The 115343-nt window shown below is 36.8% G+C and carries 112 protein-coding genes (2 of these 112 only partly in view); 33 read left to right on the top strand and 79 right to left on the bottom strand.

The features are described from left to right. Positions 1–425 carry the start of a SusC/RagA family TonB-linked outer membrane protein gene (locus DUT69_RS05680; protein ID WP_240186666.1) on the bottom strand. It extends 2674 nt beyond the left edge of the window, so 425 of the gene's 3099 nt are visible here — the first part of the coding sequence; the start codon lies at positions 423–425; its stop codon lies beyond the left edge, outside the window. 609 nt (positions 426–1034) lie between these two features. Here DUT69_RS05680 and DUT69_RS05675 point away from each other — a divergent pair. From DUT69_RS05675 to eno, 4 genes are all read left to right on the top strand, one after another. Beyond that, on the top strand, positions 1035–1595 hold the full coding sequence (locus DUT69_RS05675; protein ID WP_113652128.1) for an NADPH-dependent FMN reductase: 561 nt from the start codon (positions 1035–1037) through the stop codon (positions 1593–1595). A 66-nt stretch (positions 1596–1661) separates the two neighbouring features. Beyond that, the gene (aqpZ, locus tag DUT69_RS05670) at positions 1662–2351 is read left to right on the top strand and encodes an aquaporin Z (protein WP_113652127.1); all 690 of its coding nucleotides are present in this window, start codon (positions 1662–1664) and stop codon (positions 2349–2351) included. 202 nt (positions 2352–2553) lie between these two features. Next, positions 2554–2970, top strand: coding sequence for a hypothetical protein (locus DUT69_RS05665; RefSeq protein WP_113652126.1), 417 nt, complete (start codon positions 2554–2556; stop codon positions 2968–2970). Positions 2971–3113: 143 nt separating this feature from the next. After that, complete coding sequence (gene eno / locus DUT69_RS05660) at positions 3114–4409, top strand: phosphopyruvate hydratase (protein WP_113652125.1); 1296 nt, start codon at positions 3114–3116, stop codon at positions 4407–4409. A 72-nt stretch (positions 4410–4481) separates the two neighbouring features. Here the strand turns inward: eno and DUT69_RS05655 are convergent, their stop codons facing one another. Both DUT69_RS05655 and DUT69_RS05650 read right to left on the bottom strand, forming a co-directional pair. After that, entirely contained in the window at positions 4482–6656 is a 2175-nt protein-coding gene (locus tag DUT69_RS05655) for an alpha-N-acetylglucosaminidase (protein WP_113652124.1), read from the bottom strand. Between the two features lie 98 nt (positions 6657–6754). Beyond that, on the bottom strand, positions 6755–8365 hold the full coding sequence (locus DUT69_RS05650; protein WP_113652123.1) for a discoidin domain-containing protein: 1611 nt from the start codon (positions 8363–8365) through the stop codon (positions 6755–6757). Positions 8366–8682: 317 nt separating this feature from the next. Here DUT69_RS05650 and DUT69_RS05640 point away from each other — a divergent pair, with 317 nt between their 5' ends. Next, positions 8683–8982 (top strand): FtsB family cell division protein, encoded by a 300-nt coding sequence (locus DUT69_RS05640; RefSeq protein ID WP_113652121.1) that lies wholly within the window; start codon positions 8683–8685, stop codon positions 8980–8982. A 15-nt stretch (positions 8983–8997) separates the two neighbouring features. Then, positions 8998–9495 carry a hypothetical protein gene (locus DUT69_RS05635; RefSeq protein ID WP_113652120.1) on the top strand — a complete coding sequence of 166 codons (498 nt, stop codon included), beginning with the start codon at positions 8998–9000 and terminating at the stop codon, positions 9493–9495. Between the two features lie 300 nt (positions 9496–9795). On the opposite strand, the gene DUT69_RS05630 is transcribed toward DUT69_RS05635, so the two are convergent. Together DUT69_RS05630 and DUT69_RS05625 are read right to left on the bottom strand one after the other, a co-directional pair. Beyond that, positions 9796–10407 (bottom strand): trimeric intracellular cation channel family protein, encoded by a 612-nt coding sequence (locus DUT69_RS05630; RefSeq protein ID WP_113652119.1) that lies wholly within the window; start codon positions 10405–10407, stop codon positions 9796–9798. After that, a complete protein-coding gene (locus tag DUT69_RS05625) occupies positions 10407–12491 on the bottom strand; it encodes a vWA domain-containing protein (RefSeq protein WP_113652118.1) in 2085 nt (694 codons plus the stop codon). The genes DUT69_RS05630 and DUT69_RS05625 overlap by 1 nt, the downstream gene beginning before the upstream one ends. A 137-nt stretch (positions 12492–12628) precedes the next feature. Here DUT69_RS05625 and DUT69_RS05620 point away from each other — a divergent pair, with 137 nt between their 5' ends. Continuing rightward, positions 12629–13366 carry a L,D-transpeptidase family protein gene (locus DUT69_RS05620; protein WP_113652117.1) on the top strand — a complete coding sequence of 246 codons (738 nt, stop codon included), beginning with the start codon at positions 12629–12631 and terminating at the stop codon, positions 13364–13366. A 270-nt stretch (positions 13367–13636) separates the two neighbouring features. Here DUT69_RS05620 and fabG read toward each other — a convergent pair whose 3' ends face one another. The 10 genes from fabG to sucD form a co-directional block, all read right to left on the bottom strand. Further along, positions 13637–14380: a 3-oxoacyl-[acyl-carrier-protein] reductase gene (gene fabG, locus DUT69_RS05615; protein WP_113652116.1), complete on the bottom strand. Its 744-nt coding sequence runs from the start codon at positions 14378–14380 to the stop codon at positions 13637–13639. 61 nt (positions 14381–14441) lie between these two features. Further along, entirely contained in the window at positions 14442–14813 is a 372-nt protein-coding gene (locus DUT69_RS05610) for a VOC family protein (protein WP_113652115.1), read from the bottom strand. 4 nt (positions 14814–14817) lie between these two features. Next, complete coding sequence (locus DUT69_RS05605; RefSeq protein ID WP_113652114.1) at positions 14818–15891, bottom strand: agmatine deiminase family protein; 1074 nt, start codon at positions 15889–15891, stop codon at positions 14818–14820. An 85-nt stretch (positions 15892–15976) separates the two neighbouring features. Further along, positions 15977–16852 (bottom strand): carbon-nitrogen hydrolase, encoded by an 876-nt coding sequence (locus tag DUT69_RS05600; protein WP_113652113.1) that lies wholly within the window; start codon positions 16850–16852, stop codon positions 15977–15979. A gap of 402 nt (positions 16853–17254) precedes the next feature. Then, positions 17255–17473 (bottom strand): cysteine-rich CWC family protein, encoded by a 219-nt coding sequence (locus DUT69_RS05595; RefSeq protein ID WP_113652112.1) that lies wholly within the window; start codon positions 17471–17473, stop codon positions 17255–17257. 212 nt (positions 17474–17685) lie between these two features. Continuing rightward, positions 17686–20070: a ribonucleoside-diphosphate reductase subunit alpha gene (locus tag DUT69_RS05590; protein WP_113652111.1), complete on the bottom strand. Its 2385-nt coding sequence runs from the start codon at positions 20068–20070 to the stop codon at positions 17686–17688. Between the two features lie 138 nt (positions 20071–20208). After that, positions 20209–21180 (bottom strand): ribonucleoside-diphosphate reductase small subunit, encoded by a 972-nt coding sequence (locus DUT69_RS05585; RefSeq protein WP_113652110.1) that lies wholly within the window; start codon positions 21178–21180, stop codon positions 20209–20211. 392 nt (positions 21181–21572) lie between these two features. Next, the gene (locus tag DUT69_RS05580) at positions 21573–21944 is read right to left on the bottom strand and encodes a septal ring lytic transglycosylase RlpA family protein (protein ID WP_113652109.1); all 372 of its coding nucleotides are present in this window, start codon (positions 21942–21944) and stop codon (positions 21573–21575) included. A gap of 250 nt (positions 21945–22194) precedes the next feature. Beyond that, positions 22195–22677 (bottom strand): methionine-R-sulfoxide reductase, encoded by a 483-nt coding sequence (locus DUT69_RS05575; RefSeq protein WP_113652108.1) that lies wholly within the window; start codon positions 22675–22677, stop codon positions 22195–22197. Positions 22678–22955: 278 nt separating this feature from the next. Beyond that, positions 22956–23828, bottom strand: coding sequence for a succinate--CoA ligase subunit alpha (sucD, locus tag DUT69_RS05570; protein ID WP_113652107.1), 873 nt, complete (start codon positions 23826–23828; stop codon positions 22956–22958). Between the two features lie 281 nt (positions 23829–24109). Between sucD and DUT69_RS05565 the strand changes: the two genes are divergently transcribed. After that, the gene (locus tag DUT69_RS05565) at positions 24110–24580 is read left to right on the top strand and encodes a cupin domain-containing protein (RefSeq protein ID WP_240186665.1); all 471 of its coding nucleotides are present in this window, start codon (positions 24110–24112) and stop codon (positions 24578–24580) included. A 258-nt stretch (positions 24581–24838) separates the two neighbouring features. On the opposite strand, the gene dctA is transcribed toward DUT69_RS05565, so the two are convergent. Then, positions 24839–26113 (bottom strand): C4-dicarboxylate transporter DctA, encoded by a 1275-nt coding sequence (gene dctA / locus DUT69_RS05560; RefSeq protein WP_113652106.1) that lies wholly within the window; start codon positions 26111–26113, stop codon positions 24839–24841. Positions 26114–26282: 169 nt separating this feature from the next. Here dctA and DUT69_RS05555 point away from each other — a divergent pair, with 169 nt between their 5' ends. After that, complete coding sequence (locus DUT69_RS05555; RefSeq protein ID WP_113652105.1) at positions 26283–26717, top strand: hypothetical protein; 435 nt, start codon at positions 26283–26285, stop codon at positions 26715–26717. Here DUT69_RS05555 and DUT69_RS05550 read toward each other — a convergent pair whose 3' ends face one another. From DUT69_RS05550 to truA, 8 genes are all read right to left on the bottom strand, one after another. After that, the gene (locus tag DUT69_RS05550; protein ID WP_113652104.1) at positions 26718–27557 is read right to left on the bottom strand and encodes a cyanophycinase; all 840 of its coding nucleotides are present in this window, start codon (positions 27555–27557) and stop codon (positions 26718–26720) included. It lies immediately after the preceding gene. A 17-nt stretch (positions 27558–27574) separates the two neighbouring features. Then, positions 27575–28663 carry a cyanophycinase gene (locus DUT69_RS05545; RefSeq protein WP_113652103.1) on the bottom strand — a complete coding sequence of 363 codons (1089 nt, stop codon included), beginning with the start codon at positions 28661–28663 and terminating at the stop codon, positions 27575–27577. Between the two features lie 51 nt (positions 28664–28714). Beyond that, positions 28715–30109, bottom strand: a complete 1395-nt coding sequence (locus DUT69_RS05540) for a RagB/SusD family nutrient uptake outer membrane protein (RefSeq protein WP_240186664.1) — start codon at positions 30107–30109, stop codon at positions 28715–28717. A gap of 11 nt (positions 30110–30120) precedes the next feature. After that, complete coding sequence (locus tag DUT69_RS05535) at positions 30121–33519, bottom strand: TonB-dependent receptor (protein WP_113652102.1); 3399 nt, start codon at positions 33517–33519, stop codon at positions 30121–30123. 62 nt (positions 33520–33581) lie between these two features. Continuing rightward, a complete protein-coding gene (locus tag DUT69_RS05530) occupies positions 33582–34739 on the bottom strand; it encodes a FecR family protein (RefSeq protein ID WP_113652101.1) in 1158 nt (385 codons plus the stop codon). Positions 34740–34799: 60 nt separating this feature from the next. After that, a complete protein-coding gene (locus DUT69_RS05525) occupies positions 34800–35393 on the bottom strand; it encodes an RNA polymerase sigma factor (RefSeq protein WP_113652100.1) in 594 nt (197 codons plus the stop codon). A 35-nt stretch (positions 35394–35428) separates the two neighbouring features. After that, entirely contained in the window at positions 35429–37222 is a 1794-nt protein-coding gene (locus DUT69_RS05520) for an ABC transporter ATP-binding protein (RefSeq protein WP_113652099.1), read from the bottom strand. 90 nt (positions 37223–37312) lie between these two features. After that, positions 37313–38071, bottom strand: coding sequence for a tRNA pseudouridine(38-40) synthase TruA (gene truA / locus DUT69_RS05515; RefSeq protein ID WP_113652098.1), 759 nt, complete (start codon positions 38069–38071; stop codon positions 37313–37315). An 84-nt stretch (positions 38072–38155) separates the two neighbouring features. On the opposite strand from truA, the gene DUT69_RS05510 reads away from it, so the two are divergent. The 6 genes from DUT69_RS05510 to DUT69_RS05480 all read left to right on the top strand — a co-directional run bounded on the left by DUT69_RS05510 (position 38156) and on the right by DUT69_RS05480 (position 43413). Beyond that, positions 38156–38614, top strand: a complete 459-nt coding sequence (locus tag DUT69_RS05510; RefSeq protein ID WP_113652097.1) for a DUF4293 domain-containing protein — start codon at positions 38156–38158, stop codon at positions 38612–38614. After that, entirely contained in the window at positions 38614–39192 is a 579-nt protein-coding gene (nudK, locus tag DUT69_RS05505; protein ID WP_113652096.1) for a GDP-mannose pyrophosphatase NudK, read from the top strand. The genes DUT69_RS05510 and nudK overlap by 1 nt, the downstream gene beginning before the upstream one ends. 14 nt (positions 39193–39206) lie before the next feature. Continuing rightward, positions 39207–39515 carry a hypothetical protein gene (locus tag DUT69_RS05500; RefSeq protein WP_113652095.1) on the top strand — a complete coding sequence of 103 codons (309 nt, stop codon included), beginning with the start codon at positions 39207–39209 and terminating at the stop codon, positions 39513–39515. Between the two features lie 249 nt (positions 39516–39764). Then, a complete protein-coding gene (locus DUT69_RS05490; protein WP_113652093.1) occupies positions 39765–40535 on the top strand; it encodes a pseudouridylate synthase in 771 nt (256 codons plus the stop codon). Positions 40536–40598: 63 nt separating this feature from the next. Beyond that, a complete protein-coding gene (locus DUT69_RS05485; protein ID WP_113652092.1) occupies positions 40599–40994 on the top strand; it encodes a DUF1801 domain-containing protein in 396 nt (131 codons plus the stop codon). 514 nt (positions 40995–41508) lie between these two features. Beyond that, entirely contained in the window at positions 41509–43413 is a 1905-nt protein-coding gene (locus tag DUT69_RS05480) for a DEAD/DEAH box helicase (protein WP_205314212.1), read from the top strand. Positions 43414–43593: 180 nt separating this feature from the next. Here the strand turns inward: DUT69_RS05480 and DUT69_RS05475 are convergent, their stop codons facing one another. The 4 genes from DUT69_RS05475 to DUT69_RS05460 form a co-directional block, all read right to left on the bottom strand. Beyond that, positions 43594–43920 (bottom strand): hypothetical protein, encoded by a 327-nt coding sequence (locus DUT69_RS05475; protein WP_113652091.1) that lies wholly within the window; start codon positions 43918–43920, stop codon positions 43594–43596. 378 nt (positions 43921–44298) lie between these two features. Beyond that, entirely contained in the window at positions 44299–45297 is a 999-nt protein-coding gene (locus DUT69_RS05470; protein WP_113652090.1) for an NAD(P)H-dependent glycerol-3-phosphate dehydrogenase, read from the bottom strand. Positions 45298–45413: 116 nt separating this feature from the next. Further along, complete coding sequence (locus DUT69_RS05465; protein ID WP_113652089.1) at positions 45414–46775, bottom strand: efflux RND transporter periplasmic adaptor subunit; 1362 nt, start codon at positions 46773–46775, stop codon at positions 45414–45416. A 54-nt stretch (positions 46776–46829) separates the two neighbouring features. Next, a complete protein-coding gene (locus tag DUT69_RS05460; RefSeq protein WP_113652527.1) occupies positions 46830–48281 on the bottom strand; it encodes a TolC family protein in 1452 nt (483 codons plus the stop codon). Between the two features lie 85 nt (positions 48282–48366). Here DUT69_RS05460 and DUT69_RS05455 point away from each other — a divergent pair, with 85 nt between their 5' ends. The 3 genes from DUT69_RS05455 to DUT69_RS05445 all read left to right on the top strand — a co-directional run bounded on the left by DUT69_RS05455 (position 48367) and on the right by DUT69_RS05445 (position 55022). Further along, entirely contained in the window at positions 48367–49038 is a 672-nt protein-coding gene (locus tag DUT69_RS05455; protein ID WP_113652088.1) for a polysaccharide deacetylase family protein, read from the top strand. Between the two features lie 746 nt (positions 49039–49784). Next, a complete protein-coding gene (locus DUT69_RS05450; protein ID WP_113652087.1) occupies positions 49785–52550 on the top strand; it encodes a bifunctional aconitate hydratase 2/2-methylisocitrate dehydratase in 2766 nt (921 codons plus the stop codon). Between the two features lie 189 nt (positions 52551–52739). Beyond that, positions 52740–55022, top strand: a complete 2283-nt coding sequence (locus tag DUT69_RS05445) for an aconitate hydratase (RefSeq protein ID WP_113652086.1) — start codon at positions 52740–52742, stop codon at positions 55020–55022. Positions 55023–55498: 476 nt separating this feature from the next. Here the strand turns inward: DUT69_RS05445 and DUT69_RS05440 are convergent, their stop codons facing one another. The 5 genes from DUT69_RS05440 to DUT69_RS05420 form a co-directional block, all read right to left on the bottom strand. Beyond that, the gene (locus DUT69_RS05440) at positions 55499–55882 is read right to left on the bottom strand and encodes a transposase (RefSeq protein ID WP_113652085.1); all 384 of its coding nucleotides are present in this window, start codon (positions 55880–55882) and stop codon (positions 55499–55501) included. Between the two features lie 203 nt (positions 55883–56085). Continuing rightward, complete coding sequence (locus DUT69_RS05435; protein ID WP_113652084.1) at positions 56086–56499, bottom strand: putative signal transducing protein; 414 nt, start codon at positions 56497–56499, stop codon at positions 56086–56088. A 2-nt stretch (positions 56500–56501) separates the two neighbouring features. Continuing rightward, entirely contained in the window at positions 56502–56729 is a 228-nt protein-coding gene (locus DUT69_RS05430; RefSeq protein WP_113652083.1) for a putative signal transducing protein, read from the bottom strand. A gap of 41 nt (positions 56730–56770) precedes the next feature. Then, the gene (locus DUT69_RS05425) at positions 56771–58108 is read right to left on the bottom strand and encodes a glycoside hydrolase family 1 protein (protein WP_113652082.1); all 1338 of its coding nucleotides are present in this window, start codon (positions 58106–58108) and stop codon (positions 56771–56773) included. A 54-nt stretch (positions 58109–58162) separates the two neighbouring features. Then, a complete protein-coding gene (locus DUT69_RS05420; RefSeq protein WP_113652081.1) occupies positions 58163–59968 on the bottom strand; it encodes a MutS-related protein in 1806 nt (601 codons plus the stop codon). Between the two features lie 56 nt (positions 59969–60024). On the opposite strand from DUT69_RS05420, the gene rlmH reads away from it, so the two are divergent. Both rlmH and DUT69_RS05410 read left to right on the top strand, forming a co-directional pair. Continuing rightward, entirely contained in the window at positions 60025–60498 is a 474-nt protein-coding gene (gene rlmH, locus DUT69_RS05415; RefSeq protein WP_113652080.1) for a 23S rRNA (pseudouridine(1915)-N(3))-methyltransferase RlmH, read from the top strand. Continuing rightward, positions 60491–61297: a tetratricopeptide repeat protein gene (locus tag DUT69_RS05410; protein ID WP_113652079.1), complete on the top strand. Its 807-nt coding sequence runs from the start codon at positions 60491–60493 to the stop codon at positions 61295–61297. The genes rlmH and DUT69_RS05410 overlap by 8 nt, the downstream gene beginning before the upstream one ends. Before the next feature lie 255 nt (positions 61298–61552). On the opposite strand, the gene DUT69_RS05405 is transcribed toward DUT69_RS05410, so the two are convergent. Together DUT69_RS05405 and DUT69_RS05400 are read right to left on the bottom strand one after the other, a co-directional pair. Further along, complete coding sequence (locus DUT69_RS05405) at positions 61553–62095, bottom strand: DUF5606 family protein (protein ID WP_113652078.1); 543 nt, start codon at positions 62093–62095, stop codon at positions 61553–61555. Between the two features lie 81 nt (positions 62096–62176). Continuing rightward, a complete protein-coding gene (locus DUT69_RS05400) occupies positions 62177–62635 on the bottom strand; it encodes a peptidylprolyl isomerase (RefSeq protein ID WP_113652077.1) in 459 nt (152 codons plus the stop codon). A gap of 259 nt (positions 62636–62894) precedes the next feature. On the opposite strand from DUT69_RS05400, the gene DUT69_RS05395 reads away from it, so the two are divergent. Beyond that, positions 62895–64076 (top strand): asparagine synthetase B, encoded by a 1182-nt coding sequence (locus DUT69_RS05395; RefSeq protein WP_205314230.1) that lies wholly within the window; start codon positions 62895–62897, stop codon positions 64074–64076. 228 nt (positions 64077–64304) lie between these two features. Next, positions 64305–64994, top strand: a complete 690-nt coding sequence (locus DUT69_RS05390) for a porin family protein (RefSeq protein WP_113652075.1) — start codon at positions 64305–64307, stop codon at positions 64992–64994. Positions 64995–65045: 51 nt separating this feature from the next. Here DUT69_RS05390 and DUT69_RS05385 read toward each other — a convergent pair whose 3' ends face one another. From DUT69_RS05385 to lpxK, 3 genes are read right to left on the bottom strand one after another with little or no spacing between them, the layout of a single operon-like run. After that, complete coding sequence (locus tag DUT69_RS05385; protein WP_113652074.1) at positions 65046–67043, bottom strand: putative porin; 1998 nt, start codon at positions 67041–67043, stop codon at positions 65046–65048. Further along, the gene (locus DUT69_RS05380) at positions 67043–67858 is read right to left on the bottom strand and encodes a purine-nucleoside phosphorylase (protein ID WP_113652073.1); all 816 of its coding nucleotides are present in this window, start codon (positions 67856–67858) and stop codon (positions 67043–67045) included. The genes DUT69_RS05385 and DUT69_RS05380 overlap by 1 nt, the downstream gene beginning before the upstream one ends. After that, entirely contained in the window at positions 67830–68885 is a 1056-nt protein-coding gene (gene lpxK, locus DUT69_RS05375) for a tetraacyldisaccharide 4'-kinase (protein WP_113652072.1), read from the bottom strand. The genes DUT69_RS05380 and lpxK overlap by 29 nt, the downstream gene beginning before the upstream one ends. A gap of 179 nt (positions 68886–69064) precedes the next feature. Here lpxK and DUT69_RS05370 point away from each other — a divergent pair, with 179 nt between their 5' ends. From DUT69_RS05370 to DUT69_RS05360, 3 genes are all read left to right on the top strand, one after another. Further along, positions 69065–70204, top strand: coding sequence for a sterol desaturase family protein (locus tag DUT69_RS05370; RefSeq protein WP_113652525.1), 1140 nt, complete (start codon positions 69065–69067; stop codon positions 70202–70204). A gap of 96 nt (positions 70205–70300) precedes the next feature. Further along, a complete protein-coding gene (gene pruA, locus DUT69_RS05365; RefSeq protein ID WP_113652071.1) occupies positions 70301–71932 on the top strand; it encodes an L-glutamate gamma-semialdehyde dehydrogenase in 1632 nt (543 codons plus the stop codon). A 139-nt stretch (positions 71933–72071) separates the two neighbouring features. Then, positions 72072–72308 carry a hypothetical protein gene (locus DUT69_RS05360; RefSeq protein WP_113652070.1) on the top strand — a complete coding sequence of 79 codons (237 nt, stop codon included), beginning with the start codon at positions 72072–72074 and terminating at the stop codon, positions 72306–72308. A gap of 18 nt (positions 72309–72326) precedes the next feature. Here the strand turns inward: DUT69_RS05360 and DUT69_RS05355 are convergent, their stop codons facing one another. The 3 genes from DUT69_RS05355 to DUT69_RS05345 form a co-directional block, all read right to left on the bottom strand. Beyond that, positions 72327–72995 (bottom strand): carbonic anhydrase, encoded by a 669-nt coding sequence (locus tag DUT69_RS05355; RefSeq protein WP_113652069.1) that lies wholly within the window; start codon positions 72993–72995, stop codon positions 72327–72329. A gap of 4 nt (positions 72996–72999) precedes the next feature. Then, on the bottom strand, positions 73000–74604 hold the full coding sequence (locus tag DUT69_RS05350; protein WP_113652068.1) for a SulP family inorganic anion transporter: 1605 nt from the start codon (positions 74602–74604) through the stop codon (positions 73000–73002). Positions 74605–74677: 73 nt separating this feature from the next. Further along, on the bottom strand, positions 74678–75016 hold the full coding sequence (locus DUT69_RS05345; protein ID WP_113652067.1) for a hypothetical protein: 339 nt from the start codon (positions 75014–75016) through the stop codon (positions 74678–74680). A 312-nt stretch (positions 75017–75328) separates the two neighbouring features. Between DUT69_RS05345 and DUT69_RS05340 the strand changes: the two genes are divergently transcribed. From DUT69_RS05340 to DUT69_RS05310, 7 genes are all read left to right on the top strand, one after another. After that, positions 75329–76870 (top strand): acyl-CoA carboxylase subunit beta, encoded by a 1542-nt coding sequence (locus DUT69_RS05340; protein ID WP_113652523.1) that lies wholly within the window; start codon positions 75329–75331, stop codon positions 76868–76870. Positions 76871–76874: 4 nt separating this feature from the next. After that, positions 76875–77294 carry a GNAT family N-acetyltransferase gene (locus DUT69_RS05335; RefSeq protein WP_113652066.1) on the top strand — a complete coding sequence of 140 codons (420 nt, stop codon included), beginning with the start codon at positions 76875–76877 and terminating at the stop codon, positions 77292–77294. Between the two features lie 60 nt (positions 77295–77354). Next, positions 77355–78473 carry a M42 family metallopeptidase gene (locus tag DUT69_RS05330; protein ID WP_113652065.1) on the top strand — a complete coding sequence of 373 codons (1119 nt, stop codon included), beginning with the start codon at positions 77355–77357 and terminating at the stop codon, positions 78471–78473. A 3-nt stretch (positions 78474–78476) separates the two neighbouring features. Then, positions 78477–78728: a hypothetical protein gene (locus DUT69_RS05325; protein ID WP_113652064.1), complete on the top strand. Its 252-nt coding sequence runs from the start codon at positions 78477–78479 to the stop codon at positions 78726–78728. A gap of 283 nt (positions 78729–79011) precedes the next feature. Further along, on the top strand, positions 79012–80583 hold the full coding sequence (locus tag DUT69_RS05320) for a helicase HerA-like domain-containing protein (protein WP_113652063.1): 1572 nt from the start codon (positions 79012–79014) through the stop codon (positions 80581–80583). A 68-nt stretch (positions 80584–80651) separates the two neighbouring features. Beyond that, positions 80652–81551, top strand: a complete 900-nt coding sequence (locus DUT69_RS05315) for a nucleotidyltransferase family protein (RefSeq protein ID WP_113652062.1) — start codon at positions 80652–80654, stop codon at positions 81549–81551. Then, positions 81542–82612 carry a phosphotransferase enzyme family protein gene (locus DUT69_RS05310; RefSeq protein ID WP_162796186.1) on the top strand — a complete coding sequence of 357 codons (1071 nt, stop codon included), beginning with the start codon at positions 81542–81544 and terminating at the stop codon, positions 82610–82612. The genes DUT69_RS05315 and DUT69_RS05310 overlap by 10 nt, the downstream gene beginning before the upstream one ends. 508 nt (positions 82613–83120) lie before the next feature. Here the strand turns inward: DUT69_RS05310 and dnaK are convergent. From dnaK to DUT69_RS05135, 35 genes are all read right to left on the bottom strand, one after another. Continuing rightward, positions 83121–85022 carry a molecular chaperone DnaK gene (gene dnaK / locus DUT69_RS05305; RefSeq protein ID WP_113652522.1) on the bottom strand — a complete coding sequence of 634 codons (1902 nt, stop codon included), beginning with the start codon at positions 85020–85022 and terminating at the stop codon, positions 83121–83123. A 417-nt stretch (positions 85023–85439) separates the two neighbouring features. Beyond that, positions 85440–86174 carry a hypothetical protein gene (locus DUT69_RS05300; RefSeq protein WP_113652060.1) on the bottom strand — a complete coding sequence of 245 codons (735 nt, stop codon included), beginning with the start codon at positions 86172–86174 and terminating at the stop codon, positions 85440–85442. Between the two features lie 3 nt (positions 86175–86177). After that, a complete protein-coding gene (locus DUT69_RS05295; RefSeq protein WP_113652059.1) occupies positions 86178–87362 on the bottom strand; it encodes a class I SAM-dependent methyltransferase in 1185 nt (394 codons plus the stop codon). A gap of 215 nt (positions 87363–87577) precedes the next feature. Next, positions 87578–88129, bottom strand: coding sequence for a 50S ribosomal protein L17 (rplQ, locus tag DUT69_RS05290; protein ID WP_113652058.1), 552 nt, complete (start codon positions 88127–88129; stop codon positions 87578–87580). Between the two features lie 112 nt (positions 88130–88241). Further along, positions 88242–89234, bottom strand: coding sequence for a DNA-directed RNA polymerase subunit alpha (locus DUT69_RS05285; RefSeq protein WP_090992908.1), 993 nt, complete (start codon positions 89232–89234; stop codon positions 88242–88244). A gap of 76 nt (positions 89235–89310) precedes the next feature. Continuing rightward, positions 89311–89919 carry a 30S ribosomal protein S4 gene (rpsD, locus tag DUT69_RS05280; RefSeq protein ID WP_113652057.1) on the bottom strand — a complete coding sequence of 203 codons (609 nt, stop codon included), beginning with the start codon at positions 89917–89919 and terminating at the stop codon, positions 89311–89313. A gap of 69 nt (positions 89920–89988) precedes the next feature. Next, entirely contained in the window at positions 89989–90378 is a 390-nt protein-coding gene (gene rpsK / locus DUT69_RS05275; RefSeq protein ID WP_113652056.1) for a 30S ribosomal protein S11, read from the bottom strand. A 117-nt stretch (positions 90379–90495) separates the two neighbouring features. Next, a complete protein-coding gene (rpsM, locus tag DUT69_RS05270; protein WP_113652055.1) occupies positions 90496–90873 on the bottom strand; it encodes a 30S ribosomal protein S13 in 378 nt (125 codons plus the stop codon). Between the two features lie 70 nt (positions 90874–90943). Next, positions 90944–91060 (bottom strand): 50S ribosomal protein L36, encoded by a 117-nt coding sequence (rpmJ, locus tag DUT69_RS05265; protein WP_010599887.1) that lies wholly within the window; start codon positions 91058–91060, stop codon positions 90944–90946. A 1-nt stretch (position 91061) separates the two neighbouring features. Next, positions 91062–91280: a translation initiation factor IF-1 gene (infA, locus tag DUT69_RS05260; protein ID WP_010599888.1), complete on the bottom strand. Its 219-nt coding sequence runs from the start codon at positions 91278–91280 to the stop codon at positions 91062–91064. A 71-nt stretch (positions 91281–91351) separates the two neighbouring features. Next, on the bottom strand, positions 91352–92137 hold the full coding sequence (map, locus tag DUT69_RS05255) for a type I methionyl aminopeptidase (protein ID WP_113652054.1): 786 nt from the start codon (positions 92135–92137) through the stop codon (positions 91352–91354). Between the two features lie 75 nt (positions 92138–92212). Continuing rightward, positions 92213–93556, bottom strand: coding sequence for a preprotein translocase subunit SecY (gene secY / locus DUT69_RS05250; RefSeq protein ID WP_113652053.1), 1344 nt, complete (start codon positions 93554–93556; stop codon positions 92213–92215). Between the two features lie 3 nt (positions 93557–93559). After that, positions 93560–94006: a 50S ribosomal protein L15 gene (gene rplO / locus DUT69_RS05245; RefSeq protein ID WP_113652052.1), complete on the bottom strand. Its 447-nt coding sequence runs from the start codon at positions 94004–94006 to the stop codon at positions 93560–93562. 105 nt (positions 94007–94111) lie between these two features. Further along, positions 94112–94291 carry a 50S ribosomal protein L30 gene (rpmD, locus tag DUT69_RS05240; protein ID WP_113652051.1) on the bottom strand — a complete coding sequence of 60 codons (180 nt, stop codon included), beginning with the start codon at positions 94289–94291 and terminating at the stop codon, positions 94112–94114. Between the two features lie 4 nt (positions 94292–94295). Continuing rightward, the gene (rpsE, locus tag DUT69_RS05235) at positions 94296–94814 is read right to left on the bottom strand and encodes a 30S ribosomal protein S5 (protein ID WP_113652050.1); all 519 of its coding nucleotides are present in this window, start codon (positions 94812–94814) and stop codon (positions 94296–94298) included. A gap of 17 nt (positions 94815–94831) precedes the next feature. Further along, a complete protein-coding gene (gene rplR, locus DUT69_RS05230) occupies positions 94832–95185 on the bottom strand; it encodes a 50S ribosomal protein L18 (RefSeq protein ID WP_113652049.1) in 354 nt (117 codons plus the stop codon). Positions 95186–95190: 5 nt separating this feature from the next. Continuing rightward, positions 95191–95748, bottom strand: coding sequence for a 50S ribosomal protein L6 (rplF, locus tag DUT69_RS05225; RefSeq protein ID WP_113652048.1), 558 nt, complete (start codon positions 95746–95748; stop codon positions 95191–95193). Positions 95749–95766: 18 nt separating this feature from the next. After that, positions 95767–96165 carry a 30S ribosomal protein S8 gene (rpsH, locus tag DUT69_RS05220; RefSeq protein ID WP_055130471.1) on the bottom strand — a complete coding sequence of 133 codons (399 nt, stop codon included), beginning with the start codon at positions 96163–96165 and terminating at the stop codon, positions 95767–95769. A gap of 141 nt (positions 96166–96306) precedes the next feature. Beyond that, positions 96307–96576: a 30S ribosomal protein S14 gene (rpsN, locus tag DUT69_RS05215; protein ID WP_113652047.1), complete on the bottom strand. Its 270-nt coding sequence runs from the start codon at positions 96574–96576 to the stop codon at positions 96307–96309. Continuing rightward, positions 96576–97142 carry a 50S ribosomal protein L5 gene (rplE, locus tag DUT69_RS05210; protein WP_113652046.1) on the bottom strand — a complete coding sequence of 189 codons (567 nt, stop codon included), beginning with the start codon at positions 97140–97142 and terminating at the stop codon, positions 96576–96578. The genes rpsN and rplE overlap by 1 nt, the downstream gene beginning before the upstream one ends. Continuing rightward, entirely contained in the window at positions 97142–97480 is a 339-nt protein-coding gene (gene rplX, locus DUT69_RS05205; protein WP_113652045.1) for a 50S ribosomal protein L24, read from the bottom strand. The genes rplE and rplX overlap by 1 nt, the downstream gene beginning before the upstream one ends. Before the next feature lies 1 nt (position 97481). Beyond that, positions 97482–97850, bottom strand: a complete 369-nt coding sequence (gene rplN / locus DUT69_RS05200; protein ID WP_041878524.1) for a 50S ribosomal protein L14 — start codon at positions 97848–97850, stop codon at positions 97482–97484. A 1-nt stretch (position 97851) separates the two neighbouring features. Next, positions 97852–98106: a 30S ribosomal protein S17 gene (rpsQ, locus tag DUT69_RS05195; RefSeq protein WP_055130475.1), complete on the bottom strand. Its 255-nt coding sequence runs from the start codon at positions 98104–98106 to the stop codon at positions 97852–97854. A 13-nt stretch (positions 98107–98119) separates the two neighbouring features. Next, positions 98120–98329, bottom strand: a complete 210-nt coding sequence (gene rpmC / locus DUT69_RS05190; protein WP_113652044.1) for a 50S ribosomal protein L29 — start codon at positions 98327–98329, stop codon at positions 98120–98122. Positions 98330–98400: 71 nt separating this feature from the next. Continuing rightward, complete coding sequence (gene rplP / locus DUT69_RS05185; protein ID WP_055130477.1) at positions 98401–98823, bottom strand: 50S ribosomal protein L16; 423 nt, start codon at positions 98821–98823, stop codon at positions 98401–98403. Positions 98824–98857: 34 nt separating this feature from the next. Continuing rightward, positions 98858–99691, bottom strand: coding sequence for a 30S ribosomal protein S3 (rpsC, locus tag DUT69_RS05180; protein ID WP_113652043.1), 834 nt, complete (start codon positions 99689–99691; stop codon positions 98858–98860). A gap of 5 nt (positions 99692–99696) precedes the next feature. Next, positions 99697–100059, bottom strand: a complete 363-nt coding sequence (gene rplV, locus DUT69_RS05175) for a 50S ribosomal protein L22 (RefSeq protein ID WP_113652042.1) — start codon at positions 100057–100059, stop codon at positions 99697–99699. A gap of 7 nt (positions 100060–100066) precedes the next feature. After that, positions 100067–100333 (bottom strand): 30S ribosomal protein S19, encoded by a 267-nt coding sequence (gene rpsS, locus DUT69_RS05170; RefSeq protein WP_113652041.1) that lies wholly within the window; start codon positions 100331–100333, stop codon positions 100067–100069. Further along, positions 100333–101157 (bottom strand): 50S ribosomal protein L2, encoded by an 825-nt coding sequence (rplB, locus tag DUT69_RS05165; RefSeq protein ID WP_113652040.1) that lies wholly within the window; start codon positions 101155–101157, stop codon positions 100333–100335. The genes rpsS and rplB overlap by 1 nt, the downstream gene beginning before the upstream one ends. 23 nt (positions 101158–101180) lie before the next feature. Next, positions 101181–101471, bottom strand: coding sequence for a 50S ribosomal protein L23 (gene rplW / locus DUT69_RS05160; protein WP_113652039.1), 291 nt, complete (start codon positions 101469–101471; stop codon positions 101181–101183). A gap of 1 nt (position 101472) precedes the next feature. After that, positions 101473–102102, bottom strand: a complete 630-nt coding sequence (rplD, locus tag DUT69_RS05155; protein ID WP_113652038.1) for a 50S ribosomal protein L4 — start codon at positions 102100–102102, stop codon at positions 101473–101475. Positions 102103–102106: 4 nt separating this feature from the next. Continuing rightward, positions 102107–102724, bottom strand: coding sequence for a 50S ribosomal protein L3 (gene rplC / locus DUT69_RS05150; protein WP_113652037.1), 618 nt, complete (start codon positions 102722–102724; stop codon positions 102107–102109). 183 nt (positions 102725–102907) lie between these two features. Beyond that, positions 102908–103303 carry a DUF1634 domain-containing protein gene (locus DUT69_RS05145; RefSeq protein ID WP_113652036.1) on the bottom strand — a complete coding sequence of 132 codons (396 nt, stop codon included), beginning with the start codon at positions 103301–103303 and terminating at the stop codon, positions 102908–102910. After that, positions 103300–104136: a sulfite exporter TauE/SafE family protein gene (locus DUT69_RS05140; RefSeq protein WP_113652035.1), complete on the bottom strand. Its 837-nt coding sequence runs from the start codon at positions 104134–104136 to the stop codon at positions 103300–103302. Before DUT69_RS05140 ends, DUT69_RS05145 begins: the two co-directional genes overlap by 4 nt. 100 nt (positions 104137–104236) lie before the next feature. Then, positions 104237–104512: a hypothetical protein gene (locus tag DUT69_RS05135; protein WP_113652034.1), complete on the bottom strand. Its 276-nt coding sequence runs from the start codon at positions 104510–104512 to the stop codon at positions 104237–104239. 175 nt (positions 104513–104687) lie between these two features. Here DUT69_RS05135 and DUT69_RS05130 point away from each other — a divergent pair, with 175 nt between their 5' ends. Next, positions 104688–105356: a hypothetical protein gene (locus DUT69_RS05130; protein ID WP_113652033.1), complete on the top strand. Its 669-nt coding sequence runs from the start codon at positions 104688–104690 to the stop codon at positions 105354–105356. A 63-nt stretch (positions 105357–105419) separates the two neighbouring features. Here the strand turns inward: DUT69_RS05130 and DUT69_RS05125 are convergent, their stop codons facing one another. The 3 genes in view from DUT69_RS05125 to DUT69_RS05115 are tightly spaced (at most 22 nt apart) and all read right to left on the bottom strand, a layout consistent with a single transcriptional unit that may run on beyond the window. After that, positions 105420–107348: an IPT/TIG domain-containing protein gene (locus tag DUT69_RS05125; protein ID WP_113652032.1), complete on the bottom strand. Its 1929-nt coding sequence runs from the start codon at positions 107346–107348 to the stop codon at positions 105420–105422. 22 nt (positions 107349–107370) lie between these two features. Next, the gene (locus DUT69_RS05120; protein ID WP_162796185.1) at positions 107371–109377 is read right to left on the bottom strand and encodes a fibronectin type III domain-containing protein; all 2007 of its coding nucleotides are present in this window, start codon (positions 109375–109377) and stop codon (positions 107371–107373) included. 22 nt (positions 109378–109399) lie between these two features. Then, positions 109400–115343: the 3' portion of a peptidase associated/transthyretin-like domain-containing protein gene (locus DUT69_RS05115; RefSeq protein ID WP_113652030.1), read on the bottom strand. Its footprint extends 524 nt past the window's final position; only the last 5944 of its 6468 coding nucleotides appear in the window; the start codon falls outside the window, past its right edge — the gene reads right to left on this strand; it ends in the stop codon at positions 109400–109402.

The raw sequence follows: 115343 nt of genomic DNA, 5'->3' as shown, positions 1-115343 counted from the left end.
GCAATAGTTGGCGATTTACCTGCTGTCAGTGTTTCTGCATCGATTCTTGTGGTAGCATAACCTTGCTCTCTTGCAGTACGCTTTATACCACCCGCAGCAATCACAACTTCGTCTAGCGCATTTGCGCTCGATTCTAAGGTAACATCAATGGTTTTTGAGTTAGCATTAATTTCCCTTGCCTGGAAACCAATGTAGCTAAAAACCAAAACTTCTTGGCCGGTAGAAGGTAGAGAAATACTATATTTCCCTTGTGGGTTGGTAACCACCCCTCTGTTTGTGCCTTTTAGTTTAACACTTACTCCCGGGATCGGCAAGCCATCATCTTTGGCCACAACAATTCCGGTAATGATTCTTTCTTGAGCGGAGACTTTCATCGCCGTAATAACAAAAAAGAATAGCAAACAACTTAGTAATTTTCTTTTCATTTACAGTTTGTTTAAAGTTTAGTTGATTAGTTGGTTAATTATTAAAATATCCCCATTTAAAAAGATGGAAATTCGATAAATCAAAATACACAAATAAAAAAATTGCTAAAAATCAATTTTTTTATAAAAAATATAAAAAAATCATAAAAATATAATAAAAATTAGACGATAAAACAAAAATATAGAACTATAAATATATAATTAGAGTAATTATTCGGCATAATTAATAAATTAATAGCAATATTTAAAAAAAATATTTAATTTTTAAAGCATAAATATGAAATATTAAGTGATTTTATATCGATTTATAGCATAAAATAAAAAGAAACATAAAAAAAATCATCAAAAAGATATAATTTTAGTTTAAAAACACGAATATTTACAAAATTTGACAAAAAATCCAACCAAAAAAGATCTGTACAGGTTCAGAAATGTAATTTTATCGTCCTGTAAAAGATTGGAAAGGCCGTGTTAAAAAAGGGCTTATTCGAGCAACAAAATCCCCAAGAACAATTTGCGATATTAGTTAGTTGTATATTTATCCTTAAATAATTGCCAATTGTATACTAGGTAGATTGTTTACTAATAAAAACACTTTAAAATTAATTTATGAAAAGCATTTCCATTATATCTGCCAGCATAAGAAATGGCCGAAACAGCCATCGTGTATCACTTTATTTAAAAAAATTCCTCGAAGAAAAACATCAACTAACAGTGAGCATAATCGACCTAAAAGAGTTAGACTTTCCATTGTTTGAAGAAAGGTTAAAGCTGATAGAAAGTCCAACATCAGCTATGCTGGCATTGGCAGATGAGATAACAAAGGCAGATGGTATTATAGTTGTAACGCCAGAGTATAATGGAGGTTATCCTGCCAGCTTAAAAAATGTTATCGATTTGCTTTATGCAGAATGGAAACGCAAACCAATTGGAATAGCTACCGTTTCGGCAGGTGCATTTGGTGGTTCGCAAGTAATTACCTCGCTTCAATTCAGTTTGTGGAAAATTGGAGCGTTAGTAGTTCCCGCAATGTTTCCGGTTGCTACTGTAGAAAAAACATTTGATGAGCATGGCAAACCAAGCGATGAGGTATCGACAGACAAAAAAGCTACCGCTTTTATAAACGAACTTATTTGGTGGATAGACGCTAAGCAAAAAATGGAAGGTTAAACAGCTTCAAGATATTTTTGGCTTAGTAAGCTTCATACTAAAATGAAACTTTATTAAACCAAAAAAATGAAAAAACTTGTAGCAGAATTTATTGGAACATTTTGGCTAGTACTAGGTGGTTGCGGCAGTGCCGTGCTTGCCTGTAATTATCCCGGCGCCGGCATTGGCTTTGTGGGGGTTTCTTTAGCCTTCGGATTAACCGTAATATCTATCGCTTATGCATTGGGGCATATTTCAGGTGCCCATTTGAATCCAGCAGTTTCTATTGGCGCATGGATAGCCGGCAGAATGGAAACAAAGGATTTAGTACCTTATATAGTAGCGCAGGTATTAGGCGGTATTGCAGGAGCGGGAATTTTGTACGTTATAGCTACCGGAAATGGCCAACCCATTGGCGGATTTGCCACGAATGGATACGGAGATTTTTCTCCCGGAAAATTTGATTTAGTATCTGCAGCGGTAACTGAAGTTGTTTTAACGTTTATATTTCTACTTGTAATACTTGGCGCCACAGACAGCCGTGCACCAAAGGGATTTGCAGGCTTAGCAATTGGATTAAGCTTAACATTAATTCATTTAATAAGCATACCAGTTACCAACACCTCGGTAAACCCGGCCCGTAGCACAAGCCAAGCACTTTTTGTTGGCGGAGAAGCATTAGGCCAACTATGGTTATTTTGGCTAGCCCCTATTGCCGGAGCAATATTAGCAGGGGTTGCTTACAAAAGCATCTTTGCGGAAAAACAAGCAAACTAGTAGGTAAAGCGCAGTTAAAGCTTTACACCACATTTAATCTAAATTTATACGCCAGCTAGAAACAGCTGGCGTTTTTATTTACTTAACTATTTAAGAAGAAATAAATCACCCAAAATTTGACTTATTTAGCTAATAAGTTGCATAGAATTAGTATCCTTGCATTAGAGAACTGTGCGCCTATCACAAACTTTAACACCTTATAATGTTAACTCAGGAAATAAATCGTCGAGATGCTAAAATCGAAATTACCTTAAGTCGTAAAACTGAGGGAAATTTCCTTTCTAAGCTTACCGCAGGGGCAAACGATAAAACCTTGATTATTTTCGATGGAAACCAAAAGCATGTTACGGTTAAGTTAAATGATAAGTCTCCTGCACACATTATACCGTTTCGCGACATTGAACAATTGATTATCCATCAACACAGAAGCGATGGAAAGTCTGATTTTAGAGTGGCTTTAATACTTAAAACAACACCTCGATACCTAGCACTATATTCATTCGGAAACCCAGATTTTGGCAAAACTTTATTCGAAGAATTAGAACTAAAAATTTTCGGCCAAATATCGCCAGCCGGTGTATACACAGATACTGCGGTTAAGCAAACCTTTAACCTTTAGGCCTGATTATTAGCATTTAGTTAAGTTTACGCTAAAAAACTTTGATAAGCATCTATTAGTTTAAAAATTATTTTAACTTTGGAAAAGCCATAGGTAATTGTATTTTTTACACTAAGGGTAATTTTTAATCAAATCAAAATAAGATGAGTATCATAATTCATGTCCATGCAAGACAAATCCTCGATTCTAGAGGTAATCCTACAATTGAAGTTGAAGTAACTACAGAGAACGGCCAAACTGGTCGTGCAGCTGTTCCATCTGGCGCAAGCACTGGTCAGCATGAGGCTGTAGAGTTACGCGATGGCGATAAAGCAACTTACATGGGTAAAGGTGTTTTAAAAGCTGTTGAAAACGTAAACACTTTAATTGCGAAGGAATTGTTAGGCGTTGACGTTTTTGAGCAAAACTTAATAGACAAGTTAATGATTGACTTGGATGGAACTGAAAATAAAGGAAAACTAGGTGCTAATGCTATTTTGGGTGTTTCTTTAGCAGTTGCAAAAGCTGCAGCCGCAGAAAGCAGACAACCACTATACCGTTATGTAGGAGGGGTTAATGCCAACACGCTTCCAATCCCGATGATGAACATCATTAACGGTGGTTCTCACTCTGACGCTCCTATTGCTTTTCAAGAATTTATGATTATGCCGGTGGGCGCTCCATCTTTCTCTGAAGCATTACGTTGGGGAACAGAAGTATTTCATAACTTAAAAGCTATTTTACACGATAGAGGATTATCTACGGCTGTAGGTGACGAAGGTGGTTTTGCACCAACGTTTGACGGTACTGAAGATGCAATTGAAACCGTTTTGAAAGCTATAGAAAAAGCAGGTTACAAACCAGGTTCTGATATTTGTTTAGCATTAGATTGTGCTTCTTCTGAGTTCTACAAAGACGGAAAATATGACTATACTAAATTTGAAGGTGCTACCGGGGTAATTCGTTCTAGCGAAGAGCAAGCTCAATATCTAGCAGATCTTTCAGTTAAATATCCTATTATCTCTATTGAAGATGGTATGGACGAAAATGACTGGACTGGCTGGAAAAGCTTAACTGACAAAGTTGGTGATCGCGTTCAATTAGTAGGTGATGATTTATTTGTAACCAATGTAAAACGTTTACAGCAAGGCATCGATACAAATACGGCAAATTCTATTTTAGTAAAAGTTAACCAAATTGGTTCGCTAACAGAAACGATTAATGCAGTTAGTTTAGCGCAAAATAGCGGATATACTTCGGTGATGAGTCACCGTTCTGGCGAAACTGAAGATACTACTATTGCAGATTTAGCAGTGGCTTTAAACTGCGGTCAAATTAAAACAGGTTCTGCATCACGTTCTGATAGGATTGCAAAATATAATCAATTACTACGTATCGAAGAGGAACTTGGCGAAAATGCTCGCTTTATTGGGAAAAACTTTAAGTATGCGAAGAAATAGTATTCGATTATCATATTAAAAAAACGCCTCCTGAAATATTTTAGGAGGCGTTTTTTTTTGACTTAATCGCTATTATTCCAATATTTTTTTCTGAATTGACAACAACTTACTTTCGGTTATTTTTTTGGGAGGATATAGATTCGATTCTCTAGACCATTCCACTTCCATATCATAAAAAGTACTAGCTGAAGTTATTTTATCATTTATTGCGTCATCAATAAAAAGCTTCCAGCGATTGTAATATAAAGATGAAAGTAAACCTCCCCATTCTTTGTGCGCATAATCTCTTAGTGTAGTTTTCGGATTATTGTCCGGTCCCCAAAAAGTAATTTGAGCTTTGGCATTGTACAATATATTTTTTGCATCTGGCAATCCCTTTCCTAAAGCCGTAGCTTGATTTAACCATCTGTTCAAAGAGAAATAGTGGTTATTGTTTAGCAAGCTATCTTGTTGCAAAATCATTGTTAAAAACCTACTACCCTTTTCTTTTATCAACATCTTATCTTTTGTCTGTATTGCTTTAACCAATTCATCGTAAGCCACATCGCCTTTATCGGCCATTACTTGCCTTAAAAAATCAGTTTTATCTGTTCGGTAAGTTTCAGAATTTTTAAATTGTTTATCAGCTTTGGTAAATAAAGCAACGGCCTGCTTAAAAAGCTTAATATCATAATTGCGTTTACGCGTACCCCAAGATGACACCGGATTAACCTTAAGCGATGGTCTTGCACAATAGATACTTTCCGATGGGCCTTCTTGGTAAAGAATCTTGCCCTTTTGGTCTATTGGACTACTATAAACAGTCTTGATGAATATCTTCCATGCATCTACAACATCCTGATTGTAACTTCCATATCTGTAAGTTGTGTAGTCCACAATCCATTTTTCGAGCGACGGCTTGTCATTTCGCCATGCAATATCCAACATCAAATCATAGGCTACGGGGTTGTTATTTAATCCCTCTGGAATAATGCCCACCCCTTTCAAATAATTTCCATACGGACTATGTTTTGCTTTATAAACTTCATCTAAAAACCTTTGAAGCCTTCCGTACAAACCATTTTTCTCACCAAAATTACTCACATTAGACCATATAAAATTCGTACCTCCATAACCTTTTCTTTGCTCCCAATTAGCTGTATTTTCGCCAAAAAGCTCTATAATCAAGGTGTTTTCCTTTTTTAAACCAGCTAATAACGCATCTGCAGGATTATTTTGCCAGCCCTGCAAAACCCACGTGCTGTTTGGAAAATTCTTTTGCATTACATCCTGAACATTTTTGGCTACCGCAGTAATATCCACTCCGCTTTTTTTACCTCCTTCGTGAAACGGCTCGCCGCCGAAAAACTTTATATCAGTTCCGTAAAGCTTTTTTAGCTCACTATAGTAAATGTCTGCTACTGTATTAAACTTATCGTTTGTAGGAGCTAAAATTGCCGGGCGAGTAAATTCTGTAAATACCCATTTTCCTTGGTCGATAATTTCAACATCTTTAAGTGCATTAACCTTTTTATTCAAATCATGCGGTACCATTCCGTAAAAACCCTGTAAAACTGGTTCAATCTGTAGTTCCTTCATCCTAGAAAGCAGCTTTTTCTGAATATTGGCCTGTAATTGCATCAACTGCAAACTATTAGGCCCTCCCCAACCTTCTAAATTGCCCATTAACCACCACGCCGTAAATGCTGGCCCCGGAATAAATGATTTCGCATCTTTGTCTGAGTAACCCAACTTAATTAATGTGTTGTACCATACCAATTCTGTACCCATAGGTGCAAGCATTATATTTACACCACTTAAAGCCATCCAATCTAATTCTTTTTCCCAATCCTCCCATGTATAAAAACTAAAAGAGTAATTAATGGTGCAGTAATTTAATGCATAGCGATATTGATAAGGTGAACTTATCCTAACTTTATCTTTAATTATTGGCAATTTTGAAACTACAGACAAATTACTACCCATATGCGACAAGCTTCTATTACAATAATATTTTAAATACCATCCTAAACCTTGCGCCGCCGCACTTGCATTTGTTGCACCGATAAAAACTTCCTTACCATCAGAACTGAGTTCGAAAACATCTTTTTCGCTCGCTACTATTTTAGAAAACCGTAGCGACTTAACCAACCAGGGCACTCTTCGCTCTGCAATGGATTTTACTGAACTAAAATCTTGTGCTTTTAAGATAGAAGTACTTATTAACAATAAAAATACTAGCAACAATTTTGTTTTATAAATTTTCATGTATTTAGCAAAAGTTGAATCGTAAGAATTCTTTTTTTTTTATTTTTTAAAAAGGAGCAACAAGGTTAAAATTATGCTCCTCCTTTGTTTTTTGCTTTTTAGTATAAATTAACCTCTGATAAAGAAGCGAATTTTTCGTTCAAATAATCACTTGTTGAAACTACTTTAAAATAGTTAAATGTTTTAGCACCATTAAATGGAAAATACTGAACACCATTTAAAGCCATTGTACCTGTATAAACGATTGTCCAGCTTACACCATCAATACTAGTTTCTACTCTAAAGTCTTTAATTTTACCTGCGCCTGCCTGCGTATCTTGCCTGGTATTTATTGATAAGCCATTAGCTGTAACCGCTGAAGCACCTGTTTTAATGGTTATAAAATGCGGATGTAGCTGAGGATTATCCCAAGAGGTATGCCAGTAGGTATTTGCATTGCCATCTAAAACGTTTGAAGCAACAAAACTACCTTGTGCTGTAGAGAACCCATTAATAGCCCATCCGGTTCTTGGCAGCAACGGGCGATCTCCAAAATCGATCACTGGAATATTATCTGCAAATTTATAGGAATAAGAAGTGCTCGTATTTGTACCATTTTGATGATGGAAGAAAACCTGCAACGTATAGTTACTATTCCCTCTTTTTATAAACTCTGCTATTGGCATTTTTATACTGAACGAATTATTGGCACCTGGCGTTGTGGTAAAGGTTATTGACGCATACCCATCAGGATCGGAACTTTCAATATTTCTAAACGTGATGTGGCTGGCTGGATTTGAGCTTGTATATTTTCCAGAAACTATAATTTCGCCATTTAAATACTTCGCTTCAATTTCTGAGATTTTGGAAGTTACGGGTTCATAAAATGTTTTAACCTCTTTACTAAAAACTTGGCAATTATTAAGTGTAGCTGCGTCAAAAAAACTTAAGAAGGTTGGCGATTTGCCATAAGTGTAGTTCCCCGAACCCATTAGCGTCATTCCATATGCTGGATTTGCTGCTTGCGATACGGTTGGCCCATTATGCGGCAAGTTTATGCCATGACCTAATTCATGTAACATACCTCCAATATAAACGGTAGCCTTATCTCCAACACTGCCAGGTTTACCTAAATTTTCATATTTTAAACCTGGAAAATCTACAGCGTAACACCACCTTCCAACGCCGTAATAAGGTATGGTGTGCGTATCTGTTTCTCCTTGGTCGTACTTTTTATTTGATGCTGTTAAAACCAAATAATGGTCACTTTTTAAATCTTGCGGATTTTGCTGAAAGTAAGTTTTAACCAATGCTTCGATTGCAGGGTAATTTGCGTAAGCATCACTATTTAAAGGTCCTCTAACCAAGTGAATTTTTACACGAGTATTTTCGGCATTTTTTAGTAAACCAAAAGTTTTTTCGCCAAAGCCCCAATTCTTCATTCCGTTTGCTACAAATTTTTGGCCTTCTATTAAAATTTTGCTAATTCTTTCTTCATAATCTGGATTGGCTACAGCATTATTTGGCACAAAATATACCACATTTAAATTGTAGGCATAATCTGATTTATATTCTGACGCTCCTGTAACTGGTGGTGTAACGGGCGGCGTTAAGGGGTTATCTCCTGTTCCCTTTTTGCAAGAAAGAACTAAAATAATTGACAAAGCGAACATCAACCTTGTTGTTAGGTAATAATAATTATTTAGCATAGTTATATTTGGTTTAGTCATTTTCAATTAGTCTTTATTAACTCCGCATAAGTTTTTTTCGAAGCATGCATCTTCAAACTTTAATGTGTTCTGGCTCAACTACCAAAAAAAGTAAATATTACTTTTATAAAAAATTAATAGAAGTAATAAAACTTTTAAAATATTTTATTAAACTAAAAGTACAAAAATTATTTTTACATCAAAATATATTTATGCTCAAGATTTTTTTCAGCAATTTTAACCTAACCAATCGAGGGAAACTTCAAAATTGGCGTGATTTAATTTTGTAAGAAGTTTTTATTTTAATACTATATTTGCAGTAACAATTTTCCAAAAACATGAAACGTTTATTAGAACTTTTACGCAACAAATACTTCTTAGCGGTGGTTGCCTTTGGTGTTTGGACTTTGTTTTTTGATAAAAACGACTTAATATCTCAGTACGAATACAGAAACGAGGTAAGTAAGTTACAGCAGGAAAAAGACTTTTACACCAAGGAAATTGCATTGGTAAAAAAAGATCTTAACGAATTAGACAGCAATCTAAATACTGCAGAGAAATTTGCACGCGAAAAATATTTCATGAAAAAGGATAATGAAGATGTATTCGTTATCGTAAAGGAGCAGGCAGAAAAATAAAGCTATCTAGCGCAAATGAAAACAAGTATTTTAATATTCTTTTTCTCTTTTGCCATTTACTGCACTACTGCCGCTCAAGATTTACCACATCTAAAAAGTATAAAGCTTAACAAAAATGCTCATTTTAAAGGTACCGAACCTTTGGTTTTAAAAGTTGTTGCGTACTTGTTTGAGACACCTATAGACAAAAAAAATAAGCAAAGAACCGAAGCGGGGCAATTTTTAATTAAATGGATGAACGGAACGCCCGATTATACCTTTTACCTTGAAGAAAAAGAAACTGATTTTTTTAATACCGATGCCGATTTTACACTAATGTATATGGCCGGGCTTACCAAATACAAACTGCAAAATCCCAATATTAGCGATAAAAATACCTTGTCCATTGGCGCCATGCAACTAACCCTGCCCTACCTTTACCAACAGGGAAACAAAAGTCGTTGGTCTACCAAACTTTGGGAACTAAATGACGCTAACCAAAAAGGAAAACTTAAAGAATTTTTGTACAATTAATTTATTAGGAGCGCAATTTCCTTCCTCTGCCTTAACGTCAATCCCGCTTTACGCTAAATTCCCGGTTTTTGTTAGTGCAAAATTAACGGATTAAAAACCGGGAGCTATCGCTTCAATCGGGGCTATTGTGCAAAAACTTTGCTAGTAGGTTAAGACGTTGTTAATTAAACCTGAAGGAAGTGGAAATACTTTTACCATTTGCACATTCGCTCATACACGATGACTTTTGACGGTAAAAGATTGAAACGAACTGCAGGGCTAAATTTGCCAAAAGCTACCAACATTGTTTTTCAAACACCTTTAATATCCAAACTTGGGCAAGGCAAGCTTGTAGCGTACTACGATAATTCTGAGGGTAAAGATAAAGGCAATTACGATAATTTTTGCAACATCTGTTTTAAGGTTAAACCATAGCAAAGCAAAATAAAGTATGCCACCTAAAATGCAGGCTGTGGCATAAATTTCCTTTCTGAAAATTAAGGGTATAGTATTTAAAAGCGTATCTCTAATAATACCACCAAAACATCCGGTTATGGTTCCCAATGCAACACAAATACCCGGGCTTAAACCAAAAACTATTCCTTTTTGAACCCCAACCATGGTAAAGAGTCCAAGCCCGATTGAGTCGAACAGGAAGAGCGTAATCTTAAATTTTTTAATTTGGGTTTTAAAATAGATAGTTAGCAAAGAGGTAACCAGAATAAGCAGGCAGTAGTTTACGTCTCGCATCCAGGCTACGGGTGTATCGCCTAAAAGCAAATCTCTAACGGTACCACCGCCAATTGAGGTAACAAAAGCAATTATTAGTACACCAAACGGATCAAGGCGTTTTTGCATAGCGGCAAAAGTACCCGATATCGCAAAAGCTATGGTTCCTAAAGTTTCTATTAATTCTATGGTGCTCCATTCCATCAGACTTCACCGTTACGTTTTCTTAAAAACCATTCTGTTGTTAGCAGTACTAAAATTAAAGCAAAAATCCACTTTAGGCTAATCAGTTCTTCATACTTGCGATCTTCGTAGCTAATCGTTTTTATTTGCCCGCTGTTTTCTAGTTCGTTAACTAAGTTAAGCAAGTTTTGTGGCATAACCATTTTACCATTGGTTTGCTGTGCCATAGCATACAACAACTGATGATTTGCGGTAGTTTGCTGATACTCTGCAATTAAAGCGTTGATGTAAAAGGCTCCACTAGCGATGTAATTTTTGCTACCCAAGGTTGCAGATGCGGTAAAAGTATAATTACCCTGTGGCAACAATCCTGCATCTAAACTGTAAGATGTTCCGCTTTTAGAAAAGGTATAGTTGTAAACTTTGCCTTCGGCATTTTTTACTTGTGCTTTAACTTCTGGTGTGTTTATAGGTTCATAAGCATCGTTGTAAAGCGTGGCGTTAAGTAACACACTTTCATTTTCATCGTAGGTTGTTTTGCTAGGATAAACCTTAAATTTCCGTTTATCATCCTTAACAGAAAGATATTGCACCGTTTTAGAAATTAGCTCATTTACCAACGGTAAACTCGGCTCGTTTTTGGCCTCTTCTAATTTCCACTTCCATATTCCTTCGCCCACCAAAAAGGCCAATTTTTTACCATTGTCTTCCATAAAAAACAACATAGGGTTTTGGGTATTTACCCTACCAATGCGCTGATTAAATACAGCGGTATAATTACCGTTAACACTTAGGTTAGCAAATTGGGTTTGCAAAGGGTCGTAATTTGCTAGTTGTTTTAAAGCTGTAGCGTCTATACTAAAAGTGGTAAAGTTTGGTTCAGCATAGGGGAAAGTTTCTTGTAGTGAACCATTTGCTCGTGAGAACTTTACATTATTTTGCAACCTGCTAAAATCATTTAAATTACTTTGCGCACCAAAAACATACCATAATGGCATTTTAGAATCGGCCAGTTTTTTAACAAAAGCAGTAGCGCTATTAGTAATTGCAGGCAACTGATAAAGAATAGCCAAGCTATAGCTATTTATATCAACATTTGCCAAATCATCGGCCAATGCCAAGGTAACTTCATAATGTTTGTTAGCTTCTATGGCTTGCTTAATTGCGCCCAAGTCTGGGTGTGGCGCATTACTTGCCAATAAAACTTTTTGCCTTCCATCAATTACTTCAACAAAAATAGTTTGACTGTTATTTTTAGTGGTAATCTCGTTTTTTAATGCGGATACATTAATGGTGTATTTCTGGATACCTACTTTAGTTGCTTTTAGTTTTACAGTTGCATCTTTTACAAAAGTGGCAGCATTTATTGCAATAGATTGTGTTGCTACTTTACTTCCGTTTTCAGAAACACTAAGCTGCGCTGTTTCTCCTTTACTTTCAAAAGCTTGAAGTTGAATATCCAACGTAAACTCATTATCTAAATAGACTATGTTGTTGTAGTTTACATTAGCGATAAGTAAATCGCGTTTAGAAACCGTATCGCCCATTGCAATGGTGTAAACAGGGGCTTTGATTTTATTTAATTCGTAGATTGGGTTTCCGCCACGATTAAAAATTCCATCGCTTGCAAGAATAATCGCACCAACGTTTCTATTCACCAACTCATCGTTTAGTTGATTTACAAGTTGAGAAGCATTGCTTAGTTTACCATCGCCACTAAACCTCAAACCTGTTTTTACACTATCGCTAAAACTGTAGGTTTTAACGTCGTATTTCTCGGCTAACTTACGTTCAAGCTCTTTTAAATCTGATTGAAATTTAGCTTTATTAAAACCTGCAGGTATTATTTGCCCCACAGAAAGCGAATTATCGTTAGCTAAAACAATAATCGGTTTTTCGGGCGTGTAAGAAATCCGTTTAACTAAAGGTGCAAAAATTAAAAATGCCGTAACGGCAACTACTAACATTCTTAACCCAGCCAAAACGTAGTTTAGTTTGCTGCTTAGGTTTTTATTGCGTTTATACAGCAACCAAGCATACAGCACACCTAATAATAAGCATGCTAAAAAAATTAAAACGGAAGTTGCGGAAAAAAAATTACCCATGGCTTAAATGTAAAGATGCTACATAAAGTTTAAAGTAAAAAGGCAAAAGTAAAAAGAGCCAATAGAGCGGTAATTGTTGTAATTTTTATTTAGTTTTAGAATGATGGAATATCATTGCACTACCAAACACTAAACACATGAAACTATTATTAATCTGCATTTTTTCTATGATGATAAATCTATCAGCTTCTGCTCAAAAAGGCTTTAAAACAGCACAACTGAAGTTTGAAAGGGTACGTACTGCCTATGCAGAAAAGGGAGAAAAATTGCAAAAGGATTTACAGAAAGCCGGGTTTACAAGCAACTTTCAGTTATTTATTTCGGCTTACAAAGCCGAACAAAAATTAGAAGTCTGGCTTAAAGGCAATGGACAAAACCAATATAAACTTTTTAAAACCTACGATTTTTGCGAAAGCTCTGGTACGCTTGGTCCGAAAGTAATTGAAGGTGATTTGCAAACGCCCGAAGGTTTCTATAAAATAAATGTGTTTAACCCTATGAGTAGTTTTCATCTGTCGTTAGGTGTAGATTACCCAAACAAAATTGATGCAGTACGCACCGGACCAAATAGAAAAACAGGCGGCGAAATTTACGTTCATGGCAATTGCGTAACCGTAGGTTGTATTCCGCTAACAGATGATAAAATTAAGGAGGTTTACGTTTTGGGCGTTGAAGCTAAGGACAATGGGCAAAGCGACATACCAATTTATATTTTTCCGTTTAAAATGACGGAAGGAAATATGAAAAAGTATATTGCTCAATTTCCGGCACAAGCTGATTTTTGGCAAAACCTACAGCACGGTTATGCCTATTTCGAAAAGTTTAAAACTTTGCCAGCGGTAAGTCAGGTTAAAGGTAAGTACGTAGTTAAATAGAATTGTTAGAAGATTTAAATGTTATGAAGTTTTAAGGTTAGGATATTAAAATAATAGACACATAACTATAGTATCTGCTGTTACCTCACTTTCTTACAATTTGGTAAAATTTTGTACGCCAAGATACCGACCGATAGTTTTTAAAATAAAAAATGCATAGTTAAACTAATAACTATGCATATAAATTTATAAATGAAAATTGCTTTGCTAAGCTTGCAATAACGAGCGAAATAAACTCTCCATCTTAATCCATTTTGCCTTCTAACTCACTTACAGCATTCCGCCACAAACCGACAAGGTTTGTCCGGTTACGTAAGCGCTCATATCTGATGCTAAAAACACACAAACGTTAGCGATATCTTCAGTTTCGCCAGCACGTTTCAATGGGATATCTTTTTCCCAACCCGCAACAACTGCCGGATCTAAAACTTCTGTCATTTCGGTACGAATAAATCCTGGCGCAACAACATTTGCACGAATATTTCTAGAACCTAATTCTTTAGCTATAGATTTGGTAAAACCAATAATACCAGCCTTAGAAGCTGCGTAGTTAGCCTGACCAGCATTACCTGTAACACCAACTATAGAACTCATATTAATGAAAACACCCTTACGAGCTTTCATCATTACTTTAGAGGCAGCTTTGGTTACGTTAAAAATAGATTTTAGGTTGATGTTGATTACATCGTCCCAATTCTCTTCGCTCATGCGCATTAGCAAACCGTCTTTGGTGATACCAGCGTTGTTCACTACGATATCAATTGTACCAAATTCTGCAACAATATCGTTAATCAGTTGCTCAGCTTCATCGAATTTAGAAGCATCAGAACGGTAACCTTTAACCTTAGTACCAAAACTTTGTAGTTCTTGCTCTAAAGCTTGTCCTTTTTCTACAGATGATAAATATGTAAAAGCTACGTTGGCACCTTGTTCTGCAAATTTTTCGGCTATTTTGCGACCTATTCCTTTTGATGCACCAGTAATTAGTGCTGTTTTTCCTTCTAATAATTTCATTATGAAATGTTGTAAAGTTGAAATATTTTAATGATGTAAAGTTAGCATTTAAAGATAAAAACTACAGCTTTTTTTGACTCAGCTGAAATACATTGCCTTCGATATCTTCCCCATCACAAAACAGAAAATCTATGCCTTTAAAGGATTTAATTTCTTTCATCATTATCCCTTTTGTTATCAGTTTATCTCTGAAATCTGATAACCCTTCTGTAAGTGTAAAAACTAATTTAACATTGCTTGCAACCTTAAAGTCTTTTTCACTTCTATATTCAGCACCAATACTATGAAATGCAAGCTCAATCTGCCCGGCTTTTAATACTACCCACTCATTTTCAATTTCTTCAATCAGTTCTAACTTAAAATTCGACTGATAAAAATCTTTTAATCCCGCTATATTATTGCCAAATAAAATGATTCGATTTAATTTTAACATAACCCTAAACAGCTGGCTCCTGCTGACTCAAACAGTGGAAACTTCCTAATCCCCAGATAATATCTACAGAGTTTATGCCCACTACTGGTCTATCCGGAAAACAGCCCTGAATAATATCTAATGCTATCTGATCATTTACATCGTCAAAAATCGGTACAATTACGGCAGCATTAGCAATATAAAAATTAGCGTAAGATGCAGGCAAACGAGTATCTTCAAAAATAACTGGCGAAGGCATTGGCAGTTTTACAATGTTTAACGGCCTGCCGTCTGGCAATCTCATTTCTTTTAAAGCCTCGTAGTTTTCTTGCAGTAAAATGTGGTTTTCGTCTAAAGGGTTACTTTCCAAAACCGTTAAAACCGTATCCTCATTTACAAAACGAGTAATATCGTCTATATGGCCATCGGTATCATCTCCTACAATACCGTCTCCTACCCAAAGAATTTGTTCAGCTCCGTAAAATTCCTTTAAATAAGTCTCTATTTGCTCTTTATTTAAATGCGGATTTCTATTCTCATTTAACAAACAAGCAGTGCTAGTTAAAATAGTTCCAGCACCATTAAACTCTACCGATCCACCTTCCATTACAATATCTGGCGTAAACAATGGCAAATTAAAATGCTGGGCAATTTTAGTCGGAATAACATCGTCTAAATCGTAAGGCGGATATTTCCCTCCCCAAGCGTTATAACCCCAATCTACCACTGCTTTTTCGTTTCCTTTAACCACAAAAGCAGGACCATGATCGCGGCACCAAGCGTCATTGCTTTCATTAAAGTAAAACTCTATCTTACTTAAGTCAGCTTCAACTTTTTCAAGTTCAGAAACAGCAAAGGCTTTCATTTCTTCATCTTTCACGTTGATTCGCACTTTTTCGCCCGTGGCAACAATTTTAATAAACTCGCAATAGGGTTTATAAATCGTTTCAATTTTCCCCGGCCAGCTTGCCTCCTTATGCGGCCAGCTTAACCAAGTAGCTTCGTGCTTAGTCCATTCTGCAGGGAATTGATATCCTTGCTTTTTTGGCGAATTTGCAAATTCTGGTTGCTCAGAAGTATTTATAACTTTAATTGACATTGTATTTTTGTGTAGAGACCTTCAACAAGCTCAGGATGAGAATTAATATTAAAATTTAGCAGCTTTTCGCTTTCAGACTTTCTTCTTAGTCCCCGTCAATATATCTTTTTGTAATTGGCTGATAAGAATCAATTCTCCTATCGCGTAAAAAAGGCCAGTGCTTGCGGATGTAATCGCTCTGTTTCAAGTCAATATCTACCACCTCTGTTTCTTCTTTATCGTGCGAAGCTAAGTAAAGCAACTTGCCTTGCGCATTGGTAGCAAAACTTCCACCCCAGAATTTCATCCTACCTTCTTGCTCAAAACCAACACGATTTACGCTAATTACCGGTAAGCCATTAGCTACAGAATGTGAACGTTGTATCGTTTGCCATGCATTATACTGGTCTTTATTGGTTTCTTCGTCTTGCGTAGTATCCCAACCAATTGCTGTTGGATAGAACATGATATCAGCGCCCATTAAAGCAGTAATTCTCGAAGCTTCCGGATACCATTGATCCCAACAAATTAAGATACCGATTTTAGCGAATTTGGTTTCGAACACTTTATAGCCTAAATCACCTGGCGTAAAGTAAAATTTCTCATAATAAGCCGGATCGTCTGGAATATGCATCTTACGGTACTTACCCAAATAAGAACCATCAGCATCCAAAACTGCGGTAGTGTTATGGTACAAACCTTCCGCACGTTTCTCAAATAACGAAGCAATAATTACTACGCCTAATTCTTTCGCAACTTCTTGCAAAGCATCTGTAGATGGGCCAGGTATTTTCTCCGCTAAATCGAAATTATCATAATCCTCTACGTCGCAAAAATACAACGAGGTAAAAAGCTCTTGCAAACAAACAATCTGCGCACCTTTTGCTGCGGCTTCTCTAACTTTTGCAATCGCTTTATCTAAATTTTCTTGTTTATCTTTAGTACAAGTCATTTGTACCAAGCCAACTTTCACTTTGCTCATCCGTATAAAATTTGAACTGCAAAATTAACAATTTTGATTAAGGATTAAGGAACAAAGATGAAAGACTGCTTTTAAAATTTAAATTTTCATTAGAAAAGCAAATGCAGTATAACGGATTAAAGTTAGTCTGGCTATTCGTTACAATCTTTTACTCCTAAATCCCCTAAAGGGGACTTGTTGTAAAAGTATTTCCACTGCTATCCAGTTTAGATAATTAAGTTTTTGCTACTATGAGGGGTTGCAGTTTGCCAAGAACCACTGTAGGTTGTTATTTAAACCCGATTGGATGAATGCCATTTTTCATGGCAGAAAGTAAAGCGGGACTGCAGAGCCAATGAAATGCTGACATTCATTTTCAAAAAATGTTAATTTTTTAGTCGTTCAGAAGCCACTGATAGCTATTTAAATCAGGCTATCTCTATATTCTTGCTGTAGCTCGAACAAACATTTAGCACATAAACAACCATCGTAAAGTTCAGAGATATGTTGCACCTCGTTAATGCTCAATTGCACTACACTACATTGACATTTGGTATAAGAATTTGCCTTACATTCAATAGCCGTTCCGCAACGTTCGCAGGGAATAATTTCGTGTTTGCTATGGTTTAAGGTTGATGGCATAAGGTAAAAGGCATAAGGTATGACCTACTGCATTACAAAAATATAAACAAAAAATAAGGTTCTGAACTTTATGTCCAGAACCTTAAATATTATTGCTTTTGAATTATAAGTGTTCAGATTGCTTTAAGACTGCTTCGTTCGTCGCGATGACGTTGAAGTAGGCAGTTTTCCAGCTGTAATCTTTTATACTTGCTCTTTCATCTTTGTTATTACTATCCTGAGCAGCTAATGCAACCTTCTTCCATTGAGCAAACTGGTCCGTCTACAATTTCTTCTGCAACTTGATCTTGTGGAATAGTTGCTGGAATTACAGCCTCGATAGCTTTACCACCTTGGTTTTCTACGGTGAACTTAACCGCTTGCGAAGCAGCTTGTGTACGTAGGTAATACATACCGGTTTTTAAACCTTTTTTCCAAGCGTAGAAGTGCATTGAAGTTAGCTTCGAAGTATTTGGTGCATTGATAAACAAGTTTAGCGATTGAGATTGGCAAATATATGCTCCTCTATCTGCAGACATGTCGATGATGTTTTTCATCTTGATCTCCCAAACTGTTTTGTACAATTCTTTGATATAATCTGGAATTTCGGCAATGTCTTGGATTGAACCATTTGCTAAAATGATTCTGTCTTTCATTTGTGGTGTCCATAAACCTAAAGCCACTAAATCTTTTAACAAGTGTTTGTTTACTACAATAAACTCGCCACTTAACACACGTCTGGTGTAAATATTAGAAGTATACGGTTCGAAACATTCGTTGTTACCTAAAATTTGAGAAGTAGAAGCGGTTGGCATTGGCGCAACCAATAAAGAGTTATAAACGCCAGATTTTACTACGCGTTTACGTAATGTTTCCCAATCCCAACGGTTGCTATCTGGTGTAACATTCCATAAATCGAACTGGAATTTACCTTTAGACAATGGCGAACCTTTAAAAGTTTTGTAAGCACCATGTTTAACCGCTAAATCTGCAGAAGCTGACATACCTGCGAAATAAATGGTTTCAAAAATCTCTTTGTTTAACTGCTTAGCGGCATCACTCTCAAAAGGTAAACGCAATAAAATAAATGCATCTGCCAAACCTTGTACGCCTAAACCAACCGGACGGTGGCGGAAGTTAGAGTTCTCTGCTTCTTTAACTGGGTAATAGTTATAATCGATGATTTTATTAAGGTTTAAAGTAGCTTGGTAAGTTACTTCGTATAATTTTTGGTGATCAAATTCTCCGTTAATTACAAACCTAGGCAATGCTAAAGAAGCCAAATTACAAACCGCAACCTCGTCTTTAGAAGTATATTCGATAATCTCGGTACATAAGTTAGAAGACTTGATTGTACCTAGATTTTGCTGGTTAGACTTACTGTTAGCTGCATCTTTATACAACAAATAAGGTGTACCTGTTTCAATCTGAGAATCTAAAATTGCAAACCAAAGCTCTTGTGCTTTAATTGTTTTACGAGCTCTTCCTTCTCTTTCATAACGTGTATAAAGTTCGTTAAACTCTTCGCTGTGGCAATCTGCTAAACCAGGTGCTTCATCTGGAGAGAATAAGCTCCAATCGCCATTTTCTTCCACACGTTGCATAAATAAATCGCAAACCCAAAGTGCATAGAATAAATCACGAGCACGCATTTCTTCTTTACCGTGGTTTTTACGTAAATCTAAAAACGCAAAAATATCTGCATGCCAAGGCTCCAAATAAATTGCGAACGCACCTTTACGTTTACCTCCACCTTGATCTACGTAACGGGCAGTGTCGTTAAACACTTTTAACATTGGTACAATACCGTTACTAGTACCGTTTGTACCACCAATGTACGCACCAGTTGCACGAATGTTGTGGATGCTTAAACCAATACCACCAGCACTTTGAGAGATTTTAGCAGTTTGTTTTAACGTATCATAAATGCCTTCAATACTGTCATCTTGCATGGTTAACAAGAAACATGACGACATTTGAGGTTTTGGTGTAGCAGCGTTGAACAAAGTTGGTGTAGCATGTGTAAACCAACGCTCGCTCATTAAATTATAAGTGGTAATTACGCTTTCAATATCATCTTTATGGATACCAACGGCAACACGCATAAACAAATGTTGTGGGCGCTCTACAATGGCTCCGTTTACCTTTAACAAATAAGATTTTTCTAAGGTTTTGAAACCGAAATAATCAAAGCCGAAATCTCTATCGTAGATAATTGTGCTATCTAAAATATCAGCGTTAGCGTTAATTACCTGCCAAACATCTTCTGCAATTAAAGATGAAGGTTTTTCTGTTTTTGGGTCGATGTAGGTGTACAACATTTCCATCGTTTTAGAAAACGATTTTAATGTGTTTTTGTGCAAGTTGGAAACTGCAATACGCGATGCCAACAACGCATAGTCTGGATGTTTAGTTGTTAATGAAGCTGCTGTTTCTGCCGCAAGATTATCAAGTTCAGAAGTTGTAACGCCGTCGTACAAACCCTCAATTACTTTTCTTGCAACATCAATCGGATCAACTAATTCAGCATTAAAACCATAACACAACTTCTCTATACGAGCTGTTATCTTATCAAACTTTACCGGCTCTTTACGGCCATCTCTTTTTATTACAAACATCCTTTACAAGTATTTATGGTGCTTATTGCGGTAACAGCGGCACCAGGTTTTAAAATCTATTTATTGTATTAAGTATTTAGTATCAAGTTTTAAGACCGAGTTCCTAAACTTCTGCCTTAAACCGTTAACCTTATACCTTTAAAAGTCTTCGTCTAAAGAAAAAGCTTGCGCTTTATCCTCTGTAGCGGTTAACACACCACTTTTCTGGTAGTCGCCTACTCTTTTCTCAAAGAAATTGGTTTTACCTTGCAGAGAGATCATCTCCATAAAATCAAACGGATTTGTTGTATTGTAGATTTTTGAATAACCTAACTCGCTAATCCATCTATCGGCAACAAACTCAATATATTGTTGCATTAATTTTGCGTTCATACCAATTAAATTAACTGGTAACGCATCTGTAACAAATTCTTTTTCAATTTCTACCGCATCGCGGATGATACCGTGAACCTGCTCTTCGCTTAATTTATTTTCCAGCATGCTGTAAAGCAAACATGCAAATTCGCAGTGCATACCTTCGTCTCTAGAAATCAATTCGTTACTAAAGGTTAAACCTGGCATTAAACCACGTTTCTTTAACCAAAAGATAGAGCAAAAACTACCGCTAAAGAAAATACCTTCTACCGCAGCAAAAGCTACCAAACGTTCAGCAAAGTTTCCATTATCGATCCAACGTAAAGCCCACTCTGCTTTTCTTTTTACTGCCGGAACAGTATCAATAGCATGGAACAAACGATCTTTCTCTTCCGGGTCTTTAATGTAAGTATCAATTAACAATGCGTAAGTTTCCGCATGTATGTTTTCCATCATAATTTGGAAACCATAAAAACAGCGTGCTTCCGGCAATTGTACTTCGCTCATAAAGTTTACGGCCAAGTTTTCGTTTACAATGCCGTCGCTAGCAGAGAAGAAAGCTAAAATATGAGAAATAAAATGACGCTCTCCGCTATTTAAATTATCCCAATGTTTTTGATCATCAGATAAATCAATTTCTTCTGCAGTCCAGAAACTTGCCTCGCTCTTTTTATACATCTCCCAAATTTCTGGGTATTTGATTGGTAAAAGAACGAAACGATCTTTATTTTCCCTTAGTAATAACTCATCTTGCATAGCTTATATTTTTTACGTTTAGAAATTGCATTTACTGATTTGCACAAAGCTTTATTAGGAAACCATAACCGCCAAGCAATTGGTATTTAGTTTAGATTTTTTGAAAACGCTGCTTTGCACCGCCTTTGTAACCTACTAAACACTAATAACTTAAAAAATATTGTGGATGGATTCTTGTAAAGAACTTTGTTTAACAAATATAAAGGCTAAGCGATTTTTTACGTTTTAAAGTTGTTAACATGTTGTTGAACAACCCCTGTTTTTCAATCAGAAATTTGTCAGAAACAAGCAGAGAAAAAGCTAATTATTTCTTTTTGAGCGCTTAGCAAACTTAAAGGAGTGTTAATAATTTAAAAAAACGAGTTGCAACAGCTATAATTTATACACCGTTTTCAACGTGCGTAAGCAACCTCAACTTTTGCATAACCAAGTCTGTAAATACCTAAGGCTTTGGCCGCTGCACCAGAAATATCCAAAGAAAATTTCTTGCTAAACGGGCCACGATCGTTAATTCTAACGGTTACTGTTTTTCCGGTTCTAATATTCTTAACCCTAACCATAGTACCAAAAGGAAGTGTACGGTGGGCTGCCGTAAATTTGCTGGCTCGGTAACGTTCGCCACTGCTCGTTTTCCTACCTTCGAATTTTTTAGCATAGTAAGTTGTAATAAGGGTTTTTACTACACTATCGGGTGTTTTGGTTAACGTTGGCTCTTGCGCCTGCACAGCAAAAGCAACAAACCAAGAGAACAGGAAAATTTTCATACAATGATATAATTTAGTTTTACTGTTTCAATAGGGATGGCAAATATACAAAATCATTTTTTATTGAAATTTAGATGAGGTTTATCCTTAAAAAAGGTCTTTAAAAATCGATTTCTAAGGTCGTAACCCTGAATTTATTTCAGCATCTATTTAACATCAAAGACCCAGAAATAAATTCAGGGTTACGAATTTTAAAACAAAAAAATGCCTTAGCTTTCACTAAGGCATTTTATAAATAAAGCAATACTTCTTATTTCTTTTCTGGCACAAACACCATTGATATAGAGTTTACGCAATGGCGGGTATTTTTAGCGGTTAAGCCCTCGCCAACAAATACGTGACCTAAATGTGCGTCGCAGTTTTTGCAAACAATTTCTACACGCTGTCCATCAGCATCTGGCACACGCTTTACAGCGCCTTTAATCTCATCATCAAAAGCTGGCCAACCACAATGCGCATCAAATTTAGAGTCTGATGTATATAATGGTGCATTACAACGTTTGCAAACATAAGTTCCCTTTTCAAAAAACTTATCGTATTTACCAGTGCCTGCCCATTCAGTTCCTTTATGAACAATTACCGCTTCTTCTTCTTTGGTTAATTTATTGTATTCCATTTTTTTTGTGGTTTTAGATGGGGTTGCCTTTTTTTCTTGTTTCTGAGCGCAAGCAACAAAACTTGTTACCACTAACAGGCTCAGCGCTATTAATGTTTTATTGATTATAGATTTCATATGTGTGTTTTAATAGATGTACGTAATCCTGGCAAGCATAGTTTTTAAACATCCTTTGCTACACAAATATAACGAATAGTAAAACCTTCACTTTCATTTCAACGTCAAACATTTCGGCAAAAAATAAACCACTAAGATACTAAATGCTTAAAGAAAAGATAGGCATATACTACCTAACAAGTTTCAAAAAACATATTAGTTGCTTTATCCTTTATGGTAAGTAAACAAAAAAAGCGCCCCGATAAATCGGGGCGCTTTCTATCTATATTAGTTAAAAATTACTTTTTCAATGCATTAGCCATAGCTGCACCAATTTCTGCAGGGCTTTCTACAACAGTAATGCCGCACTCAGCCATAATTTTCATTTTAGCGGCAGCAGTATCATCAGCACCGCCAACAATAGCACCAGCATGACCCATTCTACGTCCCGGAGGCGCAGTTTGACCAGCGATGAAACCAACAACAGGCTTAGTACCGTGTTCTTTAATCCAACGAGCAGCTTCAGCTTCCATGCCACCACCAATTTCACCAATCATGATGATACCTTCAGTTTCCGGATCGTTCATTAACAACTCAACCGCTTCTTTAGTAGTCGTACCAATAATTGGGTCGCCACCAATACCAATTGCAGTTGTAATACCTAAACCAGCTTTAACAACTTGGTCAACCGCTTCGTAAGTTAAAGTACCAGATTTAGAAACTACACCAACGGTACCTTTTTTAAAGATAAAACCTGGCATAATACCAATTTTAGCTTCATCAGCAGTAATAACACCTGGGCAGTTCGGACCAATTAAACGGCTATCTTTTCCTTTTAGGTAAGATTTTACCGCAATCATGTCTTTAGTAGGAATACCTTCTGTAATACAAACAATTACTTTAACGCCTGCTTCGGCAGCTTCCATAATTGCATCTGCAGCAAAAGCAGGAGGTACGAATATAATAGATACATTAGCGCCAGCTTTATCAACCGCATCTTTAACTGTGTTAAATACAGGCTTGTCTAAATGTGTTTGACCGCCTTTACCAGGAGTTACTCCACCAACAACGTTTGTACCGTAAGCTATCATTTGCTCAGCATGGTAAGTACCTTCGTTACCAGTAAATCCCTGAACAATTACTTTTGAATCTTTATTTACTAAAACACTCATTATATCTATTTTTTTGTTGCAAACTTAAGGTAAATGCAATGGAATGTCAAATGCAAAAGTCAGATAATTTGTCATATCGAGGTTTATTTTACATAAAAAGTTAAAAGCTTATTGTTAAGCTAACAATTTGAAAACGAACGTAGCAAGCATTTGGGCAACTCTTGTCCCGCTTTCCGCTTCAATCTTTTACCTTAAATCCCTAAAGGGAATTTGTAAAAGTATTTACGCTTTAATCGGGTTTACATTACAAAGCTTGATGCCTTTGGCAAATACTTGGCAAAATGCCTAATTTTAGAACCTACAGAATCCACATCATGAAAAAATCGTCTCTATTCTATCTCGCACTTGTTAGCATAAGCACCCTAACCAGCCTCCCTAAAAATGCTTATTCTCAAACAATAGATACTGCTAAATTTATATTACAAAATGATATAGATGTGGCCAAAGAAGAACCCGGCACACATAAAGGCGGTGGCAAAACGATCGGCTTTAACTTCTTTGCCGATGCTAAAAATCTGAAAACAGTTTTCAGAAAACGAACATTAAAAGCGGGTTCGTCAATCGGCTATCATTTGCAAAAAGAAGACGAAATTTATTATGTAATTAGTGGCAAGGGTAGCATGAAAATGAACAACGAAACCTTTGCTGTAAAACCCGGCGATGCCATTTTAACCAGACCTGGCAGTTGGCATAGCATTACGCCCAACGCTGATAATGATTTGACGATTTTAATTGTTTATGAGAAAAAATAATTGATTCTGTTTTTAGTCCGTTGGCTAAAGCCAACGCAAGCCTTTTCTTAAAAACAGCCTTTGTGAATTACAATTGATGATAGTAGTAAAAACCGAGGTTGACTAAACGGGATTGCAGTGGAAATACTTTTTGCCATTCTCCTTTAGGAGATTGGGGGCAAAAAGATTGCAACGAAAAGCCCGACTAACATCAATTTTTTAACTGCTATTGCTTTTCAAATTTTAACGCTTGCTCTTTACTCGCTTTCTTTAACGCAATTAAAAGTTATCCTCTTCTGCCTTTTCTATTGCAATAGGATTTATGGCCTGCAAATATTTCTCGTGATTGAATTCGTTTTCGCTTTTGGCAATTACTATGGTGGCAATACCATTTCCAATCATATTGGTAATTGCTCTTGCCTCGCTCATAAAACGATCTACGCCCAACAATATAGCAATGTGTTCTACCGGCATAATTTTAAGTGCCGTTAACGTACTAGCTAAAACTATAAATCCGCTTCCGGTAACCCCGGCCGCACCTTTTGATGTAACCATTAAAACAGCCATTATAGAAATTTGCTGTGTTAAAGTTAAATCGACGTTAAAGACCTGGGTTAAAAAGATAACCGCCATGGCTAAATAAATTGCCGTACCATCTAAGTTAAACGAATATCCGGTAGGGATTACCAGGCCTACAACAGATTTGTCGCAACCAATATCTTCCATCTTTTTCATCATACTCGGCAAAACCGATTCTGAAGAAGAAGTGCCCAAAACAATTAAAATTTCTTGTCGGATGTATTTTAAATAAGACCACAAGCTAAATTTATAATAATGGCAAATGGCATTCAGAACAACAAAAATAAACAAGAAACAGGTTAAATATACAGACCCCATTAGTTTCATCATTGGCAATAATGTATCTAAGCCGTACTTACCCACGCTAAAAGCCATTCCGCCAAATGCACCAATTGGCGCAAAACGCATTACAACTTTCATGATGTTAAAAAGCACTTTAGAAATTTTATCGAAAGTGCTAATTACCGAATGGCCAGCTTCGCCCAACTTATTTAAACCGTATCCAAATAGAATTGCAAAGAACAAAATTTGCAAAATCTCTCCTTTGGTAAATGCCTCGAATATATTTTTTGGGATGATATGTGCGATGAACTCCAACCAATTAATTTCTCCTGCCTGAGAAGCGTAAGTAGCAATTTTAGAAACATCGCCCTGCGGCACATTTACACCTACGCCAGGTTTTAAAACGTTTGCTACTACCAAGCCTATAACAATAGCCAAGGTTGTTACAATCTCGAAATATAATAACGCCTTGCCTCCTACTCTACCAACTTTTTTCATATCGCCCATATGCGCTATGCCTAAAACAATGGTAAAAAATATTATTGGCGCAATTAACATGCTTATCATGTTAATAAAACTTTTGCTAATTAGCTCGGCATGTGGCGCAAACCCAGGAAAAAACTCGCCCACTAAAATACCTAGAAAAATAGCAAATAGGACCTGAAAAGTTAAGTTGGAGAAGACAGACTTCATTTTATATTTAGTTTTGTAAACTGAAATATAGAAAAATTTCTGACCGAGTTGGCTATTTAATTTTAGCTACCTAAACAAATTTGTTGTGTAACACATTACCAACTTAAAACGTTAATAGTAAAAACTATTGTTCTATGTACTTATATTTACAATGTTTTTGTATTAAGAAATGAAGAAATCTAGCTACTTACTATTATCGATATTTGTTTTTTTGGCCACGCTTAGCGCATGCACTAAAGAAGAGATTAATGCAAAAGAATTAGTGCAACAAAAGATATTGGGCAGATGGCCAGTAAGATATATTATTGGAAGTACTTACCACAATGATATTCTAAAAACGAGAGATACTTTAAACAGAGGTTTACAGGTAGACACCTTGGTTTTTGATGCAAACGGAACTGTGGTTAAACGTTATACGGCTGTTCTAACTACCGATACCTATAGCATTGACGAAACCGCATCGACCATTACTTTTAACGAAGCACCACTAACCAAGAAAATTTCTTTTGTGAGGGCTAACAGCATAGGTTTTTCTACAGAAACCACTAGAGACAGTGGTTCTGTAAAAATTAAAACTGTTACCGAAGAGCAGTTGATTAGGTAGTTAAGGTTTTATGTCCATTATATCGCCCGCGGTAAATAAACCGAACTCGGCTTGTGTAAATTTTATTAAACCTTTTTCTGTTGTCTTTAAACCTTTAGGATTTGCTAAACGTAGCACTTGGCTATCGCCGGCTACAGTAGCTTTATTACCATGAACAATTATTGCTGTAGCTTCATCAATACCTACACAAACCATTTCTGGATGCGCATTTAAAGACGAGATTAAGCGATTGTATCTATTTCTTTTTAAAAAATGCTGATCGATAATGGTGTTTTGCAATAGGCCAAGCCCTTCCGCAAACTCAACGTTTTTATCCCAGAGTTTATTAAAAGTTTCTTTGTAAACAGTATCCAACAACTGTTTCCCTGTAATCATGTGTTTGCTCATTACCGCAGCACCTGCACTGGTACCTGCAACTGTTGAACCATTTGCATAAGCTTTATGTATTGCATTGTAAACTGGGGTATTTAACACCACTTTCATAAACCTGTTTTGGTCGCCCCCTAAAATGTAAATTAATTTAGCAGCCGCTAACGAGTCTACCCATTTCACATCGCTAGTGCTATGTTTGGCAAAATTGAAATTTTTGATAGGTAAATCTGTATGTTTTTTGAGTTGCGCAGAAATGTACTTAAATCCTGTATCTGGTACTTCGCTTGCCATGGGCAATACGATAATATAATCTTTAGGCGTAAATTTCGCTGTGCTTACCAATTGTTTGATTAACTCATCCGAACGTTCTCCGCCACCAATTATAAACAAACTGCCTTTAGGTTTAGTCTGGGCATTCACCGCAAGTGCAAATACAAAGCAGATTGCTGTTAAAAATAATCTTTTCATAAATAAATCTAATACTATTATTGCGCCTTTTTTAGTAAAACACCATTATTTATAGACCACCAGTAAGCTTTGCCACCGGTTGCTTGGGCAAAGCTAAAGTTTGTTACGTTAAAATTACCGCCACCATTAACAGAAGCCGGAATCTCGTAAACAGCTACAGCCTGTTCGCCATTGTTCCATGTAGCTTTTGTATTTGCTACAAATTGCTCTGGTTTTTTTGTAGCATCGGTTACTAAAAAGTAGGCATTACTGTAAGGTCTTGTGGCAGAATAATCTCCATAAACTTGTGCTTTTCCAATAGCATCTATACAAACGGCAGTTCTTTCATCAACAGCTATAGCTTTGGCTGCGATATTCCAATCCGTCAAAATCCTTCCCAAAAAAACCATTGAACGGCCTTCTCTTTCCCTTGTTAAATAATGTTGATCGGTTATTACATTTTGCAAAAATGGCGCTTTCAAAAAATCATTATTGTACAAAGTCACGTTGCTGTCGTAAGGATTAGCTAATGTTGCGGCAGAAGTAACTCCGCCTGTTTCTCCACTGTAGTACAAACTACCCAAAATAGCGCAACCTGCACTTGTACCACCAACTGGCGCTTTTTTCTCGGTTAGTAAATAATTTAGAGCTTTTTCTACTTTGGTACCTCTCCAAAAATTCATGTAATTAGATTGGTCGCCTCCTGCTATAAAAACCATTTCCGCATTGCGAATAATGTAAGCCACAATGTCATCGTTAGCCAATTCTTTTGAGTTGATCAACAAGGTTTCTACAGAATTTACTGTTCCCAAGCCGTTAACGTAAGGATTATAAGCATCCGTTCCGCTGGCACGAAGAATTACCACATCGCCACCACCACTTCTTTCAATCATCCATTTAAAGGCAGCATCTACATCGGCACCGCCACCCATTAAAACTAAGCCACCATTTACCGGTTTTGTAACATTACTTGTATCGCCAACAATACCTATAGACCCTGGTCTTTTACTAGTTGGATTAACCACAACTGGCGGATTAGGCATTGGCGTTGGTTTATCTGTAGGTTTTCCGCATCCTGTTGCAGAGAGGCAAGAAATAACCAATGCTGATAAAAGAAGTTTTTTCATAAAGATTGGGATAAATTTCTGGGAAGGGATTATCCTCCCCAGAAAAAAATATTAGTAGTTAGGGTTTTGCTTGGTATTTTTATTTACCGAGATTTCTAATGCTGGCAATGGGAACGAATATTGCGCCTGTGCCGGAGTTAATGTAACCGCCCCAGAAGCATTGGCAGCATCAGCAGGAATTCTGGTTACCGATAAATTTCTTCTTTTTAAATCGAAAAAACGGTGACCTTCGAAAGCCAATTCTTTAAATCGCTCTGCGTAAACTGCGTCTATTAAAGCTTGTTTATCTGCAAATGTTGCATTAACGTAGTTATTTATTCTTAACGTGCGCAAGGCGTTAATGTCTGCAGCAGCATCTCCACTAGATTCTGCTTTTGCCTCGGCACGAATCAAATACATTTCGCCAGTTCTGAACATTTTTATATCTACCAAACCTGGAGCTGAAGCTGTTCCACCGATAAACTTGTTTACAGAATACTGAGATTTCGGAGCAACTTTAGTTGCGTCAAATTTAATGTAAGCAGGATAGCGCAAATCATTTGCTTGATCAAATGTAGCTATTAGTTCGAATGACGGTGCATAAAGCACAATACTACCTGTTTGTCTGAAATAAAAATCTCCTACTCTAGAATCCGTAGTACCTACACGCTTTAGTTTCCAAATCACTTCGCTATCATTTGCGTCGGTCCACAAACCTGGGAACTGCGCTTTGGTTGCTAAGGGCTTATCGTTAATAACCTCTGTTGAATAAGTTATTGCTTCTTCCCAATTTTTCTCATATAATGCAACACGAGCTTGCATTGCCGAAATTGCAGTTTTTGTAATTCGAGTTTTATCTGTAAAAGTTGCAGGAATTAAAGCTTTGGCTGCAATCAAATCTGCTTTAGCTTTGCCAATTACAACTTCAAAATTATCTCTTGCCGGATAACCGATTGCACTAGCCTCCATATAAGGAACGCCCATTGCGCCAGTTGTGTAAGAAGCTGCGTAAGCACGCAAAAGCTCAAAATGCAAATAGGCACGTAAGGCTAAAAGTTCTCCTCGGTAACGACTTACAGTTGTTGCATCTGCACCAGTTAAGGTTAATGCATCAGCGCCAGCTAAAACTCTGTTTAACCTATCTATTGCGGTATAATTATTACCATAAAGCGAGGTTACAGAGCCACTGCCTGCATTGTAAAGCCACCTAAAGGCATCGCTGTTGCCTACTGTATTTTCGGTTGGAAATGTATTTTCATCCGAAACGGTAGAACTTAACGTTCCCATGGAATTATCAACCAAAGCATAAACACCAATTAAACCCATGTTTATGTCATTAGCATTTCTAAAGGCCTTCGTCGGGTCGATTGTATCGGTAGGCTTCATATCAAGTTTAGAGCATGATGAAGCTATTAATATCAATAACGATAAGGCAAGGATATATTTTTTGTGAAATTTATTAATCATCGCTGTAATTATTATAAGTTAACATTAAGACCTGCAGTATACGTTCTTGTGTTTGGATATTGGAAACGACCGTATTGAGAGTTATTCTCTGGATCCAAACCTCTCCATTTAGTCCAAGTGAACAAGTTCTGACCTTGCACAAAAACCCTAACGCCTTTAATAAACTTTGTTTTTTCTACAATTGATTTAGGTAAAGCATAACCAATGTTTACATTTCTTAGCCTTAAAAAAGATGCATCCTGAATATCTTTTGATGTAAAGTTTCTAGGGATATCAAATCTTTGATGAATGGCGTCGTTACCTGTATCGCCAGCTTGTTGCCAGCGGTTTTCTAACATTCTAACCGTTTGGTTACTGGTTGCATAACGCTGATTTTCGTTGTAAAAATCTTCGTTGTTCCAACGCATTACATCAGATACAAAAGAGAACAACGCCGAAGCCGTAATTCCTTTGTAACTTAACGAAGTATTAAATCCGCCAGTAAATGTTGGATATAAACTACCAGAATTTGTAGTGCTTTGGGTATTTACATTATAAGTAGTAGTAATGCTACCGTCTAAGTTGTAATATTGCGCTTCACCAGTTTGTGGATTTACACCTGCCCATTGCGGAGCAAAATAAGTTCCATATGGTAAACCTACTTTTAAAATACGTGTATCTCCATCTGGGTAAGAATCTGTAATATCTGTTACATGAAGGATTTTATTTTTGTTATAACCAGCATTTACGCCTAACGTCCAAGTAAAATCGTTGGTTTTAATTACATCTCCATTTACTTCAAACTCTACACCGCGATTTCTCATTTTACCCGTACTTAAGTTTAAGTTGGCAAAACCAGATGTTGCAGAAAGTGGCTGATCAATAAACATGTTATTGGTAATTCTGTTGTAGTAATCGGCAGAAATTCTAACTCTTCTACTTGCAAACAAACTTAAATCGAAACCTACGTTAAATTCATCAACATATTCCCAATCGAAATCTGCGTTGCCTGGCGAAGTTGGCCTGATGCCCGTAACACCACCGTAAGAGGTATTAGCTGCATAAGTTGGCAGATATAAGAAATCGCCACCAAACGTACTTGCTGTAGTTCCATAACTTCCTCTAAATCTTAAATCGGAAACTAAACTAACATTTTTCAAGAAATCTTCTTCCTTAGCATTCCAGCTAGCTCCTACAGAGTAAAAACCTTGCCATCTGTTTTTGCGTGCAACTTTTGTAGAACCATCCTGACGGTAGCTACCTGTAACGGTATATTTATTATCGTAGGTATATCTAGCAACGCCCATAATTGATGCTAAACCGCTAGATGATTTTCCGCCAGTTACTGAAGGTAAAAATGTTGCGCTACCGTTTGTTGCACCTGCCGGAGTTTCTGGCAAACGACCATCGATACCGTAAGCACTAAAACCGAAAGAATTATAATTGTTATAAACGTATTCGTAAAAAGCTGAAGCTTCAACATCATGCTTATCTGCAAATGTTTTAGCAAAGGTTAATCCCGATGTAGAAATAACGTTGAAGTTTCTTCTGCTTGCATCTGTTATTCTTCCTTTTCCGCCCAAGGTGTTAGCCACACTTCTAGAGCCGTAGTACGAATCTGGATTGATGAAAACTTGATCTGTAGAACTTCTGTAATCTATACCCGCTCTGGTAGTAATTTTTAACTCTGGCAAAATTTGATAAGCCAATGATGTACCAATAATAGATTTTAATTGTTCGGTTTTGTCTGATGAATTAAACAAACGCTCTAATCCTTGAGAACCCTCACGCTGATCTAATATAAAATACTGCGACTTATTACCTTGATGAATTAACGTGCCGTCTGGCGCATAAGGTTTTTCGTATGGCAATGCATAATAAACAGATGCCATTGCAGTACCCGCACCTGTACCACCTTCGCCTTCGGTAAAGCTAGATTGAGAATAACCTAATGAAACATTAACACTTCCACTGAATTTATCATCCTTAAAATCTACATTACTTCTTAACGAATATCTATCTAATCCAGTACGTTTTGCCACACCTTCCTGGCTATAGTAATTTAAGGAGTTGTAAAAACGAACTTTTTCATTTCCGCCACTTAAGCTAACTTGTTGCTCTTGGAATTTACCTTTTTGGAAAAACTGATCTCTCCAATCCGTATTAATTTGGCGCAAACTATCTAAAATAAAATCTGCACGAGCACGAGTTGTTGCTGTACCCGCTGCATAGGTTGGATTTTTAGGCGAATATGTCCATCCTGGACCAATATTTCTACCAAAACTAGCTCCAATTTCTTCTTCAAAACGCAAGCGTTGCTCGGTGTTCATCATCTCGAAATTTGGTCTGCTTAAATTAGAAAAACCATATTGCGATACATAATTTACCGATAACTTTCCTTCTTTACCTTTTTTGGTAGTTAGCACGATAACACCATTTGATCCTCTAGAACCATACAACGCTTTTGCAGAAGCGTCTTTTAATACTGTAGCCGATTCTATATCTTCTGGATTGATGGTTTGGAAATAACCGGCTTCAATTGGTATCCCATCTAAAATATATAACGGAGTTGAAGAACCACTAACACTTCCTATACCTCTAATTACCACAGAAGCACTTTGTCCTGGCTGACCAGATGTTGAGATTACACTCATACCCGGCACTCTACCTTGTAAAATCTGATCTACAGTTAGGCCTGGAACTTGATTGATTTTCTCTGCTCCGACTGTAGCAATAGAAGCAGCAGACTGTGTTTTTTTGTAACTGGTATAACCTGTAATTACAACGTCGGTTAATGTGTTAGCTACCGAGGTTAATGCAATACTACCCATTTGAGCGCTCGCTACCACTTCTCTATCCGCATACCCTAAATAAGAGATAACTAAAACAGCGTTATCTGCAACATTTCTTAACGTGAAATTTCCGTTGCCGTCTGTAACTACTCCACCAGTTTGACCTTTAACTTTAACTGATGCGCCTGGCATTGGCAAACCATTTTCATCAATCACTTTACCTGTTACGTCTATCGCTAAAGCTGATGATGCTTTTTTAGGCATTATTAAAATGGTGTTTTCTTTTATCTCGTAGCTAAAAGGCTGAGATTTTAAAACGCTTACCAGAACATCATTTAACGCTGCGTTTTTTACGTTAATGCTAACTGGCCTAGCACTTTGTTGTACCAAGTCAGTGTCGTACAAGAAAAAATAACCAGTTTGACGCTTGATTTCTTTCAAAACCTGCTCTAAAGGCATATTTTTTTGGTTAATGCTAACACGTTGCGAAAAAACATTCGCACTTGCCTGCATGCAAAAAATGGTTAAAAAAATTACAACTAGTTTCATCGTGTTAAATAATTTTCTGTTAAAATGATTGGTAATATTCGCTAAAGTTTTTGCGGTCTTTAGCCTATTACTATTAATGTAAAATTCCATACATGTTTGTGGGTTTAAGTTGTGTTTGTTGTTGTTAGTTTATTTAATTCATGGTAGTGTTTCTATTTGTTAAAAACCTTTAATGTTCTTCCCTCTTCTATTTTAAAATTAATGTTTCCGGTAAGCTCAAGCATATTTAAAACTTCAGATAGTTTCGCTTTTCGTGGCACCATACCATTATATCTTTTGTTAGGTATATCGCTATAATCAATTTTAATATCGTACCATCTTTCTAGTTGATTCAAGATTGATTTCAATCCGGCGTTATCAAATACAAAGAGTCCGTTTTTCCAGGCTACAACATTTTGCACATCAACATCTTTGTCAATAGCTATCAAGCTGTTAACTCCAATCAAAGCTTGTTGCCCAGGCTTAATAATCTTCGAATTTTTTGAGGTGTTTAACGCAATACTTCCTTCTAATAGCGTCGTTTTCGAGAAGTTATCATCCATGTAGGTGTTTACGTTAAAATGCGTACCGAGAACTTTTACGCTTTGCTGTTTACTGTTTACATAAAACGGTCGACCATCTTTAGCAACTTCGAAGTAAGCTTCACCTGTTAAAGTAACCATGCGTTCTGTTTTGCCCAAAACCTCTGGATATTTTAAAGATGATGCTGCGTTAAGCCATACTTTTGTTCCATCTGGCAATAACACCTGGTATTGCCCACCTTTTGGCGTAGTTATGGTATTGTAGGCATTAGGTTTTGTTGAGCTTGCATTCTCAATTTTATAAATTAACTCGCCTGACTTAGTTTTTGAAATGATTAATCCGTTTTTGTGAAATACCTCTGCGGTATTGGTATTGTCCAATACAATCGTAGAGCCATCTGCAAGTGTTAGGGTTGCTTTATCACTTCCCGGGTCTACATCAATCTTTTTAGCTACTGTCTGCTCAGCCACAGGTTTAGAGATTATATCTTTCCGCAAGGTGTAGAAAACGGTCATTCCCAGAGAAAGAAATAATACCGCAGCCACCGCATATTTGTAAAAAGATCTAGGCTTTCTTTCGGCCTTTTTTATTTTAGTTTGTATCGCTTCAAAATTAATCTTTGCAAATTCAACGCTGTCTGCGGATGTGAATTCGTCAAGTACATCGGGCTGGTTTTCTAGCTTTGCATAGTAAGCTTCTATAAAAGCTATTTCTTCTGGCGTAGCTTTACCCGAAACGTAATTTTCAATAATTTGCTGAAAGTCTCTTCTCGAATTTGGGATGCTCATTTAGGTACCTTTTATTATATGTACCATGAGAGTGAAAAAATCCCAAAGGAAAATAAAATATTATTTACAAGACACCAAAATCGAAAGAATGGCAACTAACCAAGCAAATAAATGTGTCAATCTCAATTTCAAGGCATGGGAAGCTGTTGTTAATTGATTTTGAACAGTTTTTCTGGATATGCCTAATTTTACCGCAATATTTGCTGTAGTTAAACCATGCATGTAGTGCATTACAAAAATGTCTCTTCGTTTTTCGGGCAAGGCCGATATGTAAAGTCTTAAAAGGGCTTGTGCTTCTTTATCCAACAAATTAGCATCTGTTTCTAGTGGCGATATCAGGTCGGCAATAAACATATCTCCTATAAAACTATGTTTAGGGCTACGTGTAAGTTGTTTAAGTACCTGAAAACGAACTGCGGTATGTAAGTAAGCACTTAAGTTTTCTATTTGTAATTGATCCCTTCTTAGCCAAACATCAGCAAAAACCGTCTGTACAATGTCTTGGCACTTCTCTTTTTCGGGCATCCTTTTATAAGCAGAATTATAAAGTTGGGCCCAATAGCAATCGTAAATTTTAGCAAAAGCACGCTCATCGCCTTGCTTTAACAAGGCAAAAAGAATTTGCTCATCTTCGATATGCTTAGTAACGCTCAAGAAATTTTTGGTTGATTAACCAAACTTAGCAAAATTTACGAGTTTTTAGCAATCCCCACAGACGAAAATTGTAAATCGTATAAACGCTTGTAATATCCGTTTAACTTTAGCAGTTGCTGATGTGTGCCTTTCTCCTTTATCTCGCCCTTATCCAACACTATAATTTGATCGGCTTTTTGAATGGTTGACAAGCGGTGCGCTATAACGATTGATGTTCGGCCCTGCATTAATTTGTCAATTGCAGTTTGTATGAGCATTTCTGTCTCCGTATCAACAGAAGATGTTGCTTCATCCAATACCAAAATAGAAGGTTTATAAACCAACGCCCTAATAAAAGAAATCAGTTGAGCTTGACCAGCAGATAAAGTAGAACCACGTTCCATTACATTGAAATGGTAACCACCGGGCAACCGCTCTATAAAATCATGTGCGCCAACTTTTTTAGCGGCATCTACCACTTCCTCAAAAGAAATGGAAGGATTATTAAGCGTAATGTTATTAAAAATCGTATCCGAAAACAGAAACACATCTTGTAAAACCGTTGCAATATGACTACGCAAGTACCCTAACTCATATTCTTTAAGTTCTACACCATCAACTTTAATTAATCCTTTTTGTATCTCGTAAAATCTGTTTAAAATATTTATTGTTGATGATTTTCCGGCTCCTGTAGCGCCAACCAACGCCACCGTCTCCCCTGCTTTTACTTCAAACGTGATATCCTTTAAAACATAGTTTTCTTCTTCAACCGCAGTATCTTGATTATAGCTAAACCAAACGCCTTCGAAACTAATTGCGCCAGTTAATTTTTCTGGTGCGTAAGTGCCAGCATTTTCTGTGGTTTCTTTTGTATCTAACACCTTAAATACACGGTCGGCTCCAACCATACCCATTTGTAGTGTATTAAATTTATCTGCCAACTCTCTAATTGGTCTAAAAAGCATGGTGATAAACATGATAAACATGGTAATGGTACCGGGTTTTACATCTAATGGTTTCTCTAAGATCATTTTAGAACCGTACCAAATCAGTAAACCTAAAGACACTGCCGAAATTAGTTCTACTACCGGAAAAAAGATCGAATAATACCAATTAGAACGAATGTTTGCATCGCGATAGCGGGTATTGATTTTTACAAATTTTTTGTATTCCTGATCTTCGCGGGCAAAATACTGAATAATAGAAATACCGCTGATATGCTCTTGCAAATAGGTATTTAGGTTCGAAACCTCCGTTCTAATTTCCTGAAATGCAATTTTTATAGATTTTTGAAATATCCGCGTTGCGATAATTAAAAATGGGATGGGAAGTAAAACAACAGTGGTAAGCTCCCAATCTATCCAAAACATCACACCGATAATTACAATAACCTGAAGCATGTCTCCAATCATGGCAATTAATCCTTCAGAAAATATATCGGCAATGGTTTCTAAGTCAGATACTGTTCTAGTTATCAGCTGTCCGATAGGAGTTTGATCGAAGTACTTAAGACGAAGATTGCTGATATGATTAAAAACATTTATCCTTAAATCTTTTATGGCAGATTGACCTAGGGTGTTTGTTAAGAGTGTTTGACTGTATTGGATAAAAGATTGCAGCACGAGCGCTACAATCATTACAATGGTTAATTGCACCAAACCACTGTGGTTATTCTTTAAAATATACTCATCTACCGTGTAGCCAATTAAAAATGGCCTAACCGGCGTAATTATTGCCAATGCCAAAGTTAACACTACCGACCATCTGAAAACAGAGCGATAGGGCTTTACATATTCAAAAACTCTTTTTAGCAGGCCAACATTAAATGCTTCGCCGGTTATTTTAGACATATATCTTTTCTAATTTTGAATGAATGAATTTCGAATGAGTGAATTATTACCAGTAGTTATACTATTCCTCTCTAATTCAAATTCTATCTTTCAATCATTTTTAATAAATGGATATTCTACGGCAACCAGATACAAACCGCAAGCCGGTACAGACTGGCCTGCATTACTTCTGTTTTTGCTTTCAATTATTTTAGCAACATCTGCGACAGAGATATCGCCCTTGCCGACCAAAACCATAGTGCCCACAATTGCCCTTACCATATTACGCAAAAATCGATCGGCTTTAATGGTAAACACCAAACCGTCTTTTTCTTCTTCAAAATACGCTTCGGTAATTTTGCAGTTATTGGTAAAGGTTTGCGTATTCGATTTACTGAAGCAAGAAAAATCTGTAAAATTTAACAAAACTTTTGCTGCTTGGTTCATCGCCTCTAGATCTAAGCCGCCTTTGTATAGCCAAGATCTGTCCAGTTTAAATGGATCTTTACTAAAGTGGATATGGTATTTATAAGCACGGGCCGTGGCATGAAATCTGGCATGTGCATCATCCGCCACTGCGAAAACACGCTTTACCGCAATGGTATAAGGCAACAGCGAATTTATGCCAGTAACCGAATTGGCAACCTGTTTATCGCTAATTGCGGTTAGGTTAAAATGGGCGAAAAATTCTGTAGCATGCACTCCAGCGTCTGTTCGTCCGCAACCTAGCGTTATTACTTCTTGCCTAAAAAAAGTGCTTAGTGCTTTATCCAGGCATTCTTGCACAGTAATTCCGTTAGGTTGCGTTTGCCAACCATGAAAATCTGTACCGTTATAACTCAGTTCAATAAAATATCTCTTACTATCCACTTGTTTGCAAAAATACTTTTTCTAATTATTAACAGACTATAGTATTTGGCAATTAATCTATATTTGTTGTTTAAAATTAAATATATGATACAAAGAGTACAATCTATTTGGCTTTTGCTGGCAACTTTAACAATTTCCTCTTTCCTGTTTATTCCTTTGGTTAGTGCCCATGCTGGTAACGCAACGCAATTTATTACAGCTAGAGGTTTATACCAAATTGCAGGTACCGATACAAAATTGCTAGAAGAATCTTTGCCACTTTTTATCAGTACAATTGCTTTAGCAATAATTTGCTTTGCTAATATTTTTAATTTCCGGAATAGAAAATTACAGAAGCGGATTTCAATTTTGACGATTTTCTTAATTATGGGTCTATCTTTTTGGTGTAGCCAGTTAGCGCAAAAATTAGGCGATAATTTAGCTGACCTTAATTTCGGCATTGGCAGTTTCTTACCTATTATAGCTGCAATATTCTGCTTTTTATCTATTAGAGGTATAAACAATGATGACAAACTAATACGTTCTGCAGATAGATTGAGATAATGATTAAGGACGTAAAAATTTTAAATACCGAGATACTTTCTGACAATTGGTACATCCTAAAAAAGATAACTTACGAATACGTAAAACCCAATGGAGAAAAACTAATTCAAACACGGGAAAGTTACGATCGTGGTAATGGTGCTACTATTCTTCTTTACAACAAAGCTCAACAAACTGTTATTTTAACCAGACAATTTAGGTTACCGACGTTTATAAATGGCAACAGCGATGGCATGATGATAGAGGCCTGTGCAGGTTTGTTGGATCAAGACAACCCAGAAGATTGTATAAGACGCGAGACTGAAGAAGAAACTGGCTACAAAATTACTGATGTAAAAAAGGTCTTTGAAGCATATATGTCGCCTGGTTCGGTTACCGAGATTTTATACTTTTTTATTGCCGAGTACACTAAAGACATGAAGGTTAATGATGGTGGTGGCGTGGCAGGTGAAGAAGAGAATATAGAGGTTTTAGAAACACCTATTGATGAAGCTATTGCAATGATTGCCAAAGGCGAAATTAAAGATGCCAAAACCATAATGCTATTACAACATGTTAAGTTGAATGCAATTTTATAGAGAACAAATACAAGTTGGAAGCTAAAAATGCAAACGGGATTTATAAAACATGGGCCATCATTGGCTTATGTGCCTTGCTAATAAATGTATGCTATCATTTTATGGTGGTAGCGCAAATTAAATATCAATTGGTAAGCGATTTTATTCCAAGAGGAATTATTTGGGATATTGCAAAGGCTAATATAATTGTTGGCTTGCTACATTTAATTGGACTTTTCTTGGGTCTTATTTTATTTGTTAAAAAGAAATATATAACAAGCACAATTTTATCCCTATCTATTTTTGCTTTTGGTGAAGTCTATTTTTTCTTTGCTAATTATTAACTAAAACACATAAAAGCCAAGCGCTCATGAAAAATAAAATAGGTTTCAATTTAGTTTTCGCATTACTTGCATTTCCAATAGCGTTAGCATTGCTACGAGAGTTCGATTTACAGAATTTTACGTTTAGAAAACCAGCATTAGGATTTCTTTACCTCTTTACTTTCGTCGCTTGCGTGTTTTTGACGTTTAAGAAGAAGACAAAATCGCCTGAGCAATAAATAAACTCAGGGACAAGACAGTAATTGCAAAATGCACAACCACGCCAAAAACAACCTTTTCATTAGGTTTAAACAGCCATTAGGCGTATATGATGTGCCTGCAAATTTCTCGCAAATGGTAAATGGTGTTCCGCATCAACTTTGTGCTTTAGCGGCAGAAGATTTACAGCATCATATTCTTAACCAAAAAGAATGGCAACATAATTTTGGCTTAGATAGCGAAGCTGATGGCATGGTAATTGGCAAAATGTTCGGTGTACTTGTTGTAGAAAATCAACAAAAAGAAATTGGTTATTTAGCAGCATTCTCTGGCAAACTGGCGGGCAAAAACCATCATGCTAAATTTGTTCCACCAGTATTTGATACTTTAGCAACGGATGGTTTTTTAAACAAGGGAATGCAAAAACTTGCGCTGTTAAATGACGAGATTAGAGCTTTAGAATTTGCCAATACAGATAAAGCGAAAATCCAAAATTTGAAAGTGGCCAGAAAAAAATACTCGAATGCATTGCAAAGCCAAATATTTGAACATTACCATTTTTTAAACCAGGCCGGCGAAGAAAAAAGCTTAAACGAGTTGTTTACCGCATTTCACTATAAAAACCCTCCCGCAGGTGCTGGCGAGTGTGCCGGACCAAAACTATTACAACATGCATTTCTCCATAAACTTAAGCCACTTGCATTAGCAGAATTTTGGTGGGGTTTGTCGCCAAAGTCTAACCAGTGGAGGCATAAACAGTTTTATGCTTGTTGTAAGGAGGAATGCGAGCCAATATTAGCACATATGCTAAAAGGCGTATAAAATTGACGAGCAAATTCATTAAATTTATAATTCTGTTTATAACACTTAATAAAACATTAGGTTATGCTTTTAGCTATACAAGCTTACAATGATAGTTGTTCGGAAACCGACAAAGCAATTTGCAATTTACTTGCAAACACCATTAACTCAGTACTTGGAGATAGCGAAAGCAAAATCTGGCATGCACACCCAGTTTGGTTTTTAAATGGAAACCCTATAGTTGGTTATAGCAAACAGAAAAAAGGAATTAGGCTTATGTTTTGGAGCGGTGCTGACTTTGATGAACGAGCGCTTAACGTACTCGGTGCAAAATTTAAAGATGCTTCAATTTTTTATAATGAAATTTCACAAATTAATTTAGAGGATTTAAAGCGCTGGCTCCAAAAATCAGAAACCATTCAGTGGGATTACAAAAACATTGTAAAACGAAAAGGACAACTGGAAAAGATTGTTTTATAATAGTTAGCTAACGCGATAAGCATTGCATGGTTTGTAATGCCGAACAATACACAATAAAGTTGCGTATTACAACCCACCGCCTTGTTCTATTATCATACAGACCCCTCTAACAAGAAATCATATTTTCATTTATAAAGAATGTGTTTTTGTTTGCAACACGCCAAGGAATTTAAAAACTAATGCTGCACTGCGTAAAATAGCCCCGATTGGGCGAAAATACTTTTTATCGCATCATTCCGAAGGAGTAAACTATTATGTAGCGTATATCCATGAGATTTCTCACAAACCTTAAAAAAGACGGAAAAAGAAGACAAAAAGATTGCAGGGAAAGCGGGACTAAAAGTAATAGAAAGCACCATAAATGCGCTTCTAAAAGCATTATAATGCGTTAAAAAACAAATACAAAACCTAACTGACTTGTTTTCAAATTATTAAGCCAAAAACTATTTATCTTGGTATCAGTAAAATACCAATTATTAACCTTATCTTTGCGGCTTAATTAAAAAATGTTATAATGATAAACCCATTTAGTAAATTGGGGATAAGTGATGACGTTGTTAATGCCGTAAAAGAGCTAGGATTTGAAAATCCTACGCCTATTCAGGAGCAATCTATTCCTGTACTGTTAGAAGGTAGTAACGACTTTGTTGGTTTGGCCCAAACAGGAACAGGAAAAACAGCCGCATTTGGTTTGCCGCTGTTAGAATTAATAGACTTTAAGAGCAATAAGCCGCAAGCACTAATTTTGTGCCCAACGCGTGAGCTATGTCTGCAGATTGCAAACGACATCAAAAATTTCTCTAAAAACACGCAGAATGCACATGTGGTTGCCGTTTACGGTGGCGCAAACATTATGCAACAACTACGCGAAATACGCAATGGCGTACAAATTGTAGTGGCCACGCCCGGCCGTATGCTAGATATCATTGGCCGTAAAGCTATTGATTTCTCAAGCGTTAAATATGTAGTATTGGATGAGGCGGATGAAATGTTAAATATGGGCTTCCAAGAAGACATAAACGATATTTTATCAACTACACCAGACGAGAAAAAAACTTGGTTATTTTCTGCAACTATGCCACCAGAAGTGCGCCGTATTGCTAGAAACTACATGGAAAACCCTGTAGAATTAACCATGGGTACAAAAAACACAGGTAACGTAAACATTGAACACGAATACTATGTGGTTCGTGCCCGCGATAAATATGCTGCCCTAAAACGTATTGTAGATTTTAATCCAGAAATTTTTGCAGTTGTTTTCTGTAAAACCAAAATGGATACACAAGATGTTGCCGAGCATTTAATTAAAGATGGTTACAACGCAGATTCTTTACACGGAGATTTATCTCAACAACAACGTGATAAAGTTATGCAACGTTTCCGCGATCGTAACATGCAATTATTAATTGCTACCGATGTTGCCGCTCGTGGTATTGACGTTAACAACGTAACACACGTAATTAACTATTCTTTGCCTGATGAAATTGAAAGTTATACGCACCGTTCTGGCCGTACTGGCCGTGCTGGTAAAACTGGTATCTCTATTTGTATCATCAACTCTAAAGAAACTGGCAAAATCCGTCAGATTGAAAGAATTATTGGTAAACAGTTTACAAAAGCAGAATTACCTACAGGTTTTGATGTTTGCGAAAAACAATTATTCTCTTTAATTCACAAAGTTCATAATGTGGAAGTAAATACTGATCAGATTGACCAGTACATTCCAAGAATTATGGATGAATTTTCTGAGTTAAGCAAAGAAGATGTTATCAAAAAATTTGCTTCGCTAGAGTTTAACCGTTTCTTAGATTACTATGCTAACGCACCAGATTTAAATGCAAGTGCAGATGATCGTGGCGAAAGAGGTGAGCGTGGAGAACGCGGAGAACGTGGTGGCAGAAACTTTGACAATAGCAACTACACTCGTTTATTTATCAACGTAGGTTCGGTAGACGAATTTACTAGAGGTGATTTATTAGGTTTCGTTTGTAATAACGGTAAAATAAGCGGTAAATCTGTTGGTAAAATAGATTTGAAAGGAGTTTTCTCTTTTATTGAAGTAGAAAATGATACGGTTGATGCTTTATTCACAAACTTTAAAGATATTAAATTTAACGGTCGCGATGTAAGAATCGAAAAAAGCGGTGAAGCACCAGTTGGTGGAAGAGGCGGCGATGGTGGCGAGCGCAGACGTGGTGGATTTGGTGGAGAACGCAGAGGCGGTGGCGGTTACGGCGCCGGAGAGAGAAGAAGCGGTGGTGGAGATAGAAGAAGCAGCGGTGGCGGAAGACGTGAAGGCGGAAACGGCGGTGGCGGTTTTAGAGATTTCTCTGGTCGCAGTCGCGATGATAAAGGTGGCAACACAGGCGGAAGCGGTAGACGCGAAGGCAGTGGTGGCGAAAGAAGACGTAGATCTTAGTTAACGGTTCACAATTAACAGTAACAATTTTCGGTTAATTGACCACAATAAACAACAAAGCCTCGACAATTTGTCGAGGCTTTGTTGTTTGCAAGCTGTCTTAACCCTTAACTTATTTCAGGGTCGATGTTGTTATTAAACAGATGCTGAAATAAATTCAGCATGACGATTTACTTAATTTTATTTATCAGCTGGTTTATTTCTGATCTGGCTAGCTTTTAAATAAACCTTAGCGCCTTTGCTATTAATATAATATTTGTTGTTCTTTCCGTCGATATAAACATTAGATCCGTCTGGAGCCATTTTGCCTTTAAAAGTTTGATCGGCAACTTTAGCGGTACCTTTTACAGCAACCTCTGCAGTTTTGTTACCTACACTTTTAGCTGCTTTACCTGTCTTCTGAATCACTTTGCCAGCTTCGGTCTTTTTCTCTTGCGCCACTGCGGTAAAACTTACCGAAGTAACCATTCCTAAGGCTACTAAGCCTAATAAATATTTTCTTTTCATGGTAGTAGATTTTGGTAATAAAACACGTTTCGTATAAGTATTGTTTTTTAAATTATTTCATCGGCAATTGCCATACAATTACCGGAATTTGCAATGCCTTATAGATTAGGTTATGTAAGGTTTTAACACTTCAGTTGCTGTGAGGAGAGTTTAAATGGCTGAAAAACCGCATCACTTGTGTAAAATAGCAAATCGAGAAGAGGAATTCTTAAATTAAGAAATTAAGCTTGCACCGCACAAGCCCTTGTTTTTAGCCTCCGATTGGAGCGAAAATCCTTTTTTTTGCGTCGCTCAGTGGAAAGGGCAAAAAAGATTGTAGCGAAAGCGGGACTGCCATTGATAAACACAATGTAGTTGCGCTTCAAAATGTAAGCTGGTTTATTTTAATTTTTCTGTTAGCTTACCCATTTCATGCACAGGAGACTTTGCTTGATAAAGAATTTCGTAAACCGCTTTGCAAATAGGCATTTCTACTTGGTATTTTTGATTGATATAGTGCATGCAACTTACAGCATAGTAACCTTCGGCAATCATGTTCATTTCTAATTGTGCAGATTTTACAGTGTAGCCCTTGCCTATCATATTTCCGAATGTTCGGTTTCGGCTAAATTGAGAATAGGCAGTTACCAGCAAATCGCCTAAATAAGCCGACTCATTTATGTCTCGGTCTATCGGATGCACAGCGTCTACAAAATCTTTAATTTCTCTTATCGCATTTGAAATTAAAACCGCTTGAAAATTATCGCCATAACCAACGCCGTGGCAAATACCGCTAGCAACAGCGTAAATATTCTTTAAAACCGCAGCATATTCGGTTCCAAAAATATCATCAGAAACGTTCGTTTTTATATATCTGGTTGCTAACATACTGGCAAAGTTTGCTGCCAAACTTATATCCATGCTTGCAATAGTTAGGTAAGATAGTTTTTCAAGCGCCACTTCTTCTGCGTGGCAAGGCCCACTAATTACAACTATATCCTGCAAAGGAATTTCATATTTCTGATGTAAAAATTCTCCAATAATGAGATTTTCATCAGGCACTATGCCTTTAATTGCCGAAATAATTTTTTTGCCTTTTAAGTCTTCTGCAGAAATATCTTGCAATGAACTTTTTAGGAAAGCCGCCGGAACGTTTAAAACCAGGTAATCGGCTTTGCTAATAATCTCCTTAACGTTTGACGAAATATGATCTGCCGGAACTTTGATTTCTACCGAACTTAGGTAGTTTGGGTTGTGTTTAAAAGCCTTTATATGCTCAATGGAAGTTTCGCTTCGCATCCACCAAAATATTTCCTTTTCTGTGGCATTGTCACTCAGCATTTTTATAATTGCTGTTGCCCAACTTCCACCACCAATCATTGCAATTTTAGGTACCATATTCTCTTTTAAACAAGCTGTAAAACGAAAAGGTTTAAGGCAACAACTCTTGAGCGTTTCCTTAAACCTTTTCAAGCTTAATTCAAAATTACTTATTTATTATTGATTTGTAGCGCTTACTTTTTGCCATCGGCACTAAAAAGCTTGTCTTTTGTAGTTTTTTCTACTTTTAAACCGTCTTTTAGTTTGTTCTGAATTGCAGAATATGGACCTGATACAATCTCTTGTCCAGCTTTAAGTCCGGTTTTAACAATAATATATTGATCGTCTTGGATACCTGTAGTAACCTCAGCTTTTTTAACTGTTGATGCTTTGCTATCGAATAGATAAACGTATTGTTTAATGTTTTTATCGTTCAATTTTGCTTTTTGCTTATCCTGGTTCTGATCATTAGTAGCAGTAGCCGCCTGTGAAGCAGATTTTTCTTTATCGCCTGTAAAAATAGCTTGAATTGGAACCGCCAATGAAGTTAAAGATTCACTTTCGATATCTACAGTTGCAGATAAACCTGGTCTGAAAGGAGAAGGCAAATCTTTAGCGCCACCTTTAACAGAACTATAAGAATCTGCCAGGATACGAACTTTTACAGAAAAATTAGTTACTTGATCTACGGAAGTAGAAGCTGTACCAACACTTGTTGATGAACTTGCAATCTCAGTTACAATTCCCTTAAATTTCTTGTCCGCAAAAGCATCAACTTCAATTGTTGCACTGTCACCAACGTTTACACGATTAATATCGTTTTCGTTAACATCAACATTTACTTCCATTGAGCTTAGGTTAGAAATACGCATAATTTCTGTACCCGCCATTTGAGAAGTACCTAAAATACGATCGCCCAACTCTATAGATAATTTTGAAACAACACCATCTACAGGAGAATAAATTGTAGTTCTTGCCAAGTTAGCACCAGCTTCTTTCACGTTAGCACCAGATTGCTCTAATCCGAATTTTGCGCCGGTTACATTTTCTTTTGCACTAGCTAAATTTGCTTGAGCAGTTAAATATGCAGCTTTTGCAGCATCAAACTCAGATGCCGAAATTACTTTTTTATTGTAAAGCTCTACATTACGTTTATAAGTTGCAGATGCATTTGCAAAATTAGCTTGATTTTGAATTAACTGTTGTTGCGTTGACGCTACAGTTGCCTTTTGCGAATTGTAAGATGCAACTGCCCTTTCGTATCCAGATTGCAAAATGTCTGGTCTAACTTTACAAAGCAACTGACCTTTTTTTACAACATCTCCTTCTTTTACCAAAAGCTCGGTTACTTCACCAGATACTTCAGAACTTAATTTAACTTCTGTTTCTGGTTGTATTTTACCACTTGCAGTTACTGTTTCTACCACTTTTTTGTTGCCGGCTGCCTCTACTGTTACTTTTTCAGTTTTTTCGCCTCCAATAACACCAGTTACTTTTAAAACCAGTATCAACGCCAACAGTACGCCGACTCCAATTAAAATGTGTTTAAGTTTCATAATATATTAATAGTTGTTTATTTATTGTTGCTTACCAAAATGGATTAGCGAGTGTTAAAACGTAATTTGTTTGCCTAAATAATAGTCTATTACCTTAGCTCTAAACAATAGATCGTACTTTGCTTGTATCATATCTATTTCTGCTTTATTCTTGTTAGTTTGCGCAGTACTAAAATCTAAAGAATTTACTAAACCTACATTGTAACGTTGTTCTACTACGTAAAAGGCATCTTTCTGTGCATTAAAAGCATTAGTTGTAGATTGGAATCTGCTTTCTGCAGCTCTAACATCTACCACAGCTTGAGAAATAACCTTGCTTAAATTATTCTTAGTTAACTGTTCTTGAACTTGCGTATTCTGATAAGTTAGTTTTGCTCGTCTAACATTAGATCGAACTGCAAAACCGTTAAAGATTGGGATAGAAAGATTTAAGCCGATTGATTGATTAAAGTTATCTTGAATTTGATCTGTAAATCGCTGATTTGCATAAATTGTGCTAAAGTTAGGTACAACGACAGACTCATTACCGATAGCAGTTCTACCAATTTCCCGTGTTCCATTCGGTGTAGTAGAAACTAATTCTTGTCGACCACTAGAATAATTTGAGCCCAAGCCACCGCTTAACGAAAGTCTAGGAGAATAAGCACCTTTAGCAATATCAACAGCCTTTTCTGCAGCAGCAGTTCTTAAAGCAGCTAATTTTACATCAGGAAAAGTATTTAAAGCATTATTAAAAATTTCGGTGATGTTATAGTTGTTTTTACTTGCTGCACTTTCAGTAATTAAAGGCGCTTGTACTTCAAATCTATATTCAGATGGCATTTCCATTAACTGATTCAGGGTTAAATAAGATATGGCCAAATTATTTTGTGCATTCGTTACATCTAATTCTGATATTGCTACTTGAGATTTTGCTTGAGAAACATCTGCCAAAGTTTTATTACCTGCATCTAATAAAGCTTGCTCTCTATTTAAAGTTTGCTTAGCTACCTCTAATTGTTGGGTTGATGCTTTAAGCAAATCTCTATTAAAAAGGATTTGCATGTAAGATGTTACCACTTGCAAAATCAAATCGTTTTTTATCTTCTCTACATTTGTTTTATCCGCATCTAACAATAATCTATTTTGTTTTATTTGGTTGATTTTTTGAAAACCCTGAAATAAATCTGCGCCAGCCGAAATACTACCGCTTGCACCTGTAAATTGCTGACTGATATAAGTATTGGTAGATGGATCTATACTACGTCCGAAGTTTTTATTAACGTTTGCATTTCCATTAAATGTAGGTAGCAAAGCATTTTTAGATTGCACTAAGTTTTCATCGCTTATAGCAGCGCTAAACTGTGCCTGCTTAACCTGCAGGTTGTTTTTTAAGGTATTCTCTACCGCTTGCTGTATGGTAATAACTTCTTGCGCAAAGCTTTTTTGGCCCATACCCAATGCAACGGTAAACGTTAAAATATAAGAGAGCTTCTTGAAAAAGCTTAATTTGGCAATGTGTTTCATAAAAATTTGTTTCGCAATATTAAATAAACAATTAATTGATTTCTGTAAATTTTTAAGTACAGCCGTAAAATAATTACTTTTGAGCATGTACTTGGTCAAATCTCCGCTTCTTCTTAAATGGTATTATCCTGCATTAACTTGGAATAAATCCCGTTCGGAAAAAATTGTTTATTTAACCTTTGACGATGGACCCATACCTAATGTTACAGACTTTGTACTAAATACTTTAAAAAGCTTCGATGTTAAAGCTACTTTCTTTTGTATTGGCGATAATATCCAAAAACATCCTGAAATTTTCGAGCGACTAAAGCACGACGGGCACGCTATTGGCAACCACACTTTTAACCATTTAAAAGGTTGGAAAACCGATGACAGTACCTACATGGAAAATTTCGAAAAATGCCAAGAGCTAACACAAACGAACTTATTTAGGCCACCTTACGGGAGGATTAAGAAGAGCCAGATTAAAAAGCTTGTTAAGAGCTACCACTTATCAGTTGCCGATTATCAGTTGCCAATTAACACATCCAATATTGAGAACCACCAACTGGAAATTATTATGTGGGATGTTTTAAGTGGCGATTTTGACATCAATCTTTCACCTGAAAAATGTTACCAAAACGTTATTAAAAATACAGGGAATGGCTCTATAATTGTTTTCCACGACAGCTTAAAAGCATTTGACCGATTGGCTTACGCCTTACCTAAAACTATCCAGTATTTAAGTGACAAAGGTTACCGTTTTGGCACACTTTAACAGTTGCGCAAAAGCTAAGTTAATGCCAAAGCCATTTAAAACCACAACTAACTAAAAATCAAATATTTATATTACGTCCGTAAGTATGATTGTTCGATTACGCACAAGGACTGTCCGTTAATGTACAAAAAGCACCAAATGGATACAACTTCTCCAAGTTCGGATTTACCTCACCACAATCAAAAGGGCTTAAAACAGAACTACCTGTGCATAGGGCATTCTAATTGTCAAAAGACCTACTTGCTTTGTTAGCTAAACCTTATTGTAATGAAAAGCCCACAGGTGAGGCACGAACCGAGGACTTGCAATGAAAAGAAGGGCTGATTTTGCCGATAATTGCTGGCATTAATTTTCTAAAATTTATGAAACCATCATTTTATTTAATCTTTAGATTTTTGAACAAGCCACTAATACCTAAAAATTCTGTTTTAATTTTTCTTTACAAACAAATTACTTTGTAATAACCGCTAAGAACCAACATAAAAATAAATATTTAATTTACTGATTTAAAGTATGTTAAATAAAAAAAAATGACGGCGTATCTTTTAGTTTAGAACAATTCCAAATTATCTAATAGATTATGCAGATTATATTTAAAAGTTGTTTTTTGTTATTTTTGTTTGGGTAGAAAAATTCAAGTTTTTTTACCGTTAGAAACTAATTAACACCTTAAAACCAATATTTTATTTTGCTGTATCGAAGCTGCTTTATGGCAACGAGCTATTGCAAATGAAAAGAAAATCTAGATGAGTATTTACAACGATTATATCCAGGAAATTGAAGACAGAAAAGCTCAAGGTCTTCATCCTAAACCCATTGATGGAGCCGAATTAACTAGCGAAATCATAGATCAAATTAAAAACATAAATAATATTAACAGAGAAGATGCTGTTAACTTCTTTATATACAACACCCTACCAGGAACTACCGGAGCTGCTGTGGTAAAAGCACAATTTTTGAAGGAAATTATTTTAGGCGAAGTTACTGTAGCCGAAATTACTTCTGATTTTGCTTTCGAACTATTATCGCACATGAAAGGCGGGCCATCTATTAAAGTTTTACTAGATATTGCTTTAGCAGATAACGGCGATAAAGCGTACAAAGCAGCAAATGTACTTAAAACGCAGGTTTTCTTGTACGATGCTGATACAGAGCGCTTAAAAGAAGCTTATAACAATGGTAATGAGATTGCTAAAGAAATTTTAGAAAGCTACGCTAAAGCCGAATTCTTTACCGAACTTCCGGAAATACCCGAAGAGATTAAAGTGGTAACTTTTATTGCCGGCATCGGTGATATTTCTACAGACTTACTTTCACCTGGGAACCAAGCGCACTCTCGTTCAGATCGTGAATTACATGGAAAATGTATGATTACGCCAGAAGCCCAAGAGCAAATACAAGCTTTGCAGGCGCAACATCCAGATGCCAGTGTAATGTTAGTTGCAGAAAAAGGCACGATGGGCGTAGGTTCTTCTCGTATGTCTGGTGTAAACAATGTAGCACTTTGGACGGGTAAACGTTCTAGTCCTTACATTCCGTTTGTAAACATCGCTCCAATTGTAGCAGGCACTAATGGCATTTCTCCAATTTTCTTAACAACTGTTGATGTAACCGGCGGTATAGGTATCGACTTGCAGAACTGGGTAAAGAAAACTGATGAAAATGGCAATGTGATTCGTAATGAGAACGATGAACCTGTTTTAGAGCAAGTATTTTCTGTTGAAACAGGAACAGTACTTACCATCAATACAAAAACTAAAAGACTTTACAACGGCGACCGAGAGCTGATTGATATTTCTAAAGCCCTAACACCTCAAAAAAGGGAGTTTATGAAAGCTGGCGGATCTTACGCCATTGTTTTCGGCAAAAAAATTCAAACCTTTGCTGCTAGAGTTCTAGGTGTTGAAGCACCTATTGTTTTTGCACCGGCCAAAGAAGTTTCCATAGAAGGACAAGGTTTAACGGCTGTAGAAAAAATATTCAACAGAAATGCTGTTGGCTTAGCTCCAGGAAAAGTGTTACATGCAGGCTCTGACGTTCGGGTAGAGGTAAACATTGTAGGTTCTCAAGATACTACAGGATTAATGACCGCACAAGAATTAGAGGCAATGGCTGCCACAGTTATTTCGCCAATTGTCGACGGCGCATATCAGTCTGGTTGCCATACCGCTTCTGTTTGGGATAAAAAAGCGCAAGCAAACATTCCAAAATTGATGAAATTCATGAATGACTTCGGTGTTATTACCGCTCGCGATCCTAAGGGCGAGTATCATTCTATGACAGATGTTATTCACAAAGTATTGAACGATATTACTATCGACGAGTGGGCAATCATCATCGGCGGAGACTCGCACACACGTATGTCGAAAGGCGTAGCTTTCGGTGCAGATTCGGGCACAGTGGCATTAGCATTGGCTACGGGTGAGGCTTCTATGCCAATTCCAGACTCTGTTAAAGTTACCTTTAAGGGCCAAATGAAAGAACACATGGATTTCCGTGATGTGGTTCATGCTACACAACTGCAAATGTTGCAGCAGTTTGATGGTGAAAACGTATTTCAAGGTCGTATTATAGAGGTACACATTGGAACTTTATTAGCCGACCAAGCCTTTACTTTTACAGATTGGACAGCAGAGATGAAAGCAAAAGCGTCTATCTGTATTTCGCAAGACGATACCTTGATCCAATCTTTAGAAATTGCTAAAAACCGTATTCAAATAATGATAGACAAGGGCATGGACAACCATAACCAAGTTTTACAGGGTTTGATTAACAAAGCAAATAAACGTATTGAGGAGATTAAAACAGGTATCAAACCTGCTTTAATGCCAGATGAAAATGCAAAATACTATGCAGAAGTTGTAATTGATTTAGATGTTATCAACGAACCAATGATTGCCGATCCGGATGTGAACAACGTTGATGTTTCTAAGCGTTACACACACGATACGATTAGGGATTTAACTTTCTACGGTGGCGATAAAAAAGTAGACCTTGGTTTCGTAGGCTCTTGTATGGTACACAAGGACGACTTAAAAATTGTTTCTCAGATTTTAAGAAATATCGAAAAACAGACTGGTAAGGTAGAATTTAAAGCACCTTTAGTTGTTGCTGCTCCTACCTATAACATTATTGATGAGTTGAAAGCTGAAGGAGATTGGGAATACTTACAAAAATATTCTGGTTTTGAGTTTAGTGATGCTTTACCGAAAAGCACAGCTCGTACGGAGTATGAAAACATTATGTATTTAGAGCGCCCAGGATGTAACCTTTGCATGGGTAACCAAGAAAAAGCAGAAAAAGGTGATACCGTAATGGCAACTTCTACTCGCCTGTTCCAAGGCCGAGTGGTAGAAGATAAAGAGGGCAAAAAAGGAGAATCGTTACTGGCCTCGACACCAGTAGTAGTTTTGTCAGCTATTTTAGGCCGCATTCCGAATATTCAGGAATACAAAGCATCGGTTGAAGGTATAAATTTAACCAAGTTCACTCCTATTTCTACAAAACAATAACAAACAAATACAGTCGTAATTTGTTAATAAATTGAAAAGGCTATCTAAATATCAGATAGCCTTTTCGTTTATGCAAACCTTGCATGGAATGGTTTTAAATAAGACAATTTGACAAATCTCAAAAATAAGTGTGTGAAAAATTGTTTAATTTAGACATAATAGTTATTGACAATAATAAAAAAACAAACTATGGCTTTTGATATAGACATGATCAAAAAGGTATATGCAAACTTTAGTACCCGTGTAGATGCGGCTCGTAAAGTTGTTGGCAGACCTTTAACTCTTTCAGAAAAAATATTATACACTCACCTTTGGGACGGAAACGCAAAAACTGCGTTTAAACGCGGAACAGACTATGTTGATTTTGCTCCGGACAGAGTTGCAATGCAAGATGCCACGGCACAAATGGCATTACTACAATTTATGCAAGCTGGTCGCCCACAAGTTGCTGTTCCTTCTACTGTTCATTGCGATCACTTAATTACGGCTAAATTAGGAGCAGAAATAGATTTGCCTCACGCAAATACAGAAAGTAAAGAAGTTTTTGATTTCCTAGCTTCAGTATCTAACAAATACGGTATTGGTTTTTGGAAACCAGGTGCAGGCATTATCCACCAGGTTGTTTTAGAAAACTACGCATTTCCTGGCGGGATGATGATTGGTACCGATAGCCACACCGTGAATGCTGGTGGTTTAGGCATGGTTGCAATTGGCGTTGGTGGTGCAGATGCTTGTGATGTGATGGCTGGATTACCTTGGGAACTTAAATTCCCTAAGTTAATTGGTGTAAAACTAACAGGTAAATTAAACGGTTGGACCTCTGCAAAAGATGTGATTTTAAAAGTTGCCGGTATTTTAACCGTAAAAGGTGGTACCGGAGCAATTGTAGAATATTTTGGCGATGGTGCTATTAATTTAAGCTGTACCGGTAAGGGAACTATCTGTAATATGGGTGCCGAAATTGGCGCTACTACGTCTACTTTTGGCTATGATGACAGTATGGAACGTTATTTACGTGCCACCAATCGTGCTGATGTTGCCGATGCTGCCAACGAGATTAAAGAACATTTAACTGGCGACGATGAAGTTTACGCTAATCCAGAACATTATTTCGATCAGTTAATTGAAATTAACCTTGATGAATTGGAACCTTATTTAAACGGTCCGTTTACACCAGATTTGGCTACGCCTATTTCTCAAATGAAAACCGTAGCAGAAGCTAACGGTTGGCCTTTAAAAGTAGAATGGGGATTAATTGGTTCTTGTACTAACTCATCTTACGAAGATTTATCTAGAGCAGCATCTATTGCTAAACAAGCAATTGATAAAGGTTTAGTTACCAAAGCAGAGTTTGGCATCAATCCAGGTTCTGAGCAAGTTCGTTACACTGCAGACCGCGATGGTTTGTTAGGTACTTTCACTGACCTAAATGCTACTATTTTCACAAACGCGTGCGGTCCATGTATTGGCATGTGGGATAGAACCGGTGCAGAGAAAGCAGAAAAAAACACAATCGTACACTCATTTAACAGAAACTTTGCTAAACGTGCCGATGGAAATCCAAACACATACGCTTTTGTAACTTCTCCAGAGATTGTTGCAGCGATCGCTATTGCCGGTGACTTAAGTTTTAATCCTTTAACAGATACCCTAACAAACAATAAAGGCGAACAAGTGAAATTAGATCCGCCTGTAGGAGATGAATTACCAGTAAACGGTTACGCTGTTGAAGACGCCGGCTTCCAAGCTCCAGCAGAAGATGGTTCTGGTGTAGAGGTATTGGTTTCGCCAAGTTCACATCGTTTACAGTTATTAGAGCCTTTTACCGCTTGGGAAGGAACCGACTTAAAAGGTTTAAAACTTTTGATTAAAGCTAAAGGTAAATGTACAACCGACCATATTTCTATGGCTGGTCCTTGGTTAAAGTTCCGCGGTCATTTAGATAATATTTCGAATAACATGTTAATTGGTGCTGTTAATTATTTTAACGACAAAACCGACAATGTTAAAAATGCTTTAACCGGAGAATATGGCCCAGTACCAGCAACACAACGCGACTATAAAGCCGAAGGTTTAGGTTCTATTGTTGTTGGCGACGAAAATTACGGCGAAGGTTCATCTCGTGAACATGCAGCTATGGAACCTCGCCACCTTGGTGTACGTGCAGTTTTGGTGAAGTCGTTTGCTCGTATCCACGAAACGAACCTTAAAAAACAAGGTATGTTGGCTTTAACGTTTGCAGATAAAGATGATTATGAAAAAATACAAGAGGATGATGTTATTGATATCCACGGCTTAAGTACTTTTGCGCCAAACGTACCGTTACAAATGGATTTACATCATGCCGATGGTTCTAAGGACATCATTTCTGTAAACCATAGTTACAATTCTCAACAAATTGAGTGGTTCAAAGCTGGTGGAGCACTAAATATCATCAGAAAAGAAGCGGCAATGAAAGCTGCAGGATTATAGGAAGAACAAAGAGCAAGGATAAAAGATATGATCCTTTATAAACGAAATCCCATTTTGAGTAAAATCAGAATGGGATTTTTTATTTGAAAAGCAGATGCTGTAGTTCTTCGGATAAGAAAGTCCTGCTATCCACTGCAATCTTTTACCCTTAATCCCCTAAAGGGCATTAGTAAAAGGATTTCCGTTACTATCAGGTTTAAAATCAAAGGACCGGAAATCATTACTGCAAAGAAAATGTGGGCACTAACTACAAAGACATTGTACGCTCATTATAGTTTTTTTCTTCTCACGTTGGCGTCCCCGCCAACGTCGATCAATTTAAAAAATGAAGAAATTGTCAACCTAACTTTTGTAATGCTTAAGAAAATCAAATGGACTATTTCCTTCTTCATAAAACGAAGCTGAAGACCAATAATAGTCTTCTGGTGTTTCACTTAAATTCCAATGTGCTTGTAAAGGATTGTTATGGATATAATCTAACTTTTGTTCAAAAAAATCTCGCCCCAACATTCTTTAACAACACAATCTCGCTGCCAAAACTGAAAAGTGCGATCGATTAAGTTAACACGATACTTTTCTAGTAGATGTTTTTCACCGCGGTTTAGCAAACGCTTCTTAAACTCATGAGCCGTATAACTTAAAAATGCACCTTGTACTTCCGATCTATTCAAATTGTTTCCTATCTTCCAAAGCAAATGAATGTGATTTGGCATAATCACGAATGCATATATTTCACATTTTTTCGCGTCAACTAACCATTTCATACTGGCAACAACAACTTTTTTAAACTCATCATCCAACAGATGTTGCCAATTTAGAACTGTAGCTGTAAGAAACTCAGGATGATATTGATGTTCCATTTTATATTTAGCGGCATGACGTATGCAAAATCCAAACTTTATATTTTACGTCGGCGAGGACGCCAACGAGGGAGCATGTTTAAAATTTAGGGAGTAAAAAAACCTAGAGCATGTTTGCGTAAACACAATAAGATTTATATTGTGATCCAAAATCTTTGTTTCTTTATCTTTTGCTCCCTACCCTTTGTTCGTTAATCCGCACCTTATTTAAACTCATGCCCGCAATCATAGCAGTGGTAACACTTGCTAACTTTAAAAGGATAAACGAGTAACAATAAAGAAACAATGGTTACCCAAAGACTAAACCTGTTTTTAGTAGCTTGACCATAGCTCACGTTTGTAGATTGGCAATTTTCGCATACCTGCTCGCTCTCAAATGTAGATCTATCTTCCGTACTTTCTACTTCATCTGTCAATAGTTCATTTATCCTATCGAGATCCTTTTCAAAAACATGCAACTTTACCCCACCAACCGCTTGATTGTATAAAGGCTGTATAGTAGAAATATGCTCGTCCGTTAAGAAGCATGGAATGTCGCTATCTTCTAGCCTAGCTTTTATAATATTGGCTTCAATAACATTGTAATAAGTACTATGAACAATTATTTTATCATCCATAATTATTCGAACTCAATATCTTCCGCTAAAAACTTTTCGATTTCTGGAACATCAGTTTCAAAAACATGAAGCTGGATACCACTTATAGAATGATCTAAAAGCGGACGCAAACCGGCTGTATTTTCTCCTGTTAAAAAGCCATTAAAACCCGCATCTTTTAATCGTGTTAAAATAATGTTAGCCTCAATTGGATTTTCGAAAGTTTTGTAAACTATAATTTTATCGTCCATAACGTAAAGTTAACAAACTAAATCGCTTTAATGCAACGTCTTTATCTTGCTAAAAACGATTGCCACCAATAACCAGATTTCTTTATCGTTCGAAGTTGGGTCTTAAAATCGTTATAAACCAGTCCGAATCTCGCTTCATAACCCTCTGCCCATTCAAAATTATCCATTAAAGTCCAAGCCATGTAACCGTCAATCTTTATGTCTTCATTTTTAGCTTTCAGCATCGCTGATAAGTACAGTTCAAAGTAGTTTACACGTTCGCTATCATCGACTGTGTTATTTGCTAATTTGTCGTTAAATGCAGCGCCATTTTCCGTAATCATCAATTTTTTTACTTTAGGGTAAGACGCAAATTGTTTAATGATATTGTAAAAGCTGTCTGCGTTTATTTCCCAGCCCATTTTAGTATGTGGCACACGCCTGTTTTTAGCTTTAACTTCCCAAGCCTGAATAACCGGTACAAAGGCATTAAACTTTACGGTTAGCGGAAAATAGTTTTGCAAACCAATGTAGTCAAAATCAAAAGTCATTCGTTCTTGATGGCGCCAGGTAGAATGGCTAATGGCAAACTTTTCCAGTACATCCCAGTCGGCCGTCGGGAAACCCATGCCTAAAGTAGGCTCGAAAAAAAACCGATTCATTAAGCAGTCTACGCGTTTGGTGGCTAATAAATCTGCATCGCCCTGCGTAAAAGGTATAATTTCTGAGCAGGAAAACGTGGTTCCAATATTTGCACCGCTTACTTCGGCACGCAAAATTTTTCCCCCATCTGCCTGCGCAATAGCGGTATGTAACGAAGCAGAGAAAAAATTTGTCAATCCTGTTTCTCCGGGGGCATGTACGCCCAACATATAGCCTAAAGAAGTAAAACCGAAAGGCTCGTTAATTACAATCCAATTTTTTACTTTGTGACCATAGGTTTTAGCACATAAGATTACAAACTCATTAAAGGCTACGTTTATGCCAAAAGCAGTCCAACCACCGTTTTTAGAAAGTTCTTCGGGCAAATCCCAATGGTAAAGCGTTATATATGGAATAATGTCTTGCTTTAAACATTCATCTATCACATTGTGATAGAAAGCGACACCAACAGGATTCACCTTTCCGTTGCCGAACGGCAGAACCCGCGACCAAGCAATGGAAAACCTAAAAACTTTAAATCCTAGCGTTTTTACTAATGCAATATCTTCAACGTATCGATGGTAAAAATCACACCCTACTAGAGGCGAATGACCTTTTTTAATTTTTCCACCTCTTTTAGAAAAAGTATCCCAAATAGAAAGACCTTTGCCATTTGTATTTGTGGCACCCTCTATTTGCGCCGCAGCGGTGGCTACGCCCCACAAAAAATCTTTCCCAAAATCGCTTGCTTTTATCATACTTAAACCCAAAATGCAACATAAATATTAAGTTGCTGTAAAGTTTAAAACATTTTATGTAGCCGATAAGCCAATCTCTTTCAACAAAATAGCGGCGTTAAATATGGTACAAGAACCATGTTTTAATTTATAATCAAAATTCATCTCTCCATTTTCTATCTGGATATCAAAATGGTAATTAGCGACTTTTTCTCTATGGATGGTTTCCAACTCCGATAAACTTAAATCGTGAGTTGCAAATAAAGTTGGTGTGTTAGAAGAAATCATTTTCTCTATAAAAGCCTTAGAGCCCATATATTTATCATGACTGTTTGTTCCGCGAAGCATCTCATCAATTAGTACCAAAGGATGTTCTTGAACAGTAACATGATTCAAAATCATCTTTAAGCGATTCAACTCTGCCTTAAAAGTTGATGTACTCTCATTTAAAGAATCTTTAATGCGCATATAGGTATTAATGCTAAAAATGGAAAGGTTCATTTCTGTAGCACAAACCGGTGCGCCGGCGTACGCCAATACCATATTGATTCCGATTGTTCTTAAAAAAGTGCTTTTACCAGCCATATTAGAACCGGTAACTATATTTACCGTAGGCGAATTGCCAATATCAAAACTATTATTTATACGTTTTTGTGATGTAATTAAAGGATGTCCAATCTCTTTTCCGCTTAGTGCGAAGTCATCTGTAATTGTTGGAAATACATAATTGGGATAGTTATGTGCAAATGTCGCTATTGCAATTAATTCTTCGAAATAGCCGATTCTATCCAATCCGTTTTGGATATGTGAAGATGATTGCTGATGCCACTCGTCGAGCCTAATACTACATTTTAAATCCCACAGTAATAAAAAATTAAGCAAAGCACCTACAACAATATTAAGTCGGGCATCAAAAGCCTGAATTATAATAACCAAACCCTTAATATCATCACTTACTTTATGCTTCGAGCTAAATAATTCAGTTATGTAATTTGCTTTCCATTGTTTCTCCTCTGTCCACTTTATGGCATTCGCATAATCGGCAAGCAGGTTTGCTCCGCCACTAAAGCCATGGTAAACTTGGTTAATTTGTTTACTGAAATAAAATGTAAGGCCTGCATGAACAAATAATAAAATGCCGAGTATTCCCCAAGCTGCATCGCCTAAAAAAAAGCCCGCAGTAAAAATTGCAACCATTAAAAAAGGTAAGGCTTTAACATAACTTCTAAGCAGAACATTTTTAGTGAATGCCAAATGAGAAGCTAACGAACCATTGAGCCTTTTTTTAATCTGCTCTATCTTTTCAACATCGTGATTTTTAAGCTTTGCCCTAAAACTAAATGTATCATCTATATAAGTCAAAATTTCTTTAATAGCGTCTTGCCTAGCTAAAATTTCGGGTTTAAATATCGGCTTTGCAAGAGATTCGGCTAGCTTTATTTTACCAAGTTTTGTTACGTTTCTGTTAATTAAAGCATAAAGTGAAAATTGTCCAAAAATATCCAAATCGGCAGTGTACGGATGTAGTTCGTCTTCAAAATCGGATCCATTATTATAACCATTAGGTTTATTATTTAAAACGCTTAGCTCGTTCTCGTAAATCCAAAGCAAATTTTCTTTTTCGGTTAACAGCTTACCAATCTTAGCTTGTTTTTTTACAACTATAATAAAAACGGCAACGGGCAACATTAACAAAACGCCTCCAATTATTGTCAACAAATCGGTTTTTGCACTTACAAAAAAGATGAAGAAAACAACTTCCGCCAGCAAAAGAGAAAGCCTTAGAATTGAGAATTTGTTGATTTGCTTTTTTAAGGATGCAATTTGTTCTGAAAGTTGCTTTACGATTAGCTGGTATTTATTTTCGACGGTATTTAACATTATATTTGAAGCCTATATCTAATTTGTTAAAGATATAAAATGAAACCGATAGACTGATGAAGATTACTTTAATAGCCGTTGGCAAAACCGAAGACAAATATTTAATTGAAGGGATTGAGAAGTATCTTAATCGACTAAAACATTACATCAACTTCAATATTGTCATCATCCCAGATATAAAAAACACCAAGAGTTTAACAGAGGCTCAGCAAAAAAATAAAGAAGCAGAATTTATTAGCAAGCAAATTAATAATACCGATGTGGTTGTTTTATTAGATGAAAAAGGTAAAAAACATAGTTCTGTATCTTTCTCTGCATACCTGAACAAACAAATGGTTGGAAGCGTACAAAATCTGGTTTTTATAATTGGAGGTCCGTACGGATTTGATGAAAGTATTTACAAACGTGCCAATAGTAGTTTATCCTTATCTGACATGACATTCTCGCATCAAATGGTTCGCCTATTTTTTGTTGAGCAACTTTATAGAGCATTTACCATTTTAAAAAACGAACCTTATCATCATGCTTAAACATATAATTTTCATATTATTCTCGGTTTTTACAGCGAATGTTTTTGCGCAATCTGCGCACACAGAATATAATTTAGGATTGGGCAAGTTTAATGAAAAAGATTTTAATGGCGCAATGCTGCATTTTAATAAGGCATTAACCATAGACAGCTCTTTTGCAGATGGTTACAGTATTAGAGCCACCGCAAAAACGTATCTACGTGATTTAAAGGGAGCAATAGATGATTATTCGCGTGCTTTATCAATTAATAAAAATGCTGAAAACTATTTCAACAGAGGTCATTTAAAATATCAATTAAAAGATTACAAAAGTGCTATTGCTGATTATACTGAGGCCATTAAACTGGACGCAAACAATGCGCTACTATTTTACACCCGCGGACTTACCTACCAATTGCTTAAAAATACTGAAGCTACATTGGCGGATATGAATAGTGCAATCTCCCTAAACAAAAACTACAAAGAAGCTTATTTTATAAGTGCAAATTGCAAACGTGATTTGGGTGATAGAAATGGTGCAATTGCAGATTACAGCAGTTCTATTAAACTTGACGCTAATTTTGAAAATGCCTACTTTAATAGAGGTGTTTTGTTTGGGCTTAATAAAAATCACGAAAGTGCTATTAAAGACTTTAAGAGCGTAAACGCAATTAATCCAAAAAATGCTAAAGCCTACTACAATAGTGGCATGGCTTATGTGCAATTAAATCAGCAATCGGCAGCTTGCGCCCAGTTTAGGTTAGCGGTAAGCAATGGCTTTAAAGAAGCAAAACCTTTGGCCGATAAATATTGTAAATAATTAAATAGATTGTGGAAATGATGAACTTATCACATCATTTATTAAAATAGGAGGAAATATGTTACCTGGAGATTATAAGAGAAAATATCGTTTTAGATCAGATACTTCGCAAGAGAAAAAATATATCAGACTTGCTACTATTATTTCGATCATAATAATGATTGTTTTAGCGCTATTAATGTATAGACCATTTGGTTTATAAAAAAAACGCCAAGCTGATATTAGCTTGGCGTTTTTATGATAAAGAGTAAAAAATTATACTCCTTTTTTGCTTGTCATGCTTGCTTTTTTAGCTGGCGCTGATTTAGCAGTAGGCGCCTTAGCATTTGTAGGTTTCGCTTTCGGCGTAGTTGCTTTAGCTTTCAAATCTGCCTTATCATCTGCTTTGGCACCTTCTACAACCGCACCTGGAGCTTCCTCAGTAAATAAAGGTAAATCTTTTAATAAGTTATACCAAGATAAAATCTTCTTCATATCCGAAGCATAAACTTTCTCTTGATCATGACCTTCTGCAACTTCTAAGAAATATTTTCTTAGAGCGTTGCCATCAGCTTTGGCATCAGGAATATTTGCTTTTGTAGCATCTATTTTGCCTAAAACATCAATTAGTTTAATTTCTTGTTCTTCACCATAAATGGTAATATCTTCTAACGATGCAAGCTTAGTTGTAGAAATATTAGCTACAATTTTAACCTTCTTCTCATCTAAGCTTTCTAAAACGTAGCCAGCTTTATTTTGTCCTACTAACTTATATAGGCCCGGTCTGCCAGATACGGCTACAATTCCTCTTAAATTCATATGTTTTTTTCGTATTGAGTAATGCGTATTGCGCAACGCGATTGATGTCCATTCGCCGTCCGCAATACTCTATACTATTAATTAATCAGCTAAAACCTCGATTGTTAAAATTTTGTCGCCTTGTTTAATACTGTCTACAAGATCAACATTTTCTATCACCTTACCAAAACAAGTATGGTTACGATCTAAGTGTGCTGTATTTGTTCTGCTGTGGCAAACAAAGAATTGAGAACCACCAGTGTTTCTACCAGCGTGAGCCATAGATAATACGCCACGATCGTGGTATTGGTTTTCGCCAGTTAACTCACAATCAATTTTGTAACCCGGACCACCTGTACCAGCCATACCAGAAGCACCATCTTTAGAATTAGGGCAACCACCTTGGATTACGAAATCAGGAATCACTCTGTGAAAAGCCACTCCGTCATAAAATCCTTCAGAAGCTAATTTTTTAAAGTTGGCAACAGTATTAGGAGCATCTACGTCATAGAACTCAACAGTCATGTCGCCTTTTTCAGTTTTTATTATTGCTTTACTCATCTTATTTTTCTTTGTAAACGGCAAATTTACTAAATTGAATTGAAAGCAATGTAAAATGCTTCTAAATCCTATCAAGAAAATATAAAAACATATCGTTTATTAATATTCTCCGTTTTTAAAAGAAAGAATATTTTTTAATGGCATTCAAAAAATATACATTCGTGTATCACCATAAAACATGATTTTGAGAAAATACAGTATTTTATTTTTCCTTCTATTTTTTTGCTTGATCGGCAAAGCTTCCTCTATTCTGGTTTATATGGATGAGGATCAGAAAAATCATTTAAAAGCCTACGGGCTTGCCTATTGGAGCATTAAAAACCAGGCAGATGTTAATTGGCTTTTAAATTATCGAGGCGGAAGTTTTTTGATTAAGTATGTTAAATCAGTAGAAGATGAATGCAAAGTTCGAGGTGTGTCTTACGAGATTTTAGCCGATGGAAAGGTTAATGCTATTTTAAATGAGATTAATCTGCCAGATGTTAATATGGAAATGGTGAAGTTGGAAAAAACACCAAAAATTGCAGTTTACTCTCCAAAAAGCAAATTACCCTGGGATGATGCAGTTACATTGGTTTTAACTTACGCCGAAATTCCATACGATTTGATTTATGATGATGAAGTGCTAAAAGACAAACTTACAAGCTACGATTGGCTGCACTTGCATCATGAAGATTTTACTGGGCAATATGGCCGGTTTTGGTCGTCTTTTAAAAATGCTACTTGGTACCGTGAAGATGTAAAATATCAAGAAGAAGCTGCCAAAAGAAATGGATTTAAAAAGGTAAGTGAAATGAAACTTGCCGTTGCTAAACGTATAAAAGAGTTTTGCGCCGGAGGCGGATTTCTGTTTGCCATGTGTTCCGGAACCGACAGTTTCGATATTGCTCTTGCCGCTGAAGGCGTAGATATTGCAGAGCGCATGTTTGACGGCGATGGAACAGACGCTAATGCTCAAAGTAAAATAGACTATAACAAAAGCGTAGCCTTTAAAGACTTTCAAATAGATTTAAATCCAGAGCGGTACGAATTTTCTGATATTGATGTAACACAGACCAGAAATTTTAACAAAACAAACGATTTTTTTACGCTTTTTGATTTCTCTGCTAAATGGGATTTAGTGCCGACTATGCTAACTCAAAACCACGACAAGGTTATAAAAGGTTTTATGGGGCAAACTACCGCTTTCAGGAAAAAACTCGTAAAACCTAGTGTAACTGTACTCGGCGAAAATAAAGGTGGCGCCGAAGTTAGGTATTTGCATGGCGAAATAGGAAAAGGTCAGTTTACGTTTTACGGAGGACACGATCCGGAAGATTACCAACATCAGGTTAACGACCCACCGACAGATCTGAGCCTACATCCAAACTCCGCTGGCTACAGGCTTATTTTAAATAATGTACTTTTCCCGGCCGCAAAGAAAAAACCGCAAAAAACTTAACTATTAGTTTATAATTTAATGCGAAAATTATGCTAATTCATACAACTTTGTGATTTTATAGAGCGTACTAAACCCAAAGCGCACACCCTCAATAAAACCCATCAAAACACTGTTTAGCAACACTTTAACACTAGAACAAAATTAATTTAAATTACTTTGGCATAGCTTTTGGAACTAAGCAACTAATACCAATTTTAAATTGGCATTATTTACTTTAACAAAAACCATATGAAAAAGTTATTATTAAGCGGTGCGGCAATTTTATTTGCAACAGGAGCTTTTGCTCAAACCACCATGACAGGTTCTGATGCCAGAATCGGTATTAAAGCCGGAGTGAATCTTTCTACTTATAGCGGAACAGGAGCATTAGACAGAGACTACAAAACTAACGTAGGCTACAATTTTACTGCTTATGGAGATTTCGGAGTTGGAAACAATTTCTTTATCCAACCAGGTATTTCCTTACAAAACAAGGGAACTAAGCTAACAAGTTCTGGTACAATTGCAGGAAACACTGTTACTGGAACATTTAAACAAGATGTAATGGCAATTGAAGTTCCAATTAATGCAGTATTAAGAATTCCTACGGGAGATGCAGGTGCTATTCAACTTAGTGCGGGTCCTTATGTTGGTTTTAACATTGCAGGCAAAAACAAGTATTCCGGCAGTTTCTCTAACGGAACTTCTGAAACAACATTTAGCGATAGAGATATCGAGTTTGGAAGTGAGTCAAACGACGATTTAAGTAGCGTTGACTTTGGTGCGAACTTCGGTTTAGCTTACCGTTTAAACAATGGTGTTACTGTAGGCGCTAATTACGGACTTGGATTATCGAATTTGGTTCCAAAAGATGCAAGATCAAATGATGACAAATTAAGAAACCGTGTTTTAGGTTTTAGCGTTGGCTACTCATTCTAACCGAATTGTACTACATCAAAAAGGCTTCAGAAAATTCTGAAGCCTTTTTTGTTAATCATAAAAATTCCAGCTCAATCCAAGTTTTAACGACCTATCTGGCATAGGATATTTGTTTACAGTGTAAATTCCTTTACTTAGCAAACCTTGGTTTGCATAATCATACTTAGCAAAAAGATTAGCCCTGCGCAACCCTACTTTAACCCATGCATCTATAACAGGCTTAGAAGAAAAGGTAATATTGTCGCCATTGTAAAACTGGCTAGCTGGCGCAGAGTATGATGACGCTATAAAAGAAGTATGGTACCTAACATCAATACCAATTTGAGTTTTAAGTCTCCTAAAAAACGTTTGTTCTTTATACAAACTATTAAAAGTGTAAAACTCAGGTGTTCTTAAAACATTCTGATTATCTGTTTTTTGGTAAACTACATAAGCATCCAAATGCCAAGTGTTGTACTTAAATTTTTTGCCAACACTTATATTAATCAGACTAATATCTCCACTTTGTTGTACCGGAATTATGGCTAATGTTTTATTAGGATCGGCTGCGAAATACAAGTGATTCGTAATAAGATAATAAGAGGCCGTCGCATCTAATTTGTACTTGTCATTTAGGTAGCTGAAAGATAAGTTTGCTGTTTTTGTACGATCAAACCTAAAATCCCAATTGTAGTAATTACCATAATAGCGATTATAAATTTGCTCTGGAGATTTATTTTGCAAGTAAGCGCCAAGAATGATGCGACCTATATTTTTGCTCAGAATAAAATTACTTCTTGCCTCATACATAAAATCTCCTGTGTGCTCGCCCTGAAAAATCTGCTGAAGATTTAAGTTAAAATCAACCTTGTTACTAAAACGATAACCAATGGCCCCTAACAAACTGATATTTTGAAAAGAGGTTTCCCAAGAATAAAAAGTAGAGGTATCTCTTAAAAATCCATATTGCGCATATTTATAAAAATCATGCTTAATACCTGCATCAATCTTTAATTCGTTCTTTATAATCGAACTTCCTTTAGCTCGCAAAAAGAAGCTATATATAAATTCGTTTTGCACATGTTTTACGTTTGTAGAATCGTTTGTAAACATAGCATCGATGGTAGTTTCTGGCAGCGCATTGTAACTATCCGCTTCATCCTTTTTAAAAGAGAACGCACTAGAGGTATAACTTAACGAGTAATTAATTTTGTTAGTTGGCAATATATTTTGCGTGCTGTTAAGTCCGGTACTATCTATCCGCCCAACAAAATAACTTTGTCTTATCAGGATCGAATTTTTGCGCCATAATTGCCTAGCGCTCGTTAATTTTACGTTTTCAGCTTTTTTATCCGCCAGAGCCTCATCGTCATTAAAAATATCATCTTTTACCAACGATCCATTTTCCTGCGCTTTCATGGTATTAAAAACCCCGTCTACCCATAAATTATAACGTTTATTGGGCGATTGATACCAAGTAAAAACGGCAGCATTTAAATCGTCGCCACGTTGGTTTTGATAATCTCCATTGGCGCCAATTCTATTAAAATTAGCGCCGAAGTTTAAGTTTTTATTAATGTTTTGAGAGTGTGTAAGTTTTAACACCTGTTCTTTCTCGCCCCCACTTACATAATAAAGGTTAGTAAAAGCTGTTCTGGCTCTGTAGAATTTCACATCATCATGATCCATCACATAATAATTTAACGAGTGAAAGCCAGGGTCGAAACCTATAGTTTTTGAGGGTTGAAACAAAAGTGACCTAGCCGCCAAGCCTAAAACCCCAGTACCTACTGTAGGGTTGCGGGGTTGAGCTATGACGCTAAAATTCTGTATACCGGTTAAACCCGTATCAATAGGCAAGGTTTGTATACTATCCTTTGTAAGTTTACGGGTAGTATACCTAATATATTTCGAGTCGAAAACCACCGAATCCTGGCTGCTTTCGGCTTTTTTTCTTAGCGAATCTAGCTCTTTATTATTGCCTACGTTAGTTTTTAAATCTTGCGCAAAAGCGTTCCCTACGCCTAATATCGAAACAAAAAAAAGTAAAGCTACAAGTTGTTTTAACATTACAATGCAGAGATAAGCTGACTAAGAATTTTTGTCAATTTTGGTTCGGCAACAGCAGCAGTTTCCAGAATTTCGTCTAAATTAAAAGGCTGTAAATCCTCCGGAAAACCCTCGTCTGTTAATACCGAAATAGCAAAAACTGGCAACGCCATATGGTTAGCTACGATAACTTCTGGAACGGTGCTCATACCAACAGCATCACCACCAATTATACGTAAATATTTATATTCCGCCTTTGTTTCTAAATTTGGGCCGGTTACTGCTACATAAACGCCTTGGTGGCAAATAATGCCTTGTTCTTCCGCTACTTTTAAGCCGTCAGCAATTAATTTTTTATTGTAAGGCTGGCTCATATCCGGAAAACGCGGACCTAAGTCGGCATCATTTATCCCGCGAAGCGGACTTTCTGGCTGCAGGTTTATGTGATCGTTGATAATCATCAAATCGCCCTTTTTAAACTCAGGATTTAAAGAACCAGCAGCATTTGAAACGAAGAGATGTTTTATACCTAAAGCCTTTAGCACTCTAATTGGAAAAGTAATTTGCTGCATCGAATAACCCTCGTAAAAGTGCAAACGACCTTGCATTGCAACCACCTTTTTACCTTTAAGCGTACCAAATATTAATTTACCAGAGTGAAACTCTAAGGTTGAAATAGGAAAATTAGGAATACTCGAGTACATAATACTGTGCTCAATTTCTATCTCTTTTACTAAACCGCCCAAGCCAGTACCTAAAACAATCCCCACTTCTGGCTCAAAAACACCAATCTTCTTTTGTAAGTACTCAACCGATTCTCTTATAGCTTGCAACATATTCTAGTATATTTTGGTCAAAGGTAAATTTATCTTTTGGTGCTATCGCAATTTCTATGGGCAAATAGTACAGAGGCAAATTTAGCAGTAAATCTTTTAAATTTTCTCCTATTAAACGCTTAGCGTCTTTTTCTGTTGTTATTATTATTTTTTGCTTAGCAGGATGATTGTTAAACGCATTAATTAGCTGATTAATATCTTGCTCATTAAAATTATGGTGGTCGGGATGTTTAAAATGAAAAACTGATTTCGAAATCTTTTCTAGATAGGACACGAGCGGTTTGGGATTTGCAATTCCTGTAAGTAAAAACATATCGTAACTTTGGTCTTCTAGCTCAACTATTGGTGCAGAAAACACAGGAACCAAATCGCCGTATATAATTTCAGAAAAAGAGATGCGTTGATCAATTCTTGTATCAACCTTTTTTCTTACTTCAATTTGGTCCATCATGTTTAATGGTAGTGGCGTTTTGGTTATCAGCACAGCTTGTGCCCTATCGTAATTACTCCAAGGCTCCCGTAGATTCCCCGCGGGCAACATAAACTGAAACTTCCTTGTACTGGCATAATCAAAAAGAAGCAAGTTAAATCCGGCTTTAACGGCTCTATGCTGGTAGGCATCGTCCAACAAAATCACGTCGTGATCTTCTTTTAATTGGTTAATTCCGTAAACTCTATCTTCGCAAACAGCAACGGTAACATCATCAAATTTCTGGTAATACTGTAAAGGTTCATCGCCAATAGTTTCGGCAGTCGCGTTATTATCCGCCAATAAATAACCTTTGGTTTTTCTGCCATAGCCCCTACTCAAAATAGCAATTCTATAGCCGTTTAAAAGCCTAACGATATATTCTGTTGTTGGCGTTTTACCTGCGCCACCCAAAACTAAATTTCCCACGCAAATAACTGGTAAATCAAATTGATGAGACCTCAGCATGTTCCAATCGTACATTTTATTTCTTATCAGGATAATAAATCCGTACAAAATAGAAACTGGGAACAATAAAAAGCGAAGATATTTTATCATAAAACAGGTCGAAAATACGATTTATTTTAAAAAAGAACAGTATCACTTATTGGCTTATATTTACTCCAGAAAGAAAAGATAAACGAAAGAGAAAATAATTTTCGTTGTGTATTATTTTTTTGGCTCCAATAAAAGCAGTAATTATTTTTTCGTTATTATTGATTTTTCAAAGAAAAACTATGTCTCCAAATAAACGATTAAAAGTTGGCCAAGGTCAAATTAGCGGCTACATTTCTATCTTCCTTGCGGTGCTGGTACTGTTAAGTGTATTCTGCTTTCGTTATCCAGAACAATTAACTACACCAGAGTTTAGAGAAGTTTATACCAAAAGCATAGCCGAGGCACTAATGATTTTCGGCGTAATTGCCTCTTTCTTTTTTGCATTACTCAGTTTATTATTAAGTAAGAAAATAAAATTAGCTCTAATTGGTACCTCAATTACTGGCCTCGCCATTATCTTAGGTGCACTAACATTAAACGGCAGAGACGTTGCCAAAACAAATTGGCATTTTGGTTTAGATTGGATGATATTAGATTTACTTCTAATGGTTGCTATTTTCGTTCCATTAGAATTGTTTTTCCCAAAAAACAAATCGCAAACCAAATTTCATGAAGAATGGCGCACAGATTTAACCTACTTTGTAATTAGCCACTTATTTATCCAATTTTTCGGTATCGTTACACAAAAACCTGCTGTTTTATTCTTCGGTTGGATAGGCTTAGAGCAACTGCATACTTGGGTACAAGGCTTGCCGTTTATAGTTGCGTTGTTTTTAGCATTTTTTACTACAGATCTATTCCAATATTGGGCACATAGGTTATTCCACAACAAAGTGTTTTTGTGGCGTTTTCATTCCATCCATCATTCTACACAAAACATGGATTGGCTTGCGGGTAGCAGAACGCATTTTATAGATATATTCTTCACCAGAGCAATGACATTTATTCCGCTTTATGTATTAGGATTTTCATCAACTGTGTTTAACGTTTATATTATTTTTATAGCTATACACGCTGTATTAATTCATGCAAATACACGTATAAATTTCGGCCCGATAAAATACATTTTTACCACGCCGCAATATCACCATTGGCATCATTGCGAAGACCCAAAATATTACGGCCATAACTTCGCATCTATTTTTCCTTTTATAGATATGATGTTTGGCACCTATTATTTACCGGGTAAAAAATGGCCCGCCGGTACCGGTGTGCACGAAGCTGCGTACCCTAAGGGATTTATAAAACAATCTATTTACCCATTTACAAAAAGCCCTTTCGATACTAATTTGAACATGGAAGAGCGAAGTGATAGGTAGGCGACAAAATATCCCTCCAATTCTGTCAGTAATCTTACATAAAAATTCTATGCGCAAGGGGCAAATACCTATATTTGTGCAAACAAGAAATATTTTATGCTTAAAGGATTTTTTAACGTACCTGCGCCTGTTAACGAACCTATTTTGGGTTACGCTCCGGGTAGCAAAGAACGCGAACTATTAAAAGCGGCTTTATTAGAAGGCCGTTCTCAGGTAATCGATATACCGATGTACATTGGTAGCGAATTGGTTTATACCGAGACCAAAGGAAAAATTACTCCTCCTCACGATCACCAACATGTATTGGCAACATACAGTAAGGGAAATAAAAACCATGTAAGCCAAGCAATTGATGCAGCCTTAGCAGCAAAAGCTGATTGGGAAAACCTTGCTTGGGAACACAGAGCAGCTATATTTTTAAAAGCAGCTGATTTAATTGCTGGCCCGTACCGCTATAAATTAAACGCCGCAACCATGTTGGGTCAAAGCAAAAATGCTTACCAAGCAGAAATAGACTCAGCTTGCGAATTGATTGATTTCTTACGTTTTAACGTAAGCTACATGACAGAAATTTACAAGCAACAACCTCCTGTTTCTCCTCGTGGTAGTTGGAACAGAGTTGAACAACGCCCGTTAGAGGGTTTTGTATTTGCTTTAACACCATTTAACTTTACCGCAATTGCAGGCAACTTGCCTACTTCTGTAGCAATGATGGGTAATGTTGTGGTTTGGAAACCGGCAAATACACAAATTTATGCGGCCAATGTTTTAATGGAAATTTTCCGCGAAGCGGGATTACCTGATGGTGTTATAAACTTAGTTTACGCTTCAGGACCTGATGCTGGAGATGTAATTTTCTCTCACCCTGATTTTGCTGGTATTCACTTTACTGGATCTACAGGTGTTTTTCAGGATATTTGGAAAACCATTGGTAACAACATACATAAATTTAAAACCTACCCTCGCATAGTTGGCGAAACTGGTGGTAAAGATTTTATCTTAATTCACGGTTCTGCCGAGCCAGAAGCATCTAGTACTGCAATAATCCGCGGTGCTTTTGAGTACCAAGGGCAAAAATGTTCTGCAGCGAGCAGGGTTTACATTTCTAAAACCATTTGGCCAGAGGTTAAAAAATATATGCTACGTGATTTAGCTACCTTTAAGATGGGTGGAACTGAAGATTTTAGCAATTTTATCAATGCGGTTATAGATGAGAAGTCATTTGATAACTTAGCGAAATACATTGATGCTGCGAAAAAAGATAGCGAAGTTGAAATAATTGCTGGTGGAAATTACGATAAGAGCAAAGGTTATTTTATAGAGCCAACTGTTTTGGTTGTAAAAGACCCGAAATATACCACTATGTGCGAAGAGTTATTCGGACCGGTTTTAACAATTTTCATTTACGAAGACAAGGATTTTGAAAAAACGTTGGACATTATAGATTCAACTTCTATTTATGCGTTAACGGGCGCAGTGATTGCTCAAGACCGTTATGCAATTGAAAAGGCAACACAACGTTTAAGAAATGCCGCTGGTAACTTCTACATTAACGACAAATGTACCGGAGCTGTAGTTGGGCAACAACCTTTCGGTGGTGCAAGAGGCAGTGGTACAAACGATAAAGCTGGTTCGATGATTAACTTATTACGATGGGTTTCTCCACGTACAGTTAAAGAAACATTTGATCCGCCTAAAGATTACCGTTACCCATTTTTAGCTGAGTAAGCTAGTAAACATAATTTAAAAACCGTTCAACAATCAGAACGGTTTTTTTTGTGACCAAATGTTTTTATGAAAAGCCAAAACAGTAATCCTATTTATTTAAGCCCTGCCAACGCTACTCCCGATAATTCGGGATCCGCGAATGTCAGGTTTAGAAATACAGGTTTCTGCAACAATGTATTTTTTATCTGCACAAGCTTTAATTTTAGCCCTGATTGAAGCGGAAATCTCCCGATTTTTTCATCGGGAATTGAAGCGTAAAGCAGGAAGAAACTTAGTAGAATACACAAAAATTGCGCTCCTATCTTCTCTACAAAAAAGTAAAATTTATTGCCAAAAAAAATGTCTCCATAAAGCTTGTGCTCTAGGAGACATTTAATTTTATAGCAATTAATAATTAAATACTCATTTTAAATACAGGATCCATCTCGTCTGCTGCAGAAAAAGTAGATTTCAGGTCGTTGATTAAACCTGTTTTTAAGCTGTACACCCAAGCATGAACAGATAATTCTTGTCCGTTAGCCCAAGCATTTTGCACAATAGAGGTGCTGATTACATTGTTAGCACTATGGATGGCGTTTAATTCTACCAAACGGTCAATTTTCTGGTCTTCTGGCAAGCCATCAACCTCTTGTTGGTTAAAACGGTAAACGTCCTTAATGTTTCTTAACCAATTATCTATTAACCCTACTTGTTTGTTACCATGTGCAGCGGCAACACCACCACAACCATAATGGCCGCAAACAATGATGTGTTTAATTTTTAACACGTTAACCGAATAATCGAGTACACTTAGCATACTAATATCTGTATGTGTTACCACGTTTGCAATGTTTCTGGTTACAAAGATATCACCCGGCATAGTATTGGTAATTTTATCGGCCGGCACACGGCTATCCGAACAGCCTATCCATAATACAGGCGGCTTTTGCCCCGCCGAAAGTTTTTCAAAGTAATTTGGATCTTCGTCTAAAGTTCTTTCTACGAAATCCTTATTACCCTGAAGTAAGTTTTCTAAAGTTATTTCTTCTCTTGTTAAAAGATCATCTGAATGATTTGCGCACATAATTTTACTGATTAATTTCTTCTACAATTTTTGAATTTAATTTTGGTACGGTATAATGCTTCTTCACATTTTCTAACGTTACTATAATACCCTTAGTGTAGGCATTATGTTTGTAATTAAATATAGTTTCTAAAACATCTGGATCTATGTACCTGGAGTTAGAGCCATCTATAACTACATTTGTTTCTTTTGGGATACCCGTCAATAACACTTGTATTGATGCTTTATTAAGGAATGATACCTCTTCTGCCAGCTTTATTCGAATGTTTTTTTTATCGCCATCTTCTTGTACCTTATAAAAAAAAGGGTTGCGCATGTTAGTGCGCAAAAGATAAAATACAGAAACCGCCATACCTATACCCACACCTTTCAGTAAATCGGTTAATAGTACGGCAACTATGGTAACTACAAATGGTACAAATTGGTCCCAACCTTTATGGTACATGTGCTTAAACAACGCAATACGAGTTAGCTTATAACCTGTTACCAATAAAATAGCTGCCAAACATGCATACGGTATCATGTTTATGATTTTCGGGATAAAAAGCAATGATAACAGTAAAAGCAAACCATGGAATATAGCCGACATTTTTGTTCTTCCACCAGCGTTTACGTTTGCCGAACTACGTACAATTACCGATGTCATTGGTAAACCACCTAAGAAACCACTTATCATGTTTCCTGTTCCCTGTGCAATTAGCTCCCTGTTTGTTGGTGAAACTCTTTTGATAGGATCAATCTTATCAACTGCCTCAATGCTTAGCAGTGTTTCCAAACTTGCAACTACGGCAATGGTAACGGCTACCATGTAAACTTTTGGATTAGCTAACGCTTTAAAATCTGGCAATTTAAAAAGGCCAAAAAAGTCTGATGCGCCATTAACAACAGGAATAGATACGAATTGATCTTGACGCAATGCATCAGCACCGCCGTTAAATAAAAGTGCACCTATAACTCCTATTATAACGACTACTAGTGGTGCTGGCACTACGCTCAATTTCTTAAATTTTGGCCAAAGTATTAAAACTACGATAGACAATGCCGCTATAGCCAATGCTGCAATACTAACGTGATTTATTGCCGCTCCAATAGCACTAAATGTGTTTTCATGATCTGCTTGCGAGAATTGTTCATCGCCGAAAAAATCTGAATCTACACCTAACGCATGTGGTAATTGTTTTAAGATTAATGTTAGACCAATGGCGGCCAACATTCCTTCAATTACGCTAGATGGAAAGTAATTACCGATTGTACCCGCTTTAATTACGCCGAGTATAATTTGCATAATACCTGCCAAAATAACAGCTACCACAAATATCTGGAAACCACCTAAATCGTTAATGGAGGTTAGAACAATAACCGTTAACCCGGCTGCCGGACCAGTTACACTTAATTGAGAGCCACTAATTGATGCTACAACCGTACCACCAACTATACCAGCAATAAGGCCCGCAAACAAAGGCGCCCCAGAGGCAAGTGCAATACCTAAACACAAAGGTAATGCAACCAGAAAAACCACCACACTAGAGGGTAAATCTTTCTTTAAGTTTTTTGCCGAAAAATATTTTTTCACATCGAACATAGACGAGTTCGAATTCACGTTTTCCATAACACTTAGCGTTATATTTTTTAATTTTTATGATAGAATTACCCCGTAAAACGAATTACAAGGCGGATAAAAATTAAGAAAAGTTGGGAGGAGGCGTGGGAACAGATGGATGATAGGGATCTACGTATCTCCTAGAATGATTGATAAAACTATTTGGCAATCCGTAAGAGATTACCAAAGGCACATAAACCACATCGAACCGTTGGAACATTAGTTTATGATCTGCAAATTTCACATTTCCTTTGCCTGTTTCTTCGCCATTGTTTTCAACCTCTAATTGCATAATTACTGCATTCATTAGGCTTTTATCAATTGATGAGAAAAAAACAGGTGCACCAGAAATTACCATCTTTGTTGTAAAGATAACCATGAAGGCCATTACAATAAGTATATAGTATTTCCTTAGGAACATAATTTAATTTTGCGTTTTTCCAAAAATAGCTCCAAAAAGCTGAAATTATCAAATAAATAAGTAATTAATTTGTAATTTGTAGCAAAAAACATACAAAAACAACTGTAAAATAGCAAGTTATAAAATTTAAAACCGCTTATTTTTCTAATGTTATTCTAATCTTATAACTAAGCCTTGATCCCAAAATTTTCTTTTGGGTGATAAATCATCAATAAAAAACGGTAGAAATTAAGAAGTGTTTTTACCTTTAGCTATCAGAGTAATATATTTACATTATAACCTTTGAGCCAAGAAGCCAATATAAATCTTGCTATGCAAAACAAAATTGAGAATCTACAAAACAAAATTAAGGCAGCACACTTAGGTGGTGGTCAGTCCAGAATAGATAGTCAGCATAAAAAAGGAAAACTTACTGCCAGAGAACGCATCCATTTTCTAATGGATGAAGGTAGCTTCGAAGAAATAGGTATGCTTGTTACACACAGGAGCACAGATTTTGGTATGGAAAAAGAGAAATACCTAGGTGATGGTGTGATTACTGGTTATGGCAATATCAACGGTCGCTTAACCTATGTTTTCTCTCAAGACTTTACCGTTTTTGGAGGCTCACTATCTGAAACCCATGCCGAAAAAATTTGCAAGATAATGGAAATGGCAATGAAAAACGGCGCTCCAATTATTGGCTTAAACGACAGCGGTGGTGCAAGAATACAAGAAGGTGTAGTTTCTTTAGGCGGTTATGCCGATATATTCTACAAAAATGTGCAAGCTTCTGGCGTAATCCCACAGTTGTCGGCAATTATGGGTCCGTGTGCCGGCGGGGCGGTTTACTCGCCTGCTATTACAGATTTTATTTTAATGGTAGAAAATACTTCATATATGTTTGTAACTGGGCCAAACGTAGTTAAAACCGTTACGCATGAAGAAGTAAGTTCAGAAGAATTGGGTGGCGCAAGTACGCACGCTACAAAATCAGGCGTTACGCACTTTGCCTGCGCTAATGAGATAGAAGCAATTAGCTATTTAAAAAAGCTGCTTAGCTATGTTCCGCAAAATTGCGAAGAAACGCCAGACAATTTGCCTTACGAGCCCGGTGATGAGCAGCGACCTAATTTAGATCATCTCTTACCTCAAAATGCATCGCAACCTTATGATATTAGAGATGTTGTTACTGCAATAGTTGATGAGGAGAGCTTTTTTGAAGTACATGCTGCCTACGCAGAAAATATTGTTGTAGGTTTTGCCCGCCTAGCAGGAAGAAGCATAGGAATTGTTGCTAACCAACCGGCGTATTTGGCTGGCGTTTTAGATAGCAACTCATCAATCAAAGCTGCTCGTTTTGTCCGCTTCTGCGATTGTTTTAATATCCCATTACTTGTATTAGAGGATGTACCCGGATTTTTGCCTGGAACAGACCAAGAGTGGAATGGCATCATCACCAATGGTGCGAAATTATTATACGCTTTTAGCGAGGCTACCGTACCCCGTATTACCGTAATTACCCGTAAGGCTTACGGCGGTGCTTACGATGTGATGAACTCAAAACACATTGGCGCTGATATGAATTATGCATGGCCAACTGCCGAAATTGCGGTTATGGGTGCTAAAGGTGCAGCCGAAATTATCTTCAAAAGAGAGATTTCTGCTGCCGAAAACCCGCAAGAGAAATGGATGGAAAAAGAAAAACTATACTCGGATATTTTTGCAAACCCCTACCGTGCCGCAGAGCGAGGTTTTGTAGATGAAGTTATAGCGCCTTCGCAAACAAGAATTAAATTGATAAAAGCTTTTAAAATGCTTGAGAACAAAGTAGTAAACAACCCTCGTAAAAAACACGGAAATATTCCTTTGTAAACGTATGGCGGTAGTAGTAGAACAAATTTTTCCATCGTTAACTTGGCGTATAAGGCATGTAGCCATGTATCCACAACATCCATTTGATTTTGTTAAACTCGAAAATGATTTTGACGGGATTCATTTCGGCTTATACGCGAACCATGAACTGAGCGGTGTAGTTTCGCTTTTTATAGAGGGTAGCGTTGGCCAATTTAGAAAGTTTGCCGTTTTGCCTGAAGTTCAAGGCCAAGGGTTGGGCAAACAACTTCTCGCCTACTTAATAGATTTCTGCAAAATCCAAAAACTGACAAAACTTTGGTGCAATGCAAGAGTTAATGCAAAAGAATTTTATACTAAATTTGGCTTCCTAGAAACGAACAAAACCTACACAGCAGATGGATTTGATTTTGTAATTATGGAATTAGAAATACAGTCAGTTTAATCACAAAATAATAAATCACTAACCTGTAAAATCACTTTAATCGGTGTAATCACATATACAATGGCAAAGAAAAAAGACGAAGAAAACAAGAAAAAACATATCCCGGTAGTAAATAAAAAATCGCTGCAGTTTTTCGAAAAATACATTAACAATGCAGCTCCAACTGGTTATGAGTGGGAAGGGCAAAAATTATGGCTAGAATATTTAAAACCTTATATCGACGAACATTTTGTAGATAATTACGGCACTGCGGTTGGTGTAATTAATCCAAAAGCACCCTATAAAGTTGTTATAGAAGCACATGCTGATGAAATTTCTTGGTATGTGAACTACATCACTAGCGATGGTTTAATTTACGTGATTCGTAACGGCGGTTCAGATCATCAAATAGCACCATCAAAACGCGTAAATATTCATACAGAAAAAGGCTTGGTTAAAGCTGTATTTGGTTGGCCAGCTATCCATACACGCAGTGGCGAAAAAGAAGAGGCACCTACTTTAAAAAATATCTTTTTAGATTGTGGCGCTACTACCAAAGAAGAAGTAGAAAACATGGGCATACACGTAGGTTGCGTAATAACTTACGAGGACGAGTTTATGGTTTTAAACGACAGATATTATGTTGGCCGTGCTTTAGATAACCGTGCTGGTGGTTTTATGATTGCCGAAGTTGCCCGTTTAATTAAAGAAAACAAGAAAAAACTTCCCTTTGGTTTATACATTGTAAACTCTGTACAAGAAGAAATTGGCCTGCGTGGTGCCGAAATGATTGCACAACGTATTAAACCAAACGTTGCAATAGTAACAGACGTTACGCATGATACCACAACACCAATGATTAGCAAAATAACGCAAGGTGAAATGGCTTGCGGTAAAGGTCCTGTAGTTTCTTATGCACCAGCAGTTCAAACTAATTTAAATAAGCTGCTTATTAAAACGGCCGAAAAAAATGGAATTCCTTTTCAGCGTCAAGCTTCTTCTCGCTCAACTGGTACAGATACAGATGCGTTTGCTTATTCAAATGGTGGCGTTCCATCGGCCTTAATCTCTTTACCATTACGCTACATGCACACCACCGTAGAAATGGTTCACAAAGAAGATGTGGATAATGTAATTAGCTTAATTTATCAAAGCTTGCTCACTATAGAAGCCAACCAAGATTTTAGAGAATTTAAATAAGCAATGGAGCAAAAAATAGATTACAAAAAAATAATATTAAGCACACTTTTAAAGGTATTTCTAATACTTGTAATTGTATTCTTTTTTAATACTTGGCCCTATATCATGCAAAGTTTGGATGGCAGAACACCGCCATTTAAAGACTGGCTAGACCACAGTGTAAAGATGAGCAATGTTTACGTTATTGTTATTGCAGGGGCATATTTCTATTTTAATGGTGTTTCCAAAGCCAAACACAATATCGAAAATCAATAAAACAGTTGACTAAAAAAAAGAAAGATCTGGAGCAATACTTCAGGTCTTTTTTATTTGAAAAGCAATGGCATTGCAACTATCTAATTACAGCCCCGCTAATGTTACTGCCACGAATTAATTGAAAATAATCGAGGTGGCATCCACTAATATCGGGTTTAGGTAACTTAAGTCAATGTAAAAAACAACGATGATCTTATCTAACCGAATCTTTAAGAAATCAAATCATATTACATTTTTCATTTCAATAATTCTTTCCTAATTTGAACTCGCAAACATCTACACCATGAGCGACAAAAAAATATTATTTACAGAGAAAATTAAAGCATCTTATGCACCTACAGGTGCATCTATATATTTAGGAGCAGGAATTTTAGACGGCGAAGTTTTAGGAGATGCAGAAGTAAATCTGCCTCTACGCATGATGAATCGCCACGGTTTAATTGCCGGAGCAACCGGAACAGGTAAAACGAGAACTTTACAACTTTTGGCAGAACAGCTTTCTGATGCAGGCGTACCCGTTTTTATGCTAGACGTTAAAGGAGATTTATCTGGTCTTTATCAAGCCGGAACATCAAACCCTAAAATTGAAGAAAGAGCTACGCAACTTAAAAAAACATTTACTCCTTCTGGGTTTCCAATAGAATTATATTCATTAACGGGAAAAGCTGGTGCGCAAATGCGTGCAACTGTTACCGAATTCGGACCAGTTTTACTGGCTAAAATTCTAGAACTTAACGATACGCAAACGGGTGTTTTAGCGGTAATATTTAAATATGCCGATGATAATAAAATGCCAATTGTTGATCTTAACGACCTTAAAAAACTGTTAAGTTACTTGGCTGAGGGCGATGGCGCAGCAGAAATAAAAAGCAGTTATGGTTCAATATCTACAGCTACTTCTAGCACCATTTTAAGAAAAATTGTTGCTATTGAGCAACAAGGCTTGGGTGGTATGTTTGGAGAAACTTCTTACGATATTGAAGATCTTTTCAGTCGTGTAGATGGTAAAGGTGTAATTAGCTTGCTAAACATAGCCGATGTGCAAAGTCAGCCCGTACTATTTTCTACTTTTCTGCTTAGCTTACTTGCCGAAATCTATCAAACCATGCCAGAGGCTGGCGATTTAGATAAACCAAAATTGGTTTTCTTTTTTGACGAAGCCCACCTGCTGTTTAACGACGCTCCTAAAGCGTTTTTAGAACAAGTTAATACCATTATCAGGTTAATTCGTTCTAAAGGAATTGGCGTCTTCTTTTGCACCCAGTCTCCAATGGATATTCCCGAAACGGTTTTGGCGCAATTAGGTAACCGTGTACAGCATGCACTTAGGGCTTTTACACCAAATGATGTGGATGCCTTGAAAAAAACGGTTAACACTTATCCTAAATCAGATTTTTATGAAATTGACAAAGTCTTAACTTCTTTAGGTACAGGACAAGCTTTGGTAACCGTGCTTAACGAAAAAGGTATACCGACGGAGGTTGCTGCAACCATGCTTACGCCACCAAGGGCTTTAATGGGCCCAATGGCAAATATAGACTGCGAAAAATTGATGCAGGCAAGCCCGCTGTTTACAAAATATCAGAAAACAATAGATCCTATAAGCGCTTTCGAAATGCTTACAGATAAGATTAACCAAAAACTTGCAGAAGAGAATGAAGTGAAGGCAGCGCAAGAGGAGCAAAAAAGAATAGAACAAGAAAGTAAACCGAAACCCGGCGAAAAAAGCCTAGTTGAAAAAGTTATGGGCGCAACCATTACTCGGCAAATAGGTAAAGAAATTGTTAGAGGCTTATTTGGTATGTTAACTGGGAAAAAAACACGTTCAAAAAGTGGCGGTCTCTTTGGTTTTTAAAATATTATAATCTCCAATAGTCCAAAATAACTATAAAGAGTTATAAGCCAAATTACTAATTTAGCAATATGAAACCTACCTTATTAATTTTAGCCGCTGGGATGGCTAGCCGTTATGGCAGTATGAAACAGATTGATGGATTTGGCCCGAATGGCGAAACAATCATCGATTATTCTATCTATGATGCAATTAATGCCGGATTTGGCAAAGTTGTTTTCATTATTAAAGAAGAGTTTTTAGAAAACTTTAAAAATATATTTGATCCGAAACTTGCCGGAAAAATTGAAGTGGATTACGTTTTCCAAAATTTCGATTTAAAACAATTTGGTATTGAAGAAGAAATTTACAGAGAAAAGCCTTGGGGAACTGCGCATGCAATTTTATCTGGCAGAAAAGTAATTAACGAACCATTTTGTGTTATTAATGCAGATGATTATTATGGTTATGATGCATTTAAAAAAATGGTTGATTTCTTAAACGAAGAAGCTACCGATAGCAATTATTCCATTATCGGTTACCAAATAGGTAAAACACTTTCTGATTTTGGCGCCGTATCTCGTGGTGTTTGCAAAGTAGACGAAGCAGGAAATTTAGAAGAAATTGTTGAGCGTACCAAGGTTTACAAAGATGGCGAAACTATTGTTTATGAAGAAGACGAGAAGAAATTTCCGTTAGCTTATGAAACACCTGTTTCAATGAACTTTTGGGGATTCACTCCTGCAGTTTTTGCAATAACTGAAAAACTATTTAAAGAATTTGCCTTAGCTAACCAAGATAAACCTAAAGCAGAATTTTTTATTCCGTTAATTGGTGAAAATTTAGTTAAAAGCAACACCGCAACTTTTAAAGTGGTTCCAACTTCTAACCAATGGTTTGGTGTTACATACAAAGAAGACAAACCTTTTGTACAGGCAAGTATAGACCAGCTAATAAAAGATGGTGCCTACCCAGAAAAATTATGGAGCTAAATTTAGCTGAAGAAATATTGTTAGCCTACGGTTTCAGCAGTGAAACCGTAGTTTTAAACCAAATAGGTTCGGGGCATATTAACCGAACCTTTTTGCTTACTACTAAAAATGGAGAAAAATATATTCTGCAGAATATAAATACCCACGTTTTTAACGATCCAAATGCTATCGCAAACAACATAAATGCGGTGGCAAAATATCTAAAAACCAAATCTCCTAACTACCTTTTTCCTGCACCTGTTGCTACCGAAGGTGGTGAGCTGATGTTCCATTTTGAAGAGCAGTACTGGCGACTTTTGCCTTTTGTGCCAAATACAATAGCTTTTGACACATTAAGCGAGCCAAAGCAAGCTTATGAAGCCGCTAAACAGTTTGGCAAATTGACGCACCTTTTAAATGGTTACAATACTGAGAATTTAAAGCCTACAATTATTGGTTTCCACGACTTAAGTTGGAGATATGAGCAATTTACCTTAGCCTTAAATGAGGCTAAGGATGATTTAAAGAACAGCGCTTCGAATGAAATTGAAACTGCACTACACCATCATTTTATTGTAGATTACTATAACTCTTACGAGCGGAGCAACAACTTTCCGGATAGGGTTATACATCACGACACCAAGATAAGTAATGTTCTATTGGCCGAACATAGTTTCGACGGAATTTGCGTAATTGATCTAGACACGCTGATGCCAGGCAAATTTATCTCAGACTTAGGTGATATGATGAGGACTTACCTATGTGCATTCTCTGAAAACGAAACCGATTTAAGTAAAATCAAGATTCGTTTAGATTATTTTAGGGCTACGATTGAAGGCTATCTATCTGAAATGTCGGCTATTTTAACTGAAACAGAAAAAGATTTAATTCTATTTTCAGGAAAATATATTGTTTATATGCAAGCACTTCGTTTTTTAACTGATTACTTAAACGGTAGTATTTATTATCCAATTGCTTACCCTACTCAAAATTTAGACAGAGCCAAAAATCAGTTCAAGTTGCTAAGCGAGTTATTTGAAAACGAAAAGGTTTTACAAGGCATTATTGAAGAGTGTTTATAGATTTTGCATAATTCATTATCATTTTCCGTTAGCTGAAGCCGAGATTATCTAATTAAGTCTTAGCTATCTTATAAACATTCATTTCCGTCGGCTTTAGCCGACGTTTTTTATGCAATTTAGTTTTGGGCTTTAGCCACATTGGTTAATAGTTGTACAAGCTTTTGTTATTTAAACCCGACCGTAGCGAAAATACTTTTTTATTTTTTGCCTTAGCTTAAAGCCGATCCCGACTTTTCGGGAGAGGCATCTCTTATTTTTTGACCACTAGCTTAAAGATTTCTCCCTGCGCTATAAATGACGAAAATAAAAAAGATTGCAGCGAATGGCGAGACTGTTTTTGCCCTGAAATACAGCCATTCATTTTCCAATAAAAAAATAGCTTCGCATAACAGACTGCTTCGTCGCTAAAAAGCCTCCGAAGAGCGGAAATGAAAAAAGCGTCACTGAAATTAATCAGCAACGCTTTTTATATATTAATCTTTGGACTTTCAGACCTCAGATTTTCTGACTACTTTTTCTCGTCGTCTTTTACTTCTTCAAAATCAACATCAGTAACAGTATCGCCACCTTGTTGCGCATCAGCCTGTGGTGCATCACCCTGAGGTTGCTCACCAGCTTTATACATTTCCTCTGAAGCTACGTTCCATGCAGCTTGCAATTCTTCTTGAGCCGCATCGATATCTGCAAAGTTACGAGACAAATGAGCTGCTTTTAATTTCTCTAAACCAGCTTCGATTGGCGCTTTTTTATCATCAGATAATTTATCGCCAAACTCTTTTAATTGTTTCTCAGTAGAGAAAATTAAAGCATCAGCACCGTTAATTTTATCTGCTTCTTCTTTTTGTTTAGCATCAGCTTCAGCATTTGCTTCAGCTTCTTCTTTCATTTTCTTGATTTCTTCATCAGTTAAACCAGAAGATGCCTCGATACGGATTTTTTGCTCTTTACCTGTAGCTTTATCTTTAGCGCTTACGTGTAAAATACCGTTAGCATCAATATCAAAAGCAACTTCTACTTGAGGCACACCACGTGGCGCTGGTGGAATACCATCTAAAATGAAACGACCAATTGTACGGTTTTGAGCAGCCATAGGGCGCTCGCCTTGTAAAATATGGATTTCTACCGAAGGCTGATTATCAGCAGCTGTAGAGAAAGTTTCTGCTTTTTTAGAAGGAATTGTAGTGTTAGCTTCAATTAATTTCGTCATTACACCACCCATAGTTTCGATACCTAAAGAAAGTGGCGTAACATCTAATAACAATACATCTTTAACCTCGCCAGTTAACACACCACCTTGAATAGCTGCACCAATTGCAACAACCTCATCAGGGTTTACACCTTTACTTGGCTCTTTACCAAAGAAAGCTTTAACAGCATCCTGAATCGCAGGAATACGAGTTGAACCACCTACTAAAATAATTTCGTCGATATCACCAACTTTTAAACCAGCATTTTTCAAAGCAGATTTACAAGGATCGATAGTACGTTTAATTAAATCGCCAGCTAATTGCTCAAATTTAGCACGGCTTAAGGTACGCACTAAGTGTTTTGGTCCGCTAGCATCAGCAGTAATATATGGCAAGTTAATTTCTGTAGAAGTTGTGCTTGATAACTCGATTTTAGCTTTCTCAGCAGCTTCTTTTAAACGTTGTAAAGCCATTGGGTCTTTAGATAAGTCCATGCTGTTTTCAGCTTTAAACTCGTCATTTAACCAATCAATAATAATGTGGTCAAAGTCGTCACCACCTAAGTGTGTATCACCATCAGTAGATTTTACTTCAAAAACACCATCACCTAATTCTAACACAGAAACGTCATGCGTACCACCACCGCAGTCAAACACAACAATTTTCATGTCTTTGTGCGCTTTGTCTAAGCCGTAGGCTAACGCAGCTGCTGTTGGTTCGTTAATAATACGCTTTACGTTTAAACCTGCAATTTCACCAGCTTCTTTAGTAGCCTGACGTTGTGCATCGTTAAAGTAAGCAGGTACAGTAATAACCGCTTCAGTAACTTCTTGTCCTAAGAAATCTTCTGCCGTTTTTTTCATTTTCTGCAAAATCATTGCAGAAATCTCTTGCGGAGTATATTTGCGGTCATCAATTTCAACACGTGGCGTGTTGTTGTCGCCTTTAACTACGCTATAAGGTACTCTACCAACTTCTTTCGAAACCTCAGCAAAGCTAGAACCCATAAAGCGTTTAATAGAATAAATTGTTTTTGTAGGGTTCGTTATCGCCTGACGTTTAGCAGGTTCACCTACTTTACGCTCGCCGTTTTCTGCAAAAGCAACAATAGATGGCGTTGTACGTTTACCCTCACTGTTGGCTATAACTACAGGTTCGTTACCTTCCATTACAGAAACGCAAGAGTTTGTTGTTCCTAAGTCTATACCAATTATTTTTCCCATTTTATTATGTATTTCTTTAAATTTTTTAATGTTTACAAGCTTAATAACAAGCAATGTGCCAATTGGGTTTTGGCAGAAATAACAGCTAAATATCTGTTAAAATGTAATAATTAAGCACAACATCTGCTGACACCTTGGCAGAAAATTGCGAAAGGCAGAAAGTATGAATCTGGAGTGTTTTGAAAACTAATGTCAGTAATTCTTGGGATTTTTCGTCCTGCTGTACGCTACAATCTTTTTTGCCCCTAAAATCCCTAAGCCGGAATCAGCAAAAAAGTATTTTCGCTTCCATCAGGTTTAATTAACAAAAGCTTGTAGTACAATTTAAAAATGAGCCCTTAGCTGAAGCCAACAGAATAATAGCAAAACATATAGGGTTTAGCCATTAATAAAAACCAAATAACCCTCTTAATTCGATTAATATGGAGAAACGGCCTTCTCATCATAATCATACAAATAGGGCCTGTGACCATTTTCAGAATAGAAATATTCATCCTTCAGCGCATCTACATAATCATTATTAAAAATATGAAGATAAACTTTCCAAATATGGTTTGGCTCATAGCTATCTGATTTTAGAAAACCTCCTTCAGGATTTAAAAAATCGCCTATTTTATTTTTATAATTTTCATGATCCGGAATCATTTCGCATTGAACCTGTATAGTCCTGTCATCCAACAACCAAGTAAATGTGGTAAAACTAGCAATGTGTTGTTTAACTATAGGTTTGCCATATTGCCTTTTTAGTTCGCTTAAGAGCTTCATTTGATCTGCAAAGCCACAATCTGTTTCAGTGCTCATCATCATTAAGTTGTCCCTAAGATCAGTAATAGACACCAAATTATAAAAACTAACATTTTTAAGTTTTGCAAATTTGCCAAGGGATTTATCAGCACTCACACTATACTTTACTGAAACTGCTTTTTTTTCTCCATCCTTATAGTTGAAAACCGTATCGCTATAGGAAGAATATTTTGCGGAATTCTCCTTTTTTAATTCATTTTCATAAAGACCGCTAACGCTTAATCCAATTGGAAAATCGTCTAAATCAAGAATTCCCTCTCCTAATCTTTTAGGCTCGCATGAAGCAAAGAAAAAAAGCAAGACGCCTATTACAAACAATTTAGCGTTTAGAAATTTTTGTTTAATCATACCCTAAATATCCAACAATCTTTCCAAATGATGATAATCGATGCCAAAGTAAGCTTTAGTCTCCTTTATATTCTGTAGGATTTCTTCTTTGTTTTTTGCTCCTTTATCTTTGTTCTTAATCCCTACTACCAAAACATTCTTAGGTGTATGCGCATCAGAGATAAATTCAAAAACTTTAGTTTTATAGCCGAAATATTCTAAAATCAACGCTCTCATTCCGTCAGTTATCATCTCTGCCTGTCGCTCCAGGAAAATCCCATACTTAGTTAAAAAAGAAACATCATTTTTTACTTTGTGTTTTTCTATTTCTCTTCTAATTTGTTTATGGCAACATGGCGCAACTACAATCAATTCGGCGTTAGCTCGTATTCCTTTAAATATTGCATCATCTGTCGCTGTATCGCAAGCATGTAAGGCAATTAACAAATTAATATTTTTCTGGCTATAGCTTTCAATTGTTCCTTCTACAAATTTCAGTTTATCAAATTCAGCATCCTTTGCAATGGTATTACACAAGTCTACCATATCTTTTCTAAACTCTACTCCGGTTATGGAAATCGCATCACCTTTCTTTGAAAAATAATCGTACAACGCAAATGTCAAATAACCTTTACCAGAGCCCATGTCTACTACGTTTTTTATGGTTCTGGCAGGCAATTCTTTAATTAAAGAATTTAAAATTTCGATGTACTGGTTTATCTGTTTGTATTTGTCTTGTGCGTTTTTATAAACTTCGCCGTTAGCGTCTGTAATTTTTAGTTGGTGTAAATAAGCGTTCGCTTCTGGCTTTATCAAACGCTGTTTTACCTTATCGTGAGAATGGTTAGCCTCAAGTTTCTTTGTCAACTCACGTTGTCTTATTCTTAATGTACCTTTCTTGTCCTGCTCAATAATGTTTTCAGTTTCAGTAGTAAACAGCGTACCGATCTTGAAATCGTTACTGAGTAGGTTTATCAAAAGTTTCACACCTTCTTCAATAGCTAAGTTTTTAAAGATATCCCTTGTTTTATATCGGTAATTAAAAGAAAGCATATCGGCACGCTTAATCTTTACCAGTTTAACATATAAATTCTTCAATTCTCTATCATTGCCTTGATAGTTACCCAAAGACAACTTTACTAAAGATTTATTGGCAATACTTGCCGAAAGGACTTCTCTAAACTTTTCTAATGCTTCACCTATAACCATAAATGCTTATCATGTACTGATATGATCAGTACTATTTTTAATTGGTATAAAATTACGGTTTAAATAGCTAACCACCGATGACAAAGTATTTAATTATATGCAAATGCAACTTTAGGTATTGACAAGGCGTGTTAAATTCAGAAAAATAACACGCAATAAAAAACCTCTTTAAGAAAATTCTTAAAGAGGTTTAATTTTTTGACTTAAAAGTCTAACTATGCTTTTGGAGCTTCTTCTTCAGTAGCAGGTGCCTCAGGAGTTGCTTCTTCAGTTGCAGGAGTTTCTTCTTCAACTACTTCAGCTTTTGGAGCTTTAGCTTCTGTTGCAGGAGCATCAGCTTTTTTAGTTTTGCTTCTACCTCTACGTGTTGTTTTCTTCTCTTCAGTTGCAGCTTCTTTACCGTAAACTTCGTTGTAATCAACTAATTCAATTAAAGCCATCTCCGCATTATCACCCAAACGATTGTTTAATTTGATAATACGAGTATAACCACCTGGACGATTAGCAATTTTTGGCGCTACATCACGGAACAATTCAGTAACCGTTTCTTTGTCATGTAAGTAAGCAAATACTGTACGACGAGAGTGTGTAGTATCGTTTTTAGATTTTGTAATGATAGGCTCAACATAAACACGTAAAGCTTTAGCTTTAGCTAATGTTGTTGAAATCCTTTTGTTTTTAATCAACGATGAAGCCATGTTTGCTAACATCGCTTTTCTGTGCGATGTAGTTCTGCCTAAATGGTTGTGTTTTTTACCGTGTCTCATTTTTTGTTTTATAAAGTGTATACCGTCTCTTTGAAATTAATCTGAGGGAATTATACACAGTGAATATTTAATTTATTCGCCTAAAATCCATTTACGGATTTAGGGGTGGGGGTTACTCTTCGTCTAACTTAAATTTAGAAAGGTTCATTCCAAACGATAATTGTTTAGATTTTACCAGCTCTTGGATTTCAGTTAAAGATTTTTTACCGAAGTTTCTGAATTTTAACATGTCAGCAACATCGTAAGAAACCAAATCAGCTAAAGTACGGATGTCAGCAGCTTTTAAGCAGTTTAAGGCACGTACAGAAAGATCCAAATCAACCAATTCAGTTTTAAGGATTTTACGCATGTGTAAAATTTCCTCATCAACTTCTTTAGTTTCTTCTTTAGCTTGAGACTCTAACACTAAGTTCTCATCAGAGAATAACATAAAGTGTTGGATTAAGATTTTAGCTGCTTCTTTCAAAGCTTCTTCTGGATGGATAGAACCATCGGTAGAAATATCTAAAATCAATTTCTCATAATCCGTTTTTTGTTCAACACGATAGTTTTCAATCGTGTATTTTACATTTTTCATTGGAGTAAAAATCGAATCGATAGCGATTACACCAACTACTGTATCAGTAATCTTGTTTTCCTCAGCAGGAACATAACCACGTCCTTTATTGATAGTTAATTCCACCTCTAAAGTAACTGATTTTTCCATGTTACAGATCACAAAATCAGGGTTCAAAACCTCAAAATTGTTAGAGAATTTAGTAATGTCGCCAGCTAAGAATTGATCTTGACCGTTAACAATAATAAACACTTTCTCTGAATCTCCAGAGTCACCAACTTTCTTAAAACGTACTTGTTTTAAGTTTAAGATGATTTCTGTTAAATCTTCTACAACACCTTTCATGGTAGAAAACTCGTGAGAAACGCCTGAAAAACGAATACTAGTAATAGCAAAACCTTCTAAAGAAGAAAGTAAAATTCTTCTTAGGGCGTTACCAATTGTTACACCGAAACCGGGCTCTAAAGGACGAAATTCAAATTGACCATCGAAATCAGTTGATTTCTGCATGATTACCTTATCGGGTTTCTGAAATGCTAAAATTGCCATTTATAATGTTTTTAGATCGTTATTAATGTTGTGTAACGTAAAAAAGTTAAAGCCTTAAAGGCTTTAACTAAGATTATTACTTAGAGTATAACTCTACTATAAGGTTCTCTTTAATGTTTTCTGGGATCTCATCGCGTTGAGGATAAGCTAAAAACTTACCTGACAATTCGCTCGCATTCCAATCTAACCAACCAAATTTGTTGATCGTTCTTCCTGCTACTGAGTTAGTGATAGCTTCTAAAGATTTAGATTTATCACGTACAGCTACAACATCACCAGCTCTTAACTGATATGATGGAATATTTACAACCTCGCCGTTTACAGTTACGTGTTTATGGCTAACCAATTGGCGTGCACCTGAACGAGTTGGAGCAATACCTAATCTGTATACTGTATTGTCTAAACGAGCTTCTAATAATTGTAATAAGTTATCACCAGTGATACCTTCACGTGCAGAAGCTTTAGTAAACAAGTTACGGAATTGTTTTTCTAATACACCGTAAGTGTATTTTACCTTTTGTTTTTCCATTAACTGTACAGCGTACTCAGATTGCTTACCTCTTCTTTTAGAAGCACCATGTTGGCCTGGAGGGTAGTTTTTTCTGTCTAATACTTTATCAGGGCCGAAAATTGGCTCTCTGAATTTACGGGCGATTTTGGACTTTGGTCCGGTATATCTTGCCATGTTTTGTTTTGATTTTAAAGTATCATCCCAACTTTAATCGGGTGACTCTTAGCTTTAAAAAATAAATAATTAAACTCTTCTTTTCTTTGGTGGACGACATCCGTTGTGAGGAAGTGGAGTGATGTCTTTAATAGACAATACCTCTATACCTGCAACTTGTAAAGTTCTGATTGCAGACTCACGGCCTGAACCTGGACCTTTAACAAATACTTCAACTTTACGTAAACCTAAGTCAAATGCTACTTTAGCGCAATCTGATGAAGCCTGACCAGCAGCATATGGAGTGTTCTTTTTAGAACCTTTAAAACCCATTTTACCAGCTGAAGACCATGAGATTGTTTGACCATTGTTGTTTGTTAAAGTAACAATGATGTTGTTGAACGTAGCGTTGATGTGTGCCTGACCTACAGGTTCGATTACAACGATACGTTTTTTGGTAACTTTTTTACTTTTAGCCATTTTGCTTTAATTATAGATTAATGAATTACTGGATTAGCGAATAACCCGGACCCATTAACTAATTTAATTTATTTTATTCCAAGCAAATCCCGTGATGAAGGAACTGCTTATCAATTACTATTTACTAGCTTTTTTCTTGTTAGCAACTGTTTTTCTCTTTCCTTTACGGGTACGAGAGTTGTTTTTTGTACGTTGACCACGAACAGGCAAACCTTTTCTATGGCGTAAACCACGGTAACAACCAATATCCATTAAACGCTTAATGTTTAATTGAACTTCAGAGCGTAAAGCACCTTCTACTTTAATCTCATCGTTAATCATTGTACGAATAGCCGATAACTCATCATCAGACCAATCTTGTACTTTTTTGTTAAGATCGATACCTGCAGTAGTTAAAATACGTTGTGCAGTAGTCTTACCTATTCCGTAGATATAAGTTAGACCAATCTCTCCTCTTTTGTTTCTTGGTAAATCAATACCTGAAATCCTTGCCATATTTATTTGCTTTTTTAAGTAATTCCGAACGGCGGGCCACCGTTGTACGGTACATTACAATATTTTCTAATTACCCTTGACGTTGTTTGTATTTAGGATTTTTCTTGTTAATAACGTAAAGTTTACCTTTACGGCGAATAATCTTACAATCAGCGCTACGTTTTTTAATTGATGATCTAACTTTCATTTTATTTGTATCTATAAGTAATGCGCCCTTTTGTTAAATCGTAAGGCGACATCTCCAGTTTTACTTTATCACCAGGAAGAATTTTGATGTAGTGCATCCTCATTTTTCCCGAAATATGCGCAATAATTTCGTGACCATTTTCTAACTCAACTCTAAACATAGCGTTAGATAATGCCTCTCTTATTACTCCGTCTTGCTCAATTGAGGCTTGTTTAGCCATATAATATTGATTTTTACTTAATTAGCTGTTATTAATCAGGGTTGCAAAATTAAATAAAAATTTTTGTTTTTTTATTTTTTTTCTGCTAAAACTTTCTCTATCAGCGAAAAGGTGGATAAAACATCTGCTTTGCCCTTTTTTACAGCTACTGTATGTTCGAAATGTGCCGATGGTTTATTGTCTTTAGTTGTAACTGTCCAGCCGTCTGACCAAAATTTAACACCAGCAACGCCGGCATTAATCATAGGTTCGATGGCTATTACCATTCCTTCCTCTAACTTTAACCCATTTCCACGTTTTCCATAATTAGGCACTTCTGGTTTCTCGTGAAGTTGAACACCAACCCCATGTCCAACTAATTCCCTAACTACGCCAAAGCCATTGCTTTCCGCGTGTTCTTGTACTGCAAAACCGATATCACCGATCCTCATACCAACTACCGCTTTTTCAATTGCTAAGTTTAAACACGTTTGGGTAACTTCGCTCAGCTTTCTACTTTCTTCACTGATCTCTCCAATTGCAAATGTATAGGCAGAATCTCCAAAGAAATTATTTTTTATCACACCACAATCTACCGAGATTAAATCTCCTTCTTTGATCACATAGTCGTTCGGAATACCATGTACTACTTGTTCGTTAGGCGAGATGCACAATGAATTAGGGAAACCTCCATAATTTAAAAATGCCGGTATTGCACCGTGATCTTTAATAAATTCGTATGCTAGTTTATCTAAAGCAATTGTTGTAACACCCGGGCCAATTAATTTAGCAACTTCTGCCAATGTTTTTGAAACGAGTAAAGAACTTTCCCTTATTAATTCAATCTCTTCTGGAGACTTATAATAAATTTTCGACATGTTAGTCTTATTCCGACCGTAGAAAAAAAATTAGATGGTAGCGCTTAAACTACCATCTAATAATAACCTTTTATATTATAATGGAGATCCACTAGTAGCTCCTGCCGCTGGAATTCCAGAACGACCAGTAACTCTACCAGTTTTCATTAAACCATCATAGTGACGCATTAACAGATAACTTTCAATTTGTTGTAAAGTATCTAACACAACGCCTACTAAAATCAACAATGATGTACCACCAAAGAAATGGGCAAACTCTTGTTGAATTCCAACCTTTACTGCAAATGAAGGCAAGATTGCTATCAATGCTAAGAATAACGATCCTGGGAAAGTAATCTTAGAAATAACATCATCAATAAAAGAAGAAGTTGCTAAACCTGGTTTAATACCTGGAATAAAACCACCATTCTTTTTCATATCATCAGACATTTGTGTTGGATTTACGGTTATCGCAGTATAAAAGAATGTAAAAGCGATAATTAAAAACGCAAACGTTAGGTTGTATGTTAAAGATGTAATTTCTGTATAATTGTGTAACCAGCTATTTGTTAACTTCTCTGGGAACATTCCAATTAAAGCATTGGGAATAAACATTAAAGCCTGAGCAAAGATGATTGGCATTACACCAGCAGCATTTACTTTTAACGGAATATATTGTCTAACACCACCAACTTGTCTGTTGCCGACAATTCTCTTAGCATATTGTACAGGCACTTTACGTACACCTTGCACAATAAGGATAGTGAACATGATAACAGCAAGTAAAGCTACAACTTCAAGTACAATCATGATAAAACCACCATCGTTACCAGAAAACTTAGAAGCAACTTCTTGCTGCAAAGCCATTGGTAAACGAGCAATAATACCCACCATAATAATTAAAGAGGTACCATTACCAATACCTTTATCAGTTATTTTCTCGCCCAACCACATTACAAATAATGTACCTGCAGTTAAAACAAAACCTGATAAAATGTAAAAAGTAGTATGATCTATTGTAATAGCCGCATCAGGAACTTGTGTTTTAACATAACCAACTGCTTGTACAGCAGTAATAGCTACCGTTAAGTAACGAGTAATCTGAGTTAGTTTTTTTCTTCCGCTCTCTCCTTCTTTTTGCATTTTTTGGAAAGTAGGCACTGCTATGCCTAATAACTGAACTACAATAGAGGCCGAGATATATGGCATTACACCTAATGCTACAATTGATACTTTCGAAAAAGCACCACCTGCAAACATATCCAACAACCCTAAAATACCAGTCTTTTCAGCAGTAGATAATTGAGTGGGGTCTACACCTGGTAGTACCACCTGACAAACGAACCTGTAAATAACAAGAATCATCAGCGTAAATAAAATACGCGTTTTTAATTCTTCTATTTTCCAAATATTACTTAAAGTAGTAAATAGCTTCTTCATTAATTACAATTTTACGATTGAGCCACCAGCAGCTTCGATTGCTTTCTGTGCAGTTGCAGAAAAAGCATGAGCAGTAACTTCTAATTTAGCTTTAACTTCACCACGACCTAAGATTTTTACTAAGTCGTTTTTAGAAGCTAAACCGTGTGCTTGGATAGCAGCAAAATCAATACTTGTTAAGTTAAACTTTTCTGCTAAGTTTTGTAAAACATCTAAGTTAACACCAACATATTCTGTGCGGTTAATTGGCTTGAAACCAACCTTAGGCACACGACGTTGTAAAGGCATTTGACCACCTTCAAAACCAATTTTTGTTGAGTGACCAGAACGTGAGCCAGCTCCTTTATGACCACGAGTAGATGTACCACCACGACCAGAACCTTGACCACGACCAATTCTTTTTACTTTTTTTACAGACCCTTTTGCAGGTTTTAAATTACTTAAGTTCATTTTAAACTTTTTGTGTTGCCCTTCGCTTTCACTAATCAGGGACAACGATAAACAAATAAAAATCTGCTTAAGCGCAACAAAGGCTTAAACAGATTTTAGTAATAATTATATAGCTTCGATAGCTACTAAGTGATTAACTTTTCTTACCATCCCAATAATGGCAGCATTAGCCTCAACTTCTACACTCTGGTTTAATTTAGTTAAACCTAAAGCTTGCATTGTTCTTTTTTGGCGTTCGCTTCTATCGATAATGCTTTTTACTTGGGTAATTTTAATTTTAGCCATGATATTATCCGTTAAAAACTTTGTTTAAATCTACACCACGGTGCTGTGCTACTGTATAAGCATCACGCATTTTAGTTAAAGCATCTACAGTTGCTTTTACCACGTTGTGCGGATTTGATGAACCTTTTGACTTTGCAAGTACGTTATGGATACCTGCACTCTCTAATACTGCACGCATTGCACCACCAGCAATTACACCGGTACCTACAGCTGCTGGTTTAATTAGAACAAAACCACCAGAGAATTTACCAATTTGCTCATGAGGAACTGTACCATGTAAAATAGGAACTTTAACTAAGTTCTTTTTTGCATCGTCAATACCTTTAGCAATAGCCTCAGTAACCTCTTTTGCTTTTCCTAATCCGAAACCAACAACGCCTGCCTCGTCTCCAACAACCACAATGGCTGAGAAACTAAAAGTACGACCACCTTTGGTAACTTTGGCAACACGTTGTATGCTAACTAAGCGATCTTTTAATTCGATTTCGCTAGTTTTAACTCTTTTTATATTAATAGTTGACATCTTTCCTGTTTCTTAGATTAAAATACTAAACCAGCCTCGCGAGCACCTTCTGCCAACGATTTAACGCGTCCATGGTATAAATAACCATTTCTGTCGAAAACAACTTCTTTCACGCCTGCTGCAATTGCTTTTTCAGCAACTAATTTACCTACAGCTACAGATTGCTCAGACTTGTTGCCTTTAGCACTAAAATCTTTTGATAAAGATGATGCTGAAACTATTGTACTACCAGTTACATCATTGATGATTTGAGCATAAATACCTTTATTGCTTCTGAAAACTGATAAACGTGGACGGCTGTCAGATCCAGTAAGTCTTTTTCTGATACCTTTTTTAATACGATCTCTACGAGATAATTTTTTTCCTGCCATTTTAATTATTTTTTAGAAGCTGATTTACCTGCTTTTCTTCTTAATACTTCACCAACAAACTTGATACCTTTACCTTTATAAGGCTCTGGAGTACGTAACGAACGGATTTTCGCTGCTACTTGACCAATCAATTGTTTATCAATACTCTCTAAAATAATTTTAGGAGTTTGACCTTTTTCTGATGTAGTAGTAACTTTGATCTCTTGTGGCAATTGGAATACATAGTGGTGAGAATAACCTAAAACCAAGTCCAAAGTATTACCTTGGTTAGTAGCACGGTAACCCACACCTACTAATTCTTGTTCTATTTTAAAACCTTCTGTTACACCAACAACCATATTATTGATCAAAGAACGATATAAGCCGTGTAAAGCTTTATGTCTTTTTTGATCAGATGGACGAGATACAGTTAAAACGCCATCTTCTTGGCTTACAGTGATATCAGCATCTACTGCTTGAACTAACTCTCCTTTAGGGCCTTTTACAGTAACTAAATTATCTTTAGCTACAGAAATAGTAACACCTGCAGGTACGTTAATTGGATTCTTTCCTATTCTTGACATTGTGCTATCCTCCCTTTATTAATAAACGTGACACAATACCTCACCGCCAATGTTCAATTTGGCTGCTTCTTTATCAGTCATTACACCTTTAGAAGTAGATAAGATTGCGATACCTAAACCATTTAATACTCTTGGCATGTTTTCAACACCAGCGTATTGTCTTAAACCTGGCTTGCTGATACGAGTTAACGTACGGATTGCCGAGATTTTAGTGATTGCATTGTATTTTAATGCAATTTTGATAACGCCTTGAGCGTTAGTGTCCTCAAACTTGTAGTTTGCGATGTAACCTTTGTCGAAAAGTACTTTAGTAATTTCCTTTTTAAGGTTTGATGCAGGAATCTCTACAATTCTGTGATTTGCCTTAATGGCATTTCTTACTCTTGTAAGATAATCTGCGATTGGATCTGTATTCATTATTTATTGTTTGTGATAGTGGTATCCGTTTGCCACCCGGCATTGGGACCTGCTATCGGTTAAAATTCTAATTTGAGTTATACGTAATAAGTTATAAGTCGTAAGAATACTTACAACTTATAACTTACACTTAAAACTTTATTACCAGCTTGCTTTTCTTACCCCTGGGATTTTACCTGCTAGAGCCATTTCTCTAAAAGTAACCCTTGAGATACCAAAAGTACGCATATATCCACGAGGACGGCCAGTTAATTTACAACGGTTGTGCAAACGTACTGCTGATGAGTTTTTAGGTAACTTATCTAATCCTTCGTAATCGCCAGCTGCTTTTAATGCTGCACGTTTATCTGCAAATTTAGCTACCAATCTTTGGCGCTTAACTTCGCGTGCTTTTACACCTTCTCTTGCCATTATTGCTCAGTTTTTTGATTTTTAAACGGTAATCCAAATTGTTTTAAAAGTTCCAATGCTTCAACATCACTGGTAGCAGAAGTTACAAATGTAATATCCATACCTAAAATCTTGTTGATTTTATCGATGTTGATCTCTGGGAAAATGATTTGCTCAGTGATACCTAAGGTATAGTTACCTTTTCCATCAAATCCTTTATCATTGATTCCTTTGAAATCTCTAATACGCGGCAAAGCTACGGAAATTAATCGATCTAAAAACTCATACATGTTATTATCTCGTAAAGTTACTCTTACACCTACTGGCATACCTTTACGTAATTTGAAGTTTGAGATATCTTTTTTAGATTTTGCGCCTACTGCTTGCTGACCAGCGATGGTCGACATTTCCAAAATAGAGCTATCCATAACTTTCTTATCTGTTACAGAATAACGGCCAACACCTTGGTTAATGGCAATTTTCTCCAATTTAGGAACCTGCATTACGCTTTTGTAATTGAACTTATCTTTAAGAGCAGTTACAATTTCCTCTTTATATTTACTTTTTAATCTTGGTACGTATGACATTATTTGATCTCCTCCCCTGATATTTTAGCAACTCTAACTAATTTTCCGTCGGCGTTTAATTTACGACCAACACGAGTAGTTTTACCAGATTTTGGATCAACTAACTGAACGTTAGAAATATGAAGAGCAGCTTCTTTTTTAATTATACCACCGTTAGGTGTTGCAGCATTTGGCTTAGTGTGCTTAGAAACAAGGTTTACACCTTCTACAACCACTCTATTTTTGGCAACAATTACTTCTTGTACTGTACCTTGTTGGCCTTTTGAATCGCCAGCGATAACCTTAACTAAATCTCCTTTACGGATTTTTATTTTGGCTTGTGTTACTTTGTTTTTCATATTATAATACCTCCGGTGCTAATGATACAATTTTCATGAATTGTTTTTCACGCAGTTCTCTCGCAACCGGGCCAAAAATACGTGTACCACGTGGCTCGTCTTGTGCATTTAACAATACTGCTGCATTGTCGTCAAAACGAATATAAGAACCATCCTTACGTCTGATTTCTTTTTTGGTTCTTACTACTACTGCTTTAGAAACTGTTCCTTTTTTAATGTTACCAGATGGCAAAGCGCTTTTTACAGTAACAACAATTTTGTCGCCTATTGAAGCATATCTTTTGCCAGTTCCACCAAGTACACGGATAACCAATACTTGTTTTGCGCCGCTATTATCGGCTACGTTTAATCGTGATTCCTGTTGTACCATCTTATTTAGCTCTTTCTAAAATTTGTACTAATCTCCAGTTCTTGTTTTTACTCAGCGGACGAGTTTCTTGAATCAACACAGTATCACCGATACCACATTCGTTCTTTTCGTCATGAGCCATAAATTTGGTAGTTTTCTTAACAAACTTACCATAGATCGGGTGTTTCACTTTACGCTCAACCGCCACAACAACAGACTTATCCATTTTGTTGCTTACTACCAACCCGGTTCTTGTTTTTCTTAATTGTCTTTCCATTTCGACTCTAAAGTTATTTAGTTTCAGTTGCAGACTTAGCGTTTTGCTTAGTCAATTCAGTAGTTAATCGGGCGATGTCTTTTCTTACCTTAGTAATGCGGGTAGGATTTTCGATAGCCGAAATTGCGTGAGCAAACTTTAACTTTACTAAGTTTTCTTTTTCTTCTGCAATCTTAGCTACTAGCTCTTCTTTTGAAAGCCCTATGATTTCTGAGTTCTTCATTTTATTAATTTTTATATTCGGGTCTAGCGGTTGTAACAACAAGTTATTTACAACATTGACCCCGAAATTTATTATGCTTCTACGTAATCTCTACGTACTACAAATTTTGTTTGAATTGGTAATTTTTGAGCTGCAAGTCTTAATGCTTCTTTAGCAACTTCTAAAGGCACACCTTCTGCTTCAAAAATTATACGTCCAGGTCTAACTACGGCTACCCAGTATTCTGGAGCACCCTTACCTTTACCCATACGTACCTCAGCTGGTTTTTTAGTTACCGGTTTATCCGGGAAAATTCTAATCCAAACTTGACCTTCACGTTTCATGAAACGAGTTACCGCAATACGGGCTGCTTCTATCTGGCGACTTGTGATCCAAGTTGCCTCTAAAGATTTAATCCCGAAAGATCCGAATGACAATTCAGCACCACGAGTTGCTAAACCTTTCATTCTGCCTTTTTGCATCTTTCTGAACTTCGTTCTTTTTGGCTGTAACATTTTATCTTAATATTATCGTTAAACGATCTGTTAACTATTTGCGTGGGCCTCTGTTAGCACCGCCACCTTTATTATCTCTTCCAGCTCCGCCTTGACCCGGACGACCACCGCTGTTGCGTTTGTCATTCCTTCTGTCGCCGCCACCACCTCTGTTATCTCTACCACCGAAAGCGCCTTGAGGTCTTTCGCCACCTTTACCAGGTGCATTGCTTGTAGAACCTATGTTTGGAGAAAGATCACGTTTACCGTAAACTTCACCTTTACAGATCCAAACTTTAACACCAATTTTACCATAAGTAGTTAAAGCTTCTGCTAGTGCGTAGTCAATATCAGCACGGAAAGTATGCAAAGGAATTCTTCCTTCTTTATACTGTTCGCTACGAGCCATCTCAGCACCACCTAAACGACCAGAAGTCATTATTTTGATACCTTCAGCACCCATACGCATTGTTGATGCGATAGTAGATTTCATTGCTCTACGGAATGAAATTCTCGCTTCTAATTGTTTTGCAACACCTTCTGCTACTAATTGAGCATCAAGTTCAGGGCGTTTAATTTCGAAGATGTTAATTTGAATTTCCTTTTTAGTCAATTTCTTTAACTCTTCTTTGATTTTATCAACCTCAGCGCCTGCTTTACCAATTACAATACCCGGACGAGCTGTGTGGATAGTTACAGTGATACGTTTTAACGTACGTTCGATAACTATTTTAGCTACACCACCTTTTGCAATACGTGCAGAAAGGTATTTTCTTATTTTTTCGTCTTCAACTAATTTATCAGCATAGTTGTTGCCTCCGAACCAGTTAGAATCCCATCCTCTGATGATGCCTAACCTGTTACCTATTGGATGTGCTTTTTGTCCCATTTCTGTTAATTAGTTTGAGTTTCAACGTTTTTACTATCTACTACCAAGGTTACGTGATTAGAACGCTTACGTATTCTGTAACCACGGCCTTGAGGTGCTGGTCTAAGTCTTTTTAACTGACGACCACCGCCTACCATTATCGTTTTCACGTATAACTGGTTTTCTTCAGGGCGAGAACCTTCATTTTTAGATTCCCAGTTTTTGATAGCTGACAATAAAAGTTTCTCGACTCTGATTGCTGCTTCTTTATTTGTGAATTTTAAAATGCTTAATGCTTTCTCTACACGCTCACCTCTGATAAGATCTACAACCAAACGCATCTTACGTGGTGAGGTTGGACAATTGTTTAATTTCGCTACTGCTTCCATCTCTTAATTATTTTTTCTTTTCAGAGTGACCCCTAAATGTTCTGGTTGGAGCAAACTCTCCCAGCTTGTGACCAACCATGTTTTCTGTTACGTATACTGGTATAAATTTGTTACCGTTGTGTACAGCAAATGTATGATTCACGAAATCTGGTGAAATCATTGATCTGCGAGACCAAGTTTTGATCACAGACTTTTTGCCTGAATCATTCATAGAGATTACTTTTTTCTCTACGTTATGGTCAATATAAGGTCCTTTTTTTATCGAACGAGCCATTATTTCTTCCTTTTCTCTATGATGAAACGATTTGAGTATTTTTTAAGTGAGCGGGTTTTGAAGCCTTTAGAGTAAACTCCGTTTCTTGAACGAGGCTGACCTCCTGAAGAGCGACCTTCACCACCACCCATTGGGTGATCCACAGGGTTCATCGCTACCGGACGAGTACGCGGACGACGACCTAACCAACGGCTACGGCCTGCTTTACCTAATACTTCGTTAGCGTGATCTGCGTTAGATACTGCGCCAATTGTTGCTAAACAAGTAACCAAGATAGATCTTACCTCACCTGATGGCATTTTAATTGTAGCATATTTACCATCTCTAGCTGCAAGTTGTGCATAAGCACCAGCACTACGTGCTAATTGCGCTCCTCTACCTGGTTGAATTTCCAAGTTGTGGATGATAGATCCCAAAGGGATATTTGCTAAGGTTAATGTGTTACCTACTTCTGGAGTAGCGTTGTCACCCGAAAGCAAAGTTTGTCCTACTTGCAACCCTTCAGGTGCAATAATGTAGCGCTTCTCTCCGTCTGCGTAGTGCAACAAAGCAATACGTGCGGTACGGTTTGGATCGTATTCAACAGTTGCTACTGTTGCAGGAATGTTAAACTTATCGCGTTTAAAATCAATTAAACGGTAAGATTTTTTGTGACCACCACCAATGTAGCGCATAGTCATCTTTCCTGTATTGTTACGACCTCCCGATTTCTTAGAAGATACAACCAATGATTTTTCGGGCTTGGTTGCTGTAATCTCCGTAAAGCTTGCGCCTACCCTAAAACGGGTTCCCGGAGTGACTGGTTTAAATTTTCTTAAGCCCATAGTTATAAATTATTCAATTCTTATTAAATATTCGCGTAATAATCTATTGTTTCGCCATCTTTCAATGTTACAATAGCTTTTTTATATTTCGGGGTACGACCCGATACTAAACCACCTTTAGTATTTCTTGATTTTAACTTACCTACAACAACCATTGTGTTTAAGGCAACGATGTTAACACCATACATTTGTTCGATGGCCGATTTAATCTGCAATTTGTTAGCTCTGTGATCTACTCTGAAAGTAAAACGGTTAGCTTTTTCAGTTAATGCAGAAGCTTTTTCAGTTAATATTGGTTTTTGTAAAATTTCCATATTACTTGGCAAATGCCTCCTCCAAAGTTTTAAGCGAGTCTGCAGTTAACAAAAGTTTACCTGCATTTAACACGTCGTAAGTGTTTAAATCTGCTGCAGTGATAACTTTAGTTTTCTGAATGTTTCTGCTTGATAAATAGATATTATTATTTTGTGCAGGTAAAACCAACAAAGTTTTCTCGCCAGCTAAGTTTAATGCATTAACTAGGTTGATGTAGTTTTTAGTTTTGATTGAATCAAATGTAAAATCTTCTAAAACTACCACGTTGTTATCTTGTGCTTTGTATGATAAAGCAGATTTACGTGCTAATGATTTTAATTTTTTGTTCAATTTAAAACTATAGTCTCTTGGTTGAGGACCAAAAACACGACCACCACCATTGAACAATGGAGATTTAATGCTTCCGGCACGTGCACCACCTGTACCTTTTTGTTTGTATAATTTACGAGTAGAACCTGCAATCTCGTTACGTTGTTTAGATTTGTGCGTTCCTTGACGTTGGTTAGCCAAATATTGCTTTACATCTAAATAAATCGCGTGGTCGCTTGGTTTTACACCAAATACCGACTCAGGAAGTTGCACCTTGGCACCTGTCTCTTTTCCTGAAATGTTTATTACTTTAACTTCCATCTGCTTACTTATCTAAGATTACGTAAGAACCCTTAGCTCCTGGAATGGAACCACTAACTACTACTAGGTTTTGCTCAGCGTAAACTTTCAAAACTTGCAAGTTCTGAATTTTCACTCTATCTCCACCTGTTCTTCCCGCCATACGCATACCTTTAAATACACGAGCTGGATAAGATGCCGCACCTAATGAACCTGGCGCACGCAATCTGTTGTGCTGACCGTGAGTTTGACCACCCACACCACCAAAACCATGACGTTTAACAACACCTTGAAAACCTTTACCTTTTGAAGTACCTACAACATCAACGTAATCTCCTTCGTTAAAAATGTTTACAGTTACCGTATCACCTAAGCTTAACGATTCTTCAAACTGCTCAAATTCAACCAACTTACGCTTCGGAGTAGTGTTTGCTTTCGCAAAGTGACCCTTTAAAGGCTGGGTAGTGTTTTTTTCTTTGGCTTCATCGTATCCTAATTGAACTGATACGTAACCATCTTTCTCTTCGGTCTTAACTTGTGTTACAACACAAGGTCCAGCTTCGATCACCGTACAAGGAATATTCTTGCCTTCGGCGTCAAAAATGCTGGTCATTCCTACTTTTTTTCCAATAATACCTGACATTTTCTATTTTAAGTTTAACACCCATCGAAGCAGTAGGGCTTCGTTCAAGGTGGATATGCATCCCCGTTAAGGGAGGGCAAAAATAGGAAAGAATTCTTAATTTTCAAATAGTTAGCTAATTATTTTTTCAATTAATTAGCATTTATTTTTCTTAGTACCAGCACACTAACTAAAAATCTTGGTTTAATGTGCTATGTCGAGGTATAAACTGGCTACAATAATGCAAAGTACAATGATACCGATTATGACGTACATGTAGTCTTTCTCCATTAAAAAGCCAAAAATTGAAAAAACAACGCGAGCTATTGGCGTGAATATCAGCAATATCACACCGAATTGGATAATTGCCAAACCATCAAAAGTTTTTAGCCCTTTTAAAATTTCGGCAATAGAAGAAAACCTAACATCTTCTGGCTTGAAGGTTTCGAAAGATGAAATTTGGCTGGAATTATTATAAAGAAAAACCAATCCGCCAATAAAAACTACGCAAGCAGATACAATTACACCAACTCGAAGCAAGGTGCCTAATATCGCTTGTACATCTTTATCGCCCAAATAATGTTTTACCTGCATGCTCATATCGTTCCGGTTAATCCTTTGTAAATCATCTGCAAGGCTAAAATTGTAACCACAATAGCAAAAACAACCTTTAATTTGTCTGTTTTAGTTCTGATTAGAATTTTAGCACCAAGCGTTGCCCCTAAAATTACACCAATAGTTACGGGCATCGCGATAGCAGGATTAATTTGACCTTTATGCAAATAAACTAAAGCACTTGCAGCAGCGGTTACGCCAATCATAAAATTACTTGTAGTAGTAGAAACCTTGAAAGGAATTTTCATGATGTTATCCATACCAATAACTTTTAATGCGCCAGAACCTATGCCTAATAAGCCAGATAGTATCCCTGCTAAAAACATCATCGAGAAGCCACCAACTACTCTATGCACCGCATATTGCTGAATTTTTCCTTCGGTCGGGTAACTTCCGTTTAACTTAAAATAGTTAGCTAAAATGCTGGTTTTTTCATTATTCGAATGATCTATTTTTTTCTTCAACATCATCACTGCAGAAAAAAGCAAGATAAACCCGAAGATAACAACAATATAATCGGCCTTAATATAACTGGCTATTACAACGCCCACAATAGCACTTGCTGTAGTGGCCACTTCTAGGAACATGCCTATACGAATATTTGTAATACCTTCTTTTACATACGCCGCAGCAGAACCAGAAGAAGTTGCTATAACAGAAATAATAGATGCACCGATAGCGTAATGAATATCAACTCCTAAACCTAATGTTAACAGCGGTATAATAATTACACCACCACCTAAACCTGTTAACGAGCCCAGTAATCCCGCTAGGAAAGCGCCGATTAATACAATTAGGGTAAATAACAGGATTGACATGTGGCAAATATACCTGCTTGTTACGCTTTACCCTAAATTATATGAAAATAGTAAACTACAAAAAAGGTATATATTATAGGCATTGAGGCGTTTTTTAATATTATTCCACTTCTGTTTGGTCTTTATAACCTACCGGAACATCGTTGGTATCTAAAACCCAAATATCTTGTATTGTACTCGTACCTAAGGAGCTCCCAAAGGTGATTAATTTAAATCCGTTGTCGTATAAAGTATAGTAACCACATGGATATGCTAAAAAGCCATTACTTAATTTTACTGGCTCTGGTTTTCTGAACCCAAATTCTACTACAGTCCTACCCTTAATAAATTTATCGAATGCCTCTTCGAAAGTCATAGCATTAAAAAGATCCTCCATATTAATTACTTTTTAACTATAAAGTAAAAGAATAAAACAAAAAACTACAAATTGCTGATGCTAAAATTAAAACATAAATGCCCACTAAAAGCGAAATCAAATAGCTAGCGAGCCATATTTAATCTTTTCTACACAATATATTTTGTTTATAATTGTTAAATAAAAAAGCAATTTTATGGCGAAGCAACGTTTACTTTTTATAACTACCCTATTAATTTCCTCGTTTTTTGCTTCTACAAGCAATTCGCAAACTAGACCGGCAACGGTTCCAAAACCTGTTGCCACGCAACAATACAGAAGAGTTGATACAGTTAAAAACACAGACTTTTCGCTTAACGGTCAGTACCGTTTTATGCTTTCGCGATCAAAATCTTCATATGGTGCTAAGCTTATAAACCCAACAAGATTAGACGCTTTATGGAAAAGCGTTAATGATACGTTGAGAAAAGAGCGTGTAGAACTAACAAAAGCAAAAGCGAAAATTGCAGAACAAGAAAAAAGTATCTCATCTTTAAATGGAAAAGTTAGTGGAACTGAAAATACCTTGAATGAAGCCAATGCCAAAGTTGATGAGATTAGTTTTTTAGGAATTTCGTTTACAAAGTCTACCTATAACATTTTAGTTTGGTCTATAATTGGCGTTTTAGCGATTGCTTTGTTTGCGGTTATAGCCAGATCTACCAAAAGTATTTTGGAAGCAAAACACAGAACGCAACTTTACGATGAAATTTCTGCAGAATACCAGGCCTATAAAGCCAAAGCTAATGAGCAACAACGCAAATTAGCAAGGGAGCTGCAAGACGAAAGAAATGTTATTGAAGAAATGAAAAGTAGAGGAAGATAATTTGAGTAGTAGAATGTTTTAGTAAGGAAGCCTTAGCAAAAATGCTAGGGCTTCCTTATTTATCTAGTTAACCCTAATGTAATCAATGAATTTTTCTTTCGTAGCTAACCTCGAATTTACCCTAACCTCTACTCCGTAAGTTAAATCGTCTAAGAAATTTTCTGAGAACGTTGCTATCAGTCGGCTTTCGGTCCAGGATAAACTACTTGCAACAGTGAGATAATTTTTAACACCGTTTATAATTCTGTAAACTCTAACTGATCTATTCAAATCTGCCGTACTTCCAAATCCATTCCCGTCTATAGTTATCGTTCTGCTGCCATTTACTGTGCTATAATCGAAATCACTAATGGTAACATTACGCTGAAATGCAGAAATGAAACTACCCCACTTGTTATTCACTCGAATATCATATCTATTTTTAACAAAGGCGCTTGTTTGCGTAAAAGTAATTGTTGCAGTATTGCCATTAACGGTTGTATTGTATTTTACACCATCAATAAGCATTTCGAAATTGGCGTTTGGTGCAGTAGCATTATAATTATTACCGTTAACTACAAATGTAAACGTGTACCATCCGGCAGGTAAACCAATTGCTGGTACAATAGTGGCGGTTGTAGATAAAATCGTTGGTTCCAAATAATTGAAAGTCAAATTTCCGTTGGGATAAGTAGCTTCAAAATTATCTAAGTATATCTTTATTTGTTGTAAGTTATCTTGCGATGAAGAAAAACTCGGGGTTAGGAAAACTACATCTGTATTAGTTACAGAAACTATAGTTGCATTTTGCCCGCCAACGGTAACCCTTATTCTATTCGCAGTTGTACCAAAATTGCCACCTTTTATAGTTACACTTGCACCATCAATTCCAGATACGCTACGCAGTACTGGCGAGGTTTGGTTCAGACTATTAGCAACAATACTCTGCGAGTAAGTGAATGAAATCGAGTTGCTAGATACGCCATCTACAGTTACAACTACATTACCGCTTACACTATTCGGAATACGAACTTTTATTTCTGATGCAGAATGACCTAAAACAGTAGCCGCAACGCCCTCGAAATTTACTATTGGCGTTCCGGTTCCGTTAAAGTTTCTTCCATAAACTGTTAATGTATCTTGGGCAAATGCGATGGTTTTACTCAACCCCGTAATTATTGGCGCCATTTTGTAGGTAAATGTTTGGGCATTGCTATTTACACCATCTACAGTTACTACAACATTACCGCTGGTGGATGCAGGAACACGAACTTCAATACTAGTACCGGCATTTGAAATAATTGTTCCGGCAACGCCGTTAAAACTAACAGCAACGTTTGGTCCGGCGTCAAAGTATTTTCCGTTTAAAACAATAACTTCTCCCGCAAATCCGCTTGTTTTATCTAAGCCTGTAAATTGGGGGATAAATCTAAATACCGGCCCAGAATTAGTAATACCATTTGATGTAACTGCAACCGGCCCATTTTTAGTCTCAGGCACCGTAGCTTTTATCTGTGTGGCTGACGATGAAATTACCGTTGCAGGCAAACCATTTACCGTTACTTTATTGTTTGCAGCGCTACTGCTAAACTTACGACCATTAATTGTTATTTCTGTGCCTGCGTTGCCCAATAAAGGCGAAACATCTGTAATAACTGGCGCATCGTAGTCATATGTAAAAACTGGGCCAACAATATTTTTGTCTCCAATTTTAAGACTTACATTTCCAGTTCCAGCTTCTGATGGAACGCTAGCTAAAATAACATTGTTGGTAGATTTTTCAATTACCAAACCTTGTTTGCTGTTAAAAAAGGCTTTTAACTTCGAGGTGTCTACAGGAAAGTTTCTTCCGTAAATACGAACTTGGGTATTTTCAGTTCCTCTTTGCGGGCGAATGCTGTCTATTATCGCCGAGTTATCTGTAGGTGCATAATCGTATTTTTTCGCACATTGTGCCAGGCTTAACGCTAGCATAAATGCTAACAAGCCAAATATATTTTTTCTGCAAAACATGATATTTTGAATTTATGTAGGATTAATTTCTTCTTATCGATTTCTCTACACCAGGATTACTATTACCTAGCTTACTTTTTGCCACAATTCTATAGCTGTAAAGCATTCCTTTCTGAGCTGATGTATCTGTATAATTATCTGTCGATATTTCAGCAATCATTTTAAAATCCTTTTCAGCAGAGCCTTTTCTATAAATAATATTTATGTTCTTGGCATCAGACTGATTTGGCCAGGATATATAAACTCCTTCCACCTTGTTAACTAAATACAAATCTGCTGGAGGAGCCAAAACACTGCTTATTGGAATAGAAACAGAAGTAACCGGCGATAGTACGCTCTGACTAGCAGTTGCATTTACTGCAGTTATGCCATACTCATAAGTTTCACCAACTTCTGCCGTATTATCTTCAAATATTACTGTATTAACTATTGCCGAGTTAAGTAACTTAAAGTCTTTATCGGCCTTGCCTTTTCTATATATTTTATATCCTATAACCTCATCGTGTTTAGCAATCATGTCTTCCCAAAGCAGTTTAACTGCACCATCTGCATAACGAGCACTAATACCCGATGGGTAAGGCACAAACTCTACTTTAAGTGGCTTAAACATAACAGTAGTAGATATATCGCTCATTTTTTGAGAAATATTCATCAACTTAACCCCATAGAAATAGGTTGTTTGTCCATCTAAATTGGATAGCGAATCTGTATAAACATTGGTACGTAATGCAGGAGATACAATCCTCATATCTTCTTTTGAGGTACCCCTAAGCACATAATATGCAAACTGATCTATTTCTGGATTTATATCCCAATGTAACTGAACTTGCGCTGTACTGTCTTGCCAAACTTTTAAACCTTGCGGCGCAAAAGGAACCTCATTTTGATTTTTAACAGCGATGTTAGCGCTTGCAGACGGTAACAAACCAAATCCTTTAGCGCCTATTGTTAATGGCCTAAGTTGATAGAAATATACTACGTTAGGTAGAATTTCCTTATCGTAATAACTGCTATCGGTTGATGAGACTGTTGCTACTTCTAAAAACCCATCTGTACTTTTTCTCGATTTTAAAATCTGAATTCCGGTATAAATGCCTTCATTTGGCAAACCTTTCCAAGACAACCACGCTCCTTTTACAGAATCCGCAATTTTAAAGTCTTCAATTCCTTTTAGCTGACTAAAAGATTTACTGATGGCAAAAGCCGTATCTGATGGCAAGCCTTCATTACCCGCAAAATCCTCGGGCACTACATAATAATTAAAAAGCTTGCCTGGTATTACACGTTCAGAAAAGCTAATTTTAGAAGTGTCGTTCGTATTACTCACTATACTTAATTGAGGCACAACGGTAAAACTCTTATCGGTATTTGATTTTCGGTAAACCTTAGCCATAAATGCAGGTGTATTGGTTGCTTTTGCATACCATGACATTTGCACAACGCTATCTGTACTTGTTAAGTTCTGCAATTCGTATTTAGCAAAAGGTACTCGACTAACATCGCTTAATTTCTGACTTAGTAATAATTGCTCTTGCCCTTTATTATCAATCTTTAGTATTTTGTAAGTAGTTGAAGAATGGTTTCCCTTAACATCAACATCTTGCCACAAGACCCCAATACCCTTTAAAAAGATTTTTGAAAAAACCAGAAAGCCCATTTTATTAGGATCTCCTGCAACCAGCATTTTGTAGGCTTCCTCATCGGCATTTGTATTAAAATTATTTTTAACTTGCTGTGCTACCTCTTCTCCAACACGACTTCTAAAATCTGCAAATGAGGTTGGAAACGTTAACGCCAAAATTTTCTTAAAATTTCCTGTACCTTTTTCGTCCTTGTAGATATCGTATTGCTTTATAGATGCCGAATATAGATTGATAGAATTCATGTCATCATTTGTAAAAACAATGCCATATACTGAACTAGGCCCAGGCATTATAGTTCCCATTTGAACACCTGTTGACGGGCTGATTTGAGCTTGGACTTTTACCATTGCGTACAAGCAAAATATGATAGCTACTAAAGTTTTCATGTCTTAAAATTTTAAATATTAGTTAATTACACAATGGACTACCACCTACAAATGCTTTAAAACTCAATCCTCTGTTTTGTGCATAGGAAGCCTTAACTCCCCCTGTACCACAAAGCCTAAATGCTGGAAAACAAAGCCCAAATTTCACAGAATTACATGACGGGTTGCATCCGCCTATTTTTAAGGATACATTTCCAGAAGCTTCACCACTAATAAACCAACCATCAGTATCATTACGCCCGCCCATAAAATCATAACAAGCATCATATCCGAAACCTGCACATGCAATACTGGCTACGCAAAACTCGAAGCCACCTCCAAATTTTCCGCTTAAACCGAATAGATAACTATCTTCAGCAAAATTTAAAATGAGCTTTGCATTAGATTCTGTATAGAAGTATAAACTTGCACTAGCAATTTTAAAGTCAAATCCTATAGCCTTATCTTTAGGGATACCCATTTTTGCGGTGGCATTTATATACACTCCAGAAAATACATCCTGTACGTATTTTCTATCAACGTTTCTAAAATAATAGCTAACTCTATCTCCACGAGTAACCGGATTTTTAACGCCTACACCTAAAGCAAACTCTCCATTCGATTTTATAAGTCCTAGTAAATTGGTTTCCATAGCACACCCGAGAAAGGCAAAACGATCGTCTTTTTTCAAGCTGATAATTAAATCGCCCTGTAATTTTGTACTCATAACACCCTTTATGGGTTCGATATGCGAATCAACTGTAACACTAAATGTTTCCTGCGGGAAATCGAGTTTCATTCTGGCGTTTGCCAAATTAAGTGTAGAACCCACGACTACGCCACCATAACCCTCTATCACAGGTCCGCTTCGAACCGTTAAACCTATAGGATCTAATTTTACGAGCGCTCCAAGATTAGCGATAGATAGAGCACCATTGATGTCTACCATAAAATCTTTGGTAGCCGTATTGTATTGGAAGCCTCCGCCTACACGCTCTATGGTTACAAAACCTATCGGGATGGTTACATTTGCACTAAACTTAGCACCGAAGTCTATTCCACCTGTTACTTTGTAGTAATGGAAATCTATACCCGCATTTACGGGTGTACCAGGAATGCCAAGTTTACCCGATCCGGCAAAACCGTTATCTTTCATATCAACCTCTATTTCTGTTTTTAAAACCGGAACATCTAAAGAGGCCTTTATTTTGCCCACCGTAACACTTATGCCACCACCGCTATTTTTAAAGGATATATCTGCAGCGGTTAATTTTAACAGTGGAACATCTACCGAAACTGCTCCCTGAACACCGATGAAAGGAGTGCCACTTGTATTATCAAACTTAATGGCTTGAACCTTTAACTTGGCAAATGCTAGGTTCGTCTCAAAATTTACTGGTGCATCAACTAGGAAACGACCGTTGGTATGCACTTCGAAAATTGGAATGTTAATCTCGGAAGTAATAAATTTGGTAAATTTGATTTTGCCCGAGCCGCCTAGTTTATAAACGCCAGACTGGTTTGGCACCTGCCCAAATGAGATAGGAGAAGCTCCTTTTTTAATACTTACAATATTAAAAATGTTAATTCCGTTATCAGGGATTACAAACTTGCCCCCGAAAAACATATCCTTACCAATGGTAACATCAGAAAAATTAATGTTAGAAGTTCCAGAAGCTGGAACTTTTATTACCATGTTACCGCCAATTTTGAAACCGTCTTCATTAAATAATAGCGAAGCGATATTAGCGCTCCAATCTAAAATTTTAATGGCTGGCAAACCTGTTTGGCTAACATTAACTCTTTTAACCAGTAAGTCTGCGCCGATTAAAAGTTCTTCAATTTTAAACACACTAGATTTAATAACGCCTAGATCTGGTGTATGTAGCTCTCCTACAAAGTGTAATCCGTCTTTATCTACAAACGATTGTTCTGTTTGAGCCATTAATTTAAAGCCATACAAATTACCTTGCCAACCCGCTTGTGGGCCTTTAATTTTATATTTAGCGCTTACTTGAGCTGTAGCTGAAGAAGCAAATGCAGTTACGAAAGTTGTAGCCGAAACATTGTCTGGGAATAATTTAACATCAGCATCGCTTAAACCCCAGCCTCTTCCACCTTGTATTGCCGTCATATTCGCAACAATCTCTGCAGTTATTTTTCCACCTCCATTGCCATCGGTTTCAACGGTAATTCCACTTGGCGATTTTAGTGCAACAGGAATAAAGTTCAGCAACTTAAATTGTAAAGAAAGCTCGTCGGTTACTATCTTATTGCCTTCTGGAATGGCGTTGTTACTTGCATCGAAGTTGATTTTTATATTGCTAAACTGTAGTTTGGTAGCTATAGCAGATTTCAACTCCGTTAATGCTGGCTTAAGATTTACGAAAGCACCAGAAACTCGATAGCTGTTGCCTTCTGGAGTCATTTGGTCTAACTCTACATCGAAACCTAAAATTTTAGCTATGTTTCGTCCGCCACCGTCTGCTAACTCGAAATCTAATTGAACTGCAGTAGATGCAGCATTTACCGCCTGCACTTTAGAAATATATCCAGGTTTAGATGCTTTTAATTGAAACTTTCCTTTGGGAACATACAAACTGTAGGCTCCAGTAGCGTCTGTAGCGGTTAGCAGATATGGTTTCTCTTCAACCTTAATAGTTACGCCATCAATTGTATTGCTGGCTTTGCGTACAAAGCCACTAACTTTTATTCCCTTTTGTAATTTTATTGATTTCGCAATTTCGCTTCCTGTTTCATTAATCAACAAACTTTCTTCGGTTATTACATAGGCAGTTCCATTAGGCGCAGATACCGCTACTTTAGCTTCGCCACCAAAACCTTCATAATACCACTCGCCCTTATTGTCGGTTACGCCAACCGTATCGAAAAGTTTAATTTTTGCTTCCGCGATAGCAGCGTTTGTCTCCGCATCTAAAACTTTGAACCTGATTTTCCCTAATCGCCTTTTTAAGAAACCTACATCGCCTAAATCTAAAGTGGTTAAGGTATTGCTACCATAATTTGAGCTGGTAAGCGCATTGGTAAACACTTGGCTCATAGAAGTTGCAGCAGCAACATCTGTAATTTTGGCATTCGCACTAAATGTGTTCGATGAAAAACTTACCACGTTTCCGCTGGACCCTGCAACATTGGTAGCCACAGGCGAACTTGTAGAAGTAAGGCTTTTAATTCCTGAGCTATTAACCTTTGAAGCACTTTGACTACCTGCTACGCCAAACATTGATGGAGAAAATGAAGCTCCTTTTGCAATTTCATTTTTTATAGTCGGCGTGTTCAATAGCTGTATACTCAAATCCAATGAGTTGGCCTGTGTATTTTGCAAAGCTTTTGCTCTGGTATCATCAAATACATTTGCCGCTTGAAAAAGGTGATTATTCTGAAGTACGTTGCTTGGTAATTGAGTTGCCTGATTCGCTGTTGCTCCGCCCACATTGCTGCCGCTGGATTTCGCAGGAACTATAACTTTGATTTTTGCGTCGACATATCCTTCTTTTTTTACAATTAGATAATGTGTTCCAGGAAAATAGGTTGTCGTGAACAAACCCGTTTCACCAGTAGTAAACATATCTGTAGAGCCTTCGAAATTTAAGCGTGCATTGTTTAACGCTTTCTTATCTTCCGCCACCACGCGACCGGCGATTTGAACTAAGTCAGGTTTTATCCTAAACGATACATCTTTTTGCTCTCCATCTAAAACTCTGTTTACGATGGCAGAATTAGATGGTTCTATCTGAAGATTTTGAAATTCTGCTGGTACTTTTAACAGTTTTACCGTAAAAGTCTTCCCTTCTTTTAACCTTGGCAAATTTCCGATCGCATAATTACCGGCACTGTCTGTTTTAGTGGTATACGGCCCGCTATATTGATCTAGCATGTTCACTGCAGTTGGTGCATTAGCCAAAGCATTGCCAACGTTTGCCATAACTGCTCCGCCTTTAAATATGGAAGTTGTTGGACCGCCAGTATAAAAATTACTTGCAGTAGTTGATTTTGCTGTACTTATGGATTGCTGAACCGCAGTGGCACGTTGCAAATTTGTATTGGCATTATTTACGCCGTTAACCAATTGAGCCGAATATTGATTATTTGCGGTTACAAAACTACCGGGCAAAACACCAGTTTGTTCTTCAACGTCATCCTTGTTAAATTCTACCCTAACTACCGCATCTTTTACTGATGCAAATCCGCTTTGTAGCGATAATTGAACAGAGCCAATAATTGATGGGGGAAGCGCAGTAAGCGTATAGGTAGGTTTAACATTGGCTACTTGTGCACTAGACAGATCAGTTTGTGCAAGTTTTAATCCGCCAGAACGTTTGTTTACGTTGCCACCTGTGCTAACTTGCACGGTATAATTAATTCCCTCAAAAAGCTTTGCAAATTTAAATTGAGCAGCACTTTTTGCGTTGACACTATCAGCTGCAATAAGTACCATACTTTTTCCACCTATTACCTCTTTTGTTTTCCTATCGGGAGATAAATTTCCATCGTAAGCTAAAAACGGACAGGCAATAGCATCTGCTTCTTCCCTATAAATTTTAACAACAATATTTTTATTATCGTTTGCTGTACCTTGAATCTGAGGGAGCTCTACTTTAGGCGTATATCGATAAGTTGAAGCGATACATAAAACTTCGCCTAAATCAACATCAGGATTTTGGAGCGTACTTATTGGGATGGTTTTTGTTTCCTCAATAGCGCCTTTTGTAATTACAATTTTAATGCTACTGAAGCGATTACCGCCAGTATAGTTTAAGTCAGCAAAGCTGATATCAAAATTTCCTTCGGCATCCGTACGACCGGAGGCGATCAAATTTGGCTCTAATGGTTGTATGTTAAAAGTAGCTCCGTTAGTGGTAGCTTTATTTGTAGAAGCTGGCTGGTTTTTCGAATTAGGAGTAGGCTGTACTACACCTTTTTGCGGTGCAGGTATTCCGTTTTTATTAAGTGTTAAAATACCAAACTGAGAAGCCTCTTGTTCTTTTTGCTTCTCCTGTTCTTTCTTAACGGTAGTGTTAAAAATTCCCAAATTTACCGGTGTACTGCTAACAACTCCAATAATTTTTACCGTAGCATTAGCCAAAGGCATTTTGTTGTTTGATGCGGTTGCACTAATCGCATCAATACTAAAATCCAATTTTTGGTTTCCGGTAACAAATATTGATGAAGATAAAGAAGCGGCGGCATCTGCTGCATTTTGCGTAACCAGTCCACTTACATAGCTGTTGCTTGCAGCTGTTGCCAAAAGTGTTTTATCGGTAGACAGCGCTTTTTTAAAGTTAGTTGGATTGTCGGTTAATGGGTTAAACGAATTAAACACAACGCCACCTATTACTTGGCCACTTGTCTTCAAACCAGTATTTGTTGGTGCATTTGCCTGTGCAGCAATAGTTGTCTGTTGCAATCCGGCAGTTGCAAAAGCCCTTGGCATTTCTACAACATTGTTCGTTATATTTCCTAATGTGCCAAGTTGCACAGATGATCCACTGCCTCCTACCGCCATGGCTCCTTTATAACTTTCTTCACTAGCTTTAAATGCCCATAATGCCTTACCTCTAATACTATTAGTAGTCATCGGCTTTTTAGGTTCTTTCTTTGTTTCTGTAGGTTTACTCTCACCACCAGCTGCAATATCTGGCGAACCATAAGTAAAAGAGCTTACCTGGCTTATACCATTGTTTCTAAATGTGTAACTTCCATTCGGATCGAAAGCCGTTACCGCAAGTACATATCTCCTACCTGCAGTAAACTGTGGATCTGACGGGTTGTACACATACACATTTCCCATTACTTCTTTTTCAAAGAAATAAGGTGGCACAGCCGATAAATAAGCATCGTTAGGATTACGGTTAGCTAATACTTCAATAATCCTAATTTTATACCTAATTGATGGTGGTGCACCTGGAGGTGTTGTCCAATTGATGGTAAAAATATTTCCGACGGTTGGTTTTAGTTCATCGCCA

The organism is Pedobacter namyangjuensis (assembly GCF_003313325.1).
GTDB classification, from domain to species: domain Bacteria; phylum Bacteroidota; class Bacteroidia; order Sphingobacteriales; family Sphingobacteriaceae; genus Pedobacter; species Pedobacter namyangjuensis.
The sequence above is the reverse complement of the archived record's forward strand: the minus strand, read 5'-3'. Positions and strand labels throughout refer to the sequence as shown.

Excerpts from the sequence above, each read along its gene's own strand:
- DUT69_RS05675 (WP_113652128.1), top strand. The coding sequence starts at position 1,035 with ATGAAAAGCATTTCCATTATATCTGCCAGCATAAGAAATGGCCGAAAC.
- aqpZ (WP_113652127.1), top strand. The coding sequence starts at position 1,662 with ATGAAAAAACTTGTAGCAGAATTTATTGGAACATTTTGGCTAGTACTA.
- DUT69_RS05665 (WP_113652126.1), top strand. The coding sequence starts at position 2,554 with ATGTTAACTCAGGAAATAAATCGTCGAGATGCTAAAATCGAAATTACC.
- eno (WP_113652125.1), top strand. The coding sequence starts at position 3,114 with ATGAGTATCATAATTCATGTCCATGCAAGACAAATCCTCGATTCTAGA.
- DUT69_RS05655 (WP_113652124.1), bottom strand. The coding sequence starts at position 6,656 with ATGAAAATTTATAAAACAAAATTGTTGCTAGTATTTTTATTGTTAATA.
- DUT69_RS05650 (WP_113652123.1), bottom strand. The coding sequence starts at position 8,365 with ATGACTAAACCAAATATAACTATGCTAAATAATTATTATTACCTAACA.
- DUT69_RS05640 (WP_113652121.1), top strand. The coding sequence starts at position 8,683 with ATGAAACGTTTATTAGAACTTTTACGCAACAAATACTTCTTAGCGGTG.
- DUT69_RS05635 (WP_113652120.1), top strand. The coding sequence starts at position 8,998 with ATGAAAACAAGTATTTTAATATTCTTTTTCTCTTTTGCCATTTACTGC.
- DUT69_RS05630 (WP_113652119.1), bottom strand. The coding sequence starts at position 10,407 with ATGGAATGGAGCACCATAGAATTAATAGAAACTTTAGGAACCATAGCT.
- DUT69_RS05625 (WP_113652118.1), bottom strand. The coding sequence starts at position 12,491 with ATGGGTAATTTTTTTTCCGCAACTTCCGTTTTAATTTTTTTAGCATGC.
- DUT69_RS05620 (WP_113652117.1), top strand. The coding sequence starts at position 12,629 with ATGAAACTATTATTAATCTGCATTTTTTCTATGATGATAAATCTATCA.
- fabG (WP_113652116.1), bottom strand. The coding sequence starts at position 14,380 with ATGAAATTATTAGAAGGAAAAACAGCACTAATTACTGGTGCATCAAAA.
- DUT69_RS05610 (WP_113652115.1), bottom strand. The coding sequence starts at position 14,813 with ATGTTAAAATTAAATCGAATCATTTTATTTGGCAATAATATAGCGGGA.
- DUT69_RS05605 (WP_113652114.1), bottom strand. The coding sequence starts at position 15,891 with ATGTCAATTAAAGTTATAAATACTTCTGAGCAACCAGAATTTGCAAAT.
- DUT69_RS05600 (WP_113652113.1), bottom strand. The coding sequence starts at position 16,852 with ATGAGCAAAGTGAAAGTTGGCTTGGTACAAATGACTTGTACTAAAGAT.
- DUT69_RS05595 (WP_113652112.1), bottom strand. The coding sequence starts at position 17,473 with ATGCCATCAACCTTAAACCATAGCAAACACGAAATTATTCCCTGCGAA.
- DUT69_RS05590 (WP_113652111.1), bottom strand. The coding sequence starts at position 20,070 with ATGTTTGTAATAAAAAGAGATGGCCGTAAAGAGCCGGTAAAGTTTGAT.
- DUT69_RS05585 (WP_113652110.1), bottom strand. The coding sequence starts at position 21,180 with ATGCAAGATGAGTTATTACTAAGGGAAAATAAAGATCGTTTCGTTCTT.
- DUT69_RS05580 (WP_113652109.1), bottom strand. The coding sequence starts at position 21,944 with ATGAAAATTTTCCTGTTCTCTTGGTTTGTTGCTTTTGCTGTGCAGGCG.
- DUT69_RS05575 (WP_113652108.1), bottom strand. The coding sequence starts at position 22,677 with ATGAAATCTATAATCAATAAAACATTAATAGCGCTGAGCCTGTTAGTG.
- sucD (WP_113652107.1), bottom strand. The coding sequence starts at position 23,828 with ATGAGTGTTTTAGTAAATAAAGATTCAAAAGTAATTGTTCAGGGATTT.
- DUT69_RS05565 (WP_240186665.1), top strand. The coding sequence starts at position 24,110 with ATGCCTAATTTTAGAACCTACAGAATCCACATCATGAAAAAATCGTCT.
- dctA (WP_113652106.1), bottom strand. The coding sequence starts at position 26,113 with ATGAAGTCTGTCTTCTCCAACTTAACTTTTCAGGTCCTATTTGCTATT.
- DUT69_RS05555 (WP_113652105.1), top strand. The coding sequence starts at position 26,283 with ATGAAGAAATCTAGCTACTTACTATTATCGATATTTGTTTTTTTGGCC.
- DUT69_RS05550 (WP_113652104.1), bottom strand. The coding sequence starts at position 27,557 with ATGAAAAGATTATTTTTAACAGCAATCTGCTTTGTATTTGCACTTGCG.
- DUT69_RS05545 (WP_113652103.1), bottom strand. The coding sequence starts at position 28,663 with ATGAAAAAACTTCTTTTATCAGCATTGGTTATTTCTTGCCTCTCTGCA.
- DUT69_RS05540 (WP_240186664.1), bottom strand. The coding sequence starts at position 30,109 with ATGATTAATAAATTTCACAAAAAATATATCCTTGCCTTATCGTTATTG.
- DUT69_RS05535 (WP_113652102.1), bottom strand. The coding sequence starts at position 33,519 with ATGGAATTTTACATTAATAGTAATAGGCTAAAGACCGCAAAAACTTTA.
- DUT69_RS05530 (WP_113652101.1), bottom strand. The coding sequence starts at position 34,739 with ATGAGCATCCCAAATTCGAGAAGAGACTTTCAGCAAATTATTGAAAAT.
- DUT69_RS05520 (WP_113652099.1), bottom strand. The coding sequence starts at position 37,222 with ATGTCTAAAATAACCGGCGAAGCATTTAATGTTGGCCTGCTAAAAAGA.
- DUT69_RS05510 (WP_113652097.1), top strand. The coding sequence starts at position 38,156 with ATGATACAAAGAGTACAATCTATTTGGCTTTTGCTGGCAACTTTAACA.
- nudK (WP_113652096.1), top strand. The coding sequence starts at position 38,614 with ATGATTAAGGACGTAAAAATTTTAAATACCGAGATACTTTCTGACAAT.
- DUT69_RS05490 (WP_113652093.1), top strand. The coding sequence starts at position 39,765 with ATGCACAACCACGCCAAAAACAACCTTTTCATTAGGTTTAAACAGCCA.
- DUT69_RS05485 (WP_113652092.1), top strand. The coding sequence starts at position 40,599 with ATGCTTTTAGCTATACAAGCTTACAATGATAGTTGTTCGGAAACCGAC.
- DUT69_RS05480 (WP_205314212.1), top strand. The coding sequence starts at position 41,509 with ATGATAAACCCATTTAGTAAATTGGGGATAAGTGATGACGTTGTTAAT.
- DUT69_RS05475 (WP_113652091.1), bottom strand. The coding sequence starts at position 43,920 with ATGAAAAGAAAATATTTATTAGGCTTAGTAGCCTTAGGAATGGTTACT.
- DUT69_RS05470 (WP_113652090.1), bottom strand. The coding sequence starts at position 45,297 with ATGGTACCTAAAATTGCAATGATTGGTGGTGGAAGTTGGGCAACAGCA.
- DUT69_RS05465 (WP_113652089.1), bottom strand. The coding sequence starts at position 46,775 with ATGAAACTTAAACACATTTTAATTGGAGTCGGCGTACTGTTGGCGTTG.
- DUT69_RS05460 (WP_113652527.1), bottom strand. The coding sequence starts at position 48,281 with ATGAAACACATTGCCAAATTAAGCTTTTTCAAGAAGCTCTCTTATATT.
- DUT69_RS05455 (WP_113652088.1), top strand. The coding sequence starts at position 48,367 with ATGTACTTGGTCAAATCTCCGCTTCTTCTTAAATGGTATTATCCTGCA.
- DUT69_RS05450 (WP_113652087.1), top strand. The coding sequence starts at position 49,785 with ATGAGTATTTACAACGATTATATCCAGGAAATTGAAGACAGAAAAGCT.
- DUT69_RS05445 (WP_113652086.1), top strand. The coding sequence starts at position 52,740 with ATGGCTTTTGATATAGACATGATCAAAAAGGTATATGCAAACTTTAGT.
- DUT69_RS05440 (WP_113652085.1), bottom strand. The coding sequence starts at position 55,882 with ATGGAACATCAATATCATCCTGAGTTTCTTACAGCTACAGTTCTAAAT.
- DUT69_RS05435 (WP_113652084.1), bottom strand. The coding sequence starts at position 56,499 with ATGGATGATAAAATAATTGTTCATAGTACTTATTACAATGTTATTGAA.
- DUT69_RS05430 (WP_113652083.1), bottom strand. The coding sequence starts at position 56,729 with ATGGACGATAAAATTATAGTTTACAAAACTTTCGAAAATCCAATTGAG.
- DUT69_RS05425 (WP_113652082.1), bottom strand. The coding sequence starts at position 58,108 with ATGATAAAAGCAAGCGATTTTGGGAAAGATTTTTTGTGGGGCGTAGCC.
- DUT69_RS05420 (WP_113652081.1), bottom strand. The coding sequence starts at position 59,968 with ATGTTAAATACCGTCGAAAATAAATACCAGCTAATCGTAAAGCAACTT.
- rlmH (WP_113652080.1), top strand. The coding sequence starts at position 60,025 with ATGAAGATTACTTTAATAGCCGTTGGCAAAACCGAAGACAAATATTTA.
- DUT69_RS05410 (WP_113652079.1), top strand. The coding sequence starts at position 60,491 with ATGCTTAAACATATAATTTTCATATTATTCTCGGTTTTTACAGCGAAT.
- DUT69_RS05405 (WP_113652078.1), bottom strand. The coding sequence starts at position 62,095 with ATGAATTTAAGAGGAATTGTAGCCGTATCTGGCAGACCGGGCCTATAT.
- DUT69_RS05400 (WP_113652077.1), bottom strand. The coding sequence starts at position 62,635 with ATGAGTAAAGCAATAATAAAAACTGAAAAAGGCGACATGACTGTTGAG.
- DUT69_RS05395 (WP_205314230.1), top strand. The coding sequence starts at position 62,895 with ATGGATGAGGATCAGAAAAATCATTTAAAAGCCTACGGGCTTGCCTAT.
- DUT69_RS05390 (WP_113652075.1), top strand. The coding sequence starts at position 64,305 with ATGAAAAAGTTATTATTAAGCGGTGCGGCAATTTTATTTGCAACAGGA.
- DUT69_RS05385 (WP_113652074.1), bottom strand. The coding sequence starts at position 67,043 with ATGTTAAAACAACTTGTAGCTTTACTTTTTTTTGTTTCGATATTAGGC.
- DUT69_RS05380 (WP_113652073.1), bottom strand. The coding sequence starts at position 67,858 with ATGTTGCAAGCTATAAGAGAATCGGTTGAGTACTTACAAAAGAAGATT.
- lpxK (WP_113652072.1), bottom strand. The coding sequence starts at position 68,885 with ATGATAAAATATCTTCGCTTTTTATTGTTCCCAGTTTCTATTTTGTAC.
- DUT69_RS05370 (WP_113652525.1), top strand. The coding sequence starts at position 69,065 with ATGTCTCCAAATAAACGATTAAAAGTTGGCCAAGGTCAAATTAGCGGC.
- pruA (WP_113652071.1), top strand. The coding sequence starts at position 70,301 with ATGCTTAAAGGATTTTTTAACGTACCTGCGCCTGTTAACGAACCTATT.
- DUT69_RS05360 (WP_113652070.1), top strand. The coding sequence starts at position 72,072 with ATGTCAGGTTTAGAAATACAGGTTTCTGCAACAATGTATTTTTTATCT.
- DUT69_RS05355 (WP_113652069.1), bottom strand. The coding sequence starts at position 72,995 with ATGTGCGCAAATCATTCAGATGATCTTTTAACAAGAGAAGAAATAACT.
- DUT69_RS05350 (WP_113652068.1), bottom strand. The coding sequence starts at position 74,604 with ATGGAAAACGTGAATTCGAACTCGTCTATGTTCGATGTGAAAAAATAT.
- DUT69_RS05345 (WP_113652067.1), bottom strand. The coding sequence starts at position 75,016 with ATGTTCCTAAGGAAATACTATATACTTATTGTAATGGCCTTCATGGTT.
- DUT69_RS05340 (WP_113652523.1), top strand. The coding sequence starts at position 75,329 with ATGCAAAACAAAATTGAGAATCTACAAAACAAAATTAAGGCAGCACAC.
- DUT69_RS05335 (WP_113652066.1), top strand. The coding sequence starts at position 76,875 with ATGGCGGTAGTAGTAGAACAAATTTTTCCATCGTTAACTTGGCGTATA.
- DUT69_RS05330 (WP_113652065.1), top strand. The coding sequence starts at position 77,355 with ATGGCAAAGAAAAAAGACGAAGAAAACAAGAAAAAACATATCCCGGTA.
- DUT69_RS05325 (WP_113652064.1), top strand. The coding sequence starts at position 78,477 with ATGGAGCAAAAAATAGATTACAAAAAAATAATATTAAGCACACTTTTA.
- DUT69_RS05320 (WP_113652063.1), top strand. The coding sequence starts at position 79,012 with ATGAGCGACAAAAAAATATTATTTACAGAGAAAATTAAAGCATCTTAT.
- DUT69_RS05315 (WP_113652062.1), top strand. The coding sequence starts at position 80,652 with ATGAAACCTACCTTATTAATTTTAGCCGCTGGGATGGCTAGCCGTTAT.
- DUT69_RS05310 (WP_162796186.1), top strand. The coding sequence starts at position 81,542 with ATGGAGCTAAATTTAGCTGAAGAAATATTGTTAGCCTACGGTTTCAGC.
- dnaK (WP_113652522.1), bottom strand. The coding sequence starts at position 85,022 with ATGGGAAAAATAATTGGTATAGACTTAGGAACAACAAACTCTTGCGTT.
- DUT69_RS05300 (WP_113652060.1), bottom strand. The coding sequence starts at position 86,174 with ATGATTAAACAAAAATTTCTAAACGCTAAATTGTTTGTAATAGGCGTC.
- DUT69_RS05295 (WP_113652059.1), bottom strand. The coding sequence starts at position 87,362 with ATGGTTATAGGTGAAGCATTAGAAAAGTTTAGAGAAGTCCTTTCGGCA.
- rplQ (WP_113652058.1), bottom strand. The coding sequence starts at position 88,129 with ATGAGACACGGTAAAAAACACAACCATTTAGGCAGAACTACATCGCAC.
- DUT69_RS05285 (WP_090992908.1), bottom strand. The coding sequence starts at position 89,234 with ATGGCAATTTTAGCATTTCAGAAACCCGATAAGGTAATCATGCAGAAA.
- rpsD (WP_113652057.1), bottom strand. The coding sequence starts at position 89,919 with ATGGCAAGATATACCGGACCAAAGTCCAAAATCGCCCGTAAATTCAGA.
- rpsK (WP_113652056.1), bottom strand. The coding sequence starts at position 90,378 with ATGGCTAAAAGTAAAAAAGTTACCAAAAAACGTATCGTTGTAATCGAA.
- rpsM (WP_113652055.1), bottom strand. The coding sequence starts at position 90,873 with ATGGCAAGGATTTCAGGTATTGATTTACCAAGAAACAAAAGAGGAGAG.
- rpmJ (WP_010599887.1), bottom strand. The coding sequence starts at position 91,060 with ATGAAAGTTAGATCATCAATTAAAAAACGTAGCGCTGATTGTAAGATT.
- infA (WP_010599888.1), bottom strand. The coding sequence starts at position 91,280 with ATGGCTAAACAAGCCTCAATTGAGCAAGACGGAGTAATAAGAGAGGCA.
- map (WP_113652054.1), bottom strand. The coding sequence starts at position 92,137 with ATGTCGAAAATTTATTATAAGTCTCCAGAAGAGATTGAATTAATAAGG.
- secY (WP_113652053.1), bottom strand. The coding sequence starts at position 93,556 with ATGAAGAAGCTATTTACTACTTTAAGTAATATTTGGAAAATAGAAGAA.
- rplO (WP_113652052.1), bottom strand. The coding sequence starts at position 94,006 with ATGAACTTAAGTAATTTAAAACCTGCAAAAGGGTCTGTAAAAAAAGTA.
- rpmD (WP_113652051.1), bottom strand. The coding sequence starts at position 94,291 with ATGGCTAAAATTAAAATTACCCAAGTAAAAAGCATTATCGATAGAAGC.
- rpsE (WP_113652050.1), bottom strand. The coding sequence starts at position 94,814 with ATGTCAACTATTAATATAAAAAGAGTTAAAACTAGCGAAATCGAATTA.
- rplR (WP_113652049.1), bottom strand. The coding sequence starts at position 95,185 with ATGGCAGGAAAAAAATTATCTCGTAGAGATCGTATTAAAAAAGGTATC.
- rplF (WP_113652048.1), bottom strand. The coding sequence starts at position 95,748 with ATGTCAAGAATAGGAAAGAATCCAATTAACGTACCTGCAGGTGTTACT.
- rpsH (WP_055130471.1), bottom strand. The coding sequence starts at position 96,165 with ATGAATACAGATCCAATCGCAGATTATCTTACAAGAGTAAGAAATGCC.
- rpsN (WP_113652047.1), bottom strand. The coding sequence starts at position 96,576 with ATGGCAAGAGAAGGTGTAAAAGCACGCGAAGTTAAGCGCCAAAGATTG.
- rplE (WP_113652046.1), bottom strand. The coding sequence starts at position 97,142 with ATGTCATACGTACCAAGATTAAAAAGTAAATATAAAGAGGAAATTGTA.
- rplX (WP_113652045.1), bottom strand. The coding sequence starts at position 97,480 with ATGAAAAACAAAGTAACACAAGCCAAAATAAAAATCCGTAAAGGAGAT.
- rplN (WP_041878524.1), bottom strand. The coding sequence starts at position 97,850 with ATGGTACAACAGGAATCACGATTAAACGTAGCCGATAATAGCGGCGCA.
- rpsQ (WP_055130475.1), bottom strand. The coding sequence starts at position 98,106 with ATGGAAAGACAATTAAGAAAAACAAGAACCGGGTTGGTAGTAAGCAAC.
- rpmC (WP_113652044.1), bottom strand. The coding sequence starts at position 98,329 with ATGAAGAACTCAGAAATCATAGGGCTTTCAAAAGAAGAGCTAGTAGCT.
- rplP (WP_055130477.1), bottom strand. The coding sequence starts at position 98,823 with ATGTTACAGCCAAAAAGAACGAAGTTCAGAAAGATGCAAAAAGGCAGA.
- rpsC (WP_113652043.1), bottom strand. The coding sequence starts at position 99,691 with ATGGGACAAAAAGCACATCCAATAGGTAACAGGTTAGGCATCATCAGA.
- rplV (WP_113652042.1), bottom strand. The coding sequence starts at position 100,059 with ATGGAAGCAGTAGCGAAATTAAACAATTGTCCAACCTCACCACGTAAG.
- rpsS (WP_113652041.1), bottom strand. The coding sequence starts at position 100,333 with ATGGCTCGTTCGATAAAAAAAGGACCTTATATTGACCATAACGTAGAG.
- rplB (WP_113652040.1), bottom strand. The coding sequence starts at position 101,157 with ATGGGCTTAAGAAAATTTAAACCAGTCACTCCGGGAACCCGTTTTAGG.
- rplW (WP_113652039.1), bottom strand. The coding sequence starts at position 101,471 with ATGGAAATTTTACAAAAACCAATATTAACTGAAAAAGCTTCTGCATTA.
- rplD (WP_113652038.1), bottom strand. The coding sequence starts at position 102,102 with ATGGAAGTTAAAGTAATAAACATTTCAGGAAAAGAGACAGGTGCCAAG.
- rplC (WP_113652037.1), bottom strand. The coding sequence starts at position 102,724 with ATGTCAGGTATTATTGGAAAAAAAGTAGGAATGACCAGCATTTTTGAC.
- DUT69_RS05145 (WP_113652036.1), bottom strand. The coding sequence starts at position 103,303 with ATGAGCATGCAGGTAAAACATTATTTGGGCGATAAAGATGTACAAGCG.
- DUT69_RS05140 (WP_113652035.1), bottom strand. The coding sequence starts at position 104,136 with ATGTCAATCCTGTTATTTACCCTAATTGTATTAATCGGCGCTTTCCTA.
- DUT69_RS05135 (WP_113652034.1), bottom strand. The coding sequence starts at position 104,512 with ATGGAGGATCTTTTTAATGCTATGACTTTCGAAGAGGCATTCGATAAA.
- DUT69_RS05130 (WP_113652033.1), top strand. The coding sequence starts at position 104,688 with ATGGCGAAGCAACGTTTACTTTTTATAACTACCCTATTAATTTCCTCG.
- DUT69_RS05125 (WP_113652032.1), bottom strand. The coding sequence starts at position 107,348 with ATGTTTTGCAGAAAAAATATATTTGGCTTGTTAGCATTTATGCTAGCG.
- DUT69_RS05120 (WP_162796185.1), bottom strand. The coding sequence starts at position 109,377 with ATGAAAACTTTAGTAGCTATCATATTTTGCTTGTACGCAATGGTAAAA.